General features: G+C 43.0%; 103 protein-coding genes, 4 pseudogenes and 1 riboswitch (1 of these 108 running past the window's edge). Of the genes and pseudogenes, 22 read left to right on the top strand and 85 right to left on the bottom strand.

Going from position 1 to position 115343, the window contains the following annotated elements:
• From AB5618_RS10250 to AB5618_RS10200, 11 genes are all read right to left on the bottom strand, one after another.
• Positions 1-288, bottom strand: the 5' portion of a protein-coding gene (locus AB5618_RS10250; RefSeq protein WP_148462480.1) for an arsenate reductase family protein. It extends 54 nt beyond the left edge of the window; only the first 288 of its 342 coding nucleotides appear in the window; it begins with the start codon at positions 286-288; the stop codon falls past the left edge of the window.
• 142 nt (positions 289-430) lie between these two features.
• Positions 431-1465 (bottom strand): alcohol dehydrogenase, encoded by a 1035-nt coding sequence (locus AB5618_RS10245; RefSeq protein WP_148462481.1) that lies wholly within the window; start codon positions 1463-1465, stop codon positions 431-433.
• Positions 1466-1504: 39 nt separating this feature from the next.
• On the bottom strand, positions 1505-2830 hold the full coding sequence (locus tag AB5618_RS10240) for a Na+/H+ antiporter NhaC family protein (protein WP_173718406.1): 1326 nt from the start codon (positions 2828-2830) through the stop codon (positions 1505-1507).
• Positions 2831-3007: 177 nt separating this feature from the next.
• Positions 3008-3760 (bottom strand): ABC transporter ATP-binding protein, encoded by a 753-nt coding sequence (locus AB5618_RS10235; RefSeq protein WP_173718405.1) that lies wholly within the window; start codon positions 3758-3760, stop codon positions 3008-3010.
• A 114-nt stretch (positions 3761-3874) separates the two neighbouring features.
• Positions 3875-4882: an ABC transporter substrate-binding protein gene (locus AB5618_RS10230; protein WP_173718404.1), complete on the bottom strand. Its 1008-nt coding sequence runs from the start codon at positions 4880-4882 to the stop codon at positions 3875-3877.
• Positions 4875-5657, bottom strand: coding sequence for an ABC transporter permease (locus AB5618_RS10225; RefSeq protein ID WP_118583866.1), 783 nt, complete (start codon positions 5655-5657; stop codon positions 4875-4877). Before AB5618_RS10225 ends, AB5618_RS10230 begins: the two co-directional genes overlap by 8 nt.
• Positions 5626-5922: a thiamine-binding protein gene (locus AB5618_RS10220; protein ID WP_118583864.1), complete on the bottom strand. Its 297-nt coding sequence runs from the start codon at positions 5920-5922 to the stop codon at positions 5626-5628. Before AB5618_RS10220 ends, AB5618_RS10225 begins: the two co-directional genes overlap by 32 nt.
• A 145-nt stretch (positions 5923-6067) precedes the next feature.
• Positions 6068-6174, bottom strand: a riboswitch (TPP riboswitch).
• A gap of 204 nt (positions 6175-6378) precedes the next feature.
• Positions 6379-6885, bottom strand: coding sequence for an NUDIX domain-containing protein (locus AB5618_RS10215; RefSeq protein ID WP_173769749.1), 507 nt, complete (start codon positions 6883-6885; stop codon positions 6379-6381).
• Between the two features lie 92 nt (positions 6886-6977).
• Complete coding sequence (locus tag AB5618_RS10210) at positions 6978-8462, bottom strand: AAA family ATPase (RefSeq protein ID WP_118583860.1); 1485 nt, start codon at positions 8460-8462, stop codon at positions 6978-6980.
• Positions 8463-8913: 451 nt separating this feature from the next.
• A complete protein-coding gene (locus AB5618_RS10205) occupies positions 8914-9585 on the bottom strand; it encodes a YkgJ family cysteine cluster protein (RefSeq protein ID WP_173769748.1) in 672 nt (223 codons plus the stop codon).
• Between the two features lie 215 nt (positions 9586-9800).
• Positions 9801-11999: a DNA topoisomerase III gene (locus AB5618_RS10200; protein WP_173715627.1), complete on the bottom strand. Its 2199-nt coding sequence runs from the start codon at positions 11997-11999 to the stop codon at positions 9801-9803.
• A gap of 305 nt (positions 12000-12304) precedes the next feature.
• On the opposite strand from AB5618_RS10200, the gene AB5618_RS10195 reads away from it, so the two are divergent.
• The 3 genes from AB5618_RS10195 to AB5618_RS10185 all read left to right on the top strand — a co-directional run bounded on the left by AB5618_RS10195 (position 12305) and on the right by AB5618_RS10185 (position 14143).
• Positions 12305-13237, top strand: a complete 933-nt coding sequence (locus tag AB5618_RS10195; protein ID WP_118583854.1) for a diacylglycerol kinase family protein — start codon at positions 12305-12307, stop codon at positions 13235-13237.
• Positions 13238-13306: 69 nt separating this feature from the next.
• Complete coding sequence (locus tag AB5618_RS10190; RefSeq protein ID WP_148462491.1) at positions 13307-13996, top strand: phosphatase PAP2 family protein; 690 nt, start codon at positions 13307-13309, stop codon at positions 13994-13996.
• A 75-nt stretch (positions 13997-14071) separates the two neighbouring features.
• Positions 14072-14143, top strand: coding sequence for a DUF6783 domain-containing protein (locus tag AB5618_RS10185; RefSeq protein WP_368072542.1), 72 nt, complete (start codon positions 14072-14074; stop codon positions 14141-14143).
• A gap of 7 nt (positions 14144-14150) precedes the next feature.
• On the opposite strand, the gene AB5618_RS10180 is transcribed toward AB5618_RS10185, so the two are convergent.
• The 3 genes from AB5618_RS10180 to sfsA form a co-directional block, all read right to left on the bottom strand.
• A complete protein-coding gene (locus AB5618_RS10180) occupies positions 14151-15167 on the bottom strand; it encodes a glycosyltransferase family 2 protein (RefSeq protein ID WP_118583852.1) in 1017 nt (338 codons plus the stop codon).
• A 111-nt stretch (positions 15168-15278) separates the two neighbouring features.
• On the bottom strand, positions 15279-16319 hold the full coding sequence (gene mutY / locus AB5618_RS10175; RefSeq protein WP_173769747.1) for an A/G-specific adenine glycosylase: 1041 nt from the start codon (positions 16317-16319) through the stop codon (positions 15279-15281).
• Entirely contained in the window at positions 16316-17008 is a 693-nt protein-coding gene (gene sfsA, locus AB5618_RS10170; RefSeq protein WP_173715629.1) for a DNA/RNA nuclease SfsA, read from the bottom strand. The genes mutY and sfsA overlap by 4 nt, the downstream gene beginning before the upstream one ends.
• A 309-nt stretch (positions 17009-17317) precedes the next feature.
• Here sfsA and AB5618_RS10165 point away from each other — a divergent pair, with 309 nt between their 5' ends.
• On the top strand, positions 17318-17932 hold the full coding sequence (locus AB5618_RS10165; RefSeq protein ID WP_148462493.1) for an HAD family hydrolase: 615 nt from the start codon (positions 17318-17320) through the stop codon (positions 17930-17932).
• A 210-nt stretch (positions 17933-18142) separates the two neighbouring features.
• Here AB5618_RS10165 and AB5618_RS10160 read toward each other — a convergent pair whose 3' ends face one another.
• The 3 genes from AB5618_RS10160 to AB5618_RS10150 all read right to left on the bottom strand — a co-directional run bounded on the left by AB5618_RS10160 (position 18143) and on the right by AB5618_RS10150 (position 22185).
• A complete protein-coding gene (locus tag AB5618_RS10160) occupies positions 18143-18439 on the bottom strand; it encodes a DUF3784 domain-containing protein (protein WP_226840935.1) in 297 nt (98 codons plus the stop codon).
• Positions 18440-18610: 171 nt separating this feature from the next.
• Positions 18611-20641, bottom strand: a complete 2031-nt coding sequence (locus tag AB5618_RS10155) for a L,D-transpeptidase family protein (protein WP_243252131.1) — start codon at positions 20639-20641, stop codon at positions 18611-18613.
• A 203-nt stretch (positions 20642-20844) separates the two neighbouring features.
• Positions 20845-22185: an MATE family efflux transporter gene (locus AB5618_RS10150; RefSeq protein ID WP_173769746.1), complete on the bottom strand. Its 1341-nt coding sequence runs from the start codon at positions 22183-22185 to the stop codon at positions 20845-20847.
• A 412-nt stretch (positions 22186-22597) separates the two neighbouring features.
• On the opposite strand from AB5618_RS10150, the gene AB5618_RS10145 reads away from it, so the two are divergent.
• Positions 22598-23899 (top strand): homoserine dehydrogenase, encoded by a 1302-nt coding sequence (locus tag AB5618_RS10145; RefSeq protein WP_195391927.1) that lies wholly within the window; start codon positions 22598-22600, stop codon positions 23897-23899.
• A 264-nt stretch (positions 23900-24163) separates the two neighbouring features.
• A complete protein-coding gene (gene gpmI, locus AB5618_RS10140; RefSeq protein ID WP_173769744.1) occupies positions 24164-25705 on the top strand; it encodes a 2,3-bisphosphoglycerate-independent phosphoglycerate mutase in 1542 nt (513 codons plus the stop codon).
• A 236-nt stretch (positions 25706-25941) separates the two neighbouring features.
• Here gpmI and AB5618_RS10135 read toward each other — a convergent pair whose 3' ends face one another.
• Positions 25942-26157: a hypothetical protein gene (locus tag AB5618_RS10135; protein ID WP_118580907.1), complete on the bottom strand. Its 216-nt coding sequence runs from the start codon at positions 26155-26157 to the stop codon at positions 25942-25944.
• A 105-nt stretch (positions 26158-26262) separates the two neighbouring features.
• Between AB5618_RS10135 and AB5618_RS10130 the strand changes: the two genes are divergently transcribed.
• A complete protein-coding gene (locus AB5618_RS10130; RefSeq protein ID WP_118580910.1) occupies positions 26263-26541 on the top strand; it encodes a helix-turn-helix transcriptional regulator in 279 nt (92 codons plus the stop codon).
• A gap of 321 nt (positions 26542-26862) precedes the next feature.
• Here AB5618_RS10130 and AB5618_RS10125 read toward each other — a convergent pair whose 3' ends face one another.
• The 4 genes and pseudogenes from AB5618_RS10125 to AB5618_RS10110 form a co-directional block, all read right to left on the bottom strand.
• Positions 26863-28671 (bottom strand): Na/Pi cotransporter family protein, encoded by a 1809-nt coding sequence (locus AB5618_RS10125; RefSeq protein WP_118580913.1) that lies wholly within the window; start codon positions 28669-28671, stop codon positions 26863-26865.
• A gap of 352 nt (positions 28672-29023) precedes the next feature.
• A complete protein-coding gene (locus AB5618_RS10120) occupies positions 29024-29803 on the bottom strand; it encodes a YibE/F family protein (RefSeq protein WP_148462496.1) in 780 nt (259 codons plus the stop codon).
• Positions 29803-30900, bottom strand: coding sequence for a YibE/F family protein (locus AB5618_RS10115; protein ID WP_148462497.1), 1098 nt, complete (start codon positions 30898-30900; stop codon positions 29803-29805). Before AB5618_RS10115 ends, AB5618_RS10120 begins: the two co-directional genes overlap by 1 nt.
• A gap of 577 nt (positions 30901-31477) precedes the next feature.
• Positions 31478-31681, bottom strand: a pseudogene (locus AB5618_RS10110) (ABC transporter substrate-binding protein); the annotation flags it as partial.
• 227 nt (positions 31682-31908) lie between these two features.
• Between AB5618_RS10110 and AB5618_RS10105 the strand changes: the two are divergent.
• Positions 31909-32343, top strand: coding sequence for a Fur family transcriptional regulator (locus AB5618_RS10105; RefSeq protein WP_118580919.1), 435 nt, complete (start codon positions 31909-31911; stop codon positions 32341-32343).
• Positions 32344-32350: 7 nt separating this feature from the next.
• Here AB5618_RS10105 and AB5618_RS10100 read toward each other — a convergent pair whose 3' ends face one another.
• The 8 genes from AB5618_RS10100 to AB5618_RS10065 all read right to left on the bottom strand — a co-directional run bounded on the left by AB5618_RS10100 (position 32351) and on the right by AB5618_RS10065 (position 40909).
• Positions 32351-32650 carry a hypothetical protein gene (locus tag AB5618_RS10100; protein ID WP_173773250.1) on the bottom strand — a complete coding sequence of 100 codons (300 nt, stop codon included), beginning with the start codon at positions 32648-32650 and terminating at the stop codon, positions 32351-32353.
• Between the two features lie 53 nt (positions 32651-32703).
• Entirely contained in the window at positions 32704-35565 is a 2862-nt protein-coding gene (locus AB5618_RS10095) for a glycoside hydrolase family 3 protein (RefSeq protein WP_148462498.1), read from the bottom strand.
• A gap of 33 nt (positions 35566-35598) precedes the next feature.
• Positions 35599-36249, bottom strand: a complete 651-nt coding sequence (locus AB5618_RS10090; protein ID WP_148462499.1) for a DUF3786 domain-containing protein — start codon at positions 36247-36249, stop codon at positions 35599-35601.
• Between the two features lie 19 nt (positions 36250-36268).
• Positions 36269-37018, bottom strand: coding sequence for a P-loop NTPase (locus tag AB5618_RS10085; protein ID WP_148462500.1), 750 nt, complete (start codon positions 37016-37018; stop codon positions 36269-36271).
• Positions 37019-37085: 67 nt separating this feature from the next.
• On the bottom strand, positions 37086-37280 hold the full coding sequence (locus AB5618_RS10080; RefSeq protein ID WP_118580931.1) for a hypothetical protein: 195 nt from the start codon (positions 37278-37280) through the stop codon (positions 37086-37088).
• A gap of 16 nt (positions 37281-37296) precedes the next feature.
• Positions 37297-39114 (bottom strand): nitric oxide reductase activation protein, encoded by a 1818-nt coding sequence (locus AB5618_RS10075; protein ID WP_148462501.1) that lies wholly within the window; start codon positions 39112-39114, stop codon positions 37297-37299.
• Positions 39115-39120: 6 nt separating this feature from the next.
• Positions 39121-40053 (bottom strand): AAA family ATPase, encoded by a 933-nt coding sequence (locus AB5618_RS10070; protein ID WP_148462502.1) that lies wholly within the window; start codon positions 40051-40053, stop codon positions 39121-39123.
• Between the two features lie 85 nt (positions 40054-40138).
• Positions 40139-40909, bottom strand: a complete 771-nt coding sequence (locus AB5618_RS10065) for an AAA family ATPase (protein WP_118316228.1) — start codon at positions 40907-40909, stop codon at positions 40139-40141.
• A 168-nt stretch (positions 40910-41077) separates the two neighbouring features.
• Here AB5618_RS10065 and AB5618_RS10060 point away from each other — a divergent pair, with 168 nt between their 5' ends.
• Positions 41078-41725, top strand: coding sequence for a TetR/AcrR family transcriptional regulator (locus tag AB5618_RS10060; RefSeq protein WP_015542174.1), 648 nt, complete (start codon positions 41078-41080; stop codon positions 41723-41725).
• Here the strand turns inward: AB5618_RS10060 and AB5618_RS10055 are convergent.
• A complete protein-coding gene (locus AB5618_RS10055; RefSeq protein ID WP_148462503.1) occupies positions 41647-42273 on the bottom strand; it encodes a DUF3786 domain-containing protein in 627 nt (208 codons plus the stop codon). The genes AB5618_RS10060 and AB5618_RS10055 overlap by 79 nt on opposite strands.
• Before the next feature lie 40 nt (positions 42274-42313).
• A complete protein-coding gene (locus tag AB5618_RS10050; RefSeq protein ID WP_015542172.1) occupies positions 42314-42646 on the bottom strand; it encodes a hypothetical protein in 333 nt (110 codons plus the stop codon).
• A 228-nt stretch (positions 42647-42874) separates the two neighbouring features.
• Between AB5618_RS10050 and AB5618_RS10045 the strand changes: the two genes are divergently transcribed.
• Positions 42875-43324, top strand: coding sequence for an Rrf2 family transcriptional regulator (locus AB5618_RS10045; RefSeq protein ID WP_148462504.1), 450 nt, complete (start codon positions 42875-42877; stop codon positions 43322-43324).
• 545 nt (positions 43325-43869) lie between these two features.
• Here the strand turns inward: AB5618_RS10045 and AB5618_RS10040 are convergent.
• The 4 genes from AB5618_RS10040 to gap form a co-directional block, all read right to left on the bottom strand.
• A complete protein-coding gene (locus AB5618_RS10040; RefSeq protein WP_148462505.1) occupies positions 43870-45204 on the bottom strand; it encodes a tyrosine-type recombinase/integrase in 1335 nt (444 codons plus the stop codon).
• 206 nt (positions 45205-45410) lie between these two features.
• Positions 45411-46163, bottom strand: a complete 753-nt coding sequence (tpiA, locus tag AB5618_RS10035) for a triose-phosphate isomerase (protein ID WP_118580952.1) — start codon at positions 46161-46163, stop codon at positions 45411-45413.
• A 188-nt stretch (positions 46164-46351) separates the two neighbouring features.
• The gene (pgk, locus tag AB5618_RS10030) at positions 46352-47545 is read right to left on the bottom strand and encodes a phosphoglycerate kinase (RefSeq protein WP_148462506.1); all 1194 of its coding nucleotides are present in this window, start codon (positions 47543-47545) and stop codon (positions 46352-46354) included.
• A gap of 143 nt (positions 47546-47688) precedes the next feature.
• On the bottom strand, positions 47689-48708 hold the full coding sequence (gap, locus tag AB5618_RS10025; RefSeq protein ID WP_117851616.1) for a type I glyceraldehyde-3-phosphate dehydrogenase: 1020 nt from the start codon (positions 48706-48708) through the stop codon (positions 47689-47691).
• Positions 48709-49077: 369 nt separating this feature from the next.
• Between gap and AB5618_RS10020 the strand changes: the two genes are divergently transcribed.
• The gene (locus AB5618_RS10020) at positions 49078-49911 is read left to right on the top strand and encodes a histidinol-phosphatase HisJ family protein (protein WP_173770288.1); all 834 of its coding nucleotides are present in this window, start codon (positions 49078-49080) and stop codon (positions 49909-49911) included.
• A 178-nt stretch (positions 49912-50089) separates the two neighbouring features.
• Here the strand turns inward: AB5618_RS10020 and AB5618_RS10015 are convergent, their stop codons facing one another.
• From AB5618_RS10015 to nifS, 3 genes are all read right to left on the bottom strand, one after another.
• On the bottom strand, positions 50090-52711 hold the full coding sequence (locus AB5618_RS10015) for a cation-translocating P-type ATPase (RefSeq protein WP_226837143.1): 2622 nt from the start codon (positions 52709-52711) through the stop codon (positions 50090-50092).
• 297 nt (positions 52712-53008) lie between these two features.
• On the bottom strand, positions 53009-53455 hold the full coding sequence (gene nifU / locus AB5618_RS10010; RefSeq protein ID WP_118580961.1) for a Fe-S cluster assembly scaffold protein NifU: 447 nt from the start codon (positions 53453-53455) through the stop codon (positions 53009-53011).
• Between the two features lie 185 nt (positions 53456-53640).
• Entirely contained in the window at positions 53641-54822 is a 1182-nt protein-coding gene (gene nifS / locus AB5618_RS10005; RefSeq protein ID WP_148462508.1) for a cysteine desulfurase NifS, read from the bottom strand.
• 203 nt (positions 54823-55025) lie between these two features.
• On the opposite strand from nifS, the gene AB5618_RS10000 reads away from it, so the two are divergent.
• Both AB5618_RS10000 and AB5618_RS09995 read left to right on the top strand, forming a co-directional pair.
• Entirely contained in the window at positions 55026-56462 is a 1437-nt protein-coding gene (locus AB5618_RS10000; protein WP_226837141.1) for an MATE family efflux transporter, read from the top strand.
• 96 nt (positions 56463-56558) lie between these two features.
• On the top strand, positions 56559-57590 hold the full coding sequence (locus AB5618_RS09995; protein ID WP_118580970.1) for a 3-deoxy-7-phosphoheptulonate synthase: 1032 nt from the start codon (positions 56559-56561) through the stop codon (positions 57588-57590).
• A gap of 396 nt (positions 57591-57986) precedes the next feature.
• Here AB5618_RS09995 and xerD read toward each other — a convergent pair whose 3' ends face one another.
• Both xerD and AB5618_RS09985 read right to left on the bottom strand, forming a co-directional pair.
• Complete coding sequence (xerD, locus tag AB5618_RS09990; protein ID WP_173718393.1) at positions 57987-58868, bottom strand: site-specific tyrosine recombinase XerD; 882 nt, start codon at positions 58866-58868, stop codon at positions 57987-57989.
• A gap of 24 nt (positions 58869-58892) precedes the next feature.
• Positions 58893-59006 (bottom strand): annotated as a pseudogene (locus AB5618_RS09985) (DUF6783 domain-containing protein); the annotation flags it as partial.
• On the opposite strand from AB5618_RS09985, the gene AB5618_RS09980 reads away from it, so the two are divergent.
• The gene (locus AB5618_RS09980) at positions 58965-59123 is read left to right on the top strand and encodes a DUF6783 domain-containing protein (RefSeq protein ID WP_368072541.1); all 159 of its coding nucleotides are present in this window, start codon (positions 58965-58967) and stop codon (positions 59121-59123) included. The pseudogene AB5618_RS09985 and the gene AB5618_RS09980 sit on opposite strands and share 42 nt — an antisense overlap.
• 126 nt (positions 59124-59249) lie before the next feature.
• Here AB5618_RS09980 and AB5618_RS09975 read toward each other — a convergent pair whose 3' ends face one another.
• The 8 genes from AB5618_RS09975 to spo0A all read right to left on the bottom strand — a co-directional run bounded on the left by AB5618_RS09975 (position 59250) and on the right by spo0A (position 67223).
• Positions 59250-59852, bottom strand: coding sequence for a stage II sporulation protein M (locus AB5618_RS09975; protein ID WP_173718392.1), 603 nt, complete (start codon positions 59850-59852; stop codon positions 59250-59252).
• Positions 59853-60067: 215 nt separating this feature from the next.
• Positions 60068-61624 carry a ribonuclease Y gene (gene rny, locus AB5618_RS09970; RefSeq protein ID WP_118580984.1) on the bottom strand — a complete coding sequence of 519 codons (1557 nt, stop codon included), beginning with the start codon at positions 61622-61624 and terminating at the stop codon, positions 60068-60070.
• Positions 61625-61814: 190 nt separating this feature from the next.
• Positions 61815-62303: a regulatory protein RecX gene (locus AB5618_RS09965; protein ID WP_173718391.1), complete on the bottom strand. Its 489-nt coding sequence runs from the start codon at positions 62301-62303 to the stop codon at positions 61815-61817.
• A 3-nt stretch (positions 62304-62306) separates the two neighbouring features.
• The gene (gene recA, locus AB5618_RS09960; protein ID WP_118580990.1) at positions 62307-63383 is read right to left on the bottom strand and encodes a recombinase RecA; all 1077 of its coding nucleotides are present in this window, start codon (positions 63381-63383) and stop codon (positions 62307-62309) included.
• Between the two features lie 655 nt (positions 63384-64038).
• Positions 64039-64287, bottom strand: a complete 249-nt coding sequence (locus tag AB5618_RS09955; RefSeq protein WP_118580993.1) for a spore coat protein — start codon at positions 64285-64287, stop codon at positions 64039-64041.
• A gap of 12 nt (positions 64288-64299) precedes the next feature.
• Complete coding sequence (locus AB5618_RS09950; protein WP_148462515.1) at positions 64300-64485, bottom strand: hypothetical protein; 186 nt, start codon at positions 64483-64485, stop codon at positions 64300-64302.
• Between the two features lie 394 nt (positions 64486-64879).
• Positions 64880-66325 carry a glycogen synthase GlgA gene (gene glgA, locus AB5618_RS09945; protein ID WP_118580996.1) on the bottom strand — a complete coding sequence of 482 codons (1446 nt, stop codon included), beginning with the start codon at positions 66323-66325 and terminating at the stop codon, positions 64880-64882.
• A gap of 91 nt (positions 66326-66416) precedes the next feature.
• Positions 66417-67223, bottom strand: a complete 807-nt coding sequence (spo0A, locus tag AB5618_RS09940; RefSeq protein ID WP_118580999.1) for a sporulation transcription factor Spo0A — start codon at positions 67221-67223, stop codon at positions 66417-66419.
• Positions 67224-67795: 572 nt separating this feature from the next.
• Between spo0A and AB5618_RS09935 the strand changes: the two genes are divergently transcribed.
• Entirely contained in the window at positions 67796-69127 is a 1332-nt protein-coding gene (locus tag AB5618_RS09935; protein WP_227200050.1) for a SpoIVB peptidase S55 domain-containing protein, read from the top strand.
• A gap of 29 nt (positions 69128-69156) precedes the next feature.
• Here AB5618_RS09935 and AB5618_RS09930 read toward each other — a convergent pair.
• Positions 69157-69207 (bottom strand): annotated as a pseudogene (locus AB5618_RS09930) (DUF6783 domain-containing protein); the annotation flags it as partial.
• On the opposite strand from AB5618_RS09930, the pseudogene AB5618_RS09925 reads away from it, so the two are divergent.
• Positions 69184-69366 (top strand): annotated as a pseudogene (locus tag AB5618_RS09925) (DUF6783 domain-containing protein); the annotation flags it as partial. The pseudogenes AB5618_RS09930 and AB5618_RS09925 overlap by 24 nt on opposite strands.
• A 30-nt stretch (positions 69367-69396) precedes the next feature.
• Here the strand turns inward: AB5618_RS09925 and recN are convergent.
• The 25 genes from recN to AB5618_RS09800 form a co-directional block, all read right to left on the bottom strand.
• Complete coding sequence (recN, locus tag AB5618_RS09920) at positions 69397-71073, bottom strand: DNA repair protein RecN (RefSeq protein ID WP_368366719.1); 1677 nt, start codon at positions 71071-71073, stop codon at positions 69397-69399.
• 237 nt (positions 71074-71310) lie between these two features.
• Positions 71311-71766: an arginine repressor gene (argR, locus tag AB5618_RS09915; protein ID WP_118581008.1), complete on the bottom strand. Its 456-nt coding sequence runs from the start codon at positions 71764-71766 to the stop codon at positions 71311-71313.
• Positions 71767-71957: 191 nt separating this feature from the next.
• The gene (locus AB5618_RS09910) at positions 71958-72836 is read right to left on the bottom strand and encodes an NAD(+)/NADH kinase (protein WP_118581099.1); all 879 of its coding nucleotides are present in this window, start codon (positions 72834-72836) and stop codon (positions 71958-71960) included.
• A 55-nt stretch (positions 72837-72891) separates the two neighbouring features.
• Complete coding sequence (locus AB5618_RS09905; protein ID WP_173715644.1) at positions 72892-73716, bottom strand: TlyA family RNA methyltransferase; 825 nt, start codon at positions 73714-73716, stop codon at positions 72892-72894.
• Entirely contained in the window at positions 73713-75596 is a 1884-nt protein-coding gene (gene dxs / locus AB5618_RS09900; RefSeq protein ID WP_173715645.1) for a 1-deoxy-D-xylulose-5-phosphate synthase, read from the bottom strand. Before dxs ends, AB5618_RS09905 begins: the two co-directional genes overlap by 4 nt.
• Positions 75597-75609: 13 nt before the next feature.
• Positions 75610-76506, bottom strand: a complete 897-nt coding sequence (locus tag AB5618_RS09895; protein ID WP_173715691.1) for a polyprenyl synthetase family protein — start codon at positions 76504-76506, stop codon at positions 75610-75612.
• Positions 76490-76714 carry an exodeoxyribonuclease VII small subunit gene (gene xseB, locus AB5618_RS09890; RefSeq protein ID WP_118581019.1) on the bottom strand — a complete coding sequence of 75 codons (225 nt, stop codon included), beginning with the start codon at positions 76712-76714 and terminating at the stop codon, positions 76490-76492. Before xseB ends, AB5618_RS09895 begins: the two co-directional genes overlap by 17 nt.
• An 81-nt stretch (positions 76715-76795) precedes the next feature.
• Positions 76796-78025: an exodeoxyribonuclease VII large subunit gene (xseA, locus tag AB5618_RS09885; protein WP_173715646.1), complete on the bottom strand. Its 1230-nt coding sequence runs from the start codon at positions 78023-78025 to the stop codon at positions 76796-76798.
• The gene (gene nusB, locus AB5618_RS09880; protein WP_118581025.1) at positions 78018-78575 is read right to left on the bottom strand and encodes a transcription antitermination factor NusB; all 558 of its coding nucleotides are present in this window, start codon (positions 78573-78575) and stop codon (positions 78018-78020) included. Before nusB ends, xseA begins: the two co-directional genes overlap by 8 nt.
• A 104-nt stretch (positions 78576-78679) precedes the next feature.
• Entirely contained in the window at positions 78680-79066 is a 387-nt protein-coding gene (locus AB5618_RS09875; RefSeq protein ID WP_118581028.1) for an Asp23/Gls24 family envelope stress response protein, read from the bottom strand.
• A 183-nt stretch (positions 79067-79249) separates the two neighbouring features.
• Complete coding sequence (locus AB5618_RS09870) at positions 79250-80839, bottom strand: peptide chain release factor 3 (RefSeq protein WP_118581031.1); 1590 nt, start codon at positions 80837-80839, stop codon at positions 79250-79252.
• Positions 80840-80975: 136 nt separating this feature from the next.
• On the bottom strand, positions 80976-81671 hold the full coding sequence (locus AB5618_RS09865) for a SpoIIIAH-like family protein (protein ID WP_118581034.1): 696 nt from the start codon (positions 81669-81671) through the stop codon (positions 80976-80978).
• Positions 81672-81682: 11 nt separating this feature from the next.
• Positions 81683-82054, bottom strand: coding sequence for a hypothetical protein (locus AB5618_RS09860; protein WP_226815050.1), 372 nt, complete (start codon positions 82052-82054; stop codon positions 81683-81685).
• Complete coding sequence (locus AB5618_RS09855; protein WP_368366718.1) at positions 82011-82577, bottom strand: stage III sporulation protein AF; 567 nt, start codon at positions 82575-82577, stop codon at positions 82011-82013. The genes AB5618_RS09860 and AB5618_RS09855 overlap by 44 nt, the downstream gene beginning before the upstream one ends.
• Positions 82578-82664: 87 nt before the next feature.
• Complete coding sequence (locus AB5618_RS09850; protein WP_173773258.1) at positions 82665-83933, bottom strand: stage III sporulation protein AE; 1269 nt, start codon at positions 83931-83933, stop codon at positions 82665-82667.
• The gene (locus tag AB5618_RS09845) at positions 83930-84316 is read right to left on the bottom strand and encodes a SpoIIIAC/SpoIIIAD family protein (protein ID WP_118581049.1); all 387 of its coding nucleotides are present in this window, start codon (positions 84314-84316) and stop codon (positions 83930-83932) included. The genes AB5618_RS09850 and AB5618_RS09845 overlap by 4 nt, the downstream gene beginning before the upstream one ends.
• A gap of 44 nt (positions 84317-84360) precedes the next feature.
• Positions 84361-84555, bottom strand: coding sequence for a stage III sporulation protein AC (gene spoIIIAC, locus AB5618_RS09840; protein WP_021924294.1), 195 nt, complete (start codon positions 84553-84555; stop codon positions 84361-84363).
• A gap of 74 nt (positions 84556-84629) precedes the next feature.
• The gene (locus AB5618_RS09835; protein WP_233456011.1) at positions 84630-85145 is read right to left on the bottom strand and encodes a stage III sporulation protein AB; all 516 of its coding nucleotides are present in this window, start codon (positions 85143-85145) and stop codon (positions 84630-84632) included.
• On the bottom strand, positions 85142-86050 hold the full coding sequence (gene spoIIIAA, locus AB5618_RS09830; protein ID WP_330382709.1) for a stage III sporulation protein AA: 909 nt from the start codon (positions 86048-86050) through the stop codon (positions 85142-85144). The genes AB5618_RS09835 and spoIIIAA overlap by 4 nt, the downstream gene beginning before the upstream one ends.
• 117 nt (positions 86051-86167) lie before the next feature.
• Positions 86168-87316, bottom strand: coding sequence for a hypothetical protein (locus AB5618_RS09825; RefSeq protein WP_187565768.1), 1149 nt, complete (start codon positions 87314-87316; stop codon positions 86168-86170).
• Between the two features lie 263 nt (positions 87317-87579).
• Positions 87580-89409 (bottom strand): ATP-dependent helicase, encoded by a 1830-nt coding sequence (locus AB5618_RS09820; protein WP_173773260.1) that lies wholly within the window; start codon positions 89407-89409, stop codon positions 87580-87582.
• A gap of 19 nt (positions 89410-89428) precedes the next feature.
• Positions 89429-90883 (bottom strand): glutamate--tRNA ligase, encoded by a 1455-nt coding sequence (gene gltX, locus AB5618_RS09815; RefSeq protein WP_148462532.1) that lies wholly within the window; start codon positions 90881-90883, stop codon positions 89429-89431.
• A gap of 331 nt (positions 90884-91214) precedes the next feature.
• The gene (gene acpP / locus AB5618_RS09810; RefSeq protein ID WP_021924300.1) at positions 91215-91448 is read right to left on the bottom strand and encodes an acyl carrier protein; all 234 of its coding nucleotides are present in this window, start codon (positions 91446-91448) and stop codon (positions 91215-91217) included.
• Positions 91449-91550: 102 nt separating this feature from the next.
• Positions 91551-92771: an FtsW/RodA/SpoVE family cell cycle protein gene (locus AB5618_RS09805; protein WP_330589330.1), complete on the bottom strand. Its 1221-nt coding sequence runs from the start codon at positions 92769-92771 to the stop codon at positions 91551-91553.
• A gap of 389 nt (positions 92772-93160) precedes the next feature.
• Positions 93161-96742: a hypothetical protein gene (locus tag AB5618_RS09800; protein ID WP_368366717.1), complete on the bottom strand. Its 3582-nt coding sequence runs from the start codon at positions 96740-96742 to the stop codon at positions 93161-93163.
• 348 nt (positions 96743-97090) lie between these two features.
• On the opposite strand from AB5618_RS09800, the gene AB5618_RS09795 reads away from it, so the two are divergent.
• Positions 97091-97711, top strand: coding sequence for a TetR/AcrR family transcriptional regulator (locus AB5618_RS09795; protein WP_368366716.1), 621 nt, complete (start codon positions 97091-97093; stop codon positions 97709-97711).
• 35 nt (positions 97712-97746) lie between these two features.
• A complete protein-coding gene (locus AB5618_RS09790; RefSeq protein ID WP_368366715.1) occupies positions 97747-98520 on the top strand; it encodes a DUF6062 family protein in 774 nt (257 codons plus the stop codon).
• A gap of 100 nt (positions 98521-98620) precedes the next feature.
• On the opposite strand, the gene AB5618_RS09785 is transcribed toward AB5618_RS09790, so the two are convergent.
• Both AB5618_RS09785 and trkA read right to left on the bottom strand, forming a co-directional pair.
• Positions 98621-100060, bottom strand: coding sequence for a TrkH family potassium uptake protein (locus tag AB5618_RS09785; RefSeq protein WP_195379669.1), 1440 nt, complete (start codon positions 100058-100060; stop codon positions 98621-98623).
• 12 nt (positions 100061-100072) lie between these two features.
• Positions 100073-101431, bottom strand: coding sequence for a Trk system potassium transporter TrkA (trkA, locus tag AB5618_RS09780; RefSeq protein WP_195477929.1), 1359 nt, complete (start codon positions 101429-101431; stop codon positions 100073-100075).
• A 603-nt stretch (positions 101432-102034) separates the two neighbouring features.
• Here trkA and AB5618_RS09775 point away from each other — a divergent pair.
• From AB5618_RS09775 to AB5618_RS09760, 4 genes are all read left to right on the top strand, one after another.
• Positions 102035-102688, top strand: coding sequence for a restriction endonuclease (locus AB5618_RS09775; RefSeq protein WP_226815948.1), 654 nt, complete (start codon positions 102035-102037; stop codon positions 102686-102688).
• A gap of 139 nt (positions 102689-102827) precedes the next feature.
• Positions 102828-103241: a spore coat associated protein CotJA gene (locus AB5618_RS09770; protein ID WP_330642335.1), complete on the top strand. Its 414-nt coding sequence runs from the start codon at positions 102828-102830 to the stop codon at positions 103239-103241.
• Positions 103238-103513: a spore coat protein CotJB gene (locus AB5618_RS09765; RefSeq protein WP_118581087.1), complete on the top strand. Its 276-nt coding sequence runs from the start codon at positions 103238-103240 to the stop codon at positions 103511-103513. The genes AB5618_RS09770 and AB5618_RS09765 overlap by 4 nt, the downstream gene beginning before the upstream one ends.
• Before the next feature lie 6 nt (positions 103514-103519).
• Positions 103520-104152 carry a manganese catalase family protein gene (locus tag AB5618_RS09760; RefSeq protein WP_173719384.1) on the top strand — a complete coding sequence of 211 codons (633 nt, stop codon included), beginning with the start codon at positions 103520-103522 and terminating at the stop codon, positions 104150-104152.
• A gap of 222 nt (positions 104153-104374) precedes the next feature.
• Here the strand turns inward: AB5618_RS09760 and AB5618_RS09755 are convergent, their stop codons facing one another.
• The 8 genes from AB5618_RS09755 to fba form a co-directional block, all read right to left on the bottom strand.
• Positions 104375-105277 (bottom strand): radical SAM protein, encoded by a 903-nt coding sequence (locus tag AB5618_RS09755; RefSeq protein WP_187565739.1) that lies wholly within the window; start codon positions 105275-105277, stop codon positions 104375-104377.
• 3 nt (positions 105278-105280) lie between these two features.
• A complete protein-coding gene (locus AB5618_RS09750; RefSeq protein WP_368366714.1) occupies positions 105281-107128 on the bottom strand; it encodes a sugar ABC transporter substrate-binding protein in 1848 nt (615 codons plus the stop codon).
• Complete coding sequence (locus tag AB5618_RS09745; RefSeq protein ID WP_226840940.1) at positions 107112-109013, bottom strand: sensor histidine kinase; 1902 nt, start codon at positions 109011-109013, stop codon at positions 107112-107114. The genes AB5618_RS09750 and AB5618_RS09745 overlap by 17 nt, the downstream gene beginning before the upstream one ends.
• Positions 108904-110448, bottom strand: coding sequence for a response regulator (locus AB5618_RS09740; protein WP_173715654.1), 1545 nt, complete (start codon positions 110446-110448; stop codon positions 108904-108906). The genes AB5618_RS09745 and AB5618_RS09740 overlap by 110 nt, the downstream gene beginning before the upstream one ends.
• 271 nt (positions 110449-110719) lie before the next feature.
• Positions 110720-111556 carry a carbohydrate ABC transporter permease gene (locus AB5618_RS09735; protein WP_148463676.1) on the bottom strand — a complete coding sequence of 279 codons (837 nt, stop codon included), beginning with the start codon at positions 111554-111556 and terminating at the stop codon, positions 110720-110722.
• Positions 111556-112410 (bottom strand): carbohydrate ABC transporter permease, encoded by an 855-nt coding sequence (locus AB5618_RS09730; RefSeq protein ID WP_148463677.1) that lies wholly within the window; start codon positions 112408-112410, stop codon positions 111556-111558. Before AB5618_RS09730 ends, AB5618_RS09735 begins: the two co-directional genes overlap by 1 nt.
• Before the next feature lie 194 nt (positions 112411-112604).
• A complete protein-coding gene (locus AB5618_RS09725) occupies positions 112605-113882 on the bottom strand; it encodes an ABC transporter substrate-binding protein (RefSeq protein ID WP_368366713.1) in 1278 nt (425 codons plus the stop codon).
• Between the two features lie 312 nt (positions 113883-114194).
• Complete coding sequence (gene fba / locus AB5618_RS09720; protein ID WP_148463679.1) at positions 114195-115064, bottom strand: class II fructose-1,6-bisphosphate aldolase; 870 nt, start codon at positions 115062-115064, stop codon at positions 114195-114197.
• Between the last annotated feature and the right edge of the window lie 279 nt (positions 115065-115343).

Here is a 115343-nt window from a genome sequence, read left to right as displayed (position 1 = left end):
ATTTCGAACCACTGGTGTTTTAATCACTTGGGGATTCTCAAGTATCTTTCCAAGTTTGTCTTCATCTGCAATATATTTTATGAGTGCAAGCAAATCCTTGTCTTTTCCTTCCCAGTTGACCATGTTTTCCAAGCCACCATTTGCCTGGGCAACAGAATTGAATTCACCTTTGCTCATTCCCTTGTCCTTCATATCAACAAACTGATACTTAATACCACGTTCTTTGAAAAATCTTTCTGCTTTCTTGGTGTCATTGCACTTCTTCGTTCCAAAAATCTGTATGTTCAAATTCCTTCTCCTCTCTTAAAAATCAAGTGAAGTTTTTTTGATAACTTGATATAAAAAAACTGGAAGCACTTCAGAAATCATAACTTTTATAACTCCATGCATTCCGCTGCTTACATAGCTCTCTGATGCTCCCAGATCTTATTCAGCATTCCACAGCCACTTTGATCACGCCATCTTTCTTATTTTCAAAAAGCTCATACGCTTCCTCAATTCTGCAAAGCGGATAGGTATGAGTGAGCAGAGGCTCCGTATCAAGTCTGCCTTCTGCAATCAGCTTCAGTGTTTCCTCGCAGTGACAGCCATCCACTCCACCGGTTTTAAATGTAAGATTCTTGCCATACATATCCGGAAGAGGCAGTATCTGGGCTTTATCGTAAAGTGCCACCACAGTCACAATTGCATTTGGTCTTGCGCATTCCCATGCCAGACGAAATGTAGCTTCCGCTCCTGCGACCTCAAGAACCACGTCTGCTCCTCCATGCGCACTGTTCAACATGACAAACTCTTTGCAATCTTCCGGTGATACAGTAAGAACCTCCGGATAATGTTCCTTAATAAAGTCAATACGTTTTTCATCTTTTTCGCACATAATGATCCGCTTCGGTTTCTTCAGCATCACACAAAGCAACGTACAGATTCCGGTAGGACCGGCTCCTATGATCAGCACTGTATCCTCCTCTGTAATCTGGGAAATATGTGCCGCCCAATAACCGGTAGCCAGAACATCTCCTACCAGCAAAGCCTGCCTGTCAGTAACCTCATCCGGAATTTTGTTAAGCCCCTGATCTGCAAAAGGTACCCGCACGTACTCTGCCTGGCCTCCATCTATGCGGCAGCCAAGAGCCCAGCCGCCATTTTTATCCGTGCAATTATTAACATAGCCTTTTTTACAGAAAAAGCATTCCCCACAGAAAGTTTCCACGTTTACCGTTACTCTGTCTCCCGGTTTCACATTGGTTACACCACTTCCAGCTTCTTCTACAATTCCTACCATCTCATGACCAACTGTTATCCCCGGAACCGCACGCGGAACACTTCCATGTTTGATATGCAGGTCACTTGAACAGATACTGGCAAGAGTTACCTTTACAATAGCATCCCTATCATCCATAAGCACAGGCTTAGGCTTTTCCATTAATTCAAATTTTCCTTTTGAAACATATGTATATGTCAGCATTTTTATCTCATCACTTTCTGAAAATTTATTTTTAAACATTCACTGTCTGCCATCCGGAACTTTCATGGTAAATATAAAGGCAAGTGAACTAAGCAGCAGCATATAAGGATACAGCAGCATTGGAAGTATATCAAATGCACTGACCACTTCTCCTAAACTGGCTGCAGCAGAAACAGCAACCAGCATTTGCGCTCCGTATGGTAAAATCCCCTGAAAAATACAGGAAAATGTATCCAGGATAGAAGCAGCTTTTCTGGCGCTGATACCGTAATCCTTTGACATTTCCTTTGCAATCGGGTTCGCCATAACGATCGCAACTGTATTATTGGCAGTTGCAATATCCATTAGCCCAACTAACAGTCCCATTCCCAGGAGCCCGCCTTTTTTTCCTTTAAACACTTTCTTTATCCAGTATAATAAAGCGGAAAATCCACCATACTCCTTGATCAGGGCACAGATTGCAGCTACCAGAATCGCAACCATACTGGTTTCAAACATCCCGGCAGCACCGGTTCCCATATTTCCGATCAGGTCTGTGGGTGCTATCATTCCTGTTGCAATCATAATAACTGAGCCACTTAGAATACCTGTAATCAGCACGAAAAATACATTAAATCCGATGATTCCACCTATAAGAACCAGAATATAAGGAATGATCTGTATTAAATCATATTTTTCTTCGATGAATCCACCATTATAATTTTTAACAGACAAAACCAGCAGAATAATAATGCTGGCAATAGCAGCTGGCAGTGCAATAAAGAAATTCTCCTTAAATTTATCTTTCATTTCACAGCCTTGTCCATTACATGCAGCAATGGTTGTGTCTGATATAAATGACAGATTATCTCCAAACATGGCGCCGCTCATGACGGAACCAATACAAACCGGCAGTGCAAATCCGGATACTCTTGCTACTGCAACTCCAATTGGAACGATCAGCGTAATTGTTCCTACAGAGGTACCCATTGCAAGAGAAACAAAACAGCTGACCACAAAAAGCACAACAACTGCAAACTGAGGCGGAACCAGTGACAAAATAAAATATGCAACACTGTTTGCAGATGTTCTTCCGACTATACCTACAAAAATACCTGACAGCATAAAAATTATGATCATTGTAATAATGTTAGGATCACTGATTCCCATCCCCATAACTTCCAGCTTATCATCCAATTTAAGCTCGCGGTTCTGTATACAGGCAACAAGTAATGCAACCAGAAATATAACGACAACGGGAATTTTATAAAATCCCATCTCGATATCCAGACCATACTCAAATAATATGCCAAGCCCCAGATACAAAACAACAAACACTACTATAGGAAGCAGTGCTTTTCCATTTCTTTTTTCATTTTTCCTCATCCTACATTTTTCTCCTTCTTCGTTATAGTACTAATAGTACCATTTTTGTGCCGGCTTCACAATAGCACGTCAACTGGATATTTTACATAAAAAGTCCCGGCAGGCTTCTGCTTCTGAGCGCTCAAACTCAGGTAGTATGAAACCTGCCGGGAAGTTTTATTTTCATCAACCGAAAAACTACAGCTTGCTAATAATCTGTCTCTTATATTCCAAAAATTCTTCTGACAATGCAAAATCCTCTGCCCTTGGTTTTCTCTCCTGGATCACGATCTCATCTTTGATGGTTCCCGGAGTTCCGTTCAGGATGTAAATCCTGTCGGACAAAAGAATGGCCTCGTCAATATCATGGGTGATAAACAAGGTGGACAGATCAATATGCTGCATAACCTCCAGATACCACTTATGCACACTGGCCTTGGTCAGCGTGTCCAAGGCACTGAAAGGCTCATCCAGAAGGGCAACTCCGCTGGAACTTAAATAAGTTCGAAGCAAAGCCGCACGCTGTCGCATACCGCCGGACAGCTGGCTTGGATACTGATACTGGGTGCCTTCCAGACCAAATTCTGCAAAAAGCGGATTGGCCTTTTCCCTGGCTTCTGCTTTCTTCATGCCTTTCAGTACAAGGGGAAGTGCTACATTGTCGATCATTTTCTTGTGGGGAAGGAGAAGATCCTTCTGCAGCATGTAGCTGATGCTTCCAGGAGTGGAAGTCACATCCTGATCTTTCAGATAGACCTTTCCTTCATCAGGCGGGATAATACCGGAAAGAACATTGAACAATGTGGTCTTTCCGGAACCGCTGACTCCCAGAAGGGAAACCAGCTCCCCCTGCTCCAGATGAATGGAAATGTCCTCCAAAACCTTTTTTTCACCGTATGTTTTTGAAATATGTTCTGCTCGTAAAATTACTTTATTTTGTTCTGATGACATATTCGTTCCTTATACACAGCGCTACTTCCATAACCAGTTCCATTTTCCGCAATAATTGGGGTAAATTTGCCTGACAGAATAGCTCTATGCGTTAATTTCTTTCTCTTTCATTCCTTACTGTGGAAGATACTCGTTAGAAAATCCGACTCCAGTAAGATCCTTGTCGCAAAGCTGGTTCTCATACAGCCATTTGTAGAATGCATTCCATCTGTCTGCATCAATTACGCCCCAGCTTTCTGCATCGTCAATGTATTTTGTGGAAAGGAATTCCTGACTCTTCTTTACAAGCTCTTCAGCATCCTTCAGAGAGCCTGTATTATCGCCGTCAATGAGGATCTGTGCTGCCTCATCCGGATTCTCTGCTGCAAACTCATATCCCTTTGCAGTTGCTTCCATAAATGCTTTCGCCTGATCCGGATTCTCAGCAAGATAGTCGTTATTTGCAATGATAACCGGTGTGTAGTAGTCAAATACAGGATTGATATCAGAGAATGCAAAATAGTCGCAGTCTACACCTTCTACGTCAGCATTGATTCCGCCCCAGCCCTGGAATACCCAGATGGCATCCGTCTGATTGGCAGCAAGTGCTGCAGGCTCATCTGTAATATCATTAGGGATCAGGGTAACCTGACTGAAATCTCCGCCGTCGCCGTTTACAACATTTTCCAGCACAGCAAGCTCGATTGGGGAATCCCATGTGGAATAGGTTTTTCCGGTAAGTCCGGCTGGTTTATCAATTCCGTCACCTTTTCGGGAAAGGATTCCGGAGGTGTTGTGCTGAATGATTCCTGCAACTGCTGTGATTCCAAGAGGCTCGTCAAGTGCAAGGGAAGCAGCCATGGTATCCTGGGCCTCGATCGCAAACTGAGCCTGACCTGCTGCGCACATAAGGGCTGCACCATTTTCCGGTGGCTGAACGATTTCCACATCAAGACCAGCTTCTTCGTAGTAGCCTTTTGCCTGTGCTACATAAAGTCCGGTGTGGTTGGTATTCGGTGTCCAGTCCAGGCAGAATGTGATTTTCTCCTGTGCACCATCTTCTGCGTATACACCTGTAGGAACTGCAAGCACCATAGCTGCCGCTGCAACTGGTGCGATTACTTTTTTCAGATTCTTATTCATGATTTTTCTCCTTTTCTACCTGCAGCCATGGCATTGTGATCCGGCTGACAATATTTACTGCCAGAAGAAGTAAAAGGCTGATGATCACAATGAAGATAATGACTGCAAACATTTTATCAAAAGAATATGCTTTTTTTACACGGGTCATATAAACACCAAGTCCGTTAAATCCACCCAGCCACTCAGAAACAACTGCTCCTACAACTGCATAGGAAGCAGATATTTTCAGCCCGGAAAAAAACTGGGGCAAAGCACCTGGAAATTTCACATGGCGGAAAATCTGTGCCCGGCTGGCTCCCATGGCCTTCATCAGACGAATGGCATCCGGATCCACACTTTTATATCCATCCAGCAGTCCGATTGTAATTGGGAAAAAAGTGGTGATCACAACCAGAGTGATCTTAGGTGCCATTCCAAATCCCATCCAAAGCACCAGAATTGGCGCAATGGCAATGGTCGGTATGGTCTGCGTAATGATCATGATCGGATAAAATGCCTGATCCATTACACGGAACCGATCCATCATAGTTGCAAACACAAATGCCAGCGCGATTCCAATGAGAAGTCCGTAAAAGGATTCCAGCAAAGTGAATTTCGCATGGAAAAGTATGGTTGGCAGATCGCCAAACAGGGCTGTCAGCACTGCTACCGGAGATGGAAGCATGTAGGAGGGAACAATTCCCGAAATGCTTACCACTTCCCAGCCAAGCAGAATCACGGCCATGGCTGCAATTGGAGGTATCTTACTGGTGATGTTTGGTAACTTTCTTTTCAATGGTAAGTACATCCCCTTCTGGTTTATATGCAATTTTAACATATACGCTCATAGCCTTGCAGCCTGCGCGCTCAGCTACATGCTGACACTCTTTTACAATATCCATCAGCTGGTCGTAATCACCTTCAATGGTGGTCTCAAATGGTCCTACATAATAGTTCAGACCAGTGGATCTGATGTAGGCGATCACCTCGTCTACAATGCGGATAACTTCCTCTTCATCCTGTACATTTGGCAGTACCTGAATTGCTACACTTGCGTTCATTTTCTTTTCCTCCTATTTTCTGTCCCATAAACAGGACTTTGCGTTAAAAATCGAATAAGAACCATTCTTGAAACTGTGACGGAACTGAACAGGCTCTGTCAGTCAGTATGAAAAAAGAGCACCTGCCATCCAGACAAATGCTCCTAATTACATCGTTAAACACTTCCTACACTGGCATGATCCAACAGGTTAAAAGGGTCTAAGGACTACCTTACTCTCAGCTTCTCAATTGAAACTCCCCTGGTCTTTATTCAGATTTCGTTGCTTATTATAATACACCTTTCTTCAAATTACAAGAAACTATTTTTATCTCAATTATATTTTACATACCCTTAACAGAATTGTACTGCTCGCAGTCTGACCAGCACGCTCTAATTAATATTCCCATTTCATCAGAATTCGTAAAAAAAATCTCCCTGCATATCACAGTTATTTCCTGCAGAATATATAATAAATCTACAGATTCTCAAAGGCAGCCTGAATACTGTCATAGTGCAGGAATTTTCCCTGGGCTGCAAATTCCTTGATCTGATTCAGAGTGGCAAACATGTGGCCGTCTGTCTCTTCTTCCTGAAGGTGTAGATCTTCTTCTTTCACATCCATCACAAAGCGGTAAACATCTACGAAATAGTTGTCTCCCTCCCCTGGATTCTCTCTTTTGTAAGTAAAAAGATAGCCGCCCTGCGCACCGCTTACATCAAGGCCTGTCTCCTCTTTCACTTCGCGGAGTACAGCATCATAAGAAGATTCCCCTGCCTGTGCTGCACCGCCGGAAACTTCCCACCAGCCTGGTGCCCAGGCTTTTGTCATCACACGTTTGGTAATGAGAAACGTACCATCTGGTCTTGCCACTACTCCAAGTACGGTGAGATGGTATTCCCCGTCTTTTAAGCACCAGTCGTTTCGCTTCATGGTGCGGCCTGTAGGTTTCTTGTTAATATCATAGATGTCCCAGAATTCCAATTTTTATCACTCCTGTTATATGTTTCTCTTGTATATTTTTATATTATGATTATTTTGCGAATATTGTTATCGAATATAATAATTCATCTTTTCTATTTCAGAAGTTCCTCCACCATCTCTCTGGTATACTCTACCTTCTCTACATGGTTGACCTCGATCTGATACAGTGCATTTGCCGCAATGTGCTCTGCTGCCTGCTCCAGATCACGAATACCTGAAGTATTGGAATAACGCTGGATGATTGCCTCCAGCGCCCCCTCTGTGATAATGCACTCACTCTCTTCCATATGCATTCTCTTAAGAACTTTCGGAAGAGAGAATCTGGAAAAGATTACTTTCTTCTCCTCAGCTGTATAATCCGGAATATCAATTACTGCGAATCTGGACATCAGCGGTGCACTGATCTGGTCACGGTCATTTGCAGTAGCAATTGGATAAACACCGCCAGTTGGGATCATACACTCCATATAGTTATCTGTAAATCCAAGATTGTCCAGAAGGGTAAGAAGTACGTCTGCCGGATTTCCATTTCCTTTGCCGGAATTTGCCTTATCAAGCTCGTTAATAATAAATACCAGATTAGAGGCACCAGCCATGGAAAATGCCTCCATAATAATTCCGGGCTTTGCATTTGCGTAAATACGGGGGCTTCCGGTAAGCTGCTTAGAGTCGTTAATTGAGCTCATGTCCAGCGTAGTCCACGGAAGTTTCAGGATTCTTGCAACTGCATAGGCTATCTGGGATTTGCCAGTACCGGCAGGTCCGATCAGAAGAAGTCCGTAGGCCGGAAGGGTATGTGTACGGTTGATCTGGATAATCGTCTCGATAATACGTTGTTTCACACGCTCCATTCCATAAAGCTCTTCATCCAGGATTCTCCTTGCCTCAACAGGATCGATTGCTTCAAAATAATTGTTCTTCCACTGGATATTCAACATAATAGAAAGAGCCCTCTGTGCATGATGGCGCTCTTCCTGGGAAACTTCACTGGATCTTGCCACTGCCAGATTTCTTCTGGTCCAGAGTCTGATATTATCCGGCAGTGTTTTGCCTGCGCAGGTCATAAAATCGGTAATACTCTGAATGCTGGTAAGCTTCATCTCATCACCGTTTTCCTCCTGTTCCTCATCCTCTTCTGCCTCAGCAGGTGCATTACTCTCCAGAAGTCTCTCAATCATAAACTGCAGAAAGCCATCCTCTGCAGAAAGCTTTGTGCCGCCGCCAAAAGCAGTTTCGCGAATGCGGTATACCGCATATCCGTCCTCCCTGTTAGTACCAGACAAACGTACATTGATCCTGCTGTCTCCCAGCCATTTCAAAAGACTGGTAAATCTGGAATCAATTTTCACCACATCTGCTGTATGGTTACCGTCTTCTTCCTTAAAATCAAAAGCAGTACGGTTTACCGGATTGGTAAACACACCGCAGGAATGATGTTTCCACTGTCTCTCTTTATTGTCAAGCACCATGATCGGCTGCTCCGGTGAAGGCTTCGTATGGCTGCTGTGAAATGTTGTGTAAGTACACTTTGCCTCCGCTTTACTTGCAGAAGCACCGCTGAAATCAAATACTGGCATAGCTTTTTCCTCTTTCCTGTGTATTTAAAGGGATATATTTCTCTAATTTCTCTTATCTACTATAACAACATTTTTCTCTAATGTCCAGAATGAGTTGGCCTGTTTCATAATGCAGCATTGTCTTGTATTATTGTTCACTTTGTGACCAGTAACTATCTTATTTTTTATATATCTTGGCATTTCTTAGTTTTTTACAAAAAATCTCTTGCCAAAATGGAGAAATTCGTGTATTCTATTATACGGACTACTTTTCAACAATTTGATTTTCACTTAACATTTGATATATATTTCTGATTTTTAGTGCGCAGACACCATAGTCCCTCCCAAAGCTTCTAATGGAATACTGCAATCTAAAAATAAAAGACTCCCGGGCGCTCTAGAGCGTGTCTGAAAAAGCTTTCTGTAAGATTTTTCAAACAGGCTCAAGTGTTCCGGGAGTTTTTCTATTCAATTATGCCAGACTTAACAGCTGCTTTCCTTCTGTCAGTCTTTCTTCAAACTGCTCATAGAAATCTCTGCCCACTTCATATGTTTTCATATAAAAACGATTCACCACATATAAATTCAGATTTTTGATCAGCTGGGCATCTGTGGCATTATAAAGAACCTCCTGCACATCCAGCAAAAAATAATGCCAGTCAGCTACAAACTTTTCATACTGGCGAAGATCCGGAGTGTCGATCCATTTCTTTACCTTGATCTTGCTCCGGCTTGTCTTCTTACATTCATGGATCTGCAGAAAATACTTAAATCCTCCATTTTCATAGAAACGTCCCAATGGGAAAAGTCTGCAGAAACCAGGACGGAAGTCATGGATGCTGCACCGTCCCTGTTCATTCAGGAAAACACAACATTGGTTTTTTCCACTCATGCAAAGATGAGGCAGAATGTTCCCATCCATGGCATCAAACTGGATCAGCCCTGCGCTTACCAGTTCCTGCGGTGTTTTTCCCAGATTCGTACACAGGCGGTACACATCCATGGGATCCAGCACAACTGAATCCCCCATTCCCTCACAGCAGTCATGACATCCTGCACAATCCTGGCAGTCTGCCTTTACCATATCGTTTAATTCATAAAGTCTTCCGTCGGAAATCTCTTCCAAAGATACTTCTCGGCGCATATGCAAATTCCTCTTTCTTTTATTTTTTTGTGGACAAACAAGGTTACGGTTCACTTCGCGATGCACAGAAATCATGCATTCCCATGATTTCCCGCTGAGATTCCCGTTTTTTCTGTAAACGATATTCACAAAAAACGTCTCGCGGAACATTGCCAGTGAACAGTAATATAACATGCTGCCATCAACAGCATCTCCGTATTATCTATCCTCTGTATTTACAGCTTAATTCCAGACAATGCCTGTGCAAAAGCATTATTCACCGGCTCATTTGCCTCCTTCTGCTGCCTGCGCAGATAGTTCTGCACGTCACGCTTGCCTACTCCTGCGCCCTCTTTCTGGCGTCTTGCCTGGAACGCGGAAAGCTTCTCTTTATAACCGCACTGGCAGACAAACGTCTCTTCCTTACCTTTCACATACATTTCCATACGTTTATGGCATTTTGGACAACGGGCATTGGTAGTGCGGGAAATCGTTTCACGGTAGCCGCACTCCCGGTCCTGGCATACCAGCATTTTGCTGTTTTTTCCATTGACAGCCAGAAGTTTTTTGCCGCACTGCGGACATACTTTATTTGTAAGATTGTCGTGGCGGAACGTGCCCTCCCCGGTTTTGATCTCATCTACAATTTCACAGGTATAGTCACGGATTTGGTGAAGAAAATCCCCCTGACGTATCCTGCCTTTTGCAATCTGGGAAAGCTTCATCTCCCAGTCAGCTGTGAGCTCAGGCTTTTTCAGGTCTTCCGGCACCAGCTCCAGAAGCTGTTTTGCCTTTGAGGTAATATGGATCTCATTGCCTTTTTTCTCCATCATAAAGGAATGGAAAAGTTTCTCAATAATGTCTGCTCTTGTGGCAACGGTTCCAAGCCCCCCAGTCTCTCCAAGGGTTTTCACCGCTTCTTTATCTCTTGTCTCCATAAATTTCACCGGATTTTCCATAGCTGCAAGAAGAGTTGCCTCTGTGAATCTTGCTGGCGGTTTTGTTTTTCCTGTATTTAAGGAAGTTTTCAAAATCTTTAGTCTGGTTCCGGTTTTCATCTCCGGAAGACGCTGGTCTTTCAGTTTTTTCTCATCATCCGCCTCATCTTCCAAATCATCATCTGCTCCGCCTTCGTAAACTTCCTTCCAGCCCATGCTCTTTATCACTTTGCCGCTGGCTGCAAAAGTTTCTCCTGCCGCTTTCGCCTCCATGGTCACCTGCTCATACTGGCTTGCAGGATAAAGAACTGCAAGGAAACGACGGACAACCATATCATAAATCTTCCGTTCTTCATTTGTCATGTGGTCCAGCTGAACAAACTGTTCTGTCGGAATGATCGCATGGTGGTCACTGACCCTCTTATCATCCACAAAACTTCCATTCACCTGCACAGGCTTATTCATAAGTGCGCCAGCAAGCTTTCTGTACGGACCGATTCCGCAGGCCTTCAGTCTTTCCTTAATAGTAGGAACAATGTCCTTTCCAATGTATCGGGAATCGGTTCTGGGATATGTGAGTACTTTGTGATTTTCGTAAAGGCGCTGCATAATATTCAGGGTCTCTTTTGCAGAAAAACCATATTTCAGGTTGGCTTCCCTCTGCAAAGTTGTCAGGTCGTACAGGCCCGGGGCCATAGTCTTTTTTGCTTTTTTCTCTACACTGGTTATTTCAAGAGCAGCGTTCTCCAGCCTGCCTTTGATCTGCTCTGCCCTTTCCCTAGAAAAAGTACGGAAGCTCTTTGTTTTCTCATCTCTCCAGGTCCATTTCACATCCTGGGTCTCCAGAGAAATACCATAATATTCTTTTGGCACAAATTTGCGGATTTCTTCTTCGCGCTTTGCGATCATGGCAAGGGTGGGGGTCTGCACCCTGCCACAGGAAAGCTGGGCGTTGTATTTACAGGTGAGAGCTCTGGTACCATTCATTCCCACCAGCCAGTCTGCTTCTGCCCTTGCAACAGCTGCACGGTAAAGATTATCATAGTCATGCCCGTCTTTCAGATTGGCAAAGCCTTCTTTAATTGCTTTATCTGTGACTGAGGAAATCCACAGTCTCTTAATTGGCTTATGGCAGCCTGCTTTTTCCAGAATCCAGCGGGCAACAAGTTCCCCCTCCCGTCCTGCATCTGTGGCTATAATGATTTCTCCAATATCTTTTCGGAAAAGCTGAGTCTTTACTACGGAAAATTGCCTGCCTGTCTGGCGGATGACTACCAGCTTCATCTCCTTGGGGAGCATGGGCAAGGTCGCCATTTCCCATTTTTCATACTTTCTGTCATATTCTTCCGGGTCAGCCAGGGTTACAAGATGTCCAAGTGCCCAGGTTACTACATAGTTTTTGCCTTCGAGAATACCACCATTTTTCTGGTTTGCGCCAAGAACACGGGCAATGTCTCTGGCGACGGACGGTTTTTCCGCAATTACAAGTGATTTCATGTATACACTCCTGATTATTTTCGTATTTGATGATGTCTGCTTAAGCAAACAGTGAAATCCTCTCCATAATTGTTAAGGAATAGTTACATTATAACACACTTCAGAAATTTTTAAGAATATTTTGTTAAAATTAATTTGTAAAACGATCCCACCAATGCTATTATGTAACCATAAAAGACAGAGAATCTACATCGCAAGGCTTCAGGTTCTTTGTCTCAGAGCATGCCCCCAAATACTTTCCCTGATATGTGCTTCACAATTTATGGGAGATTTTGCAAACATGTTCTAAAAACCTAGGAGAAGTTATGTATTATTTTATTGTTAATCCCAATTCCCGCTCTGGCAGGGGACGTTCCATCTGGAATGAAATTCATCAGCAGCTTATGCTTCGGGGAATTGATTTCCAGTACTGCCTTACAAGATATTCCGGACATGCCGCAGAGATTGCTTCTGATGCCTGTGCTCTTGGCACTGAATCTGAGCCTGTATATATCATTGCAGTGGGAGGTGACGGCACCATTCACGAGGTGCTCACCGGCATCACCGATTTTGACCGGGTAGTCTTCGGATACATTCCAACCGGCTCTGGCAATGATTTCTGCAGAAGCATGAGACTCCCTTTTGATCCAATGGAATCACTGGAATATATCCTAAAGGCAGAGCATATCAGCAAAATGGATGTTCCTTACCTGCTCCGCAATAATAAGAAGTCCCGATTCGGTATCAGCACGGGAATCGGATATGACGCCGGCGTATGCCAGGAGGTTCTGGCAACGCCCTTAAAGAAGATATTCAATCGTCTTGGGCTGGGAAAGCTGATTTATCTTTTCATTGCATTGAAGCAGCTGATTTTTATTAATCCAGGAAAAATGACAGTGACCCTAGATGGAGAGAATACTTTTTCCTATGACCACGTATATTTTACAGCGGTTATGAATCAGAAATATGAAGGCGGCGGTTTTAAGTTCTGCCCGGATGCTCAGCCTGACGACCAGCTTCTGGACGTGATCCTTGTGGAAGGTATCCGTAAGATAAAGCTTTTATTTTGCCTGCCTACTGCTTTTTTCGGAAAGCATGTGGGCATCAGGGGAATACATATTCTCACCTGCAGCGATATCCATGTACATAGTGCGTCCGCTCTTCCCATTCATATTGACGGGGAATCTGGCGGAATTCGCGAAGATTTAACAGTTTCCATTGAAAAAAGCTCTTTAAAAATCATTTTACCTGTGGTATAATCTCTCACGATTTGGGGGATCCGGAATTACAAGACCGGTAACCCAGATTGGAAAAGGAGTGAAAAAGACTTGGTACAATTTATAAAAAAATACAGGCATGGTCTGATCATACTTGCGTATGCCATTGTTTATATGCTTTTTTTTGAGTATCTGGAGTGCAGGCCGGTATGGGGATTTCATGTGATCGACACTGTTTTTGATGATTACATACCATTTTGTGAGTATTTTATTGTCCCCTATCTATTATGGTTTCCGTATCAGATTCTCACAGTTTTATACTTTATCTTCAGGAACAAGAATAAAAAAGAATATTATCAGTTGATTTTCAATATGATGATGGGTATGACTGTTTTCCTGATCGTGTCTTATGCATATCCAAATGTACTGCACTTAAGACCATCGGAGTTTCCAAGGGAAAACGTGTTTACAGATATGGTAAGATGGCTGTATCGGACGGATACACCGACCAATGTTCTGCCAAGTATTCATGTATTTAATTCTCTGGCAGTTCATATGTCACTTACCAATTGTGAGGCGCTGAGAGACCACAAAGGGGTAAGGTATGGATCATTGGTTCTTACATTACTTATTATCATGTCTACTATGTTCCTGAAGCAGCATTCCGTAATTGATGTGTGCTGTGGTGCTACGCTGGCGCTGTTTGGATATCTGTTTTTCTATCCGCAGAAGGCAGGAGAAGAAGCAAGTGGCATGGCAGTAGAGAGAATTGGACGGAATAATCGCAGGAAACATTATTAAACAAAACGCGCACTTCCAGAAATGGGAAGGCGCGTTTTTTTTAACAAAAATACGAGCGGCGACAACCGAATATAGATAAAATATGCTGCAAAGTGGGGCGTACAGATTGCAGGAATGATTTTTCAAACAGTCTCCAGAGCGCCCTGATCATTAATCAGTTAAATCCGTAGAACTTCTGGCAAAGCTTGTATGCAGCTACAGACACCTTACGTCCGCCGCGGCCTGGAAGGTTCATGAAGTTACCCATGAGGCTGTGGCGAAGTTTTCCGTAGAGGGCACGGTTCGTGGAGCGGATATATTCCAGAAGCTCCTTCTTCTTGTCGAGAGCTTCCTTTGTGCCGGAGCGGATCAGCATAATGGAGGAAATGGTAGTAATAATATCCAGATAACTGATCATGTAGGCTCTGGTGCGTTTATTCATGCTGCCGCAGCTGGTGTAGGAATTTACCATCAGTTTATTTACGCGGAGCTGCTGGTCAATTCTGCGGATCATAACTGTCTCGTTTACGGACTGGTCATCGCGGCCGATAAAGTAACGGTAGAAATTGGTATCCAGGTAGTACATGTTCTGTACATACGGCAGCGGATCAAAGGCAAAAATATTATCTACGTAGAAGGTATGCTCCGGCAGAGTCAGGTTGCACTCAAGGAGAAGCTGGGTGCGGTAGATCATGGAGTGCATGAGAAGATATTTTCCCTTTGGCATGTGACCTACTTCATTCCAGGTGAAAATCTGGTTCACTGGCAGGCAGTGACGGTACTGCATAACCTTCTTGCGGGTCGCACCCTGTTTCTCGTATACAAAGTTACTGATGAGAAGGTCAACTGTTTTGGAGCCTTTTACCAGCTCTTCCAGAGTTTTCAGGATCTCTTTGTAGGATTCTTCATTTACCCAGTCATCGCTGTCTACAACCTTAAAATAGAGGCCCTGGGCATTGTGGATGCCGGTGTTTACAGCGCCGCCGTGGCCAAGGTTTGGCTGATGGATGGCGCGGACAATGCCTGGATATTTCTCCTGGTATTCATCTGCGATCTCGGCTGTTCTGTCCTTGGATCCATCGTCAATTACAAGGATCTCTACTTCATCTCCGCCTGGTAAAAGGGATTTGATGCAGTTCTCCATATAAGCTTCAGAATTATAACATGGAATTGCTATACTCAGTAATTTCATTTATTTTCCTCCTCATGTAGTGTAACGATTCTGTATTTTAAAATTACGCACCTTGCGATGTATTTTTCTTTTTTTCTTTGAGTTATGTTCTCAAAAACGCCAGCAGAACCGTTACATATATTTTTCATAAGCGCCAAACGCAGAAGGTATGGCGTAGTTTCTCTCTGATTCTTTTTTATCTGCAAAAAGAATTCCCGGGATATGTGTCTGCTCCAGGGAGGACACGCGGATCCGGTACGCTTTCATCCGCCACTCAATGTGGGAAAAAATATGCCTGGCCTCCGGCAGTTCTTCTATATATAAGGGCTCTGCGCCAAGCTCTTTCACGTATTCCAGGGCTTCCTCACGGTTCAGGTATCCTTCTGTATTGGGAAGCTCGTATAATCCGGCAAGGAGGCCTTTCGGCGGCCGCTTGCGGATCGCAGTGCAGCTTCCATCCTGAATAACCAGAACGGTTCGCTCTTCCACCACTCTTGGCTTCTTTGGTGCTTTCACCGGAAACTTTTCCATAGTGCCGTGAAGTCCCGCCTGGCAAAAGCCTCTCACCGGACAAAGGTCGCATTTGGGCTGTCCGTTGGGGACGCACACTACTGCTCCAAGCTCCATCATTGCCTGGTTAAAATCACCTGGACGGTCTTTCGGGATAATTTCTTGCAATGCGCTTTCTGTCTTTTTGCGAAATGCAGGTCTGGTAATGTCTTCCGAATCTTCCGTCATTCTGGTGACTACACGGAAAACATTTCCATCTACGGCTGGCACCGGAATGCCATACGCTATAGAAGCGATAGCTCCTGCAGTGTAACTTCCTATCCCCTTTAACGAGATAAGAAGGGAAAAGTCTTCGGGAAGTCTGCCATTATATTTTTCTACCATTTCCCTGGCTGCCAGCTGCATGTTCCGCACACGGCTATAGTATCCAAGACCTTCCCACAGCTTTAACAGCTTTTCCTCCGGACAGACTGCCAGGGCCGGGATATCCGGCAGTTCCCTGATAAATCTTTCAAAATAGGGCTTTACAGCTTCCACGCGGGTCTGCTGGAGCATGATCTCGGATACCCAGGTGTAATAAGCGTTGTGCTTATCCCTCCAGGGCAAAATCCTTTTGTTCTCATCATACCAGGCAAGAAGAGGCTGTATAAACTCATCTGTCATCTAGTTTCCTCCAAACACACAGGCACTGGATTCTGTATTTCCATCCCGTCCGGCTCTACCAGACAGTCATAGGCCAGAATATGCACCCCTGCCTTTTTCGCTTTCTGTAAGGTTTCCCCAAATTCCCGGTGCGTATCCCAGTTTGGTTCAAATCTTGTAATTCCCTTCATCTGGATCACCAGAAGCAGATAAGCCTCATATCCTTCCCTCATGCAATGGATCAGCTCTTCCAGATGCTTCACGCCCCTCGCAGTAGGAGCATCTGGAAAACGGGCAATATTGTCTGCTTCCAGGGTTACACCCTTGACCTCAATAAAAGCCTTTCTCTTATCTGAACAGGCATACAGATCGAATCTGGAATTTCCATAAGTTTTCTCAGGAGTTACCTGCACTTCCTCCGGAAAAAGATGTCCTGCCTTTACCCATTCCAGGGCGGCTTTATTGGGAATCTGGGAATCCATATTGATCAGGCGTCCGCCTTTATTTACACAGACCAGATCGTATGCTGTTTTCCTTGCCGGATTACTGCTCTTTTCCAGAAAAACCTGAACACCAGGAATCAAAAGCTCCCTGCATCTGCCTGTGTTCTTTACATGAACCGTCTCTGTCTGTCCCGCAATCTCCACATGTGCGATAAATCGGTTCGGACGATCCAGGAAACGGCCTTCTGTAATATTTTCGTATTTCATAGTTCACCTCGTGCTGCTGCCTGACTCCCAAAACGTGTCTGAAAAAGGCTTTCTTCAATGACAGTCTCAAGAAATAATGTAACTATTTCACTGCAATATAAAACTGACCAATAGTTCAAAAGCAACAGTCACCTTTCCTATCATAACATAAAATCGGCAAAAAGCCAGTTAAAATTGAAAAATCCCATATTAGGAGATTGATTTTTTTGATTTTCCTATATAGAATAGAAACCGTCAGATTTCAAAACAGAATGAGAAAAGAAGCAATTTAAGAATTTTAAGCACACCAGAAAGGACTAAAAACCTCAAATGGACAGTATTATTTTTGATATTGACGGAACTATATGGAATTCCACCGACGTTGTAGCTATGGCGTGGAATAAGGCTTTAGAAAAAGAGAATCTTGATGTCCGTGTGACAGCTGATCAGCTGAAAGGGCTGTTTGGCAGACTTCTCCCGGATATTGCGAAGGCAATCCTTCCAGAACAGACTGAAGCGGAGCAGCTTCGGGTCATCGATATCTGCTGCCAGGCTGAGCACGATCTGCTGCGTGCGATGGGGGCACCTGTTTACGACGGACTGGAAGAAACTTTGAAGGAGCTTAACAAACGCTACCCTCTTTTTGTAGTAAGCAACTGCCAGGCTGGATATATTGAGCTTGTTTTTGAGAAAACAGGGCTTGGAAAATACTTCACCGGTCATCTGTGTCCAGGAGACAGCGGGGAAGCCAAGGCAGCTAATATCCGTTCTATTGCTAAGAAATATCAGCTGAAAGCACCTGTTTATGTAGGAGACACCTTCGGGGATTACCAGGCATGTCAGGAGGCAGGGGTACCATTTGTATTTGCTTCCTATGGATTCGGACAGGTAGATACACCGGATTATGTAATTGAGAAGCCGGCGGATTTGTTGAAATTATTCTAATTATTTATACAAATTTTATTAGCATTCCTTACTTTTCAAAAAATAGTGTGCCTGACTCATCACTGAAGTAACGAGAATGTGACACACAGTTATTCAAAAGCAGATTGCGGGAATGATTTTTCAAACAGGCTCCAGTGCAGCTCAATATCCGGATTACAAAAGAAGCACCTGTATATCAATTTCCAGATATACAAGTGCTTCTTTTTCATCTCATTTCTTACATTTCTTGCGAATCACTACCACCATGATAATGAAGATAACAATTACTGCTGCCAGATAAATGATATCGTATACATAGCTCTTGACCACCATATCCAGACCGGTGAGGATTCCGAAAATGAGCAGGGTCACACCGGAAACCAGCTGGACCTTTTTGTCATCGTAAAGCTTCTTACGCTCAGCGGCATTTCCACCTTTCATAAGAACATCTCCATGACCTGTAAGAAGCATAACTCCCATTACAAGAGCTGCTATAGTCAGTATCATATCAAATGAATCCATATTCATATTAACTTATTCTCCACTTCTTTTGTGTTGTTCTGCTATCCGCAGCCTCAAAGACATGCAACTGTCTTTTCATTCAGCAAACACGCTCTAGTACATCGTTTTGTTCGTGCTCAGTGACCGAAAACTTTTTGTTGCTGTTCACAGCAATTTTCCAGTCAGATAAATGATCTTTTAGTAGAAGCACACGATCGGCACATTGGTATCAATAATGCTGTAAAGAGTAGCTGCTGCATCCAGCGGCATATTGATACATCCATGGGATCCGGCGTAGGTATAGCGGTCACCGCCGAAATATGCCTGCCAGGTAGCGTCATGGAAACCAATTCCGCCGTTAAACGGCATCCAGTAGGTAACCTGGGTTTCGTACTCGTAAGTGCCGTCCGGCTTCTTCTCTCCCCGAAGCACATCCGGGCTCTTCTTATAATACAGGGTAAAAATTCCCGGAGGTGTAGCTCTGTCATCATAGCGGATATCTCCGGAAACAATGTCAGAGTCAAAGATGATGCTGCCATTCTGGTAATAGTACATGTGCTGACTGCTCAAATCTACCTCGATATAGGTACTTCCAATATCATTGTATCCGTAAGAATTGGCTCTCATGGAATATACTGGTTCCCGTGTAGTCTGGGTACCCGTACGGATCTCTTCTGTCAGCTGTGCTGCTTCTGCGTCCTGATCGATCTTCCAGCCATATGCAGAGCCATAAACAGAAACAGTACGACCACTGGTCGTATTAAAGGAACGTGTTGTTCCAACTGTATCATGCTCACTTGCCAGCTGTGCCACAAAATCTTTGATATGCTGGGTAAAGGAAGCATCATCCTGCACCAGCTGTCCCTTGTCATCAAACTGCAGCCATTCCTTAAGGGTGCTTCCGTCAAGAGTGACTGTCTGCTCTCCAAATGTATAGGTAATGCTGGCCTTGGTATAATTATTATAAGCATCCCTGGTGGCCTGAAGGGTGGGATCATCGCTGGTCACTGCTGCCACTGCATATACATCCGGCGTATTTCCCAGATCAATGGATGTCTGGCTTCCGGAAATGGCGGTGTCCAGCGCCTTATAGGCTTCCTTCACCTTCAGCTTGCTGCCCTCTGTCTCAGGAACAATGGTAAACTCGCTTCCCTCAAGCGCCACATATGCATTCTCCGGCTCAACCTGATTCTCTGACTGTGCGCACTTCAATTCCTTTACTTCACTCTGAAGCAGACTCTTATCAAAAGTCACATTCTCCTGGGTGGTATAGCTTCTGGTCTCCATGAAACCCTTTACCCATTCATATGGCTTCTGCTGCTTCAAAAGATCCAGAACTTCTCCGTCAGACACATAGCGGTAATTGATCTGGTTTCCGCTGATGGTCTGCGGCTCCTGGTTCCGCGCGGTAACCTCAATGGAATAATCCTCCACATTGCTTGCAATCAGCTGCTCTGTCTCGTAGGCAGTCTTATTGGAACAGTTGATTCCGTTAATATAGGTTCCTTCAAAGAATCTGTCTGCATAATAGTAACTCACTGCTCCATAAGCGCATCCTGCTGTCACCGCAAGAATAGCTGCCACAATCCCCGTAACTTTAAGTCCCTTATGCTTCTTTCTGGGAACAGGGATGATCTTCTCATCCAGTTCCTCATCGGTAATAGGAACATAGGAAATCTTCGTCGGACGGGCAGATCTGGCTGCCGGCTTCGGAGACGGTCTGGCAGATTTCTTAGAAGTCTGCTTCTCAGGCTGGTCAGATGCTACAGCACCGACAGAGTCTTTTCTTCGGTGCTTTCTGCCTTTATTGGAACGGGGCGGAATAATTTCCACCTGAAGCTCTTTTTCAGATGTTTCCGGTTCATCTGCTGATTCATCGTCCTCTGAATCTTCGCTCTCTGAACCTTCTTCCTCTGAATTCTCTTCTTCAGATTCTGTCTCTTCCTCGTCCCAGAAGTCCTCTTCTTCCGAGCTCAGCTCTGCATCATCCTGGTCGTACTCTTCTTCCTCTGGATACTCCTCTTCAGAATCCTGCTCAGCCAGTTCTTCTGCATCGGAATCGTCTTCACCCTCCCAGGAATCAAAATCACTCTCCTGGTCATCCTCATCATAAAAGTCTGCGCCGTGGAATTCCTCATCCGGATCTGCTTCAAGACCTGCCATAGCCGAATCTATTTTATCTTCAAAGTCTCCCGGGCTTCCCTGAGTATGCTTGTTGTCCTTACTCATGTATAAAACTCTCCTCTGATAAAAACACTGTTTGAACAAGGCTTCTCCATCTAATGGCGAAACCTTGCTTCATTATAACATATATTTTCCATTTTGTATCTTAAAATGTATATTTCCTTCAAAAGAATCCCTTTAATAAAACTATCTGATACACTTATTCTATTAAACTTTTCCTTTTGCTTTGTAATCCCTGTTTTTCAATTTTACAGGCACAACTTCTTTTTCATATCCTTCATCACATAGAAGTAAAGTCCAATAAGAAGGACAGTTGCTACAATCCATGCAAAAGGACTTGCCATACATGCCATGGTATAGCTCTTTTTATTGGAAGCAACAATTGCCATGATACCTCTTCCAACCAGCTCTGCAACACCGGAAAGCATAGGCAGAAGTCCGTATCCCATTCCTTGGAATCCATTTCTGTAGGAATTGACTACATACAGGGGAATCATAAACATCCCAACGCATTGCAGATACGTTTCCACCATAGGAATTACCACCTCTGCGTTATCAGAAATGAACAGATAGGCAAAATATTTTCCTACGAAAAAGAGAATAAAACCTACGAGCACCCCATATGTACAGCCGATCACATCTGCAGAACGAAATCCTTTTCGAACACGATCCAGCTTACGTGCTCCGATATTCTGCGCATTGTATGTAGACATGGCAGTTCCAATTGCTACAAAGGCCTGGGTAAAAATACTCTCAATCTTGGAACCGGCTGTAAATGCAGCCACTGCATAGGAGCCCAGGATATTCAGGGAGCTCTGCACCATCATGGTGCCGATCGCTGTGATGGAAAACTGAAGACCCATGGGAATTCCCACGCTGATCTGTTTCCCTGCAATATATTTGTCAAAATGCCAGTCCTCTCTCTTCATCTTAAGCTCCGGCACTGCCTTCCAGATGTAAATCAGGCAAAGCAGCCCGGACACGCCCTGAGAGACGACGGTAGCCCAGGCAGCTCCCGGTGCACCCCAGTGGAAAAAGATAATAAATACAAGATCAAGCACAATGTTAAGCACGGCCGCCAGGATCAGGAAATAAAGCGGCGTCTTACTATTTCCCAGTGCCCTCAGAATACTTGACACCAGATTATAGAGCACCTGGGTAAAAATCCCCGCACAGATGATCATAATGTAGCCGTATGCTCCGTCAAAGATATCCTCTGGCGTATGCATAAACACAAGCAACCTATGCATTCCAAGCATACTTACAGCTGTCATAACAACTGCGATGACCACTGAAAGAATCGCTGCATTTCCAACCGTCTTACGCATCTCATCCATTCTGCCGGCTCCGAACTTCTGAGAAGTAAGAACCGTAAATCCTGTAGTCAGCCCCATCAGAAATCCAATAATAAGGAACGTAATGGTTCCAGTAGCGCCTACCGCTGCCAGCCCCTTGGTTCCAACAAACTTTCCAACAATAACTGCATCTGCCATACTGTACAGCTGTTGAAAAACATTTCCCAGAAATACAGGAATAGTAAAATTCAACAGCATTTTCATGGGCTTTCCCACAGTCATATCTGTCTGCATATTCTGTTTTCCTCCACAAGAAAAAATATCGTTTTAGAAGGATTATAGGCGATATTTTTTCTACTTTCAAGCCCCTATTTTTATTATTTTGCAACTATTCCGCAGGTACTGTTCCGCACGTTTTTTTTGTGAACAAAGTTCACAGAAAGCCCGAAAATTGCAACGCGAAATTATGCAAAGCGTGTTACTGGTCACGGAGAGAACAGTAACACACTGTGAAGGTACTGAACAATTACATTATTTAAGCGCTTGACAAAAACCATTTTCTGCCATACTATAAGAACCACATAATGAAATGTTAACGTGTGAAAGACATCTGTCTTTTTCGTGCTTACGTTTTATCTGCTTCCAGACTATGAAAGGGAACCACGATCAAACGGCAGCATTACTATTTTTAAGAAGGGAGTTCCCCATGGGAGAAAAAGTTATAAACGCAGCCCTGCTTGGGCTTGGAACAGTTGGAACCGGTGTTTACAAGGTTCTGAAGAACCAGGAAGAAGAAATGACAGCCAAGATCGGCTGCAAGGTTAAAATACGCAAAATACTTGTCCGCAACCTGGAAAAGGCAGCTGGCAAGGTAGATGATCCGGCTGTCCTTACCAATAGCTGGGAGAATATTAAAGCAGATCCTTCCATTGACATTATAATCGAACTGATTGGAGGAATCGAACCTGCCAGAACCTATATTCTGGATGCTCTTCACGCAGGCAAGCACGTAGTAACAGCAAACAAAGATCTGATTGCCGTCCACGGAAAAGAACTTATGGACACAGCCAGAGCTTCCCATGTGGATTTTCTCTTTGAAGCAGCTGTAGCAGGCGGAATCCCTATTATCCGTCCTTTGAAGCAGTGCCTGGCAGGCAACCACATGAGCGAGGTCATGGGTATTGTAAACGGTACTACCAACTTCATCCTCACAAAAATGTCCCAGGAGAATATGGAATTTAAAGATGCCCTGGCACTTGCCACAGAGCTTGGCTATGCAGAAGCGGATCCTACTGCAGATATTGACGGACTTGATGCAGGACGCAAGGTGGCTATTCTCGCCAGCGTTGCATTTAATTCCAGAGTGGTATTTGATGATGTTTATATCGAGGGAATCACAAAAATTTCCGCCAAGGACATCCGCTATGCAAAAGAGATGGGCTGTGCCATCAAGCTTCTTGGTGTTGCCCGCAATACTGAGTTCGGTGTAGAAGCTTACGTCTGCCCGATGCTGATTCCAAATGATCATCCTCTTGCAACCGTTAATGATTCCTATAATGCGGTCTTTGTCCATGGAGATGCTGTAGAGGATGCCATGTTCTTCGGACGGGGTGCAGGCGAGCTTCCTACTGCAAGTGCTGTAGTTGGAGATATTTTTGATATTGTGCGCAATATGGAAGCAGGCTGCTGCGGCCGTATCGGATGTACCTGCTATAAACAGCTTCCTGTGAAAAAAATGGAAGATACCTACAACCGTTACTTCCTTCGCCTTCATGTAGAAGACCGCTGCGGTGTACTTGCTGAAATGACAGAGGTTTTCGCCAAATATCACGTAAGCATTGCCCAGATCATCCAGAAGGACAGCCAGAACCAGGACGACCATCTTGCAGAGGTTGTTGTGATCACTTCCAAGGTTCGTGAGGGTGACTTCAAGACAGCGGTACAGGAGCTTTCCAATAAGTCTTCGGTAAAGCGTATTTCAAAGACTATCCGAGTTTATAGGAAGTAATTAGAAAAATCAAAATTATATTGTACATATGTTTATCTTAAGCATACAGTCAAAGGCACGATTCGTTCGTGCCTTTTTTATGTAATAAGCTGTTATATAAAAAGCCTGCCAAGGCAGAATTCTTTCTCATCAGAACTCCCATAGTAAATACTGCTAAAAATAGTTTCCAGAAATAAAAAAAATTGTGATTGAAAAATCCCAGATTTTTGATACTATATATAAGGAACAACAAAAGGGAAATTTTATCATATAAAGGAGCACATTATGAGCAAAAAACCAACGGTTTTAATGATTCTTGACGGATATGGCCTGAATGAAAGACATGACGCAAACGCTGTATACGAAGCGAACACACCTGTCATGGACAAGCTGATGGCTGAATATCCTTTTGTAAAAGGTAATGCAAGCGGACTGGCTGTAGGTCTTCCGGACGGTCAGATGGGTAACTCCGAGGTTGGTCATATGAATATGGGTGCAGGCCGTATCGTATACCAGGAGCTTACCAGAATCACCAAAGAGATTCAGGACGGAGACTTCTTCAAAAATGAAGCACTTCTTGCAGCTATGAAGAATGCCAAAGAAAATGATTCCGCGATCCACTTCATGGGTCTTCTTTCTGATGGTGGTGTTCACAGCCACATTACTCACCTTTTTGGTCTTCTTGAAATGGCTAAGAAAGAGGGACTTAAGAAAGTTTATGTACACTGCTTCCTGGACGGCCGTGACACCCCTCCAGCTTCCGGAAAAGGATATATCCAGCAGCTTCAGGCGAAGATGGATGAGCTTGGCGTAGGTGAGATTGGTGTTGTTTCCGGACGTTATTACGCAATGGACCGTGACAACCGCTGGGATCGTGTTGAGCTTGCTTACAACGCACTTACCAAGGGCGAGGGTGTTAAGGGAACCGACGCAGCTGAGGCTGTACAGGCATCCTATGACGACGGCAAGACAGACGAATTCGTTCTTCCAACAGTCATTGAGAAAGATGGCAAACCAGTTGCCGTTGTTTCTGATAAAGATTCTGTTGTATTTTTCAACTTCCGTCCTGACCGTGCACGTGAGATCACAAGAGCATTCTGCGATGACGAATTTACAGGTTTCGCAAGAGAGAAACGCCTTGACCTCACATATGTATGCTTCACAGATTACGATGACACCATTGGAAATAAGCTGGTTGCATTCCACAAGGTTCAGCTTCACAACACATTCGGCGAGTACCTTGCAGCTCACAACATGACTCAGGCACGTATCGCTGAGACAGAGAAATATGCTCACGTAACCTTCTTCTTCAACGGTGGCGTTGAGGAGCCAAACAAGGGCGAGGACAGAATCCTTGTGAAGTCCCCGAAGGTTCCGACTTACGACCTGCAGCCAGAGATGAGCGCTCCGGAAGTTTGCGAGAAGCTTGTTGCAGCAATCAAATCTGAGAAATATGATGTGATCATCATCAACTTCGCCAACCCGGATATGGTTGGTCATACAGGTGTTGAAGCTGCAGCTATCAAAGCTGTTGAGGCTGTTGATGAGTGCGTAGGAAAGGCTGTAGAGGCTCTGAAGGAGGTTGACGGACAGATGTTCATCTGTGCTGACCACGGTAACGCAGAGCAGCTTGTAGACTATGAGACAGGCGAGCCATATACTGCTCATACCACCAATCCGGTACCGTTCATTCTGGTTAATGCAGACCCGAAATATACTCTTCGTGAGAACGGCTGCCTGGCAGACATCATCCCGACTCTGATCCAGCTTATGGGCATGGAGCAGCCAGCTGAGATGACTGGTAAATCACTTCTGGTGGAGAAATAATCCGCTTATACAGCTCTGTTGCTTTAAAGGGTGCTGGCTTAAATGCCAGCGCCTTTTTATTATGTCCTTTTTTATTATGGCACAAAAAGAACAGCTCTGACAGATTTTCCATCCATCACAACTGTTCTATTATTCCTGATACCTATTGTCGCCAGCTCTTTCTGAATTATTGTTTCCCTTATACAACAACACGATCTAAATCGTACTTCCACTGTTTACTACTTCTTATATAAAAACTACTTCTCACTGAGCTCCTTCAAAAGCTTCTGAAGATGGCGGATATAATGAAACCCTGCACACAGAGTTACCGAAATAATAACAGACAACAGTGCAGCCATGACCACATATACCACAGCGCCAGATTTCGCCCCTGCTACCATACAGTAAAACAGACACGAAGACAATGCAGCTGCAAATACAGTGGAACCTGCTATTTTTAATCCTTTTCGCATATCTTAGTCCTCCCAGATAGGGTGACTATAATCACCCTGTTATGTTTTTCATTTTAAACCCATAATAGAGATATGGCAAGAACAAAATGGACAGGAATTTGAGTGATGATAAAATACGACAGATTCTGGGAGACATTGAAAAAACGCCATATTTCACAGTACTATCTCATTAATGAGTGTGGAATCGAAAAAAGGTTATTGCGCAGACTTCGGGACAATGAAAATGTAGAAATCTTTTCATTAGACCGAATATGCACTGTTCTTAACTGTGATCTGGATGATATAGTAGAATACGTACCCAATAACCCTGATATCATTGAGGATGCGAAAACAGCCCAAAAAGAGGCAGCCGCATCACATCCTGTTCACACTCCATCGAAATAACTGGTGCTTCAGACTCCCACAGTATAAACCATACATAAACTATACGTGTCTCAGCTCTGATAAACACGTTTTTTTGAAAAAGAATAAAAATACTTACATTTTTATTTTTTTGCACGGATGCCTAATTCTTTGTTTCGGCTGAGTGGAGAGAGTTTGGAATTATTTTTAGAGCATTTTGTTCTTTTTTTTATATTGTTTTTTAGTTAATCCAGGGTATTAATTTTTCCATAAAGAACCCTGCTGCATAAAAAACACCGCCAGGTGACTTTCGCATTTTATCTGCGAATTTTCATCTGACGGTGTTTTTATCTTAAAAATTATTTATTCAACCTCTTCCGGCTCCATACTCAGCTTATGCTCCACTTCTGTGCCAATATCATACTTCTGTCTGTATTCCTTAAAATAAGTGTAATATTCCAGACTATCTGTAGGATAAATCCTGGAGTTGTGAATGTGGATATCGGTTGTCTCTTCCCCACTTTTCATAAGTGCTGTCATGGCACTTGCACAGTGGGAAGCAATACGTCCAAAGCTGTTCAGAATATCGCTGAACACAGTTCCCTCTTCCAGTCCGCATTTGCCCTGGCTGAGGCGCTCTGCATGGCGCATCTTCAGTTCATCACAAAGTCTGGTGATTACCACGCCAAGTGGTGCAACACGCTGTGCGGCTTCTCTGTCATCGTTCATAAATGCATTGCAGGTCACATTGATTTCCTCACGGACTGCATCCATGACTACATTCAGCTCATCCCATGCTGTCTGAGAGAAGTTCGTGTGGTTGTCATGCATTTCGTTGGACATATGTGCGATGTAGGAAGCGTGATCGCCAATTCTCTCAAAGTCATTGATTGTGTGCAGATAAAGGGAGGTCTGGCGCGTCTGGGCGGTGTTCATCTCACGTTTGGTGAGCTGGATCAGATACTCTCCAAGACGGCTCTCATATTTGTCGATCAGGTCTTCCTTACGCTGTACCTTATCATATTTATCCTGCTGATAATCATTCAGAAGGTTCATAGCTCTGTTTACATTCTTACGAAGCTTCTTGGCCATACCATTCATAGCACGATGACACTGTCCAATTGCAAGTGCAGGATAATTTAACAGACGCTCTTCCAGAAGATCGAAGTCTGCCTCGTCCTCCAGCTCCTCTGCGCTGTCCTTAACCAGATAGCAAACCAGTTTCTCCAGCTTGGAAATAAACGGGAAAAGCACCACAACGGTAGCCACACGGAAAATGGTGTTCAAAAATGCGATGGATACCGGAGTCATGATCATATCCAAAAATCCAAAATGAATGAACGCATTCAAGGTATAGAATACAATGGACCACAGGATCAGACCGAATAAGTCATTCAGCAAATATACAAGAGCTGTTCTCTTACCGTTCTTATTCGCTCCAACTGCAGAGATCAGTACCGGACATGCAGCACCAACACCGATACCAAGAACAATTGGAAATGCACTTGCAAAGGTGAGGATTCCGGTTACGGAAAGAGCCTGCAGCACACCAACTGTTGCAGATGCACTCTGAAGCACTGCGGTAAATGCAATACCTACCAGAATACCTGCAATTGGGTTGGAAAACATTGTCAGCATATCAATAAATACAGGACTTTCACGAAGAGGAGAAACTGCTCCACTCATCATCTGCATACCATTCATCAGAATAGCAAAGCCCAGCATAATGTTTCCAATATTTCGGTATACAGATCTCTTACAGACCATACGAAGCATGATACCGATTACAGCAACTACTGCTGAAATAGTGGCTGTAGAAAGAATACTTGCAATTCCACCGGAGCCCTGGATATAAGACAGACACAGAATCCATCCTGTAATACTGGTTCCGATATTTGCACCCATGATAATACCAATTGCCTGTTTCAGCTTCATCATACCGGAGTTTACAAAACCGATTACCATAACGGTAGTGGCGGATGATGACTGGATTACACTGGTAACACCTGTTCCAAGTGCTACTCCCTTCAGCGGGGTATTGGTCATTTTGTAAAGGAATGCTTCCAGCTTATTACCAGCAACGGATTTCAGTCCGTCTCCCATCAGCGACATTCCAAAAAGGAAAAATGATACTCCGCACAGCAAAGATAAAACCATTGAAAAAATTGCCATGTTCTAATCCTCTGTTGTCGTTTCCCTCTGCCAATTCTGCAGAGGCGACCTTTCTTTTCAAAGTATTTTCTTTTGTTAACGTGGATTTTTCTCAATTTTTACATATCCTTAATTATTATGCCATAATCATAGGCTGATTACAATATTTGATTAATTTCAAATTGTAATTTTTTGCGGTTCAAAATTTCCATTTTTCTGTATAATCTGACGAAATATATGGTAATTTTTATTTCTATTCAGCTTACTGACGATAAGTAGATACCATTATGCAAGAATCTTACACACAACCGGCATCTCTCTTATCAGTGACATCACTATATATAAAATTCCCATCTTCTGATTACCATGTAATTTAAGCGTTTAATTGCTTTTTATCTGGATTAATATATCTGATCTGCCAGATAATGCATTTAATTGATACTGGAACTGCAACAAGACAGGCAATAGCACCAAATAGCATAATCGCAACATCCTGAAAGAGGAATCTGGAATTGAGAATGATTTCCAGACTATATTTTTGTGTCTGCACATAGGAAAACAATAAAATACTCCCTCCAAGATATGCAAAAAGCAACGTGTTTACTGTTGTGCCTATAATTTCTTTTCCCACCTGATACCCTGTTGAAGTAAGTTCTTTCTCTACCAGACTGTTTTTATGAGTCCAGACTTCATACACAGATGACGTCACAGATAGTGCAGTATCAATGACAGCTCCCAGAGTGCTGAAAACACTTACAAAAACAGCCACATGAAGCATATTAATACTGATATCTGTGTTGTAATAGTACATAAAATCCTCTTCTGAAATCTGAAGTTCATTTAAGCCATAACTTCCTGTTCTCCACGTAATAGCAAAAATCGGAATAAACAGAATCAGCATTACAAACAGTGTAGCCAGAAAGGCAGCTCGCGTTTTGACATTATTTCCATTCTGATAAAACAGAGAATTATAACAGACACCTGCTCCTGCCGCCAGTATCAGAAGCAGTGCGGGAAAACCAGCTAACATCAATATAACCGAAAAAAACAGAATAATAATATTACCTGCCAGTGCCATGATTGAAACAGCTCCACGTTCTCCTCCAATTGTAATCATCAAAAAAAGCAGCACTAATGTAAGAAAAAGAATCATTATTTTCCACTCCTTTTCAGTGATGGTATTTTCATAATAATCGAAGCAATTAAAACAGATACTGGTATTGCCAACACTATTCCAATACTTTCTATCAGAAAGCGACAGATATCATATGGAATGTGATATCTTACAAGCGTTATAAATCTGATCTCATTATTCATTTTAAGAATAAACATTGGAATCATGCCACTTACAAGAACAAATAGCAGTACATTTATCATGGTTCCCATAATATCATATCCGATTTCCCTTCCCGAATGTATCAGCTTTCTTATAGAAACTGATGGATTTTTGCGAACAATTTCACCAGTTGCTGCACTTATAGTGACTGTTACATCCATAATCGCTCCAAGCCCTGTCAGCATAATATCTGTCCAGAATATGTCGGCTGAATTACTCATGCTTCCAAGGTATTCCAGATTAGAATAATCTAAATCTCCATACCTGTGAATAGAAAAATCAAACAGCATCATAATCAGGAAAAGAACACATAAAGTCGAAAGAACAGCAGCCCATGTTTTCCTGTGAATTCCATTCAGACAGATCAATGTAGTCAACGAAAAAAGAAGTGCAATTACATTACATATTCTCAGAATATTCTTTCCATCTCCCAACAGTTGAAATCCGTACGCAAAAATCAATGTATTCAGTATCACTGATACGATCGTATAACCCCCCTGTTTTCTCGTAATATAGATCAGAAGAATAATCAGACCACCCACCAGTACGACCAGATAGATGTCACGTTTTACAGAACGTATAGTTTTTCCAGGTCTGTCTTTTGACCCATTCAGAAGTACCGTATCTCCTTTATGGTATTTCTGCGTCTGAACCTGTGAAGAAGTGTATTCGTTAGAAAGTGTAATTTCTTTACCTTTATATGCACCGTTCAATATCCGGGCTGTAATTTTCTGAGTATAATAGTGTTCTTCTGCACCTCTGGTTCCTTCTCTGCTCATGGTTTCCATTTCTGATACAGAACATATTTTTGCCAGAGGAGTGTGATAGAATCTGGCATTAAAACAGGTAAATATAACACAGATAATATAAATGCCAGCTAAAAGATATTTTTTATGAGATAGACAAAATTTCATTGAATTTATTTTCTCCTTCCAGATTAATATTTCTGCCAATATCGCATTGTACGCTTTTATTCGATGTTGGTCAATGTAAATTGCAGATTATTTGCAAATATTGTTGGCATTTTGATACTGTTCACTGGTAACATTCCGCGAGGTGTTTTTTGTGAACAAAGTTCACAGAAAACCCGAGAGTTGCGGCGCGAAATCATGCAAAGCATGATTTCTGTGCATCGCGAAGCGCGTTACTGTGAACGGAGTGAACAGTAACGGCATTTTTTTCTGTCCCGCGCCAGCATCTATAATACAAATAGTTTGCATTTACACAAAATTATTTTCTATTTCCGGAGTTAATAAATGATAGATAAAAGGCCCCAAAGCTCTGTTTCAAACATTCTGATGGAGCAAAATATATACCTTATAAATAGTTTTCTTGAATCAAGCTATCTCTGTTTAATAAATAGGATAAACATATTCCTCTTCTGACGGCTCTGCGTCTTCTATATCAGTGACAGTAATTTCCATCCCTTTATGTTTGTCATAGTGATATGTACCTGTTACATTTATCCATGCATCCTGCGTCAAATCAGAAGGCAGGTACCATATTGGTAACCTCAATCTTATCCCCTCCAACCTTTGTTGCAAAATCATACATAGGATAAAAGCTTGCCATAACATTTATTTTTTTTCCAGAAGAAGTATCCTCAGTTTCTGCTGCATATGCCAGATTAAAAGAACCAATGCCAAGTGCTATTGTAGCTGCAAGTGCTGTTCTAGTTAATAATTTTTTTCTCATAATAAAATCCTTTCTGCACAAACCTGATGTGCCTGAAAATAAAATTTCAAAAGCATATTATCTCATCCGCTTAAAATAAGCGCAAACCATTTGCGTTTATTAAAATAACGCATAGAATACCGGCCGTCAATAATATTTGCAAATTATTTGCATTTCTGGAGCATAATTGACTTAGGCGAAATAAAAAGATACAATAGAAAAAAGCACATATGAAAGGAATAAAGAAAATGGCTGAGCGAAAACCCTATACTACAAAAACAAGACAGATTATTCTGGAGTATTTGAAGTCCCAGAAGGCTGTCACTGTCAGTGTGGCTGATATTGAAAAATATTTAAAAACTGAAGGAATTAAGGTAAATACAACAACTGTATACCGATATCTTGACAAGCTTTGCGCCGAGCATATTGTAATCAAATATCCGGATCTGAACAGTGATAAAGCTGTGTTTCAGTTTGCAGGAGAAGAAAAAAAATGCACAGAACACCTACATCTGAAATGCATCAGATGTGGCAAGGTTGTGCATCTTGACTGTGACTTTATGGATGAATTTAAAGAGCATTTGTATAAAGATCATGGCTTCCGGCTGCATTGCAGCGGAGATATGCTTCATGGCATCTGTCAGGACTGTGAAAACAAAAAAATTTCTTCTCCACAGAGCTGACTGTCTTTTAGTAAACAACAGTTTCCCCGTCTTCCAGCATATCATAGTTAGAAACACCGTACGCTGTTAATTGGCCACGCATCGTAAAGCGTGTAACTGATGCATGAGCAACATTATCCATATGTGTCAGATAAAGCTTCGCCTCTGGTGCTGTCAGCGAAACATTCCATACATCCTCAGCACCCATAATCAAACGGCCATTTTCCTTTGTTTCAGCAGCACAACACGAGATGGAAAACCTGTCAATTTCTCTGGTCTGCCAGACAGTTTTTCCACTGAGGATCGCTGCCTTTTCTTCTATTGTCATCTTTTCAACCAATTTTTACTGTTTCATAATTGTTTTCCATCCCACTTTCATCCTTATTCAGCATTCTTTCTTTTCTTATATCCTCTAATTACCAGTACTTCCATTCCTGCCATGAAAAGGGCTATTACAGTGTCGATACCAATTCCTGCTTTTTTCCAGTTTTCCATACCTGTTTCTTCGTGTTCTCCATCATAAGCCCAACTGCTTACAACTGTATACATGACATTTTTGCAGGCATTTCTCATCTGAAGTACAGATGTTGGATGCTCTGGATTGGCTACATTGTTCTCTTCTCCATTGAATGTAGACAACATTACATCTACTCCATTCGCCAAAGCTGCATCTGCATTCATAAATCCATGACCATTGTTTCGGAAGAAGTCTGTAAGCGCCATTCCCCTGAATCCCCATTCATCTCTGAGAACTGTATTCATAAGGTTACTGCATTCTCCAGTCCATTTATCTCCAAGGAAACTCCAGGAAACCATAACCGCATTTGCTCCACCTTGTTTTACAGAAATCTCGAATGGTTTCAGATAAATTTCCCGGATTGCCTGCTCATTCGACCAGACACTTACCATTTTGGCATTACCTTCATACATAGCAAAATGTTTAATGTAAGAATAAACTCCGTATTTTCTTGCTCCTTCTACTGCTTTTGCTCCCATATTTCCTGAAAGAATTCCATCTTCTGAGAAATATTCATAGTTTCTTGCACCAAATGCGGTTCTATGAGTATTCATACCTGGTGCATACCAGCCCTCTGCACCCATTTCCTGACTGATCTTGCCCATGCATTCACCCCAGGCCTGTGCAAGTTCCTTATTCCATGTGGATGCAACCACAACTTCAATTGGGAATCCAATAGAACCAACTCCTGTAAAGTTGTTATTAATTGCTGCTGGTCCATCAAAATCAAGTGTAGCCACTTTTCCCACAGAATCCATGGCTGCTGTCTGATAACCAGCCATTGCAATCATATTTGCCATTTCATCAACAGTAAGCTGATCCAGAAGTTTTTCCCAACGAGGATCGTCATAATCAGCATCACGCATATCAGCTAATGTAAGTCCATTATCTGCTCCCGTTGTCGGCATTACATCCTCACCATTGAGATATGTAGTCTTATCAAAATTGCTGTTCAGATGATATTCAGAAACATATGGCTCACCCAGCTCTGCAGATGCCGGTGCTGCTGTAGCCTCTTCATAATTTGCAAAATGATCTGCTCGTGATAAATATGTCACATCGCCTTTTGCATCTTCAAATACATTTGTTGCTGCAGTATCATCTGATGCTCTTTTATTTTCTCCCTTATATACTACATCTTTATCTGCAGTATAAGTTTTCTGATCCAGCACAGTGTGTGAATCACTGTTAATAGAGATTACATAGTCACCTTTTTCAAGAACATACGCTTTTGCATTATTCTCATCATAGGAGGCCATATCTTCTATACTAAATGTAACTGTAACAGTCTGAGATTCTCCCGGCTGAAGCAGATTTGTTTTTTCAAACTCAATTAGATTTGCAGAAGATTTCTCAATTCCTCCATTTGTATATGGCGGTTTATAATACACTTCTACTACATCTTTTCCGGCAACATCTCCGGAGTTGGTTACTTCTACATCTACAGAAATCTGTCCGTCTTTTTCCTCCAGTTCACCCATTTTCTGTTCAAATTCTGTGTAACTCAGACCATATCCAAATGGATACTGTACAGTCTTGTCGTAATCAATCGCACCTTCCTGTGCAGCTGTTTCATAGTACTTGTATCCTACATAAATGCCTTCCACATAATTGGTAAATGCCGGAGCATACACCTGCGCAGTTCCTGCGTTCATTCCTTCAACAGCCATATCTGCCAGATTTGTATACTCTGTTTTTTCTGCATTATTCCACCACGGAGCAGTCGTCATATCATAAATAAATGTATCCGGTGTTTTTCCGGAAGGATTGACTTCACCTGAAAATACTTTACCAAGTGCATTAAATCCCACATTTCCCGTTCCTGGGCACCATACAACAGATTTAATCTGAGGATATTCATCTGCGAAACCAAGTTCAAACTGATTTGCTCCATTATAAATTACAATGACATTATCAAAGTTTGAGCAAACCATATCCACCATATCTCTCTCAGTTTGTGAAAGCTGTAAATAATGCTCTCCCTCAGGAAAATCATCATATTCATCAGAATTATTATCATATGCTGCTTTTCTTACATCCATAGGAATATCATTATGACCTTCACCTGCTTTTCTGGAAAGAACCACAACTGCCACATCAGAATACTCTTTCGCACTTTTAATAAGCTCATCACTGTATGTATCTACAGGTGGCTCCGGTAATGTCCAGCTCTGTTTCTGGATAGACATTTCCGGATCATCTGCACCATAATTGTTATAAAAATCAACCAGTTTCTGGTTAATAGAAAATCCGGCATTTTCAAGTCCCTGATTCAGACTGACAATATCATACAGATCATTAATTCCACCGGAACCAGCTCCTCCGTAAGCCGGATTAATAGATTCCCAGCCAAAAATATTCAGTTTTTTTGTTTCATTTAAAGGAAGCAAGCTTTCATTCTTCAGAAGAACAATTCCGTCTTCCATAATTTCTTCTGCCACTTCCGCAGCTTCTTCATTTGTTTCATCGCTTAAAGTTCCATTTCCCGTTGCAAGTCCAATCAATGTAGCCATTGGTCCAAAACAGATCATATTCACGCAGACAACAACAGCAAGAACCATTGCGATCACAGCTTCTCCTCTTATCAGAAATCTTTTGTCCCTGGACATCCTGCGGCATGCAACCATAATTACGATTCCAATTACAAGTGCAGCAATAATACCGATAATATATGGTTTGCATAATTGTAATACCGCCAAAACATCTTCCATTTCAACACTGATCATTCTCTTTTTCCTCCTTTAACTCCCTCGTCTTTTTCAGGTATCCTTTTCTTCTTGTTTCATATAATCTAATATAACATCTCCAAGATACGCTACATCCTCAGCTGCAAATGCCATTGGAAAATTATCAGAGAAAAGAATTTGTGCAGAAGGTGGAAATTCCTCATCACCTGACCATAAAATAAAACATAATTTTAATTCACGAAAAACTTCAAATTCGTAGGATACATCTCCATACTTTTGGCGTATCCCTGCCAATTTTTCCATTAATCTTTCAAAAACATCTTGTCTATTTCCATATGTTTTCGCGAGCCTCATAATACAACGCCCATAAAACTGCCTATAATAAACCTCTCCCCAAGGAAGATCACGATAGGACAAAAGATCCCCCGCAGCTTTCATATAATCTCCCTCTGAAAAATATCGTAACATCAAGATTTTTGCATGAATATCATTACACAAAATCGCATCTTTATCTGATTTATCTATGCAATGAATTTCGAACTCTGGATAACTGATCGTGTATGTGTTCTGCATAAACTTTATTATAAATGACTTGCTATTATCATCAAATGGTATATCCAGCCGACTTGTAACACCCTCTGGATTTACATTCTGAAACTCCGCAAGGTAGTATTCATATGGTTTCATTTCCAGATTATGTTTTTCATAGTAATCCTGTAACATTCTAAATCTCCTTATTCTGTTAAATAGAAAGTAGGAATTCTGTTAAGTTTTCAATAGCATCTGGTTTTTCTGACAGTTCTTTCCCCATCAGCCCCTCTCCCATAATGCCAGGATCCGCACTAAGAGATACAGCGACTCGATTTGAATTCCATACAGCTTCATACATCATTTCCTGATTCTCTTTTGTTACTTTATTGAGAACGTAATAAAATGGTTTTCGAATACTTTCCGATAATTCCCCGATTTTTTTGGAAAGCTGTAGGGATTCATAGGATGGATCTATGATTATCAATATCAAATCTACACCGTTATCAATTCCACGTCCAAAGTGTTCAATACCAGCCTCCATATCCATTAGCGCAAATTGGTCTTCTGTAAGCCTGAGATTTTGGATAAATTGAGTCATAACAGTTCCCATAGCACAAGAACACCCTTCATTTGCTTGATGAATTTTTCCACTGGTCATCAGTTTTACACCGTCCTTCAGACTATAATAATCTTCCGGTATATCATCTATAGTCCAGGTTTTCTCAAAAAACTGATGAGTAAATTTTGATAACATCATATCATTTAAAACATTTTGCTTACCACCGAAATAGTCTGTAAAATCTCTGGGAAGCTTCATACCTAGCTGTCGGTGTAGACCATAATTAGATTCATCGGAATCAATTACCAAAATTTCTTTTCCTCGTCTGGCTAAAGCCTTAGCCAACAGACTGGTTACTGTACTTTTTCCACATCCACCTTTTCCACAAACTGCTATTTTCATCTCTATATTTACTCCTCTTCTTTTTTCTAAATAATAAGAATTACATATGACCATACTTCAAACTGTCTTACTCCACTTCCTCCAGTTCTGTTCCTTCTGAAAGAATATATCCGCAGTTATCGCATACTCCGTCCTCTGCTAGTATCCCGTCTTTCACAAAGGCTTCAATGCCTCCCTGTTCATGACAGCGTGGACAATCTAATTCCTGTATCTTTTTCTGATTTCTTACATCCTGGCAAGTGGAAAATTCAATTTTACCCATAGTGATTCCTCCATTTTCATTCCATATCAATTTGTCTTCGCAAAAAAGTTCCTACCATACGGGAAAAATTACTGATATTACGAATATAGGCAAAGTCTTTTCCATAAATTCTCTTTTCCACAGAGAGCTCTTCTTCATTCCCTACAAAAATACCAATTACGAAAATTCCCTGATTTCTGGCCCGACGCACCTCATATGCAGTATCTTTCACAGCTCCTTCTCCGTCATAGATCCTGGGCTGGCGGGTTCCTGGTCGTTGTATGCTCATATCACAGGGTTTTCCATCACTTAATACGATTAAAATCTTATTTTTTTCCGGTCGCTCCATGAGAGAGGAAGAGACTGTTTTCAGTGCAAGCCCGTCTCTGTTATTGGCATATGCCCGAAATTGAAAGATTCTTTCATTTGTTTCCCTTGGATCTTCATAATCCCGAAATCTCTGAAGTACTGTATATCCCCAGAAAGCACAGTATCCTGTCACCCGATGAGGAATTCCTGCCTGGCTTAATGCTTCACTGATAATATATCCCTGCGCCGCTACCTGAGCCTGTCTGCCAGCCTGGGAACCACTGGAATCAATCAGGACGTCTATTACAAACTCAGAATCTTCTGATCTCTTTTTTCTATTAAATAACTTGTCATCGTCTGTTCTTCCAATTTTCCATAACCTCTCAGGAACAAGCTGCCCTGCATCAGATCTGCTGACAAAATCATCCTTTCGGATTATAAACGCCCGTTTCAGTGACTCTGCCAACACAGAAATATTTCTTTTGATGATCCAGTGATTATTTCCATAATAGGCTTTATTTTTTTCAAACTGCAGCTGAGAAAAACGGTATTGATTATTTTTTATCACAGGGTTCTGTAAAATTCCATCTGTAAGATACAGGATACAGTTTTTGTGGATTCCTGTACAAAATTTCCGGTTGACTCTGGCCTGCTCCGATTCACTTAGATACGATTTTCCGTAATTCAGTTCCACATATTCCCGTATCCGTCGCACTGCCTGTGGATTTAAATTCTCCGGGCTTTCCGGAACTTCTTCATTTTCCGGAGAGAAATAAAGTCTTTTTTTCTTTTTGTTTTTGATATCCAGACTCATCATCTTTTTTTTGAGATTAGAAAGATATTTTTGAATGATGTCTTCCATCTGTTCATCCGTCATGCATTCCTGCCACGCGTCATTGGCCAATGCCATATCCGGTAAATTAAGAATCTTCTCCAGATTTCCATTCCTTTTTTCAAAAGAAGGATCCAGAACATGATTATAAATCTCATCTATCACGTTTATGACATCTTCCGTATTTTCCGCATTCTTCAGAGATAGAATCTTGTACAATGCAATCTCTGCCTGTGGATCCATTCCCTTATCGTCTGTGTTCTCCAGAACATGCCTTATATACAGAAGCCTGATCCTGTGAATCAGGCCTGTTCCAGCTTTGTCTGATACCTGCTCTTCCTCGGCCTTTTCCAATTCTCTGAACGCCCATTCTCTGATTTCCTTTGTTCCCAAACGTTCTCGAATGGTAAACCGATTCACTGCAGCATCCATGCATAATCCAGCAAGAGGTAAAAGCATATCTTCTCCAGCAGAAAAATGTAATTTTTTCATCAAATACATGCCAAGTTTCTTCTGATCAAAATATCGTGCAAAAGCACCCTGTTTCACTGCCTCATACAGAACCGTTTGTTTTGAATAAACATATTTTTCTGTGTCCGGTTCAAATTCCGTATCATAATCACCACTGACTGTCCAAAAAAGATTTCTGATACGATTGCTGATCTCCAGATGATGTTCTTCCAGTTGTTCCGCCGGCCATCTGACATCCTCCATACAAGTTTACCCCCATATGTCTTTTCCGGTCCAGGAAGATGGGATTCTGGTAGAAACCACATCTTCTACGATCTCTTTTTCAAATACATCAAAACTTTTATTTATGATTCCCATCTGGATTGCATCAATTGGAGAAAGTCCGCTTCTTGTTGCTTTTACAGCAGAAACCAATCCTCTCAGGTCAAGAGATTTTGTTGAGATTTCTCCATGATAAGCTTTGATCTGCAAATCCAGAAACAGTCCTGCAAAAGCTTTCAGTGCACTTTTTTCCCCATCTGGAAAATGTTGCCTTAATATAAAAAGGACACTATCCTCATCCATTTCAGGCATATCGATTACCATAAACCTTGAAACCAGTGCTTCATTTAGTTCTCTGGTACCTGCGTAACCATAATTCATCGTACCGATAAATCGTGTTGCCGGATGAAGTAAAATCCTGTTATATCCTGGAATATCGATTCTGCGCCGATGATCCAATGTGGCATGCAGTACAGAAACGGCATCATTTTTTGCCATATTGATTTCGTCCAGGATTCCAAATCCTCCAAATTCCGCGCATTGGTAGATAGGGCCTTTCCGAAGGCGAACCTCATTATTTATAAAGGTATCCGTTCCAATCAGATCGGCACTGTCTGTATTTACATGAAAAGAAATGTCGTATTCCGGTCTTCCGAATATCCATGCCAGTGTCTCACATAGTACATTTTTTCCTGTAGCTTTCACACCGGAAAGTAACAGGTTATCTCCCTGAAGAAGTGCTGCTATTGACATTTCCAGAATCTTTTTCCCATAAAATAGGATATCCGGTTTTTCTACTCGTTCCTTTACCTGATCCTCTACCTCATAACGCATGTGAAAATCTCTCAGTTCTCCAATCAGTTCCTGCGCTATCTTCTGGTCTTCTAAATATTTTTCTATTTCTGTCCAATGACTTCTCATGAAGATTTTCCTTTCTTTGCAATTGGTTATACCAAATCAAATAATATTTCTGTTTACTCAATCTTCAAACTTTCAATCCTCCAACTCACAATCCTAACTTCTTTACAATTTCTCCCAGTGCACTTCTTACAGGAGAATCTTTCGGAAGCCGTATGATCGGCTTTCCATCACAGTCATACTGATATACCTGGTCATCATGTGGTACAACGCCTAACAGTTCCAGTCCCTGATTTCGGATTTCTTCCAGAGTTCCGGCATCCAGTTTTCCATCTGGAACACGATTCACGATTAGTCCAGTTTTCTGTGGTTTAAAGTTTAACTCCTTCATCAGCTTCGCAATACGTCCGGCTGCCTGAACACCTCTTCTGGAACAATCGCTTACAAGAATGGCAACTTCCATCATTGGCAGGATTCCTCTGCTGATATGTTCCATACCTGCTTCGTTATCAACCACAATATATGGATAATGGCTTTGCAGTTTCTGAACCTGGGTCTGTACAAGACCATTTACAAAGCAATAGCAGCCCTGTCCCTGGGTTCGCCCCATTACCATCAGATCATAATCATCTTCTTCCGCAATCGCATCAGAAAGACGCATTTCCAGATATGCCTGTTTCGTCATACCAGATGGAATCTGATATCGTGGATCTACGCCTGCCCGCTCAATTTCCTCTCTCAGCTCCCCAAGTGTGACCTCCGGCTCAACACCGAGCACTTCGTTCAAATTTGCATTTGCATCTGCATCCACCGCCAGGACCGGACGTTTTCCGCTTTCACATAAATACTGGATCAACAATCCACAAAGAGTTGTTTTTCCTACGCCACCTTTTCCTGATACTGCAATTACATGTCCCATGTTTTTCCTCCTAAAATTCTGAACAATCTGTTGACTTTTTCTTTAAACCTCATTATAGTTGTTACTATATAAATTACAATAATCAGTCTGTGAGATTTGTATGGTTACTCAACACATCAGAAAAATTGTTGAGAAATTATATGATACTAACTAATACAGGAGTATATAATGTCAGAAAAAACGAGAAAACAAGATCGCCGTACCCGCTATACCAGGCAAACCATAAAAGATACGTTCTTAGAATTGTTAAAGCAGAAAAGTTTTACGAAAATTACAGTTACAGAGATCTGCAAAAATGCTGAAATCAACCGTGGCACTTTTTATCTTCATTACTACGATATCCATGATGTATTATCAGATATTTTTAATGATATGACTCAGGATATGTTAACAACGGTAGATCATTTATTCTGTCTAAATCAAAAAAGCTGTTCCTATCCGTTCTGTCAGAAAATACAGATGGAATCACAATACAGGGCACTGTTTCTGGATGATGCAATTGCCCCTATTCTTCTGGAAAAAATAGCAGAAAATACAAAAGAAGGCTATGTGACCTGGCTTATGTCACACAGCCTCCTGACCTTTGAACAGGCAGAATCGGTTTTTTATTTTCAAATGAATGGCTGCCTTTCCATCAACAGACTGATGCTCCGCAATCACTGTAATGACTGGAAACAGATTCAGACAGTAATCGACAAATTTATCAAAGCCGGGCTGGAAAGTTTTCTGATTCATGATCAGAGAGAAGAAAAGGCTTCCGATAATTTTTGCAGCAAAATTTCTCCAACTGTTACCGCATCTTCTACACTTAGATAATGATCGGCATGATCCTGAAGAAATATTTTGCCAGATACAGGAAATTCTTCATCTGCAAACCATATTTTTAAAGTTACCGGATATCTTGGCAGAACTGGAAAAACAGCACACAAATCCGCCTTTGTCTCTGTAAATTCTGCACCCAGGTTTTTACATGCTTTCTGAATTTTCTCAGGATCTTTATCCTGCAAAAGCTTTTCCAGTTTCTGCTCTGCGGTCCGGTCAAACTTGGTTCCTCGAATCAATCCATCTTTCAGGTTACCAAAAGTAATGAGCTTCTGTGAACCTTCTGTTCCATCGGCCATATCCAGATAATGCAGCAATGTCAGATAATGCCATTCGTCCATGTTTGAGTTAATACGAAACTCAGGGAGTTGAATTTCAATCGTTTCATAAAAACTCAGTACTTCAAGCACATTTCGGCTGCTATGAAAAACAGCCCCACTTTTTGCAGCAATCTCCTCTCCAGAACGATTTTGTAACCGTTTTACTGCTGCCAGCAGCATTTCCTGAAATGCACGATTTTCTGTTTGATTTTTGTATTCCATAACTTCCCCTTTGCGAACATTTTATCGCATCATATAATAATCAATGTTTATGCAAGAATTTGGGTGGTTTCATAAATCTGGCTTTGTCCGGATTCTCTTTCATCCATTCCCGGGCAAAATCCATTACCTCAGTCATAGTTTCATAATCTTTTCCACAAAAACAGCAACTTGGGCATGTTGGACATGGCCATCCCTTATTTTTGAATCTGCATGCGTCTAAATGTCGGTATGCTCTTAATAAATTTGCTTCATATTCTTCTTTAGACTGTGAAGCTTCCCTGTTTTCACGATAATAAAGGTGATACATTTTTTTAGTCATATGTTTTTTGATTCTGGTATATAAATTTCCTTTTAATTTGTCCACAATCAGCATATTATACAATCCTCCGTAAGTTTTATTACTATGTTGACTTTTCCTTTAAATTTCATTATAGTTGTAATTATATTATTTACAATCATCAAAATAAAAAATATGTACAATTTCTCAACACATTAAAAAGAGCTGTTGAGAACTTGGGATGTTTTTGACAAACCAGAAATATTTTCGCCTCAAAAACGTGAAACCAAAATCATTATATCATACTACAAGGAGTTTCTTATCATGAAATACTCAACGAAATTAAGCGATACTGTCCATGTAATGGTTCTGATTGCTATCAACCAGGAAAACTCACTCTCCAGTGCCTCAATTGCAGAAAGTATCCATACAAATCCCGGCTTTGTACGCCAGCTCATGTTAAAACTAAAAAAGGCCGAACTTATGACCAGTGTAGCCGGACATGCCCGTCCTTCTCTTTCAAAACCAGCAGACCAGATTACGTTGCTGGATATTTATAAAGCAGTGGAGGGCGAGAAACCGCTACTTCATTTAGATACTCATACCAACCCTGATTGTGGCGTTGGCATTAATATTCAGTTGTCCTTGCAGGGATTCTATAATGAAATTCAAAAAAACACTGAAGAAAAGATGAATACAATTACTTTACAGGATATCATAAATACTTATTATCAGCGAACATCCATGCAAAATGATTTACAAAATATTATATAGCAGGAGAAACGAGAATGGACTTCCAGATATGGATTATCTTCTAAATGATGAAGAATCTGATAACGATTTGGCGAGTAAAATTTTTATATTTTCTAATCCAGGGATTTTCTTGTTATCATGCCCGCCTCCGTGCGGGCATTTTTAAATTCAGCAGCGCACCACAGGCGGTCTTTCCTGTACAGAAAAAAAGAAGCGTTCCTACAGGCGCTTCTTCTTACCATATTAGGACTTCGATCAAAAGTTAGTAGGCCACAAAGTGGGCCATTTTTCAAAAAATTACATGAATTTATATAGAGTTTTATCCAAGTCGGAAATCCGCTAAATGCTCTAGCTATCAGCGTCTAAAGGCATTTAACAACTTATATGGACATTTATGAAATCGGCCTCGTAATAACGATACCTAATTTCATTGCTTCTGCCTATCCTACACCAATTTATGAAAATAAAAAGATCCAGAATTGTGAAATTCCAACCCGACTCACAATCCTGGATTTTTAAATATGTATTGCCTAATTTCCATGTAACTTCCATAAGGCACCTTATCCTCATTCGAATTTTTCTTTTAATTTGAGATACATTTTATACAATTCTTCTTCCTTGCTCTGAACATCGGAATCTTTTTTGTATTCCTCAAGAACGGCCTGGGATGGTGTCATAACACTACTAAGTGCTTCCTCTGTAGCATGTGTGTACACATTCTCTACACTGATTGCCTTATGCCCCATTTTTAATGCAGTATTCACTACATTTGCATTTTTTGCAGTATTCGCCATGGTATCTGCAGTGTGTCTGAGTGAATGAAGACACAGCCCTTTCATCTGACCGCCTTTAGTGAGATGCACATCTCTGTCAATATTAAGCTTGTCACATAATTCCTTAAAGCACACTTCCATAGAAGCATTTGAACGTCTCTTACCATTAGCAAATGTTGGATAGAGCAAGTCATCCGGATTGTCTTTACATTTAAGTCGGGTCTGCTCCATCATATACAATACACATTCCTTGCATAGATCCGACATCATTATGAACCTGGCTTCTCCATTTTTGGGAACTTTTGTGTAATATTCTATCCCTTTTTCCTTATCATTATCCTTAAAACGAACAGATCGTGCCTCTACAATATGAATCTTGTTATTCTCTAGATCCACATTGTCATTTCTCAAAGCGGCAAATTCTCCGATTCTAAGCCCTGTTTCCAATAGAAATAATACAACAACCGGATACTGTCCCATATTATTTTTGTAGGCATAATAAAATTTCTGAATGTCTTCTGGCGTGAATACTTCTTTACGATTTTTGATATCATCTTCTCTTTTCTTGTCGTATTCATCAGAGATTTCCTTTTTTACTCTCACCTGGGCAGCATAATTCTCTTTAAGCAAGCTCCGATCAACCAGCCATTTACAACAGCGTTTACATAGCTGCATCGGCAGAGAGCAGGTTTTCTTACTCTTTAATTCTAATATCGTGTCAAAATACCGTTCAAATTCCACAGCATTCAGCATATGAAGCTGGTACTTGGATATTGGAAAATCAAAGAAATTCCGGTTCATGTTATTAATATATGTATGATAGCCGCTTCCAGTTATATTGGGCTTTACCTCTGTCTCAATATATTCAGACATATATTCGCCAAAGGTCTTGGCTTTATTAATCTTTGTATCTCTGCCTCTCTCAATTTCCTTCTCCCAGGCGACAAGATCCAGCTTTGCTTTTTCACGGGCTGCCTTTTCTGTTTCTCCCACTCGTTTAATTCTTTTGGGTTTCCCGGTCTTTGGATTAATGTATTTGCTTTGTACTACACATTCATATTTTCCGCTTGGCAGTTTTCTTACATTGCCTTCACCATTTTCTTTTCTACCCTCATAGTTCTTCGCCATTTACTTCCTCCCCTGTAGCAATTATCACTTTTTTGAATGACAGTGATTTTTCTTTCCAAAAGTGATACCAAAAGGTGATAGTAGGTAAATTATAAAACGCCCCTACCCACAATTCAATTGGTAATATTTACCAATCAACCTTGTGTTTAGGGGCGTTTAATTACTTCTTGCTTGGACACATTAGCTAAAAAATAGCTATTATTTTATTATTTGTTATAGTTTACGATATCGCCGAACTCTGGTTTCAGAGATGCACCGCCTACAAGACCGCCGTCGATGTCTGCCTGAGCAAATAATTCCGGAGCTGTCTTAGCGTTTACAGATCCGCCGTACTGGATGCGGATTGCTGCTGCAGTGGCCTCATCATAGATCTCAGCGATGCAAGCACGGATTCCTGCGCATACTTCCTGAGCCTGCTCAGTTGTAGCTGTTTTGCCAGTTCCGATAGCCCAGATTGGCTCGTAAGCGATAACGGCTGTTTTAGCCTGATCAGCTGTAACATTCTGGAAACCAACTTTAACCTGCTGACGGATGAAGTCCATAGTTACGCCCTGCTCTCTCTGATCAAGAGTCTCTCCACAGCACATAATTGGAGTGATTCCGTGCTCAAATGCTTTAAGCATTTTTTTGTTTACAGTTTCGCTTGTCTCAGCGAAGTACTCTCTTCTCTCAGAGTGTCCGAGAACTACGTATTTAACACCAGCGTCTGTAAGCATGTTCGGGGAAATCTCGCCTGTGAAAGCACCTTTCTCCTCGAAATACATGTTCTCAGCACCTACCTGGATATTGGAGCCTTTTGCAGCCTCAACTACAGGAAGAATATCGATAGCCGGTACGCAGAATACTACGTCAACGTCATCGTTTGCTACTAATGGTTTTAAAGTTTCTACTAATTTAACTGCCTCACTTGGAGTCATGTTCATTTTCCAGTTTCCGGCAATAATTTTCTTTCTAGACATTTTATATATCTCCTTTTGTGTAATAAGGAAGTCCGATTCACTAAACGGACATGTCGCCGGCAGGCGACATCACCATATATGAAAATCAGCTGGTCTGCGCCGTTGGCTTGCTCTCATTAAGTTCCTTCGAACCAAATTCGCACATAATTCAAGCTGCGCTTACAGCTTGCTTTCATTAAGTGCTCTATTTATTTATCGTTAGCTGCTGCTACACCTGGTAACTCTTTTCCTTCCAGGAATTCAAGAGATGCACCGCCACCTGTGGAGATGTGTGTCATCTTGTCACCATAGCCGAGGATGTTAACAGCTGCTGCGGAATCACCACCACCGATGATAGTGGTAGCATCTGTATCAGCAAGAGCCTTAGCAACAGCCTCCGTACCACGAGCGAAGTTCGGCATTTCGAAGCAGCCCATCGGTCCGTTCCAAACAACTGTCTTGGCATCTTTTACAGCGTCAGCGAAAAGTTTCTCTGTCTCTGGTCCGATGTCCATTCCTTCCCAGCCATCCGGAATCTCGCCACGTTTTACAACCTGGATGTTGCAGTCGTTGGAGAAGTCATCTCCGATTCTGTTATCTACAGGAAGAAGAAGCTTAACGCCTTTATCTTCTGCTTTCTTCATCATGTCTAATGCATACTGAAGATAATCATCCTCGCAAAGGGATTTTCCGATATGTCCGCCCATAGCCTTGGAGAATGTGTAGGACATTCCACCACCGATGATCAGAGTATCTACCTTGTCAAGAAGGTTGTTGATAACAGAAATCTTGCTGGAAACCTTAGCGCCGCCAAGGATAGCTACGAATGGTCTGTCAGGATTGTTTACAGCGTTTCCGAGGAAATCGATTTCTTTCTGCATCAGATATCCAACAACAGCTGTATCTACATATTTGGTAACACCAACATTAGAGCAGTGTGCTCTATGAGCGGTACCAAATGCATCGTTTACAAATACATCGCAAAGAGAAGCAAGTTCCTTGCTGAATTCATCACCGTTCTTAGTCTCTTCTGCACGATAACGAGTGTTCTCAAGAAGAATGATCTCGCCGTCTTTCATGTCAGCTACTGCTGCTTTTACAGTGTCATCTACAACAACCGGGCTTGGAACGAATTTCACTTCCTGTCCGAGAAGTTCTGTGAGACGTTTTGCAACAGGTGCAAGAGAAAGCTCCGGTTTCGGCTCTCCTTTCGGTTTTCCAAGGTGAGAGCAAAGGATAATCTTTCCACCATCTGCAACAAGCTTCTTGATTGTAGGAAGAGCTGCTACCAGACGGTTCTCATCTGTAATCTTACCGTCCTGCAGAGGTACATTGAAGTCACATCTTACGAGGACTCTTTTGCCTTTTACGTTGATGTCATCAACAGATTTCTTATTCAGCATCTTGTTATGCCTCCTTATAAAATTTAACTTTTTATACAGACAAAAGGGTCCGGTCCTATTCAGACCGGACCCTTCTCTGAGTCTTATTCATATGCTGTCAAGCCGTGGCTTGTCAGCATTCGAAAACCCTACTCTGCTTCTGATTAAGCGTTAAGCAGTTTGCCAAAGTGTTTGATTGTACGAACCATCTGGCTTGTGTAGGAGTTCTCATTATCATACCAGGAAACAACCTGAACCTCTGTTGTGCCATTCTCAAGTGGAAGAACCATTGTCTGAGTAGCATCGAACAGAGAACCAAATCTCATACCAACGATATCGCTGGAAACGATCTCATCTTCGTTGTATCCGAAGGACTCGTTAGAAGCTGCTTTCATAGCTGCGTTGATCTGCTCTTTAGTTACATTTCCTTCAACAACTGCTGTAAGGATTGTAGTAGAACCTGTTGGGGTTGGAACACGCTGTGCGGAACCGATCAGTTTGCCGTTCAGTTCTGGGATAACAAGACCGATTGCTTTAGCAGCACCTGTGCTGTTCGGAACGATGTTAACTGCAGCTGCACGGGATCTTCTCAGATCGCCTTTTCTCTGCGGTCCGTCAAGTGTCATCTGATCGCCTGTGTAAGCGTGGATTGTGCACATGATACCGGATTTGATTGCAGCAAGATCATTAAGTGCTTTAGCCATTGGAGCTAAGCAGTTTGTTGTACAGGAAGCTGCGGAAATGATGTGATCCTCTTTTGTAAGAGTCTCATGGTTTACATTGTAAACGATTGTCTTAAGGTCGTTTCCAGCCGGAGCGGAAATGATAACGTGTTTAGCACCTGCATCGATATGAGCCTGAGCTTTGTCTTTGGATGTATAGAATCCAGTACACTCAAGAACTACGTCTACACCGATCTCTCCCCATGGAAGCTCAGCAGCGTTAGCTTTTGCATAAATTTTGATTTCTTTTCCGTCAACTGTGATGGAATCCTCTCCAGCTACTACTGTATCTGCAAGAGCATATCTTCCCTGAGTTGAGTCATATTTTAATAAGTGAGCGAGCATTTTAGGAGATGTTAAGTCGTTGATAGCAACGATTTCAAATCCTTCTGCACCGAACATCTGACGGAATGCAAGACGACCAATACGTCCAAAACCATTAATTGCAACTTTTACTGCCATGATAAATTCCTCCTATGAATTAAATGGTAAAAATTATGTGAGTGCTTCAATCTTTGTGAAAGAAACATCAACCTATAGCGTATTGTACCTAATTCCGAACAAAAATTCAAGCCTATTTTCAAAAAAATAACAAGCAAATTGCCACAAATATCCTCTGATATGATATACTGCTCTCAAATGAGACAATTAAGTCCCTTTTATGACACAGTGGCAGCATTTATGCACATTTTTTCCTTTCTTTTTCGTGTAGGAAGAATTTTTTTCACATGTTCCTTCGCTGTACACTTATCCATAAAATATATCTTTATATTTACAGAAAATATATTTTTAAAATACTTTGCTTGGTTTATAATTCATAAGGAGGTTATTATGAAAATACTTTCCAACTCTCCCGGAGTTTTGTGGGACTGCCACATGCATTCTGAATTTTCCGCAGATTCCGGCACTCCCACTGAGGATATGATCCGCCAGGCCATTGCACTGGGGTTTAAGGGAATCTGCTTTACAGAGCATCTGGATCCAGACTATCCACCAACTCCGGATGACCTGGAATTTGCCCTGGATATTCCCGCCTATTACACCAAACTCAACGAACTGAAAGAGACCTACAAGAATCAGATTCACATCCATTTCGGTATTGAGATCGGTTTGCAGCTTCATCTTAAACAATATTTTCACAATCTTTTAAAAGAATATCCTTTCGATTTCGTGATTGGTTCTTCTCACGTAGTCCACGGTGCCGACCCCTACTACCCGGAATTTTTCCAGGGCAGGAACGAGGAACAGGCCTACCTTGAATATTTCGAATCCATTCTGGAGAATCTGGATGCATTTCATGAAATGGACACTTATGGACATCTGGATTATATTGTCCGCTACGGTCCAAACAAGAACCAGTTTTATTCTTATAAAAAATATCGGAACATTCTGGATGCGATTCTGAAAAAACTGGCAGACACAAATGTAGGACTGGAGGTCAACACCGGCGGTTATCACTACAGGCTTGGAGAGCCAAACCCATGTACGGATATCATCCGACGTTATAAAGAACTAGGGGGTGAAATCATCACCATTGGTGCTGACGCGCATACACCGGATAAAATCGGCTATGCCTTTGACAAAGCATCAAAGGTACTGAAAGAATGCGGATTTGAATATTATACAGTATTTGAAAACCGGAAACCAACCTTTGTAAAGCTATAAGGAAACCCTATTTTGCCATGCACTGCAGAAGCGATCAGCTTCTCACATCAGCCCGGCTTTTAGAACGTGTTAAAAAAATGCCTCATCGCCAGAATAAGCGATGAAGCATTTTTTGCGTTTCTTTTCAAATTCAGCTTGAGGTATTATTTTTGATTGCCACTCAAGACCAGGTCAGTCATTATTTCTGCACTTTCTCCAAAAACAGAGAAATAATTCCTTTCTTTTCCTTCTCATGTGCCTTGTTATACAAAGATCTGCACCATTCTGTGATAACTTCGATTACGACCGGAGAGAAGGTCATCAGGATAAATACCAGGATGATCATTCCGAACTCCAGTGAGCCAAGTGCAAGCAGGTTCTGCACACATACGGCTGCAAAGAAGAAAATAAACTGCATACCGTAAATAATGATTTTCCTGTACCTGCTAAGCGGCGCGTATACCGTCTTCAAAGCTGCCATGTAATTCCATCCTGTTACCAGGAAACAGGCTGTACTCAGCATTACATTGCTATGGTAAACGTTCTGGCAGACCAGCATAATGGTAAATACACATCCCGTGATGGTGACTGCTGCTGGGAATGCATTCATAAATACATAACGCAGAAAACCACTCTCAATCTTGTTGAAGTTGTTTTCCTGGGCGAGCAGGAAGGTTGGGATACCCACTGCACAGGCACTGATCAGGGACATCTGAATTGGCTCAAACGGATAGCTATCGCCCCAGAAAATAGTAATCAGACACAGCAGCGCAGAGAAAATAGTTTTGATCAGGAACATGGAAGCTGCGGTGCGGATGTTGTTCACCACACGGCGTCCCTGGTTCACAATCTCCGGCATAGCAGCGAAATTAGAATCCATAAGGACTACATTTGCAATGTTCTTGGCAGCGTCACTTCCCTCTGCCATAACTACGCTGCAGTCTGCCTCTTTCAGTGCCAGAACATCGTTCACACCGTCACCGGTCATGGCAACTGTATGCTTCTGTTTCTGAAGGGCAAGCACCATCTCTTTCTTCTGCTGCGGGGTTACACGGCCGAATACGGAACACTCTGCAACGGCACGCTCCATATCCTCCGGTGTAGTGATAGTGGTGGCATCAATATATTTATCTGCATTCTCCAGGCCTGCTTTTTTTGCAATGGCAGAAACAGTCACAGGATCATCACCGGAGATCACTTTCAGATCTACGCCCTGGTCTTTGAAAAATGCCAAGGTTTCAGGGGCATTATCCCTGATAATGTCAGTGAGCATAAATAACGCAACCGGCTTTAACCCTTCCGGAAGCTCATTCTCCCGATTCAGGTTTGGGCTATGCGCCAACACCAGAACACGTAAGCCTTCTTTTCCATAAGCAGCACACTGCTTGATCAAGTCTTCATTTCCATCCGGAAAAAGGAACTGAGCAGCACCCATCAGATAAGTTCCTTCTGTTTTAAAGGCTACACCGCTGTATTTGCGGTCTGAGGAAAACGGAATGCAATGATCTACCGGCATGTCCGTTCTTCTGGAGAAGCGTTTGTGGAGTGCATCTGCGGTGGCATTCTTATCCTTTAAAACGGACATCATGTTTGCCATGACACGCTCGATCTCGCCCATGGTCAGTTCTGGCTGGGCGCCGCTGATGGCCAAATCAGTATTGACATTGCCCTGTGAATCTTGTGCTGACAGCTGTTCAGTAGTTCCCATAACAGCTCCTATCTGCAATTGTGCCGCAACCACGGATACTTCAGACTGCGCCTCTGCAGCTGCCATTTCTGGAACTTTCTGAGCTTGATTCGCTGTTCCATTTATTGTACTTTCGCTTATATTCTCATTTTCTGCTTCCGGAGTCCTGATCTCCATACCCTCCACATAGGGCTGTACCTGCTCCACACACATGGTACCGGCTGTGATGGTTCCGGTTTTATCCAGACAGAGGGTATCCACTCTCGCCAGAGTCTCAATACAATACAATTCCTGCACCAAAGTATTCTTACGGGTCAGCGTCAGCGCACCAAGAGTCAGCGCCACACTGGTAAGGAGCACCAGTCCCTCAGGGATCATTCCAAGGACAGCAGCCACCATATTCACTACTGCATCCCGGATTCCGTTTCCCGCAATGTAATATTGCTTATAAAACAACAGCATTCCCATAGGAACTATGATCACACTTATAGTCTTCAGAATCGCATTCAGGGAATTACGAAGTTCTGAGTTATGACGTTTAAATTCCTTAGCCTCGCTGGTAATCTGAGATGCGTAATTATCCTTGCCAACGTGGATAACCTGACAGCAGGCCTCTCCGGATGTGACAAAGCTTCCTGAAAAAAGCTCGTCTCCTTCATTTTTCTGAAGGTTATCCGATTCACCGGTCAGTAGGGATTCATTGACCTCAATACTGCCCTCAAGCACCTTGGCATCTGCAGGCACCTGATCTCCTGTTTTCAGAAAAAGGATATCGTCCAGAACCAGCTTCTCCGTGGAGATAGACCATTTTTTGCCTTCACGCAAGACCACTGCCTTGCTCTCCGTAAGGATAGCCAGCTTATCCAGCGTCTTTTTCGCACGCACTTCCTGGATGATTCCGATCACCGTATTGATCACAATAATCCCCATGAACATGGAGTTCTTATAGGAGCCAACCAGCAATACCATAATCATCAGAGCCAGGTTCAGAAAGTTGAAAAATGTAAGCACATTCTCCCTTATGATCTGCTTATAGCTTCTTGTGTTAGGGTTCTCATTGGCATTGATTTTCCCCTCTTCAATTCTTTGTTGTACCTGTTCGTTTGTCAGTCCTGTCATCGTTACTTCCTTCATTCTTATGTTTTCTTTAAGGATGTTTCGTTTTTACTCTTTTTCTTTCCTGGAGCATGTTAAAAAAATCAGATTACTGCTCACAGAAGTATACTTCGCGTAACTTTATTATAAGCAGCAACAAATTCAGGGCAGATGATAACATCCGCCCTGATGAATTCTCTTTACGGTCTGCCTCATCTTTACCACCTATTTATCTGTAACGAAATAAATCTGCTTAAGGATTCGGTTTCCTGTAAAAAATATTATTCTTTTGTATCGATGACGACACCTCATAATTACTGCAGTTCGCAGTAACTATTAATACTCTTCTTCCTCTGCCTCTTCACCCTCATGGATGTCAGACTTCGGTTTCTTCAGACCTTCGATCTCAATGTGATGCTTCTGTGCGTAATCCCACAGTGCAGCATGTACAGCCTCCTCTGCAAGAAGAGAACAGTGTACTTTCACTGGCGGAAGTCCATCAAGAGCCTCCATAACAGCCTTGTTGGTAAGCTTCATAGCTTCCTCGATGGTCTTACCTTTTACCATCTCAGTAGCCATACTGCTGGTTGCAACTGCAGCACCGCAGCCAAAGGTTTTGAATTTGCAGTCTCTGATAATATGTGTCTCATCATCGATATCCAGGAAAATTCTCATAATATCGCCGCATTTGGCATTTCCTACTGTACCGACACCGCTTGCATTCTCTATTTCTCCAACATTACGTGGATGCTGGAAATGATCCATTACTTTCTCACTATACATCTTTTTTTCCTCCTGGCAAGTGTTTTAATCAAATTTTTTATTTTTTTAACTATTCAGCAGGCACTATTCCGCGAGGTGTTTTTTGTGAACGTAGTTCACAGAAAGCCCGAGAATGTCGGCGCGAAATCATGCAAAGCATGATTTCTGTGCATCGCGAAGCGTGTAACTGTGAAGGTACTGAACAGTTACTGTTTTTTTATAAAATCTTCATATAATGGAGACATTGATCTCAGGTAAGCTACGATTTCTTTCAGCTTATCTACTACAAAATCAGCATCTTCCATGGTAGTCTCCTCGCTTAAGGTCATACGCAGGGAACCATGTGCAATCTCATGCGGGAGTCCGATTGCCAGAAGTACATGGGACGGATCCAGAGAGCCTGATGTACAGGCGGAACCGCTGGATGCACAGATGCCATAATTGTCAAGCATGAGCAGCATGGACTCTCCTTCGATGAACTGGAAGCTTACATTTACGTTATTTGGAAGACGTTTGGTACGGTCACCATTTAATTTCACATACGGAATCTCTTTCAGGATTCTTTCAATGAAATGATCTCTTACCTGAATCTCTTTGTCTGTACGTTCTTTCATAGTGCGGACTGCACGATCTGCAGCAACACCGTAACCTACGATTCCAGGAACATTCTCTGTACCTGCGCGGCGCTTTCTCTCCTGCGCTCCACCGTGTACAAAGGAACGGATCTTAACACCCTTACGGATGTAAAGGAAGCCGATTCCCTTCGGTCCATTCAGCTTGTGTCCACTGGAGCTGAGCATATCGATTCCTAATTCATCTACATTGATCGGCACCTGTCCAAAAGCCTGTACTGCATCTGTGTGGAAAAGGATGCCGTGCTCTTTGGCAATTGCACCGATCTCTTTGATTGGCTGAATAGATCCAATCTCGTTGTTTGCAAACATAACGGAGATTAGGATGGTCTCTGGTGTGATTGCTTTCTCAAGCTCGTCAAGCTTCACAATACCATTCTCATCTACATCAAGATATGTGATCTTCGCTCCGCGCTCTTTCTCAAGATATTCGCAGGTGTGAAGGATTGCATGATGCTCGATCTTGGTTGTGATGATGTGGTTTCCTTTGGATTTATATGCTTCAAAGGTGGCTTTCAGTGCCCAGTTATCAGACTCTGAACCGCCAGCTGTGAAATAGATTTCTTCTTTCTTGGCACCAAGTGCATCTGCGATCTGGCCTCTTGCCTTGCTGACGCCTTCTTTGCTCTTGGATGCGAAGTCGTAAATGCTGGATGGATTTCCATACATTTCGGTAAAATAAGGAAGCATTGCTTCTACTACTTCCGGAGCGGTCTTGGTAGTAGCCGCATTATCCAGATATATCATTTTTCCCATTTTTCTTCCTCCTGGTTTATTGGTATCAATTCGATATGAAAGACTCCCGGGAAAGGGTTATTTCATCTATCTCCTTAGGTACTTTTCTATTTCCTAGTATTTCTCTTGGATTTCTATCCCACTTTACCAGATAATAGCAGTTCTGTCAAGGCACATTTACAGCATAAACTAACTAAAAGGATGAAGAGGATAGGCGGATTCTTATGTCTGACAAACTTTTTATCAAAGGAACCCTGATTCTTACTCTTACCGGCCTTGTCAGCCGCCTGATGGGTTTCTTCTATAGAATATTCTTATCTCATACTATTGGTGCACAGGGAGTGGGAATTTACCAGCTTACGCTTCCGGTTCACGCAATCGTACTGGCAGCCTGCTGTATGGGCATTCAGGCTGCTATTTCCAGGCTGTGTGCCTCTTTCACTGCCCTTGGAAAAGAAAAAGAGTCCAGAGATGCGCTGCTTCTTGGAACATTTCTTTCGATGGCACTTTGCGGACTTTTATCTTTTCTGGTCTATTGGAATGCAGATTTTGTGGCTTCTGCTTTGTTAAAAGAGCCGCGTACTACGGTTCTGCTTCGTATTCTTGCCTTTAGTTTTCCTTTTGCAGCCTTGCATTCATGCGTAAACAGCTTTTATTATGCCAGAAAAACGACTGGAATTCCAGCTTTTATCCTGCTTCTTGAGCAGACTTCCCGGATTGGCAGCACTTACGTGATCTACCTGATTCTGATTTCCCAGAAAAAAGAGATTACCCCTGTAATAGCGGCCGGAGGTGCACTTTTCAGTGAGCTTACAGCCACTGCAGCATGTATGTTGGCGCTTGGGCTGGATTTTTCCAGGGAAAATTACAAACCAGCCGCCAGACTGCTTCGACGTATTTTACGAGTATTTTCTCGTATAAACAAAGGCACTCACAGAAATTCACCTTCTGCTGTAAAATATATTTCACATATACAACCAGCTTCTGCCAAAAACAATACTGCCACTTCCATAAATGCTCTTATAAAAGAGATCGCCCAGATTGCAGTTCCCCATTCTGTCAACCGGCTGCTGCTTACCTTACTCTCTGGCATCGAAATGGTTCTTATTCCCCAAAGACTGCTTCTGGCTGGAATAAATCGGACTGATTCCCTGTCTGTGTACGGAATTTTTACCGGAATGGCGCTGCCGCTGATTCTTTTCCCGGCAACACTGACAAATTCTGCCTCTGTTATGCTGATGCCTTCTGTGGCTAGTTTACAGGCCCTCGGTCATGAAAAAAAAATCCGTCATGTGATCCGCCGCACCTGTGAAAACTGCTTTTTCTTCGGAGCCTTCTGTACATTCTTTTTCTTTATTTTCGGAAAATCACTGGGAAATTTTCTTTTTCACAGTGAAACTGCGGGGATTTACATAAGGACGTTAGCTTTTATCTGCCCTTTTCTTTATACAAATACTGCACTGGAAAGTATTCTGAACGGCCTCGGGCGCCCGGATACCTGCCTTTTTCACAATATTGCAGGAGTGTGTATCCGAATTGGATTTGTTTTCTTTTCCATTCCTGTGCTTGGAATCCGTGGATATTTTTACGGAATGCTCCTTTCCCAACTAATTCTTACCTTGCTTCATTTCATTTATCTAAACAGACTGGAGCGTGTTTGAAAAATCATTCCTGCAATTTGCCTATCGACATTTTTTCCATCATAGTCTATAATATTGAATCGAAAACAAATTTTGCCGATAAAAGGAGAAAATACCATGGGATTTGAATTCATCAAAAAGCTTCCAACCCCCGACGAGATCCGCAACCAATATCCCATTGATGCAAAGATCAAGGCACTGAAAGAGAAACGTGATCAGGAAATCCGTGACGTATTCACCGGAAAATCCGATAAATTTCTTGCAATCATTGGTCCCTGTTCTGCAGATAATGAAGATGCTGTATGCGACTATCTGCTGAGACTTCGCAAAGTTCAGGACAAGATCGCGGATAAAGTTTTAATCATTCCTCGTGTTTATACAAATAAACCCCGTACTACCGGAGAGGGTTATAAAGGAATGGTACACCAGCCAGATCCGGAGAAAAAACCTAATATGCTTGCCGGTCTTGTTGCCATCCGTAAAATGCACATCCGCGCTATTGAGGAGAGCGGATTTACCTGTGCGGACGAGATGCTTTACCCAGAGAACTGGCGTTACCTTTCCGATCTTCTTTCCTATGTTGCTGTAGGAGCACGTTCTGTTGAGGATCAGCAGCACCGTCTCACTGTCAGCGGTATGGATGTTCCGGCGGGAATGAAGAATCCTACAAGTGGTGACTTCAGTGTTATGCTGAACTCTGTTGTTGCAGCTCAGGGAAGCCATACATTTATCTACAGGGGATGGGAAGTTGAAACTACTGGAAATGAGTTGACACATACCATTCTTCGTGGTGCTGTAAACAAACACGGAGAAGCTATTCCCAACTACCATTACGAAGATCTTCGTCTTCTTTTCGAGAAATATTCCGCTAAGAACCTGAAGAACATGGCTACCATCGTGGATACCAACCATTCCAACTCCAACAAGCAGTACGAGCAGCAGATCCGTATTGCCAAAGAAGTTCTTCACAGCCGTCAGGTTGATTCTGATGTTCGTGGACTGGTAAAGGGTCTTATGATCGAGAGCTACATTGAGCCAGGCAATCAGAAAATCGGACCAAATCATGTATATGGTAAATCCATTACAGATGCTTGTCTTGGATGGGAAGAATCTGAGAAGCTGCTTTATACAATCGCTGAGATGTGCTAGCACCTGTTTGAAAAATCATTTCCGCAATCTGCACGCCCCACTTTGCGGTATATTTTCAGAAATAATATTTATTTATCTCCTGTATTCTGATTTCGGAATGCGGGAGATTTTTTTAGGCACACTCTAATATCTTCCGATAGCATTTTCGGTCAGACAATTTTATAATACAAGAAAGAATCTTACTTTGCAAAATTTCCTATTGCATAAAAAAGAATCCTGCTTGCAGGATTCTCCGCCTGCGGCGGGTCGCCTCGAGCGACAACTACCTTTCCGCCACAGTGCGATCCTGCCCGGTAGGGCTTTTTATGTAATAGGAAATTCCAACGGAATTTCCTATTACATAAAAAACTGCCCACAGGTCTCACCCATGGACAGTTATCATCTTATCCGCTCTTCTCAATGTCTTGGATGTGCTTTCATATACACATCTCGCATCCGATTAATATTCATGCTTAAATATACCTGAGTCGTAGAAATATCGGAATGTCCCAGCATTTCCTGGACGCTTCGGATGTCTGCTCCATTCTGCAGCATATGTACTGCAAAAGAATGTCTCAATGTATGTGGCGTAATATCTCTGTGAATTCCAGCCTCCTGGGCATAGCCTTTCAGCATTTTCCAGAATCCCTGACGGCTCATGGCCTTACCGGAGCAATTTGTGAACAGCGCATGCTCTGAATCATCTTTCACAAATACCTTACGTCCCTCTTCAAGATAAAGATTCAACGCTTCCTTGCTTACATTTCCAATCGGAATGATACGCTCTTTATTCTCCTGGCAAACCACATAGCCAAGCTGAAGGTTTACATCTGTGGTCTCCAGATGGATCAGTTCGCTGACACGCATACCAGTAGCATATAAAAGCTCTAACATAGCCTTATCCCGAATTCCCTTAGGCGTAGTCAGATCTGGCTGCTTCAAAAGATCGTCAACTTCCTGAATACTGAGAATCTCCGGAAGCTTCTTCTCTACCTTTGGAGATTTCAGATTATCTGTGGGGTTCTCTTCCATCTTCCTAAGTGCAAACATGTGTTGAAAAAAAGCACGCATGGAAGCAACACTTCTTGAAATAGTGGATGACGCGAAGTTCTCTTTCTCCATATAATCCATGTATCCCATAAGATCAAATTCACGGACATCTTCCGCTTTCATAATCCCCTTCATTTCCAGGTATGCAGCCATCTTGTTCAGATCCCGCTGATAGGAAACCTCTGTATTCTGGGATGTTTTTTTCGTATTATGTAAGTATTCAATAAACTCGCGTATTTCCTGTTCCATATTGTTTACTTCCTGTCTCTTTTGTTATAAATTCATTTCATATAGTCCACGATCATACTGCTTTAGACCATGTTTGAAAAAGATTCTGGAGCGTGTTTGAAAAAGGCTTTCTGTAAGATGTGCGTCACAATTTGTGGGAGATTTCGCCCGGAATTCCTATTGTCCATTGCATTTGCTCTTTCACGCTTTATTGCAGGAACGGGCTACCTCCCCACAATAACTGATCTTAAAATGTATTTGTATTATACTTTGTAATTGACATAAAATCAAACCTTTTTTTCGGCCAAAAATCGTATAAAAACAAGCTTTTTTTGCCCATTTTACAAAATAACGTCGCTTTTATGGTAACCAATACTATATCTTGTATTTTTCATATTATTCTCATTCAAAAAATTTCGAAAAATCCAGAATTTTGTTTAAAATCCATGGATTTACACGCCATTCCAAAAGAATTCCCACACCGTATAAAGCTGTATATAAGAGCACTTTCAGGAGATAAGCGCTTACTTTCTGTGGAAAAATTCCATGATTGCGCCAGATTCCCATAGATTCCCTGTAGACCATCTGATACACCGAATCCCATAATGGCAGATAGATTAGATAATGCGGAAAAAGAAGTGCTACGGCAACTGCGCCTCCGGTAAGTCCGAACTGCAGAATAGACATGGAAAATACGATTCCCAGTCCAATCCCGGTAAAAAACATCGCCATAATTGCCATAGGGACTCCAAATACAGTAAAACCACAGATTAGAGAAAGGAAAAAAATCCCACCGCGCATCCAGAGAATCTGCAAAAGATAATCGATTCCTCCTGCTTCTGTTTTCCCATAGGTTTCCAAAAGGTACACTGCGGAAAATGCCTGCTGCTTCCAGGAAAAACGGTATATAAAGTTCGGGATCAGCATTCCTGCAAGAAATCCTGCAAGCAGCAAAGTCAGTCCTGGAAAAAAACTTTTCTTTTTGATACTGAGTAAATTTTCCATATATTCACCCTGTACCATTGTACGCAAGCGATGATTTGATTATGAATTACATAAAAAAATTCTTTTTGATTTTCCATGAATCAGCCCATGCAAGCATAGCTCGTTCATGGCTGCCGTCCGGGACTTTCATAATAAAAACCGCCTCCGCATCCTTCATATAGTATGAAAAATGCGGAAGCGGTTTCTTAATATTTCTTAATGTAAATTAACTCCGATTATTTGGCATAATCAACAGCTCTGCTCTCGCGGATCACATTGACTTTGATCTGACCCGGATACTCAAGCTCAGCCTCAATCTGCTTCGCTATGTCTCTTGCGAGAAGTACCATCTCAGAATCATTCACATGCTCAGGAACTACCATAACACGGATTTCTCTACCAGCCTGGATTGCAAAGGATTTCTCAACCCCCTTGAACTGATTGGTAATATCCTCAAGCTGCTTCAGTCTGTTGGTATAAGTCTCCAGTGTCTCTCTTCTGGCACCTGGACGCGCCGCGGAAATCGCATCTGCTGCCTGCACGATACAGGCAATAAGGCTCTCTGGCTCCACATCACCGTGGTGTGCTGCTACCGCATTGATCACAATAGGTGATTCCTTATATTTCTTACAAAGGTTTACACCAATCTCAATATGGGATCCCTCAACTTCATGGTCAATAGATTTACCGATATCATGAAGCAGACCGGCACGTTTCGCCATGCGCACGTCTACACCAATTTCACCGGCAAGCAGACCGGAAAGCTGTGCTACTTCAATAGAATGCTTCAGCGCATTCTGTCCATAACTTGAACGGAATTTCATACGTCCAAGAAGTTTCAGAAGCTCTGGATGAATACCATGAACTCCAACATCCATAGCTGCATTCTCGCCATCCTCGCGGATCTGAGTTTCAACTTCTTTCTGTGCCTTCTCAACCATTTCCTCGATTCTGGCCGGATGGATACGTCCATCTACGATCAGTTTCTCAAGTGCTACTCTTGCCACTTCACGTCTGATAGGATCAAATGATGAGAGAACTACTGCCTCAGGAGTATCATCAATGATAAGGTCTACACCTGTCAGGGTCTCCATAGTACGGATATTACGTCCCTCACGTCCGATAATACGTCCCTTCATCTCATCGCTTGGAAGCTGCACTACGGAAATAGTAGTCTCGGCAACATGGTCTACCGCACATTTCTGAATGGCATTTACCACATATTCCTTGGCTTTCTTTCCTGCCTCTTCCTTCGCCTGGCTCTCAAGTTCCTTGTAAAGTCTGGCAACATCAACTTTAACATCGTCTTCCACAGATCTGAGCAATTCTTCTTTTGCCTGTTCGGAGGTCAGACCGGAAACACGTTCCAGTTCCTGTACTCCTTTCAGCTCGAGTTCATCTACTCTCTTTTCTTTCTTCTGCAATTCAGCAAATCTCGCTGTGCACTCTGCCTCGCGCTTCTCAACTGCTTCAGCTTTCTTATCAACGGTTTCTTCCTTCGATAAGACACGCTTCTCATATTTCTGCAGTTCGTTTCTACGTTCCTTGGTTTCCTTCTCCAGTTCGTTCTTTGTACGGAGAGATTCTTCCTTTACTTCCAATAAAGTTTCACGTTTCTTTGTTTCGGCCGCTTTTAAGGCTTCATCAATGATGCCTCTGGCCTTTTCTTCAGCTGACCCAATCGTTTCTGCGTCTTTCTTAACTTTGTTATCCACAGAAACTTTACTAGTAATAGGAACTGCAATCAGTAGAGTGGCTACTACAGCGACAACTGCAACAATAATTGTTGTCACAGGAGCACCTCCTCAATATTTAGTTTTCATTGTGCAATCACAACAATACAAGTTTATCTTTTTTTTAGAATTATGTCAAGTTTTTCTACACAAAAACAAAATTTAAATTTCCAAAGAAACGTCTAGCGTTACTGTTCACTCCGCGACCAGTAACACGCTTCGCGATGCACAGAAAGAATCCAGCAATTTATCAATAGCTTCTCTCACAGGTAATATTCATGTCTTCCAGCACGTGGGAAATATCTCCATAGGAAAAACCTCTTCGAAGGAGAAATCCCTGGAGGCGGCGCATCCCCTTCTCGTCCAGGGCAGTACCAGGCTGACACTTTTTCTCTACTGTAGTTCGGAGAATGGCCAGTTCATCTGGCTCTTCAATCTCTGCAGCCTCTTCCCAGGCTGCAAGGGCAGTCTCGCGGTCAATTCCTTTCCCTGAAAGCCCCTGGAGAATCTTCTGACGGCTCTTGGTTCCCATGCGGAAGGAAATATAATTCATGGCATAGCGGTAATCGTTCAGATACCCATAGGAACGCACATAGTTCATGGCATCCTCTGTGGCTTCTGCTGAAAAGCCTGCCTGACGCAGCCGGTCAGACAGGCCTTTCTCTGTACGGTCCATATGCTCCAGAAGAAGCATTGCCTTTCTTCTGGCATTCTTTTGCTCTTCAGGTGTAACCGCCATATTTTATTCCTCTTCTGCTGCCGGAGCGTCAGATTCTGGTGTAGTTTCTTCTTGCTTCACATCCTGCTGCTCTTCTTCCTCACCTGGAAGAAGGTGATAATGGATACGAACCTTGCGTTCAATCTCATCGCAGATGTCCGGATGCTCTTTCAGGAACAGCTTGGCATTCTCACGTCCCTGGCCGATCTTATTTCCTTCGTATGCATACCATGCACCGCTCTTATTCACAATGGAATTCTCAGCAGCAAGATCAAGGATATCCCCTTCCTTGGAGATGCCGGTACCAAACATAATATCAAACTCAGCCTGCTTAAATGGCGGAGCAACCTTATTCTTAACAACCTTGATCCTGGTGTGGTTTCCAACCATCTCGCCGCCCTGTTTCAATGTCTCTACACGGCGTACATCAAGACGTATGGATGAATAGAACTTAAGGGCACGTCCACCAGTAGTTGTCTCCGGGTTACCAAACATAACACCAACCTTCTCACGGAGCTGGTTGATAAAGATCACAACGCAGTTAGACTTACTGATAATAGCGGTCAGCTTACGAAGTGCCTGTGACATCAGACGTGCCTGCAAACCTACATGACTGTCTCCCATGTCACCATCAATCTCTGCCTTGGGAACCAGAGCTGCAACGGAATCCACGATGATAATGTCAACTGCACCGGAACGAACCATGGTCTCTGTAATCTCCAGAGCCTGCTCACCATTATCCGGCTGGGAAATGTAAAGATTATCAATATCTACGCCGATGTTCTTCGCATATACAGGGTCAAGAGCATGCTCGGCATCGATAAAACCGGCAATTCCGCCTCTTTTCTGAACCTCGGCTACCATATGTAATGCAACAGTGGTCTTACCACTGGACTCTGGTCCGTAGATTTCTATAATACGTCCCTTCGGCACACCGCCTACCCCAAGTGCAATGTCAAGGCTCAGGGAACCGGTAGGAACAGTCTCCACCTGCATATTGGCACTGGACTCACCCAGTTTCATTACAGAGCCCTTGCCATATTGCTTCTCAATATGTCCAAGAGCCGCTTCCAGCGCTTTCTTCTTCTCTTCATTTATCATTATTCCGATCTCCTATTCTTAATAATCAGACAAGTCCGTAGTAATTTCTGTAATCATTAACCGGACTGTATAACCTGTTACCATTCACAAAAGGCACCTGGCAGAACCTTATCCGTGAACAGCAGCCAGGATCTGTTACTGTTCACTCCGTTCACAGTAACGCGCTTCGCGATGCACAGAAATCATGCAAAGCATGATTTCGCGCCGCAATTCTCGGGTTTTCTGTGAACTTTGTTCACAAAAACACCTCGCGGAACATTACCAGTGAACAGCAGCCAGGATCTTCTTGCTTGCGCAAATACGAACCTATGTTCGTTTCTCTGTAGTACATACTATCTTAAATCAGTTCACTTGTCAAGCCCCTACTCGCCATATAAAAATTTTATTTTTCATGTTAAGCCAAACGAACTGTAAAGTTATTTTCACCGGTGGAATCATCCCGGAATACGGGTGTGAAATTCTTGTATACCCGGAGACAGACAAAACTCCGGTAAATTTTGAAATGAATCGTATACGACTTTTATATTGTCGTTTTCCTGTCAGTAATTCTACTATATAGCAAAACATCCGGAATTACAAGAATTATTTCCTGCAACCCGGATGTTATTTACTATCTCATTACTGTTCACTCCGTGACCAGTAACACTAGCCCCTCTTATCCCTGGCTAAGCACGCTTCTGACATGATCCACTTCTTCCCTTGTTGCCTGAGCTGCCGGCACATAATAGCCTCTTGCACGGGCAATCTGGTAAATCTCCTCCTGGGACATCTCGCACTGATTTCTCATCTGTTTTAAGGTTTGTTTCAGCTGAGGATTCTCTGTCTGAGGGATCATCTCCCCATAACGGGTCAGTTCACCGTTAATTCCGGCAAGGGTATCTGCTACCATCACTTTTTCATTCATCTGCGGCACCTCCTACTGTAAATACTGCATAAGCTGATTTTTGCAGTCCACTGCCGACTGGGCAGACTTCTGGAAAAACTGTTTTACCTGGGCATCTGTAGCCTTACTTGCATACTCCTCCATTTTACAATGGGTGGTGTCAAATCCGCCAATCAGGTGACGTAAATTCTGTAGATCCAGTTCTGAAATTTGGTTCATATAACCTGCCTCCTGTTAAAATATGTTACTGTTCACTCCGTTCACAGCAACGCGCTTCGCGATGCACAGAAATCATGCATTTGCATGATTTCGCGCCGCACTTCTCGGGTTTTCTGTGAACTACGTTCACAAAAAACACCTCGCGGAATGTTACCAGTGAACAGTAACTAAAATATTTCTGTAGCGAAAACCAACAGTATGGAACCTTTGTTTTCGACAGCCTTCAAATGTCCATATATACAAAATACAGGAGAAAATTAATCTCTCCTGTATCCTGAGGCGGACACTTTACAGAAAGTAGTATGTCCGAATTTCATCTTATTATGTACCGTATATATTATGTACCATATATATCTATATCCGTACTTTAAATGGCATATTTCTTACAGAATCATTATTCCCCGATCAGCCAGTTGTACATCTCTTCATACTGACGTGCGGAATTACTCCATGAGAAATCCTTTGCCATAGCCCGGTCTACCATCTTATTCCATTCGCGCTTCTTGTCATAGTAAATGTGCTCTGCATAGCGGATCGTGGAAAGCATCTCATGTGCATTGTAATTGCTGAATGAAAATCCGGTTCCGGTTCCTTCGAATTCATTGTAAGGCTCTACCGTATCCTTCAGACCACCTGTCTCTCTGACGATTGGAAGAGTACCATAACGAAGGCTCATCAGCTGGCTCAGACCGCATGGCTCAAACAATGACGGCATCAGAAATGCATCAGAAGCTGCATAGATTCTGTGAGACATGCTCTCATCGTAATAAATCTGTGCAGAAACCTTGCCATGATATTTCCAGTCAAAGTGACGGAACATATTCTCATAGCGCTCATCTCCTGTGCCAAGAGCTACAATCTGTACACTATCCTGACAAAGCTCGTCCATGATATAAGCGATCAGGTCAAATCCCTTCTGATCTGTCAGACGGGAAACAATACCAATCATCATAGCCTTCGGATCCTGCTCAAGTCCTAAATCTTTCTGTAGCTGGATCTTATTCTTAACCTTCTCCTTACGGAAGGTGGTAGCATTATAACGAGCTGACAGATTAATATCTGTCTCCGGATTAAAATCATTATAATCAATACCATTTACAATACCACGCAGACTGTTGGAGCGTGCACGGAGCAGTCCGTCCAGACCTTCGCCATAGAACGGTGTCTTGATCTCATCTGCATATGTATTACTTACTGTAGTAACAGCATCTGCAAATACAATACCACCCTTCAGGAAGTTGCCATCCTTGTATGCTTCCAGCTTATCCGGTGTAAAATAGTAATCGGAAAGTCCTGTAAGCTCCTTGATCGTCTTTACATCATATACACCCTGGAATTTCAGGTTATGTATGGTCATGATGGTCTTAATTCCCCAGAAAAACTGATTCTGCTGGAAGCTGTCGTGCAGATAAACCGGAACAAGACCTGTCTGCCAGTCATGGCAGTGAATAATGTCCGGGCGGAAATCGATTACCGGAAGTACGGAAAGCACTGCCTTGGAGAAGAATGCAAATTTCTCCAGATCCCACGGAGCACTGTCATATGGCTTCGGTCCACTGAAATAATACTCATTATCTATAAAGTAGAACTTAATGCCATCATACTCCATCTGAAGAATACCTACATAACAGTTCTTGTATCCAAGATCCATGTAGAAGTGTGTGACATATTCCATTTTATCTTTCCATTCCTGCTTCATGCAGGCATATTTCGGTAAGATCACGCGAATATCAAAATAACGTTTATCAAAGCATTTCGGCAGTGAGCCGGCTACATCAGCCAATCCTCCGGTCTTAATAAAAGGCACTGCCTCTGATGTTGCAAAAAGAATTCTTTTCATTCAAAAAACCCTCCTTAGTAATAGCAAATAGCGTTACTGCCACTTAATGCCAGTAACCTGCTTCTGTCTTTTATTATACCCCAAATTCGGCTCATTGGAAAGAACGATTTTTATATTCCAGTCTGATTTTGTCAGCAATCAGTGCAATAAACTCGGAATTGGTAGGTTTTCCTTTCCCATTGCTCACTGTATAGCCAAACAGCTGGTCAATGGTATCCATTTTTCCACGGCTCCATGCAACTTCAATGGCATGTCGGATAGCCCGCTCCACGCGGCTTGGCGTTGTCTGATGGCGTTTGGCTATGGTTGGGTATAAAATTTTTGTAATAGAATTCAGCATTTCCATGTCATTTACGGATAAAATAATAGCATCCCGCAGATACTGATAACCTTTAATATGTGCAGGTACTCCGATTTCATGTATGATATCTGTCACATCCGTTTCCAGATTTCCTGAATTGTAAGTATTTTCCTCTTCCTTTTGTCTTGGACGGTTCATTTCCCTGACGCGTCTCTCTCCCGCCCGGCGGATGTGTTTGATTCGGTTCAGCAGCATTTTGTTGTCAAAAGGCTTCAGCATAAAATAATCTGCTCCAAGATCAAAAGCGTCCTCTGTGATCCGCTCCTGTCCCACTGCCGAAACCACAATAAATGACGGCACTTTTTTCAAATTTTCATCGTGACTGAAGCGCTCCATCACTGAAAGTCCGTCTACTTTTGGCATGATAATATCCAGTACAACCACGTCAGGCTGTTTTTCCTTTATGATGTTACAGATTTCTTCTCCATTATGTGCTTTTCCAACCAGTTTCAGTTCTTCGTCCTGATCAATGATCTTACTCAGTACCTCCACCATTTTCTCATTATCGTCCGCAATTGCCACATTCAATTTTTCCATGAGGCCATTCTCCTTCTACTATTTTGAAAATTCTCCGGCAATCCACAGCCGGAAAGTTGCTATATTTCTGATATCAGGAAGCAAACGCGTTTTTCTTCCCAATATCTTCCTATCACCTGTACAAAACAGCAGGGCCCTGTTTGCTCTTGCACATTTTTCAGAAAAATTTTCCTTTGCTGTAACAACGTCTATTATAGTGGAACTGCCATGGGGAAATCAAGCCGAAACTGCCGTTTTTACTGCATTTTCGTTCGATTAGTTTCGAGCTTTTTTGCGTCTTTTAACGACAATAATTTCATTTTTTCTGAGGGGATTTTTATATTAAGACAGCGTTTTACACCGCCTCTCAATTTAACACAGTTTATTTTTTTCGCGTTTTATGATTGAAAGATATGGAACAGGTTCATAAAAATACAAGAGTGAAATCATGATTTTTCTCCATACTAGTACAGTGAAAATTAAGTTTCTGCTATATTGACACAGTATATGAAAAATCAGACAAGTCACTATAGCGGTTACTTAATATTTGCTGTACCAGCACAGTGAAAAACAAAAGAAAAGGATGTGAAAACATGTACCAGAAACGAAAATACAAACATTTTATCCTGCTCTGTCTTGTCCTTGACCTTCTGACAATGGTATTTCTGGGATATCGTTATCTGGACCGGAAAATTCCGGATGAAATACACATTGACAAAAATTCAGGACTTGACCTTTCCCAGATTTCCAATCTTCCTTTTGTATCTTTCGGAGATACAATCACTACTTCCGGGGAAGGCAGCTACCAACTGCCTTGCAGACTTTTTGGAAAAATAGCTTTCAAGAATATTAAAGTGAAACCAACAGAGGCAGACACCATTCTGGTCAGTGGCAGCACAGTGGGGATTTACATGGAAACAGACGGAGTTCTTGTGATCGACACCGGAGAAATCCTTTCTAAAAATGGGCAGATGCAGGATCCGGCAAAAAATATTTTAAAGCCTGGCGATTATATTGTTGCACTAAATGAGCAGAAAATATCCTGCAAGCAGGATTTAATTAACGATCTGGAAACTATTGATGGAAAGCCTGTTACGGTAAGCGTGCGAAGAAATAACAGTACCATTCCGGTCTCTCTCTCCCCGGCACAGGATGCTTCCGGAAAGTACAAGCTTGGAATCTGGGTCCGGGATGACACCCAGGGAATCGGAACCCTTACCTATGTAACAAAAGACGGAAATTTCGGTGCTCTTGGCCATGGAATCAGCGATATCGACACAGGAAATCTTTTGTCAATAAAGGGAGGAAATCTTTACTGTGCCCAGATTCTCGGAGTGCAAAAAGGGGAAAAAGGAAGTCCCGGAGAACTTTCCGGGCTGATCCGTTACAGAAATGACAATGTGATCGGACAGATTCGTGTAAATAGTTCAAATGGAATTTACGGCAGTTTCACCAACAGTTCTGGCAATAATATTACAGAGCTCCAGGCCGCAGCTTCTGCTTCAGATGATACGGTCAATGCTTCTGAAAGCTTTAACCAGTCCAAAACTTCTTTCTGGGATTTTGCAGACAGTTTTTCCGGAAATGATTCTCTGCCAATTTCCCTCCGCCAGATGAAAATCGGCTACAAACAGGAAGTACAGACCGGTCCGGCTTCCATTCTGTGTGATGTAGGTAATGGAGTAAAAGAATACGATGCAGAAATCACCAGAATCGACATGAACCACGAGGACACTAACAAAAGTTTCATCATCCATATCACCGATCAGCGGCTTCTTAACACCACCGGCGGCATTGTCCAGGGCATGTCAGGCAGTCCCATCCTGCAAAATGGAAAAGTAATCGGTGCGGTAACCCACGTTTTTGTCCAGGATGCGGCAAGTGGGTATGGAATTTTTATTGAAAACATGCTGGAGCGTGTCTGAAAAAGGCTTTCTGCAAGATGTGCGTCACAATTTGTGGGAGATTTTGCCCGGATGAGGGCGCCGTAGCGGACTACGGCAACTGAATTCGGGCAAAATATACCGCAAAGTGGGGCGTGCAGATTGCGGGAATGATTTTTCAGACTCGCTCCGGAGCCTGCCTGAAAAAGCTTCTGATATATTCAGAAATCCCCTGTCAGACAGGAGCCTGTCTCACAGAGGATTTCAACTTACATGTTTGAAAACTCATTTTCTCAATCTACAAAAAGGAATTATGCCTTGCACTCCCTGGCCAGTTTTTTCATCTCCCTTGCATTTTCCAGCACAGCGCCAGTGATCTGGGCACCCCCAAGAAGACGGGCCAGTTCGCGGATGGAGGCTTCTTCATCAAGAGGATGGATCTGAGTGGTGGTCTTGGTGCCTTCAACCTGCTTCTCAATCTCAAAATGGGAATCTGCCATGGCTGCGATCTGTGGAAGATGGGTAATGCAGAGCACCTGATGATGATGCCCGATCACTGCCATTTTCTCAGAAACCTTCTGGGCAGTGCGTCCACTGATTCCCGTATCTATTTCATCGAAAATCAGTGTTTCGATCTGGTCGCGGTCTGCCAGGATTGCCTTCAGGGCAAGCATGATTCTGGAAAGCTCACCGCCGGATACGATTTTACCAAGGGGCTTCAGACTTTCTCCCGGATTTGTGGAAATTTCATACTGGATTTCATCATAACCATTTTCTGTAAAACTGCTTCTTCTGGAAAACGTGATGGCAAACTGTACATCCAGGAAATTTAAGTCTTTTAGTCCCTGAATTACCTTTTCCTCCAGCTGATGGCTGTATTCTTTACGAACCTCCGAAAGACGGCTGCAGGCTGCTTCCAGCTTTTTCTCTGCCTTTTTCAGTTCTTCCCTGGCAGCCTCGAAAATTTCTTCATATTTCTGGAGTTTATTCAGCTTCTCCTGCTGTTTTTTCTGGTATTCCTGAATTTCTTCGATACGCTGACCGTATTTGGCTTTCAGACCATTGAGCAGATCCAGGCGGCGCTCTGTCTCATAAAATACGGACTCATCAAAAGTCATGTCATCCATATAGGAGGACAGCTCCCTGTTAAAATCATTGAGAAGTCCGTCCACTTCGCTTAAGGTCTGGGAAAGGGATTCCAGCTGTTCATCGTACTCTGTCACTCTGGAAAGTTCCCGAAGAGCCTCTCCCACTGCTTCCCCGGCTCCCTGTCCGTCATATCCAGTAAGGGCATGGGCACTTTGCAGGGAATCGATAATTCTGCGTCCATTGGAGAGCTTTCGATACTGCTTTTCCAATTCTTCGTCTTCTCCTGGAACCAGAGATGCTTTCTCAATCTCATTGATCTCAAATTCCAGAAAAGCCATTTCCCGATTCTTCTGCTCTTCATCCATATCCAGAGATTTCAGTTCTGCCTGACATTTCTTATATTCCTGATAGGCAGCTTTCACCTTCTCTTTTTCCGGAAAGATTTTCTCACGGCCGTAAGCATCCAGGATTTCCAGCTGTTTCTCCTCATAGAGAAGGGACTGGTGCTCATGCTGCCCGTGAATGTCAAGAAGACAGGCTGCAGCGGCCTTCATCTGGCTGACAGTGCTTGTCTCCCCATTTATCTTATTAATGCTCCTGCCGTCCATGATTTTTCTTGACATGAGGATCTGTCCGTCCTCCGGATAAATATCAAGTGCAGCAAGTGCCTCTTTTGCTTTCGTATTTTCAACCTGGAATAAAAGCTCTACCAGTGCATAGGGCGCATTTTCCCTGATCATGCTTCTGGACGTCTTTCCTCCCAGGATCAGCTGCATGGAACCGAGAAGAATGGACTTACCGGCACCTGTCTCACCGGTGAGGATATTCAGCCCGGGTCCGAATTCCACTTCTATTTCATCTATGAGTGCAAGGTTTTTTACGTGTAAATGTACTAACAAGGTTGACCTCCTTACGTTACTATATCCCCAATGGACAGTAACTCCTTACTTTTTTCTCATACTCTTATAAACAGGCCTAATTGCCCATATGTAATGTCAGGCAGCGATATGCTTCAAAGCAACACATGCCTTCAGATAGCAACAATCGAGCAGGAAATCCCTGCCCGATCCACTTTATGTTCTCAGTCAGCTCTGAACCCTGATTGAAAATTCCGGTCATGCAAACTGTTTTCATTTTTATCTTCTGTTCAAAATACTGCCCAGCTTCTCCATGACGCCCTCCGCCAGCTCAGAGCTCTTGCAGGCACACATAATCGTGTCATCTCCTGCAATACAGCCCAGGATTTCCGGCCATTTCAAGGCATCCAGGGCGGTGGCAACTCCCATTGCCATTCCGGTAACTGTTTTGATCACTACCAGATTCTGTCCAACCTCAATGGACACAACCGCATCATTTAACACTCTTGTATACTGGTCCCCAAGCCCTGGCTGTGTATCCTGCAGGATGGCATAGCGGGATTTCCCGTCTTTTCCTGCAACCTTGGTCATTTTCAGTGCACGGATATCTCGTGAAACCGTAGCCTGTGTCACCTTAAAACCGGCTTCATTCAATCTGGCTGCAAGCTCTTCCTGTGTATCTATGTCATATTCTTTTATCAGTTCGATAATTTTCTCATGTCTTGCTAATTTCACTTCTTAACCTCCCCTGCAAAGATTTTCTGCCCTGAAGTCTGTTAAAAAAGGCTGTCACTTACAATACCCCTTTTTCAAACAAGCTCTGAATGAACCTTTGCAACGCATTCTGAAAATGATATTATCAATAAAATTCCCATACCATGATCAATACTTATAATAATATTTGTATTCTGATACATTAATAAAAATCAGCTATCCCTCATTTTTTGTCTCAACACTTCAACAAAACTAAGATGATTCAGCTTCAAAATCCTGGTTTTCACCTCTGCCTTTCGGATCACAATCTTATCTCCTGTGATCATTGGAATTTCAGAATCCCCATCAAAAGAAGCCAGTCCTTTTTCACAATCCTGGTGACGTCCCTCTCCCATTTCCACCGTGATCACATCCTCCGCTGGGAAAACAATGCTTCGGCTGTTCAGAGTGTGTGGCGCGATCGGTGTCATAATCGTCATCTCTCCACTTGGTGAAACAATAGGACCGCCAACAGAAAGGCTGTATCCTGTCGAACCTGTAGGTGTGGAAATAATAATTCCATCAGCGTTATAAGAGTTCAGATATTCGTCATTGACAAAATTTTTAAATCTTACAACACGAAGGGGACCTTCCCTTGCAATTACAATGTCATTTAAGGCAATATCCTTGCCGATGACCTTGTCTCCCCGGTAAACAGTCCCGGAGAGCATCATTCTCTCTTCCACCTCGTAGACATCCTCCGTAAGCTTGTCAAGAGCCTGGTATACAGACTGCCTGTCCACCTCAGCCAGAAAGCCCAGATTTCCAAGATTGACTCCCAGAAGGGGAATCTGACTGCGCTTCTTATCGTGAGCCGCCTGAATGTCTCTGGCAGCCTGAAGAAGGGTTCCATCACCGCCAAGTACGATAATGCACTGTGTTTCTTCCGGAATCTTTCTTGGATCCGTATAGTGGAACGGACCTGCAGTCTGTCTTCCTGCAAGCTGAACTTCACAGTGTCCGCCTCTTTTTCCAAGATAATCCACTACCCGGTCTGTAAATTCCAGATTTTTATCTTTTTCATTGTTGGTTATAATATAAAACTTATTCATACCAAAGTCCTGTATCTGTTTACTGCCCCTGTAAGCAACAGCATTCAACTGCATACTATTTTTCTGCCGGTTTATCCAATGCTCCGTGTGCCTGTGCAACCACATCCTCCACTTTCACAGTAAGACTGTCCGGAACCTCCGTTCCCTCCAGTCTTTTCTTCAGATGCAGAAGATATTCAATATTTCCCTCTGGTCCTTTGATAGGAGAAAAAGAAAGATGGCATGGCTCGAGGGAAATACTCATGGCGAAATCCCTCACCTTCTCTATCACTTCCTCGTGTACAGCAGGATCACGGACAACCCCTTTCTTTCCCACCTTTTCCCTGCCAGCCTCAAACTGGGGTTTTATCAGGCAGACGATTTCGCCATCCTCTGTAAGAAGATTTCGCACAGGTCCCAGTACCTTGGTCAGGGAAATAAAGGAAACATCAATAGAGGAAAATGCAGGTTTCTCCTGGATATCCTCCGGTACCACATAGCGAATGTTGGTTTTCTCCATACACACAACTCTTGGGTCGTTGCGAAGCTTCCAGTCCAGCTGGCCATATCCCACATCAATAGAATATACCTTCACACCGCCATTCTGAAGCATACAGTCTGTAAAACCGCCTGTAGAGGCGCCTACATCCATGCACACCTTCCCCTCAAGACTTACATCAAATTCATTCATTGCTTTTTCAAGCTTCAGGCCGCCGCGGCTTACATATGGAAGGGTGTTTCCTCTGACTTCCACTTTCACCGTTTCAGTAAACATGGAGCCTGCTTTATCTTCCTTCTGACCATCTACATAAACCTGTCCGGCCATGATATATGCTTTTGCTTTTTCTCTGGAAGGTGCAAGAGCGCGCTCCACCAGCATCATATCCAATCGTTTCTTCATTCTCTTATTCCTTCTGAATAGTTACCTGAAATTTTCTTTATCTTCTCTGCAATGGCATTGGCGCTAAGCCCCAGCTGTACCCTAAGACTGTCCACACCTCCATGAGGCACAAAACGATCCGGAATAGCCACTGGCAGCACCTGGATACCAGGATGATGTTCTTCCATATAACCGCATACCTGCTGTCCAAAGCCACCATTTTGCACATTTTCTTCTACTGTTACCACCAGGCTGTGATTCCGCGCCAGCTGATCCAGCAAAGCTGTATCTAATGGCTTTACAAATCTGACATTTACAAAGGTAGAATCAATTCCTTCCTTCTGTAATTCACTGCAGACCTCTGCACAGATCTCCACCATGCTTCCAAGTGCCAGAACTGCTACCTTACAACCGCTGTGAAGGACTTCACTTTTCCCCATCTCCACAGCTGTCTGATATTCCTGCAGCCCCTGATATGCATTACCTCTTGGGTAACGGATTGCTACCGGGCCATCCGCTTTCACAGCAAAGCGAAGCATTTCCTTTAACTCCCAGTCATTCTTCGGTGCCATCACTGTCATTCCAGGCATCATGCTGAGATAGGAAATGTCAAAATTGCCCTGATGTGTCTCACCATCTGCTCCAACAAGACCTGCCCTGTCCACTGCAAAGATCACATGAAGCTTCTGCATGCACACATCGTGAAGCATCTGATCCACAGCTCTTTGCAAAAAGGAGGAATAAATGGCAACCACCGGGACTACTCCGCCAAGTGCCAGTCCGGCTGCAAAGGAAACTGCATGCTCTTCTGCAATTCCCACATCAAAGAACCGGTCTGGAAATCTCTGGGAAAACTTTTTCAGCCCGGTACCATCAGGCATGGCAGCTGTAATGGCAACCAGCTTCTCTTCTTCTGCTGCCACCTGGCACAAAGCATCTGCAAACACATCTGTATAACCCGGACAGACCTTCTTCTGGGTTGGCTTTCCAGTCTTGATGTCAAACGGTCCGATTCCATGAAACATATCCGGATTCTGTCTTGCAGGTTCATAGCCACGTCCCTTTTCTGTAAGAACATGAACCACAACCGGTCCCTTCACACGCTTTGCCTCATTAAAAAGACGCATCATCTGGCGCATATTATGCCCGTCCACCGGTCCAAGATAGGTCAGGCCCATATTTTCAAAGAGCATTCCCGGAATAAAAAGCTGCTTAATGCTGCTTTTCGTCCTTCTCACAGCATCCACCATAGCGGTTCCCACACGGGGAATCTTTTTTACCGCCTTATTCAAGCTCATTTTCATTCCGGTGTATGCTTCTGCAGTACGGATCGCACTGAGATAATTTGACATTCCTCCTACATTTGGAGAGATTGACATATTATTGTCATTTAAAACAATTATAAAATTGGTATCCAATTCGGCTGCATTATTCAGCGCCTCATAAGCCATACCGCCTGTAAGCGCACCATCGCCGATCACAGAAACCACATGATAATTCTCTCCAAGAAGATCCCTTGCATGCACATAACCAAGGCCTGCAGAAATAGAATCTGAGCTATGTCCCGCGTCAAAAGAGTCGCAATTGCTCTCCCCTCTTTTTGGAAAACCACTCAGTCCGCCTTCCTTGCGCAGGGTCTCAAATTCACCTTTTCGTCCGGTGAGGATCTTATGAGTGTATGCCTGATGGCCTACATCCCAAATCAGCTTGTCATCTGGAAAATCCAGTACATTATGCAGTGCCAGTGTAAGTTCTACCACTCCAAGATTGGATGCCAGATGTCCTCCTGTCCTGCTGACGGATTCAATCAAAAAGCTTCGTATTTCTTCTGCCAGCTGCGGAAATTCAGCCAGAGGAATTTTGTGAATATCGTTGGGCTTTTTTATTTTATCCAGAATCATTTGTATCCTTCTTTCACTTCCTGCGTCCCACCAGCTCGTTCACCAGAGTAAACAGGAATTCATTTTTCTTATTCAGTCCTTCAAACAAAGTAACTGCCTCATCTGACAGCTTCTTCACCTGCTGTGATGCTTTCTCAATTCCCATAAGTGTCACATAAGTAGTCTTATGGTTCTTCTCATCACTGTGAATTGGCTTACCCAGCTCTTCCTCGGTGCTGGTCACATCCAGGATATCATCCTGGATTTGGAACGCAAGGCCGATATTTTTTGCTGCTTTTTCTACTATAGCAGTCTCTTCTTCCGTGGCACCTCCAAGAATTGCGCCTGTCATCACAGAGGCTTCAATAAGTGCAGAAGTCTTATTCTCATAAATATAATCAATCATCTCACGGCTCATAGGCTTGCCGTCATTTTCCACATCCACACTCTGTCCGCCAAGCATTCCGTAAAGTCCGGTCTTATGGGACATTACCTTCAGTGCCTGAATCACATGTGCCTGACAATCTGGTGTATCTGCCGTGTCAAAAGCTGTAAGCATCACTTCATAAGCATAATTGAGAAGTGCCACACCGCTAAGAACCCCCATAGCTTCCCCATAAACTTTATGAGTAGTAAGACGTCCTCTCCGGTAATCGTCATTATCAAGAGCCGGAAGATCATCATGGACCAGTGAATGGGTATGAATCATCTCCATTGCTGCCATAAAAGGATATGCCAGCTTCTCTTCTCCTCCAAACAGCCTTAAGGTTTCCAGGATCAGCATAGGGCGAAGGCGCTTTCCTCCTGCCAGAATACTGTAATTCATTGCCTGTGCCATAGTCTTCGCAAAACCTTCCTCTGCAGGAAGATAAGACTGGATCACTTTATTAATTTCTTCTGTTCTTTTTTTTAATTCATCTTGAAAATTCACCAAGGCTACCATCCTCATTCATCTGCAGCATTTTTTTCTCAACAGTATCAAGCTTATCATTACAATATTTCAGAAGCTCCATTCCCTGTTTATAAAGGCGAAATGAATCTTCCAGGGAGGTCTCACGGTCTTCCAGTCTTCCCGCCAGAACATCCAGCTCTGAAAAAGCCTCCTCCAGAGTTTTCTCTTCTTTTTTCTCATCAGCCATCCTTCCGCACCTCCGTCTTTATTGCTGCACACATTGTGCACAGAAGTCTTTTACTAGCTATGCACGATCTGCATGCTGACTTTATTTTTCACTGTCTGTATCTGCTCCGTAACTGCTGGCTTTTGTATTCTGTACAGACGCCTCTATTGTACCATCTGTAACATAAATCAGCAGACCATCCCCTTGTTTTACCTGTGAAACGCTTGTCAATGTCTTTCCTTCCTTATCAGAAACGTAGGAGTAACCCTGATTCAGCTTCCGAAGAGGAGAAAGACCGTGAAACCTTTCCAGATAGAGGGACAGTCTGTGTCTTTTATCTTTTATCTTTTGTTCCATGGCAGACTGGATTCGTTCCTGCACATCTGCCGCATACTGCTGACGGTCACGCAGACGGCTCTCTGGATTCAGATACTGAAGACGTGTTCCATATCTTTCCAGTTTTGCCCTGTTTACGTCAATTTTATTCCACACTGCCCGTTCCAGCCGTTCTTGATACCCTTGCATGGAATTTAAAAGAGTCCGGCAGTCAAAATAGGCGAGTTCTGCCGCTGCTGAAGGTGTAGGGGCACGAAGATCCGCCACAAAATCCGCGATGGTAAAGTCAGTCTCATGTCCCACTGCAGAAATTACAGGTGTATGGCACTCAAAAATCGCCCTTGCCACCTCTTCTTCGTTAAAAGCCCATAGTTCCTCGATAGAACCACCGCCCCGGCCTACAATGATCACATCCACGCTTGCCTCGTCCAGCATGCGGATACCACGTACAATACTGGCCGCTGCTCCCTCTCCCTGCACAAGTGCCGGGTAAAGAATACTCTGGATAAAAGGATTTCTTCGGGTGGAAACGTTGATAATATCCCGAATCGCAGCACCTGTAGGAGATGTGACAATCCCCACTCTGTGGGCAAATTCCGGTATGGGCTGCTTGTACTCCTGTGCAAACATTCCCATATCCTCCAGCTCCTGCTTCAACGCCAGGTATCTTTCATAAAGCGCACCAGCTCCCTCTAAAGTAATCTCCTTCGCATAGAACTGATATGCGCCATCTCTTTCATAAACATCTACTCTGCCCCCGGCTATCACCTTGTCTCCGTCTTTCATGCGGAAAGCAAGACCTCTTCTGGAACCTGCGAACATAACGCATTTCAGTGTGCCGCCTTCGTCCTTCAAGGTAAAATAGATGTGTCCTGTGGAGTGGTATTTACAGTTGGATACCTCTCCCTTTACATAAATATTCTGTAAAAAATAGTCCTGGGTAAACATGTTCTTCACATAGCGGTTTACCTGACCAACAGAATAGACATTATTCATTTTTATTTTCCGGTGCCCTAGAGCTTACATTGCGGTTAACAACTACCACCTTTTTGGAAGGATCCTTTACCTTGAAACCGGATTTCGGTCTTGCAGAGGTCTGTTCTTCTTTCTTAGAAGATGCCTTTCTTGCAGCAACCTTCTTATCCGGGTTGGCAATCTTTCCAAGGATTCCGTTTACGAATGCACCGGACTCTTCAGAACCGAAGCATTTCGCCAGTTCTACAGCCTCATTGATGGCAACTCCTACCGGCACTTCCTCTTTCTCATATTCAAGCTCATACACAGCCAGACGAAGAACTGTCAGATCAACACGGTTCATACGGCTTGTCTTCCATCCCATACTGATGCTGTTCAGCTTCTCATCAAGCTCATCTGTGTGGTTCATAATGTTCATATATTTGCGGCTGATATAGTCCCGGTCGCTCTCTTCCAGATTCTCAATATCAGCTAAATATAAAGCCAGCTGCTCTTCCATTTCTTTCTGTGTATTAAACTCGCTGATAAAAAGCAGCTTAAAAATATGTTCTCTCTGTTCCCTTCTTCTCATGTTTCCTCCTACTATCTGTAACTCCCGAAAATCCCTGCAAAGAAATGCCAGCTCACGCAGACATTCATAGAAAAAAAAGGAAAGGTTTACTTTCCTTTTTTCGTTTACTTGCTTTTTTCATTCTCCATATCTACGCTTGCAATATGAATATTGACATCTGCAACCTCAAGTCCTGTCATGTTCTCAATGGCTGCTTTTACTTTCTCCTGAACCTTCTTGCTGGTCTCAAGGATATTCATGCCATATTCAATATTCAGGGTAAGGTCAACGCTTACCACACTGTCAACAATTTCAACCTTAACTCCCTTGGAGAGATTCTTCATTCCAAGCTTGCTTACCAGCTCATTGGTAATATTACCTGCCATGGAGGCGACTCCGTCTACTTCTGTAGCGGCAAGTCCGGCGATAATAGTAACGACCTCATCTGCGATCTGAACCTCACCGATTCCCTCAATATCCTGTATTTTATATGTTGTTCTCTTCTCTGCCATGCTTACAAACCTCCTAGGTTTAATCTGCCGGCTGCCGGAAAATTCGCATCTTTCCCCGAGGCCAGCGTCAAATCTGCCTTACGGCGTATTTACACGAAACGGACTATCCCACGCATCTGCGCAGTTCTATTTCTATCCGAGACTTTCTTTAATTATAGCAAAATGCGTCAAAAATGAAAAGAGTTATTTACTGAATTCTGTTAATATTAAATCCGGATTTCTGTCTTCTGTCATGCCCACACTCCATGCATTGATAAACAGAAGCAACGGATTGCCTTTCAGATCTGTAACCTTCTTCATGTCAGAAGTTCCGACGATCTTGTCCACCTGAATCTCATCCTTGTTCGCAATCCATCTGATGTGCTCATATGGCAGATTTTCCAGACGAATTTCCACATTATACTCGTTCTCCAGACGATATTTCAAAACATCAAACTGGAGCACACCAACAACGCCCACAATGATCTCTTCCATATTTCCGTAAAGCTCCTGGAAAATCTGGATGGCACCTTCCTGTGCGATCTGGTTAATTCCCTTTACAAACTGCTTTCTCTTCATGGTATCCAGAAGTCTTACCCTTGCAAAGTGCTCCGGTGCAAATGTAGGAATGCCCTCAAATGCAAATTTTTTTCCAGGCGTACAGATCGTATCTCCAATAGAGAAAATACCGGGATCAAATACACCGATAATATCTCCTGCATAAGCCTCCTCAACTACATGGCGTGACTCAGCCATCATCTGCTGGGGCTGAAGAAGTCTCATCTTCTTATCCCCCTGTACATGATAAACCTCCTGGGAGGCATCGAATTTGCCGGAGCAGATACGCATAAATGCAATTCTGTCACGGTGAGCCTTATTCATATTTGCCTGAATCTTAAATACAAAAGCAGAAAAATCATCGCTCATAGGATCAACAAGACCTGAGTCTGCCATTCTTGGAAGAGGTGACGTAGTCATCTTCAGGAAATGCTCCAGGAAAGTCTCAACACCAAAATTGGTAAGAGCGGATCCAAAGAACACAGGAGTCAGTTCTCCCTTACTTACCATCTCCTGATCGAACTCGGCACTTGCGCCATCCAGAAGCTCGATTTCCTCCAGAAGCTGTTCTTTCTGCTCCGGATCCATAACCTCAAGTGCATGAGGAGAATCCAGATCGATTTCCTCAATAGTTCCCTCCTTGGTACCTTTCTGGGTATCTGTGAAAGTAAGGATCTTATTCGTGTTGCGGTCGTAAACACCGCGGAATTTCTTACCGGAACCGATTGGCCAGTTAATAGGACAGGTTGCGATTCCAAGCTCTTTTTCGATCTCGTCAAGAAGATCAAAGGTATCGTTGGCATCACGGTCCATTTTATTGATAAAAGTAAAAATAGGAATGTGTCTCATAACGCAGACCTTGAACAGCTTTCTGGTCTGTGCCTCAACACCCTTGGACCCGTCAATTACCATAACTGCAGAATCTGCAGCCATCAGGGTACGATAAGTATCCTCTGAGAAATCCTGATGTCCAGGAGTATCCAGAATGTTGATGCAGTAACCGTCATAATGAAACTGCAATACGGAAGAAGTAACGGAAATACCTCTCTCCTTCTCAATTTCCATCCAATCCGATACTGCATGGCGGGCCGTTGCCTTTCCTTTAACACTACCGGCCAGATTAATGGCTCCGCCATACAGCAGGAATTTCTCAGTCAGAGTAGTCTTACCTGCATCCGGGTGGGAAATGATGGCAAAGGTTCTTCTTTTTTCTATTTCTTTCGTATACTTCGACACGTTTAGCCTCCTATTTGAATTCTCTATTTCAGACACGCTCTAGAGCGTGTATTCTTACATTTTTGCAGCATTCCTATTCTAGTATAAGGACTGCTGCACTGTCAAGGGGGTATATCATGGATTTACTGTAGTATTATCACGGATTTACTGTAGTATCATCATCAATATCCACGGAAGTCTCCAGTGATTCATCTTTATTTACCAGTTCTTCCTCGCTTTCATTTAACGGCGTGATCACAATATTTTCCGGCGCAATTCCCGTTTTTCTTTTCACAATGTCTTCAATCTGAGCCCGTTTTGCATCTGTCAGATCTGCTTCCGGAACCACCACATCTGCCGTTTCTCCGGTAAGGTTTACGATCACATTTTCGAAGCCTTTGGCTTCCAGAAGAAGTTCTGCTGCCGACTCTTTTTCCGTCAGATCCGCCATGGAAACCATTGTGCTCACAGCCTCCTGCTTCTGGTCATCTCCCAGATCCTGGTTGTTAATAATAGCCTGCAGGTCTGCTTTATTCTGGGAACGGATCTGTTCTCTGGAAAGTTTGGCCTGGGCCGCAAAATCAGAAGCCGCAGTAAGTACAGCTTCCCCCGGCGTGCTGGTGGTCTGATCCTGCACATCCGTAAGGCTGCTATCCGCCCCGTTCTCATCCAGAAGGGCTGTTTCATCGGTCAGATCATAGTCTACATCCTCCAGAATACTGCTGCTGTCCGCGCTTGCCTCCTTATTTTTCAGGCCAAGATCTACATCTGCAAAATTCAGGTATCCTGCAACTGCGATCAGAACCGCCAGTGAAGTAATGATTACCTGGTTCTTTTTCAGAATCTTTTTCACTTTACCTCTCCTCATTTCATTTTCATTACTTTAATTTTATGGGCATCCAGCTGAAATAATGCCATAACTCCTTCTACAATATTCCTGGAAACCACAGAATTATCTGCTCCTTCCGCCGCGATCAGCACTCCGGTCACCGCCTGATTTCCGGAATCGTAGAAACTGCTGCTGTCTTTTTCTTCCCCCGTCATAAGGAGCACCCGCACTTTTCCCACTCCTTCTGTCTGGGATAAAAGATCTTCCAGTTTTTTCTCCAGAACTGTCCGTTCTGCATCTGTATTTTTCTCAGAAGAAGCTGAAAAAAAGGAACTGCTTTTTACTTCCGGGGAGCTATCCTTTTTATCGGATACCGGAAGTGCAATTACCGTAAGCAGAAGTCCCAAAAGGAGAAGAATCACCCATTGTCTGCTTCCCATTTTCCCAAGCAAGGACTTCACAGTTTTCTTCCCTGATTCCCCAGTTTGCTGCAAGTTCATCTTTTATCCCCCTCTCAAGCTCTCCATCTGGCACCTCCTTCGTCCACAGGCAGACTTTTAACAGCTCCCCTTCTATATGTACTTTGCATGCCGTCACTTCTATGCCTTTCTTTTTCAAAGATTCCGGAATATTTTTCTCAAGCTGCTCCTTCACACCTTTTTCCAGAAGGCTTTTCTGAAGATTTTCCAGATCAAGAGTGAGCCGCTTTTTTTCTTCCTGCTGGTAAAGGCTGGAAAAGCTTTCCGGCAGTGTCTTAGCTTTTTCCAGAATGGAAAGCATGGGAGTGATCAGCATAACCATCAGCAAAAGTCCCATAAAAAAACGCACATAACGCTGATATTTCCCGGTAGGCACCAGATGGATGAGCATAGTCAACAGAATATAAAATATGGCAAGGCATTTGATCCAGCTGTAGATGGCTTCTTTCATAATATATCACTTCCCGCATCCCATTTTGGTCCCATATCTCAGTCATATGCTCAGGTTATTATGGTTCATTTCCGCTTACTGTTACTTTTATCCGCCTACAGACGCCATGAGAACTATAAAGGTAAGCACACACAGAATTTCCGCAGTCAGCATGATCCGCAGAAGCAGGGCACAGCCTTCTCCCATTGTGCCAAGGCAGCCTACGATTCGTTTGTCTGATACAGGCTGTGCCACTGCACCAAGGAAGCGAAAGCTAAGAGATAGGAGACCATAATGAATCACAGGTCCGGCTCCTGCAAGAAGCAGAACCACCACCGCCATTGCTCCAAGACAGTTTTTCACAAGCAGTGCCCCTGCCAGAATCAATTCTGTTACCGCATTTACGGCATTTCCCACAGCCGGAATCGCTCCGGCAGTTCTGCCCAGGGCAGTTCGTTTGATGGCATCCATGGCAGGCGCAACCAGTCCTCGTACCGCCTGAAGCCCAAGGACAGCCCCAAGCATGGTTTTCAGGCTCCAGTTGATCATAGTTTCCAGAAGTTCTGCCATCTTGCTTAACATATCCTCTTTGGAAAGATGGTTCACCATACAAAGAAGAACATACAGATTAGCCCCTGGCAGAATCAAAGTGAGAAGAAGCCATTCCACCAGCCACACCAGAAGAAGAACCCCCTGATAAAATACAGAAGCCGTGACAGCTCCTGATGCTGCTGAAACTGCCACGAAATAAGCAGGTGCCAGGCCTTTCATAAACTGAGTCATCCATTCCAGCTGTTTTCCAAGAGAAACTCCAAGCTGCTGATAGCTGTTCATCAGAATGGTAAATAATAAAAGATATACCATGTAAAAACTTACCTCTCCAATCTGGCTGTTTTCAAATACCTCTGCAAAATTTGAAAAAACAGCAGCTGCCAGCACCAGGAGAAGAATGCGAAAAAAATTAGCCCGTTCTTTTTCCAGCCGTTCAAAAAAGAGGCTGCGCAGAAATTGCTGCACCGCCTCTTTTGAAAATACTGTTTCGCCGTTTATCATGTTTTTTAATGCTGTTCCTATGGAGAAGCTGTCCTCTCCCAGCATTTCATCCATTAAAGTTTGTACCTGTTCGAAAGACATGTCAGAAACCAGCTGCTCCGTAATGCCCTCAGAATCAGCGGAAGCTGCACGATAGCCAATACCTGCTGTTACCGTTTTCTCCGTTGTCTCTTCCTCTGTTTCGACTGCTGTTTCACCTGTAAAACTCTCTGCTTCCATGTTCTCTGCGTTTACATTTATTTTTCTGGTTCCCATCAGAATCCATACTGCAAACAACAATGCAGCAATTACCTGCCATTTTTGTTTTTTTCTCCAGCCCCTCATACCATGAACTCCTGAATCGTCTTCAGAAGTGCCATAAGCACCGGCATGCTCAGAACCATCACCGACAATTTACAGAACAGCTCAATCTGCGCCGCTGTTGTGCTGTAGCCTGCATCTTTACAGATTCCGGAGGCAAACTGACCGATGTAGGTAATTCCGATCATTTTTACCAGTGTGGAAATATATTCCGTGTCCACTGGAAGTGTCTCCTGGATTTTCCCCAGAGATTCAAACAGGTAATAAATTTTCCCCACAGCAAGTCCCATGATCACAAGACCAATTCCAACTGTAATAAAACAGGCGTATTCCGGTTTGGTTCCTTTCATAAGAAATCCAAGAATAACACCGCATACGCCTAGTAACGAAATCTTTATAATGTCCATTTTCCACCTCCTGAACACAGGTGACAGGATATTGGTGAATCAGATCACAATTCAAATAATTTTTTTATGCTGTCAAACAACTCATAAATATATGGTACAATCCAGAAGAGTACCACAAGGAGACCTGCCAGGCTGACTAAAAAAGCCTGTTCCTCTCTGCCGCTGTGTTTCAGAACCTGAGAAAGCACGGAGACCAGAATCCCCACAGCAGCTATTTTAAAAATAATACTGACTTCCAAGGGGGCCTCCTTTCTTACCGTTATCTGCCTTACATAACCGTTTTCCAGGCAATTTTTCCAGATATTATATGAAATTACCACAACAAGACTGCCAGCAGAATTCCGCCCAGAATTCCCATGCTCTGATATGTTTTCTGCTGCTTTGGCATAGCACTTTTCAGAGTCTTTATCCTATAGCCTAGCTCCTCCTCCAGAAGTGTCAGCTGTGCCACCTGCATTTCCCTGTCCAGATATCCCAGTTTTTCACCCAGAGAAAGAAAGCTTTCCCGCTCTTCCTCTGAAAGTTTGTAAAGGGGAAGCAGTCTTGCCGCGCATTCCCTGAAAATCTCATCAAAGGTAATTCCAGGCCGCTGCTGAAGCCATCCTGCAGTTTCTTTGAGAAAAAGCCTGTACTCTCCTGGCATTTTTGCTGCAGCATCAAGAAAGGCATCTTCCAACGTCGCCCCTGTGCAGCGGATTTCCCCTTTCAGTAACAGAAGAAGCTGAGCCAGTTTTTCCAGAATTTTCAGTCTGGCTGTCAATTCCATGCTTTTACACAACCCAAGACCTGTTCCGGAAAAAAGGATCAGAATGATTCCTGCTGTTTTCAACAAGGCCTCCCGTTTCTGTCATAAATTCCAAGTATGGTTCCCGCATGTTCTCCCTTGTCCAGGAAAATATACCGTTCAAACACTCTTCTTCTCACCAGCCTTTCAAAATAAGGCTGATGGATCACGTCCTCAATGGAATTTCCATGAGCGGTGGCGATTACTTTACATCCACTGTGAATCACAGATTCCACAGCTTTAAAGTCTTCTTTCCGTCCCAGTTCATCTACGGCCACAACTGCCGGAGACATAGAACGGATCAGCATTTCCATCCCTTCTGCCTTTGGACAGCCGTCCAGCACATCCGTACGCATGCCAAGGTCATTCTGTGGAACTCCCTGATAAGAACCGGCAAGCTCACTTCTCTCATCTACAACGCCAACCGTTACCCCCGGCATTTTTTTCTTTTCCTCACCGTTGCTCAGCTGACGGATAATATCCCGGAGCAGGGTTGTTTTCCCACCTCTTGGCGGAGAAACGATCAAAGTATGAGCTACCCAGTCTTTTTTGCGGATATAGGGCATCACCTGGTCTGCGCATCCTACCACTTCGTGAGCCAGACGTACATTGATACAGGAAATATATTTCATTCCCTGGATCTCATTGCCGTCAAGAATCACCTTTCCGGTAACACCTACCCGATGACCTCCCTGAACAGTAAGAAACCCCTGGCGCATTTCATCTTCATAGGAATAAAGGGAATAACCACTTATATATTCCATGGTTTCCTTCAGATCTTCCCTTGTCACCACGTATTTGCCATCATGGTCGGTAAGGAAACCCTCACCTCCGTCATAGGTGTAGAACAGCGGTCGTCCTACTCTTAACCGTATCTCATATATTTTGTCATAATCAAGGTTTGCATTCATCAACAGTCTGCGGATATTGCCCGCAAACAGGTTCTGAATCTGCTCTGCTTCTATGTTGTATCACCTCTCAATTTTAATATATGTGGACAATCCCGGATTCATTCTTAAATAAATCCACCAGATTTACAGGCTCTAGAGCGTGTTTGAAAAATCCTTCTAATACTGGCTCACATTACTCTGTATGCTCTGCTGGTATTCTTCCATTCTGGGAAGGCTCAGTTTTAAAACCCTGTCCACAATATTCACAGACGCTGAACTATATGCATAGGCAGCGGATTCAAACAGCACGTACAAGTCATCCCCATCCACAAAAATCTGTTCGATCCGTTCCGGAAACCGATAGCTGACAGCAGAATTTTCATCTACATAAAGCCTTTTATCGGATTTCTCATAAAATACCACTCTGGAAGGCAGAATTCCAAAGGAATGAGACAAAAGAAGCTTGTCGTTATAAAAAGCCATTCCCTGTGCCTGTTCGGAAATGGTGGAATAATCAAGGGGAACTGCCATCCCAAAGTTCATTCCCAGACCTTCATCCATAGTATTTATCAGGTTTCCCTGATCATCTACTGCATATCTTGCAATTGCACTGTCTGTATATTTTGTAAAGCAGCCAACGTACAGACACCCATCATAAAAGGTCATAAAGGAATCACGGACGATTCCGTAAAGGCTGGCTATCTGGTTGGTCGCGATAGGATGCCTACCCGCATCATAGTCATAATTTTCAATGGATTCCATGGTAAGACTCACTGCCTGGGCAAGTTCCTGCGTATTTGAAGAATACCATAGAATCTGATGTTCACTGTCATACGCCAGACCGCCAACATGTGGCTGTCCGGGCAAAATAATTTCTTTTATAAAACGGTGCGATTCTTTGTTGATCATATAGATCACAGAATTATGCTTTTTCGCATGACAATAGGCACTTACAAAAACATAATCCTCTGTTACTGCCAAACCCTGCGGTGTCATAGTGGTACACATGGCCGGCATATCACCTTCACTGGTAAGAAGGGTTTGTGTTGCTTTCAGACCGGGAATAATATAGGTTCCATATTCCCGCTCTTTTTTCCTGTCTTCAAAGGCAAATGCCATCAGCTCTTCTTTCTGGGAAAGCATCTGGATCTGTCCACGAAGCGTATAGTAAGCCGCTTCCTGATTGGTGGTTTTCCTCTTGGTGGGCGGCTCATTTCTGCCTCTGTATATAAAGGCATATGCCAGATAAGATCCCACAATGACCAGAACCATGATCAGGATCCTGAGCCAGAAAATGCGGTTTCTCCATTTCATCTTTTTCTTCATTTATCTGCACTGCTTCCGCAATAGTACTCTTTTGGTAACTGTTCCGTACCTTCACAATTACATGCTTTACAATTGCATGCTTCGCGATACACAAAAAATCATGCTTTCCATGATTTCACGCCGCAATTCCCGGGCTTTCTGTGAACTGTGTTCACAAAAACAACCTCGCGGAATACTGTCTCCTGAATAGTTACCTCTTTTTTTGTTATAATTTCACAACAGACATCATTATACTTTATCAGGTTTACGTTTACAAGAGGAAATTAGAACAGCCCGGTTTCTTCCAGAAACCGTGAAGGGTCACGCTCTTTATCGTACTGACGGCGCACATAACAGAGCATAAGTTCTTTCTTCGCCCGGGTCATGCCTACATAAAAAAGCCGGCGTTCTTCTTCCAAGGACTCTGCCAGAACAGCTTTTTTATAGGGAATGCTCCCTTCGTTTACATTCATAATATAAACTTTATCGTATTCCAGCCCTTTTACCGCATGAAGGGTGGAAATTACAATCCCTTCCCTTTTCGTCTCCTGTTTTTTCGCCTGTTCGGCCAGTTTCTTTGTGTAATCCTCTATGTAGTTTTCCCACTCTTCCAGGGTTTTCATGCCTTTGGCACTTTCCTGTATGCGGTCAAGGACCTCAAGGAGCTCCTCTGGACGAATTTTACGATACTGGGCATATTCAATCAGATACTGCTCGTAGCCCATTCCTTTTCGGATAAAATTCACTGCAGCATAGGGTGCTAAAGTGGAAAGAATACGAAGATGTGTTTCCAGTGTGGTAATCCTGTCGCACATCCAGTCTTTATCTTTATAGAAATCTCTCAGTGCAGAAAATGAGATTGTGGTCTGAGTCAGGGCATCCCTTGCTATATACCGGTTGGGGCGGTTCATGATTTCCAGGAAAAGCTTTCGCGTCCTGTCTCCTGCTGCCATTTTCAGATATGCCATCAGGTTTCTGCTGATCCAATGCCGGAACAGATTGGGCAGCTGTTCTTTCATGGTAAAAGGAATCTGGTACTCCATCAGCGCTCCAACAAGCCCCTCTGCCTCCTGATTGGTGCGAAAAAGCACTGCAGTATCCTCCAGATTCTCTCCTGCCTCCAGCCGCTTCTTCAAAAAGGCGGCAATCTTCACATACTCTTCTCTTGGATTGTCAAATTCCATCACTTTCACAGGTTTTCCATGCTCATTTGGCGTAGACAGCCTCTTCTTAAAGCGGATCTGATTGCAGCCCACCACATTCATGGCTGCCTGAAGTACATTTTTCGTACAACGATAATTAATGTCCAAAAGAACCGTTTCTGCCTTAGGATAATCTTTGGTAAAGTTCAGCATGATCTCTGGCTTGGCGCCACGAAAATGATAGATAGACTGATCATCGTCTCCCACTATGAACAGGTTATCCCTGGGCTTTGCCAGCATCCTAACAATATCATACTGGAGATGGTTGATATCCTGAAATTCATCTACCATAATGTATTGGAATTTGTTTTGCCATGCCGCCAGAATATCTTTTCTCTTGACAAAAAGTTCATAGCAGCAAAGAAGCATGTCATCGAAATCCAGTTTTCTTCTCTGGCGCAAAGCCTTCTGATACCCATTATAAATCTGGCGGAATACCTCATCCGGGCAGCAGGAAGAATAATAGTGATCCAGGGAAATCCTCCCCCCTTTTACCACGCTGATTTCCTTTGCCACATCCTCCTGGAAATCTCCCTCCTGAGCCAGTTCCTGACCAAATTCCAGAGTCATTTCTTTTAAAATGGCATATTTTTCTTCTTCTGACAAAATATTGCCGGCACCAAGTCCATAAGCCTGCTTCAGGATTCCGTAAAAAACACCGTGAAAGGTTCCGAAGGTAACAGCCGTGGAGGTCTGTCCGGTAAACTTCAGAAAACGCTCTCTCATCTCTTTTGCTGCAGCCCGGGAAAAGGTTACAACAAGAACAGAGGACGCCGGTATTTCCCCCTCACCAGTCATATATGCAGTTCTTTCAACGATCACTGAAGTTTTCCCCGAACCGGGGCCTGCCAGAACCATCATAGGTCCTGACAGGTGGGCGATTGCCCTTAATTGAGATGGATTTTTCTTCATAATTGAGACAGATTCTTCATTACAGATTCTCAAGCTTCTCGATTGCAGCTTTCACACGGCGGATTGTCTCATCCTTGCCAATGATCTCCATGATCTCGGTAGCGCCTGCCGGTGTCATCTGCTTGCCTGAAACAGCTGTACGAAGAGGCCACATTACATAGCCGTTCTTGTAACCTTTCTCCTTGACAAATTCACTTAAGGAAGCGAACAGCGGATCATTGGTGTAATCCTCCTGAGCCTCCAGAAACGGAAGAACTTCCTTCAGAACTGTAAGAGAAGTCTCTTCGTTTGTTTTCATTTTCTTATGGCAGTACATAGATGCATCATACTCCGGAACTTCCTGGAAGAAATCGATCAATGCCGGAATGTCAGGGAAAGTTTCGATTCTGGTCTGAACCATTCCTGCAATTTTCTTAAAGTTAAAGTCTCCCTTCAGAACTTCCTTCATGTATGGAAGTGCTCTCTCATAAAATACTTCCGGATCCATTTTCTTAATATACTCGCCATTCATCCAGCGAAGCTTGTTGATATCAAATACAGCCGGAGATTTATTAATGTGATGATAATCAAATTTTTCAACCAGTTCCCTGAGGCTGAAGATCTCGTTATTATCTGCCGGACTCCATCCCAGAAGTGCAACATAATTTACAATTGCCTCGGAAACAAATCCCTGATCCAGAAGGTCCTCATAGGAGGAATGTCCGGAACGTTTGGACAATTTGGCGTGAGTTTCATCCGTGATCAGTGGACAATGTACATAAACCGGAATATCCCATCCAAATGCCTCATAGATACGGTTGTATTTAGGGGAAGAGGAAAGATATTCATTGCCTCGTACCACATGTGTGATTCCCATAAGATGATCGTCTACAACGTTAGCAAAATTATAAGTCGGATATCCGTCAGATTTGATCAGGATCAAATCCTCAAGTTCCTCATTGTTTACTGTAATATCTCCGTAAATTACATCATGGAAAGTGGTAGTTCCCTCTGTAGGCATGTTAAAACGGATTACATGTGGCTCTCCGGCATCCAGACGGCGCTGAACTTCTTCCTTGGAAAGCTTCAGACAGCGTTTGTCATAAATGGAAATCTCCTTGCCTGCTACCACACGCTTCATGCTCTCTAATTCTTCCTTCTGGCAGAAGCAGTAGTATGCATCGCCCTGGTCTACAAGCTGTTTGGCATATTTCATGTAAATCCCCTGTGCCTGGCGCTCGCTCTGTACATATGGGCCATATCCACCGTCCTTATCCGGACCTTCGTCATGAATAAGACCAGTCTTCTCCATAGTACGATAAATAATATCTACAGCGCCCTCTACATAGCGCTCCTGGTCTGTATCCTCAATACGGAGAATAAAATCTCCGCCTTCATGCTTTGTAATAAGATATGCGTATAACGCAGTACGTAAATTTCCAACATGCATTCTGCCTGTAGGGCTTGGTGCAAATCTGGTTCTGATCTTAGTCATGTCTTCTCTATTCTCCCTGTTTATTCTTTCTTATCTTCTGCTGCCATTCCGTGATGGCAACTGCCTTTTCACATTATATACCTAATCCATTCAAAATGTCTATAGAAAAAATCCCCCTGAAGCCCAGCCTCAGGGAGATCGTTACGTTCACTCCGTTCACCGTAACGCGCTTCGCGATGCACAGAAAGACGAACCTTCTTGTGACAAGCACAAGAAGTAGCGTTTGCTGCGCAAACTTAATTCTCGGGTTTTCTGTGAACTTTGTTCACAGAAACACCTCGCGGAATGTTACCAGTGAACAGTAGCGGGAGATCATCATCTGCGAAAAAAATTAAGCATCGATTCCTTTATCTCTCAGATAGTCGATTACATCACCAACTGTGTTCAGCTCTGTAAGCTCTTCTGCCGGAATCTCGATGTTGTACTCATCTTCCAGAGCCATAACAAGCTCGAAGAGGTCAAGGGAATCTGCTCCCAGGTCATCCTTGAAAGAAGTATCTGCTGTAATTGTCTCTGCGTCGCAGTTAAGCTGCTCTGCGATCATTTCACTCATCTTTTCTAACATTGCTCATTCTCCTTTAATAAATATCTCGAAAACCGGCTTCCATCAGCCGTATGTCATACACTGCGGAAAGTATATAATCTGCTGGCTCATTTGTCAAGAGAATTATAGGATAAATTCCGGCTCCTGGAATTTAATCTGTCTGGCCACACTTAAGGCCAGTCCCATCTCTGCCATCAAGAACAAAATGGAGGTACCTCCATAGCTGATAAATGGCAATGTGACACCTGTGTTTGGCATGATGTTCAGCACTACAGCCACGTTCATAATAACCTGCAAAGCGATATGTACAAAAACACCGCTCACAAGCAGGGAGCCAAACATATCCGGTGCATTCTGTGCAATAAAAAATAATCTGTACAGCAGATAACCAAACAACGCCAAAACCATGATCGCGCCAAAAATCCCAAGTTCTTCACAAATAATAGAAAATATCATGTCATTCTGTGCCTCAGGCACACTTCCAAGCTTCTGGATACTGTTTCCAAGACCTCTGCCAAAGAAACCTCCTGAACCAATTGCATACAAAGCCTGCAGGGTCTGATAGCCATCTCCGCTTGCATAATCCTCCGGATGAAGCCATACCTGAATACGACGTAAACGGAAGTTAGAGCTCTGATCCATATGAGAAAGACTGTATACCAGGATTGCCACCAGAATAACTGCAACAACTGCAAGAATAACAAATGGTTTTGTTTTTGGATGTGCAATAAACACCAGACCTACGGTAATCCCAAAAATAATCATAGCAGTACTCAGGTTATCCGTAAACACATATGCAAACAGGGCCTGAATGCCGCCCATTCCCAGAAGTACCATAGTAGCTTTCAAGGTTTCCACTCTCTTTCCCATTTTGACGATCAGATAGGACAATGTGATGATCACTGCAATCTTTGCAATCTCTGCCGGCTGAAACTGTACCCCAAGCTTCAGCCATCTTCTCGCTCCATGAGAGGTGACTCCCAGGGGAGTCTTTACCAGCACCATGAGAAAAGCGGCTGCTACATAGATCACAAACGGAAATTTCGCCAGAATATGATAATCAAAATAGGACACTATAATTGCCAGCACAAGACAGCCAATACTGTACATTGCCTGCTTCTTGAAGTAGAACATGTCGTCGCCTTCATTAATCTGCGCCATATAAGAGCTTGTACTGTAAAGCATGATCAGGCCAAAGCACATGATCAATATGATTACTGCGACCAGATTAAAATCATAGTAATCTGATTTCGCTTTTTTCATTTTGATCTTGGTCTTATAGCCAGGACCTGCCTTTTTCTTTCCTGACCGGATACTTGCTTTTTTCTTTTTCGCAATATCCACTTTATCACCTTTTTCTGTTCATTTTTATATAAACTCTTTTATTTCCTTAATTGTTTTTCATTATAGCAGACTCTTTTTGCAGGTGCAACCCAAAGGTGCTGTTACTCTGTGACCGGTAACGGCTGCAGTTACTGTTCACTGGTAACATTCCGCGAGGTGTTTTTTGTGAACAAAGTTCACAGAAAACCCGAGAATTAAGTTTGCGCAGCAAACGCTACTTCTTGTGCTTGTCACAAGAAGGTTCGTCTTTCTGTGCATCGCGAAGCGCGTTACTGGTCACTGAGCGAACAGTAACCGGCTGCAGAATTTATCCCGTAATAGAAAAGAGCAGGATACTCTCCTGCCCTTCTCTTGTTCCTTATAGAAATTTATATCTGACCTGCTTAAGATCAGTCTTCGCTGCCATCATCAAAGCCTTCTGTCTCAATAATGAACTTCACGTTGCCGCTCATGGAATCATCTTTTCCTGTGAAAGATGTATAAGCTGCATCATCAGACTGGAGTGCTTCCAGACGATCCAGAACACTCTGGAAATCCTCTTCCATAGTATCTTTCAGTTTCTTGATACCATCATCATAGAACTCTTTCTCACCGTCTTTCAGATCTTTTGCTCCGTCCTTCAGAGTCTTAGCTCCGTCTTTCAGATCTTTTGCCCCATCCTTCAGGTCTTTTGCTCCATCATCCAGGGTCTTAGCTCCATCTTTCAGACTGCTTGTTCCGTCTTTCAGAGTCTTAGCTCCGTCATTCAAATCCTTAGCTCCATCTTTCAAAGTCTTGGTTCCGTCTTTCAGATCTTTTGTTCCGCTTACTAAAGAAGATGTACCACTCTTCAATTCACGAGTTCCATTATTAACACTGTTTGCACCGCTTCTTAACTGGGAAGCTCCGCTTCTCAGATCTGCAGCACCGTTCTTTAACTGTGCAATACCGGATTTTACCTGTCCACTGGCTGCTACTAATGTACCTGCTCCGCTTACAAGGCTCTTGGTTCCTGCTGTCAGCTGGGATGCTCCACTGTTCAGGGTATCACTGCTTGCTGTCAGCTGAGATGCTCCGCTTCTCAGTGCCACACTATTTGCGGCAATCTGACCAACACCAGTTACCAGCTTGCCGGTTGCTTTGCTGATTGAACTGATACCTGCATCAAGGCTCTCCTTTGCACTCTTTAATGTACTTGCGCCATTGAGAAGTGCTGTTGCGTTGGCATTATCCTTGCCCTGAAGGGTATTGATTCCATCTGTAATAGTCTTCTCACTATTAAGGAGCTGATCTGCTCCGCTTGTAAGTGTCTCAGCAGCCTTGGTATCCTGTAACTGTTTATAACCAGCCTGAAGCTTCTCATTTCCTTCAGAAATCTGTTTTGCACCTTCTGCTAACTGATTCACAGAATCTGTCATGGAAGAAAGATCTCCAAGTCCTGCAACCAGACTGCTTACTGCTGTCAGACTCTCTCTTACCTGTGTTCCGGCTGCTTTCAGATTTGATGCTCCTGTAGATAACTGACCTTCACCTGTTTCCTTCAGCTGTGCCATTCCACTGTTCAGGGAATCAGCACCTGTGCTCAGCTGTGCGGCTCCTGCATTTGCGGTCTGGGCTCCTGATTCAACAGAAGCTGCACCTGCAATCAGTTTATCTGCTTCACCAGCTAAAGTTGAAGAGCTCGCTGATGCTGCTTCTGAAATACTGCCAGCTGCACCTTCCAGGGTGGACGCAATCGCATTTAAGGATTCCTGAACACTGCTTCCGTTTGTCTCAGCCTGGACAGCTACCTGTGACTGAGCCTGAATGTTACCCAGCTCACCCTGAGCTGCAGAAGCATTTCCAAGACCTGCATTTAACTGCTCGATTGCAGAATTAATAGCTGCTGCAGTTCCTTCGTCAAGTCCCTCTGTTCCAAGTGCTCCCTGCAAAGTTGCGATTGCACTGCTCATAGAGCTCTGGGTTGCACTGATTGCACCAGCGGCAGCATCTGTAGATACCCCTGCGGACTGTGCAGTAACCGTAGTCTCAATCTGGGCAGCTGCCTCACGGATGCTTGCTGCGGAATCATTCATTGTCTTAGAGGCACTATCGCCGATCTGACTGATTGAATAGCTTGTTCCTTCTTTTAATTTTCCAATTCCGTCTTTTACCTGAGTTGCACCGGAAACAAGAGCAGCTGTACCGTCAGCCAGGCTCTTTGCCCCCTCTGCAACACTTGCTGCTCCAGAAGCAGCCTCACCTACTTTTCCAACGTATTCTGTTACACCATCAGCCAGGGAATCAGCTCCATCTGCATACTGATTCAGGCTCTTCACCATTGTTTCCGGCTTTGCAGCTGCTACATTCTTGGCAATTTCTGTAAGTTTTGCGGAAGCAGCGCTGATTCCTTCTGAAGCCTGCTGGATTCCAGGTGCCAGCTGTCCTACCCCTTCAACCAGTGCAGATGTTCCACTTACATAGTCCTTAGTTCCCTGCGCCAGGGCACTTGCACCGCTTACATAAGTGCTTACTCCGTTAGTCAGCTGAGTTGCACCATTTACATAAGCGGTTACACCGTCTGCCAGCTGATTTCCACCAGCCACATATTTGTTCACACCATCTGTCAGGGATTTCATTCCTTTATTGTACTCTGCCATGTTGCTGTTTACAGTATCAACACCTTCTGTGTAGCTGTTCACACCAGAAGCCAGTGAATCTACCCCTGCAGTATACTGGGAAATACCGCTCTGCAATGTTTTTGCACCGCTGTTTAACTGGGAAGCACCAGTCTTGGCACTTGCCACACCAGCATCAAATTCATTGTAACTGGAAGCCAGTGTATTGGCTCCGCCATAAAGAGTTCTGGTTCCATCGTACAGAGTCTTTGTTCCGCTATATAAAGAAGTTGTTCCGGAATAAAGCTGGCTGGCTCCAGTATTAAGAGTCTTAGCTCCGTCATAAAGCTGGCTGGCTCCATCATCCAGGTCTTTACTTCCATCATAAAGCTGGCTGGTTCCGTCTTTCAGAGTCTTAGCGCCGTCATCCAGGTCTTTGGCTCCATCATAAAGCTGGCTGGTTCCGTCTTTCAGATCTTCGGTTCCATCATAGAGATCTTTCGTTCCATCATAAAGCTCCTTAGTACCATCAAAAAGATCCTTGGATCCATCTACCAGCTTCACAGCTGCGTCATCCAGCTCATCCAGGGAATCCTGAAGCTCATCCAGATCATCGGAATCTTCAAGATTCAGGCTGCTGAGCAGATCTGTAACTGCCATGGTGAAAGTATTTCCCATAGTACAGTCTGTAACATCAGCTTCCATGGTAAAGCCTTCCGGAATATCAATCTTATCGGAAAGGTCATCGCTTAAATCCAGGCTATTCTTTAAACCTGGAACTGCAACTCCTACAACCATTTCCTTGTCGCCATCGGAAATCACCTTTCCATTATCAATGGTAACATTGGAAAAATTATCGGAAGAAAGGATCATTCCGGTTACCATAACAAACGGAGAATAAACTTCTACGTCTTTTTTATCAACTTTTACTGTTTTTTTGGATTTGTTTGTATATGAAACTTCCATACGAAGATGTCCACTCTTGCCTGCAAGTTCCTCTGGAGTAATTTCCTGGTCATCCAGATAATATTTGATCTTCATATCTACCGGAAGTTCCTTGTTGGAAGTTCCCTGATAGTAAATATCACTGCTGTCTGTATTCCATGTAACCTTGTCACCATCCTGGGTAAAGGTTTCATCACCTTTTACATTCTTGATTCCTTCCAGGTCAGATACATCGGATACATCTCCCTCTGCTGATCCGGAATTCTTCAGCCAGTCAGATACGGTGATGTCTTTTACTTCGCCTTCTGCAGTGGCGTTTACATATACGGTTTCTTCCTTGGATACTCCATTGTCTGCTTCCTGGGCTGCAGCAATTACCGGTGTAGTTCCAAGGACGGCAGCCATTCCGGCAGCCATTGTAACATTCAGAATCTTTTTATTTCGGTTCATGTTAGCCAACTCCTTAATTCTTAGTTAAATATCTGACGTCTGCAAACTCCTCCCGCTGTCCTGCAGCGTATCTGTTTTCCCGACATCAGTTAGTCATCTCTTAGCCTATGAAAGTTATACAACAAAACTGACCAGTAGTCAATATCTGCTTTTTACCCAAATCTTTTCCTGTTTTGATATTGACTTTTGGTCATTTTTGTTTAAAATAGAAATAAACCACCATAATTATCAAGAAAAGTTCAGATAGTGAAGCTGTAATTGTAACAACCGGCTTTTATTGCTGCTGGGAGAGACAGTAAACTTTTATTTATAGAATGTCTGACGGACATAAGCTTAGGAGGAACTGGCATGGGAAAACTGGAGTTAAATAAAAAAAGAAAGAAAAGTGCTCTGTACAACACTGCCTTTGAACTCTTTACCACTAAGGGGCTTGCCAAGACAACCATTTCCGATATTGTGGAAAATGCAGGAGTTGCCAAAGGAACTTTTTACCTCTATTTTAAAGATAAATATGATATTCGAAATAAGTTGATCTCTCACAAAGCCGGCGAACTTTTTTCCGAGGCGCATGTCGCTCTGGAAGCCTCCCACATTACCGGTTTCACTGCGCAGCTTCATTTTATTGTAGATAATATTCTGGACAGGCTGGAAACTGAGAGTAGTCTGCTTGGCTTTATTTCCAAGAATCTGTCCTGGGGAGTTTTTAAGGATGCGTTTCAGGAACAGGCAGATGACGATGATTTTCCATTTTTTCAGGAATATCTCAATCTTCTGGATCAATCTGATGTACAGTATGATTCCCCGGAGCTGCTTCTTTTTACCATTATTGAACTGGTAAGTTCCACAAGTTACAGCTGTATTCTTCACTCCCAGCCAGTCTGTCTTGCTGAATACCGTCCTTATCTTCATCGGACGATAGACTGTATTTTGCAGGCATTTATCCATGGAGCAGATGTTGAAAAATTATAGACTTATACATTAAAATCCTGAAGGAGACCTTACAGATGAAAGAAAAATTATATACCATTCCCCTGATGGATGCTTTTAAAGCAGAGGACGAATGCCCTTTCTGTTTTGTGGAGCGCCAGCTGGAACAGCATGCCATGGATTTCGTTTTAGGTGCCGGCGCATCTTATATGGAAGACGATGTACGGGCAGAAACTGATAAAATGGGCTTTTGCCGTACCCACTATAAGAAAATGTATGACTACGGAAACCGTCTGGGTGCAGGGCTGATCCTGAAAACCCATTTTCAGTACAAAACAAAAGAGCTTCATGAACAAATCAGGATTTTCGCCCCTTCCAGGGCTTCCGTTTTTTCCCGATTTAAGAAGGAAAACACAGATACAGATGCACCGAAGACTTCTCTTGGCGTATGGGTAAAAGAACAGGAAGATACCTGCTATATCTGCAATTTTTATAAAGATACCTATGCAAGATATCTGGATACTTTTTTCGAACTGTTTAAAAAAAATCAGGAATTTCTCCCGCTTTTTGAAACCTGTAAGGGATTTTGCATTCCCCATTTCGGAGATCTGGTTGAAACAGCTGAAAGTGCTTTATCTGATAAAGAGAAAAAAGCCTTTTACGCTATCCTTTTCCCAATGATGGAGCAGAATATGCAAAGGCTTTCTGATGATCTGGACTGGTTCTGCGATAAGTTTGATTACCGCAATAAAGATGCGGACTGGCGTACTTCCAAGGATGCACTGCCGCGTGGAATGCAGAAAGCGGCAGGAGGATATCCGGCAGATGAGCCTTATACTATGGACAAGTAAAACCAAACAAGCTCCTGTTCGTTGCTTACGCAAATAAAGACTCCTCAAATTAACATTCTTTAGAGCGTGTTAATTTGAGGAGTTTTTTATTTGTCAGTTTTCAGAACTTTCTCCAGGTATCTCTCTTAAACAAAAGTAACAGCGGGAATACTTCAAGCCTTCCTGCCAGCATATCAAAGATCATAACACCCTTAGAAATATAAGAATACGTATTAAAGTTCCCGGTAGGTCCCACAGCTCCAAGCCCAGGTCCTATATTATTCAAAGTGGCTGCGATCGCGGTGAAATTGGAAACCATATCCAGATTGTCCAGACTTATAATCAACAGTGAAGTAACAAAAATCATAATGTACACAAACAGGAACATGTTTGTAGCTCGCACCACCTCATGGGGAATCGCCTTATCATCCATCTTGATCTTCTTCACTGCATTTGGGTGCAGATACAGCTGCAGTTCCTTGCGTGCAGATTTACACAGGATCAGAAGACGGGATACCTTGATACCGCCGCCTGTACTTCCTGCACAGGCTCCCACAAACATAAGGATAACCAGAATAGTCTTAGAAAATACCGGCCACACATTGAAATCTGTGGTAGCATATCCAGTAGTCGTAATGATGGATCCCACCTGGAAAGCAGCCTGCTGGAAAGCTCTTCCAAAGCTTGTGAACATTTCTCTTGTATTAATAGCGATAGCTACAATGGCCAAGCCAATAATCCCCAGATAGTAACGTACCTCTTCATTCTTGGCTGCCTGCATTACTTTCTTCGTCAGAAGCAGATAATAGGCATTAAAGTTGATTCCAAAAAGAATCATAAAGACCGTAATCACCACCTGATTATACGTGCTGTAGCTTGCAATACTGTCATTTTTGATACCAAAACCACCGGTACCTGCGGTACCAAAACTAAGGCACAATGTATCAAACAGAGGCATTTTTCCAATGAGAAGGAAAATGATCTCCACAATAGTCAGAATAATGTATATGGTATACAAAATCTTGGCTGTGGACTGTACCTTCGGCACCAATTTGCTGACAGACGGTCCCGGGCTCTCTGCTTTCATCAGATTCATGTGGTATCCACCGGTAAGAGGCAGCAGGCAGAGAATAAATACCAGTACTCCCATTCCGCCAATCCAGTGGGTAAAGCTTCTCCAGATCAGCATACAGTGAGACAGAGCCTCCACATCACTCAAAATACTGGCTCCAGTCGTGGTAAAACCGGAAACAGTCTCAAATATTGCATCTATAGGATGGGGAATACTTCCTGAAATAATAAAAGGAAGGGCTCCTGCAATACTGAGTACCAGCCAGCTGAGAGCAACTGTAACAGCACCCTCTTTGGCATGGAATACTTTGCTTTTTCTTTTTCTCCTGGTAAGCGGAATTCCGATTGTCAGGCAGATCAGCATCGTGATCAGAAATGCCAGACCATTTTTTTCCCGGTAAATGATTGCTGTTATTCCTGGCAAAATCATAAATGCCGCTTCAAAATTGAAGATCCAGCCAAGAATATAAGATATCATGGAATAATTCATGTCCGGACTCCTTTACTTTGCAAGTATATCGTTGATATCACGAAGACCTCTGTTAGTGGTAACAATTACAACTCTGTCTCCAATTTCCAGGGCATCATGTCCACGGGGAATGCGCACACTGCCATCCCGGTAAAGACATCCAACCAGAAGATTCTTCTTCAGATTCAGTTCGGACAATGTCCTTCCTACAATAGGTGAATTATCACAGATCTTAAATTCCAGGGCTTCTGCCTTTCCATCCAGAATGTGATACAAGGTCTCCACATTACTTCCAATGGAATTCTGAGTTGCTCTTACATACTGCAAAATATAATCTGCAGTAATGTATTTCGGGTAAATAACACTTCCGATGTCCAGACTGTCAATAATATCGTCATAGGCAAGTCTGTTTACCTTGGCAACCAGCTTGGCATTCGAAATAGTCTTTGCGAAAAGGGAAAGGAAAATATTCTCCTCATCCATATTAGTCAAAGTTACAAAGGACTCAGCACTTTCCAGCCCCTCTTCCAGAAGAAGGGAACGGTCTGTGCCGTCACCGTTAATAATCGTAGCATCTGTAAGTTCTTCGCTTAGGAACTCACAGCGGTTCTTATCTTTCTCAATTACCTTGACTTTGATCTTCATGGCAAGCAGGGCCTTGGCAAGATAATAAGAAATAGTTCCGCCTCCTACGATCACGGTGTTCTTTACCTGATGGGTCTTCAAGCCAATCTTTTTAAAGAAAGCTGCTGCATTTTGCGGGGTAGCAAGAATAGAAATCACATCTCCATTCCGGATCACATTGGTACCGCCTGGAATGGTAGTATAATCTTTTCCCTCAATAGCGCAGAAAAGAATATCGCAGCGAAAGTGCTCAGTAATCTGCTGAATGCTCTTTCCATCCAGTTCAAATTCAGGCATTACTTTAAATTTCAGAAGTTCTACCTTGCCTCTGGCAAAAGTATCGATCTTTATGGCGGATGGAAAACGCAGAAGTTTTGAAATCTCCTGTGCCGCTGCCAGTTCCGGGTTGATGATCATGGTTACGCCCAGACGCTCCTTGATAAAACCGATCTCCTTACTGTAAATCGGATTACGCACACGGGCAATTGTGTGGCAGTGACCAGTCTTCTGGGCGATCAGACAGCACAGAAGGTTCATCTCATCTGATACAGTAACTGCGATAAGAATGTCTGCTGTCTCAATTCCCGCTTCCATAAGAGTATTGATACTTGCTCCATTTCCAACAACGCCCATAGCATCTACTTCATCTGTAATCGCATTAATCCTGTCCGGATTGATATCGATCAAAGTTATATCAGTATCCTCTTCCTGAAGCTGTTCTGCAAGTGTACGTCCAACTTTTCCACACCCGACAATTATAATTTGCATAAATCCTCCAAATATATAAATAATAGGAAAATGTCAGGTCACAGACAAAAAGTGAGTCTGCTCCTAACATTCTAAACACTGCTATTATAGCACTACTGTATGTTTTTGGAAATAGTCATTTTCTTACAGTAAATCTTAGAGTGTGTTTGAAGTTAACTGTGGACTTTGTTCACAAAAAGCCCGGGAAGTGCGGCGCGAAATCATGCGAATGCGTGATTTCTGTGCATCGCGAAGCGCGTTACTGTGAACGTAGTGAACAGCAACGTGTTGTTCGAACAGGTGTTTACTTTTTATTTCATATGTAGTACAATGACTTTATCTCTATAAATATACTTTTATTTCATTTTCCCGAATTTGGCTTTCGCCATTAACTTTATAAACAGGATATTTTCCCCAGAAATGGAAGGAGGCCGGTGCTTTCGCACCGGCGCGTATGAAAAAGAAAAATATTAAATTAAGAAAGACTTGGTGCTTTCTACAGTTAATAATATACGAAACAAATGTGATAAAAGTGTGAAAGACTTTTGAAAAAATCATGAAACGATTTCTGCTGTTTTTGTATAAAAAAACGAAACAATAACTCAAAATAAGGGATTTTACCAGATGAACGGACACAAATTTGAATATAAATGCGCCCGAATGCTGCGTCGAAAGGGATTTCACCATGTAGAAGTTACAAAAAAAAGTGGTGACCAGGGTGTCGACATCATTGCCTACAAACATTTTTCCAAATATGCAGTTCAATGCAAATATTATTCTTATCCAGTTGGGAATAAAGCCGTGCAGGAGGTCTATGCCGGGGGCAAATACTATGACTGCGACCGCTGCATCGTTATGACAAATGGCACTTTCACCAAAGCAGCTATCAGCGCAGCCAATAAATTAGATGTAAAGCTATGGGACAACTGCTCTATGTTAAAGAGTACAAGTCTGATTTTTGAAATAATGAGAGCGATGAATATTCTTGGAATCCTATTTGGATGTTATCTTCTAAGAAATGTTTTTCCATTTTCTGCGGATACTTATATGCAGTATTATCGGGAATTTTCCCTGATTCTTGCTGGGCTTCTTGGCTGGTTTGGCTGGGAGAACTGGATATTAAGTACTTTAGCTGGAGCACTATACCTTTTCCTTGGATTTACATTTCAAGGAGCAGGCAACGTTCCTGAATTTCTGGCTGGCGGTGTAAATCTTGTCTTTCTGATTCCCTCACTGATTTATTTTGTGCATGTGTATCTTTTAAAACCAAAGCCATAATAAAAAATACCTTCAGTTCTTTTCACTGCACCACCAGCAACAGTATACGTAACTATTACATTCTCTTATATAAACACATTTATATATTTTTACATAGAATAAAGGGAAAGACCTTACGGAATAAGGAAAGGATCTGTTTATGGAAAATTATCAGATGAACCGTTCGGGCTGCCGCCCTTATAATAGAACCTGCGGGATGATGAATTTCTCTCCCGCTCCACTGTCGCAAATGCGGCGAGAGACTTCTTGCAGCGAAATGAATTGTGAGTCCTCAGACTGTACCAGACCATATAAAAATTCCGGTGATTTCATACCTGTGAAGTCTTCATACAATCCGTCAATTTCCCAAACACCAAACTGCCCCTGCACTAAACCAGTTTCATCAAAAACAGATAATATGTATGAGCACCTGAAACACCTGACACCAGCAATGGCCTATGTACCATATCAGAATTTCACTTCAGCCTATGATCTTGACTATGCCTTGTCTGTGGGCACTATTTTCCCACAGCTTTGTAAACCATTCTGTGGAAAGAGAGGTATTCGAAGATGATGAGAAAGCAGCCTTCCCCAAGATGCTCTTTTTTACAGCAGATCAATGAGGTTAGTTTCGCTGTCAATGACATGCTCCTTTATCTGGATACTCACCCTGAGGATCAAAAAGCATTGCGCTATTTTTCCGATATTTCTGACCGTCGCAACCAGCTGATGGCCGAATATGCTGAGAAATACGGTCCTCTGACCATCGACAGTGCAGCTGTAAGCAGTGAAAATGCATGGAAATGGTCTCAGCAGCCATTTCCATGGGAAAAGGAAGGAGCGTGACAGTTTATGTGGAATTATGAAAAAAGATTACAGTATCCAATCAATATCAAAACGCCAAATGCGAAGCTGGCTCAGTTCATTATGAGCCAGTATGGTGGCCCGGATGGAGAAATCGGTGCTTCTATGCGCTATCTCTCCCAGCGCTTTACCATGCCGAACCGAACCTCTGCAGCTGTGCTTAATGATATCGGTACTGAAGAACTGGCACATCTGGAGATGGTTTCCACCATGGTTCACCAGCTTACCCGTGACCTCACTATGGAAGAAATTGAGAATTCCGGGCTGGGACCATATTATATTGACCACACAGTTGGCGTGTGGCCACAGGCAGCAGGGGGTGTTCCATTTAATGCCTGCGAATTCCAGAGTAAAGGTGATCCAATCACGGATCTATTTGAAGACCTTGCAGCAGAACAGAAAGCACGCTCCACTTATGACAATATTCTCCGTGTAGTACGAAATATCCCGGAAGTTGCTGATCCTATCCGTTTCCTGCGTGCAAGGGAAGTGGTACATTTCCAGCGATTTGGTGAAGCACTTCGCTCCATCCAGGAACAATTGGATGCTAAAAACTTCTACGCTTTCAATCCAGGCTTTGACAATCCCTGCTCTGCAAGCTGTGCACCTGAAGCAAAATAGCATATGCTGCTGGTCATAAAGATAACCGTAACAGCAATACACATCTCACAGAAAACCTTTTTTAAACACGCTCTAATACTGCCCGGCAATTGCTGGGCAGCTTTAAAACAGTAGTCAGCAGGCTTTTTCTCCCCATGCCAATTGTTCGTTTACTCAACTTCAAAGTCACCACAAATATCCTCTGGAACTATATCATCGGATTCGTGCATAATACTTTTTCTTTCATACCCCTTCATAATCAAACGCCGGTATAAAACTTTCCTCCGCGGTCTCCCCTTCCTGAAAATAGCCATTTTCAATTCCAAGCTCAATGGCAGCGTCCAGCACCTTTTCATACTCTCGTCTGGTCACTTTCCGATTCAGTTCCGGAAATTTCTCATTCTTCCAGACAGGCGTATATTGGTTCATTACGCTGATAAAAATATCCTCCCCATAAGTCCGGTACAGATATTTCAATACTGCAATAGAATTTTTGGTATGCCCTGGCAAAATCAGATGACGAACAATTGTCCCGCGTTTTATATATCCATCCTCCGCAAACTGACAGGAACCGGTCTGACGCATCATTTCGGCAATTGCACTCTGCGCCGCCTGCGGATAATCCCTTGCGTTGGAAAAAGCAGCAGCCAATTCAGGCTCCATATATTTCATATCTGGCAGATATACATCCACATAACCATCCAGTCTCCGGATAGTTTCCACGCTCTCATACCCACTGGAATTGTACACGACTGGAAGATTCATTCCCTTTCCTCTGGCCAGCTCCAACGCCGAAATAATATGCGGCACATAATGAGCCCCAGTGACCAGATTCAGATTTGCCGCCCCTTTTTCCTGCAATTCCAGAAAAATTTCAGCAAGCCGCTCCACTGAAATTTCTTTTCCGGAATCCCCAATGGCAATATCCCGGTTCTGGCAGAAACAGCACCGCAAGCCGCAGCCAGAGAAAAAAACAGCCCCTGATCCTTTTTTTCCTGAAATACAAGGTTCCTCCCACATATGAAGAGCGGCACGGGCAGCCCTTATAGTACTGTCCATGCCACAATATCCTCTTTTGCCCTCCAGACGATTCACATTACACTTCCGGGGACATAAGGTACAATTCTTAAATAATTCTTCTCGCATAAATTACGAATTCTCCTCTCTGATCTTCTCGGTCAGTTCCCTTCCCCCCTGGTCATACCACTCTTCCACAAAGGTATCAAAGTAATCCATGGGCTGCTCTCCCATGATCATCTGAATAAAAGCATTTTTCTCCAGGGAAGCAAGCATGTTGGGAATCTCTCCATCCGAATCAACCAGATATGGTCTGCGCACCGAACTATAATGGCCGTCAACCAGCACGCCCACTGCTGAAATTCTGGACTTGTACGCAGCCCAGTCCTCTACAGTTACATTTTTCCCGCTCAAATACTTCATACAGGCATCATAGTAAGACTTCTCCAGTGCGCTTAAATTACTTGCCTTCTGCTTGCCGGACATTACTCTCCGGATATCCTTCGTAACATTATAAATCGCCTCATTATAATCCACATTAATAACCAGCGGTCTGGCTGTAATGTCCACATTCAAAGCAAAATAGCTATTGATCTCATCCGCATTTTCCTCATCTTCGAACCTGCTGTAATCAAACAGAACACTGATAATTTTCATTACAATTTCCGGATGTTCGTAACCCTTTCTCACAACCACATATTTGTTGTCCCGAAAAGAAGCATAAACGTTATCTTTTTCCTGGTATTCAGCAGTAAGGTAATAAGGCTCCCAGTCTGCTTCCGGATCATTCTCAGCCACATCCATAAGCGGGTTATTCGGCGCCCACCAAAGTCCAAAAAACGCACCGCATTTACCTTCCACTACCAGATCACGGAGATTATTCTGAGCACGCAGGGCAAAGTTCTGATCCAGTATTCCTCTTTCATATAGCTCCCGCAAATAAGCAACGGCAGATCTGGTCTCCTCTGTCAAAGAGCCATAGATAATTTCCCCGTCTTTGTCCTTGATCCATCTTCTTGGATAAGAATAAAATTTTTCAAAAACAGGTTCCACCGAATAATTCTGACTGGTAGTAGACACAAAATTGGTATCACACACAAGTCCCACAGGATCTTCCCCTTCCTCTGCTCCCATCCTGTTTTCCTGAAAAACCTGGATAATATCCATAGCCTCTTCCAGAGTCTCTGGCTCTGCAAGACCCAGCTGATCCATCCAGTCCTTTCTCATCCACAAAAGACAGGGACCGTGGTCGATTACTGCTTCCGGAAGCGCCATCAGCTTACCATCAAAGGTTCCTGCACCGAGAAGCTGTGGACCATAGCTGTTATACATGGCCTTGATTCTCGGGGAGGTACAGTTTGCATAAACCTCAGTCAGATCCTCCACCATGTCATTTTCCACAAGAACATTTAAAGTCTCCCTGTCTGAAACCACCAGTACATCCGGCAAAGTGTGATCATTTACCAGCACATTCACATACTCGTCGTAGCGATCCTCCCGCTCCATATAGGCATTTTCATTCTGCACGTTCAGAATCTCTTTCAGATATCTGGTATAAGCGCTGTCTTCGTAGGTATTTCCTGCTGGAAGATTGGAATTATTGGCACCGCTCATCTGTCCTAAAGTATAAGTCACAAGCTCCGGGTACTTTCCATACGGAGTTGTGGAAGCTTTTTTCCACAATCCGCTATCTGTAGAATTATCTGTCTGGGATTCTTCTGTTTCTGTACTTTTCTCTGCATCCGTTCTGTTTTCTGCTGTCTTTTCCGTCTCGTTGTCTACAGTGCCTGGGTCAGCTGCATCAATTCCGGAATCACTGCATGATTCCTCAGAAAGCTCATAATCTGCTTCTTCGTATTCCACACCCGTTGTCTCTTTTCCCATATTTCCAGCTGCGCTGTCACAGCCAGTCAATAAACCGGACGAAATCACCATGGAAAAAGTCAGTCCCACTACCAGAATTCTATTTTTTTTCTTCACTTTTTCCACCTTTCTTTCCTGTTGTGTCCTCTGTGTCTTCTTCCGGCTCCTGCAAAAACTTTTTCGCAGAAAACTCTCCGGCTGCCACAGCCTCCTCATCCGCTTTTTCTCTTGGAATTCTCATTTCCACCCTGGTGCCTTGATTGATCTGGCTAAACACCTTGATTCCATACTCCATCCCATAAAGAAGCTGCATTCTGTCATTGACATTTTTAAGGCCATATCCGGAAGCCTTGTAAGTCACCAGCTTATCTGCCTCTTCCTGTTCCATTCCTGGTCCGTTATCCTCCACAGCAAGAAGCACATCCTCACCGTCCTTTACAAAAAACAGTTTCAGAATCTTCTCTCCTTCTTCTTTCATGTCCAGCCCATGCTCCAATGCATTCTCCACAACAGGCTGCAGCAGCAATTTGGGCACAATATCTCCTTTCACCTCCGGGTCAATGTCCCAGATCACCTGAAAATCATTGTCATGCATCACCAGCTGAATGTCCAGATACGCCTTAATATTCTGAATACAGTTATCCACAGTTACCATATCCTGCCCCTTACTTAAAGCAGTCCGGTAAAACATAGATAAGGACAAAGTAACCCTACTGATTTCCCTCTGATTGCTTCGAATAGCCATCCAGTTGATAACAGACAGGGAGTTATACAAAAAATGAGGGTTGATCTGGGCAGTCAGTGCCTTCAGTTCAAACTCTTTCAACGCGATCTTATTCTCATAAACCTCATGGATCAGACGGTTGATCTCGTCCATCATGCTTCGGAAGCTGCGCACCAGAAGACCAATTTCATCTCCGGCATTGCTGTCCACCGTAACCTCACGGCTGCCCTGGTTTACCCGGTTCATGTTAGCGGTAAGCTCCTCGATCTTTCTGGTAAAAAGTCTGGAAAAAGAAAGTCCCAACACCAGAATTATGGCTACACAGGCTGCAATCAAGGGAATCTCGCTGACCAGGATTCCTGCCACAGAGCTGTCCACTGCTGATTGCAGCTTATACAGATAAAAAATCCATCCGCAAGCCGCGTTCTTCCGTTTTACAAAAGCATAATCTCCCTGCCCGGACTCCAGAAACTCCCTGGAGACAGCCTCTCCCGAATCCTTTTCTTCCTTTTCACCCAGCATTTCCTTCTGAAACAGAACATTTCCCTCTTTATCCAGGATCATGCCCCCGGATTCTGCAGAAATAATCTTTTCAAAGGGCTGAAAAATCTTATTATAATCCAGTGTAACGCAAAGAACTGCTGTCTGCTCTCTGCCAGTATAAATCCGCCTTACAGCTGCAATCTCCGGTATCTGGCTGTCCACCACCCACTGCACAGACACATCCTCTGCCAGTTTGTCATACCACCACTCCTTATCCACCTCTGACAAAGGCACAAGTGTATACTCATGGCGCACTTTAATGCTTTCTGCAAACAACTGGATCTGTATAATGGCATCATGATAAGACTTTGGTACAGACAAAAGAGGATCTGCTACTTCTGTATATTTTCTATACGCTTGATAATTATCCATATTTTTCTCCGTGATCAGATCCTCAATATCCGGGGAATAAGTGAGATAATTCAGAAGACTGGAAAAAACTTCTATCTGGCTGTCGATTCCCTCTCCGGTCTGCTCCAGAATGGAAGACATATCCTCCATTTCTTTTTCCCGGAGCAGACTGCTCATGCGGTCATGACTATACAATACAAGCAGGATCATAGGAACCAGGCTGGCTGTCACAAGAAGAATAGTCAGCTTATGACGATATTTCATATTTTCAAATTTATTCTTTATGACTGCCGGTATTTTCATCCTCTTCACCGGTTCCTTTCCGATAGGACTCCGGGCTGCTTCCATAATATTCCCTGAAACTTCTGCAGAAATAAGAAACATTGGGGATTCCTACCTGTTCGCTGACCTGTGCCACCTTCATATTGGAATTACACAAAAGCTCCTTCGCCTTTTCCATCCGAACCACACGTATAAAGCGGTTCAGGTTCATACCAGTCTCTTTTTTAAAAATAAAGCTGAGATAACCAGAGGACAAATACACCTTCTCTGCCAATGTCTCAAGACTTAAATCTTCCGCATAGTGCTGGTAAATATAATTCTTCACAGAAGCAACTTCATCTCTGGAATCACTCATGGAACGCTCCAGAAACTCCTCATACTCCTTAATATTCTCCTGGGTGATTGCAAGGATCTGTTTCAGATTGGTACAACTGTACAGCCGCTCAACCTCATGATCCAGCTTCCGCTCCTCAGAAAACTGATTTTCCTGGAAAAGCTCCTGGATCACATTGGAAAAAACAAATTTCACATACATGGCAGAGAAACGGGTATCATTCTCATATTTCTTCACCAGACATTCAAAATGCGTCTTCAGCTGCTCCACATCTTTGCGGGAAATGTCTTCGGAAATCTTCTCCATCAGACGGGAATCCTGTGTCTCCGCATTCACCGGCTGGCTGTCTGCGGTCTCATTATTAAACACATGCACATCCGGATGATAAAATTTCTCCTCCATGGTCTGCTCCAGCTGGGACATGATTTCAGGCAGCGCCTCATGCCCTTCAAACCGGCTACTCACTGCAAGGTGAAAACTTGCAGAGTAATTCTGCTTCAAAAGGTCATATAAATGCTTGGCAACCAGCTGATAATCGCAGTACACATCTGAAAAAAACAGCACAGACTGTCTGGTATTCAGATTCAGGTAAAAGAAATTCCGGTGCAATCCCTGCATCAGTTCCTCATCAATGTTATCTGGAACATTGTCAAAAAATGCCTTATCTGATTCGATGAGAATCGCACAGTGCCACTGCTCCCAGTTAGATTCATCTAAAATTTCCCCAGCCTTTTTCAACACTTCTTCATTTCCGGAATACAGGTAAGTCTGAAGAAAATACTGAAGAAGAAAATTCTTCCCTTTCTCTTCCTTCTGCTTCTTGGACCGGATACTTTGAAGCTCTGCTTTTACTTTCCCGATAGTTGTATGAAATGTATCCGGATCAACCGGCTTCAGCACGTAATCCTTCACTCCGTAACGCATAGCTTCCTGGGCAAAAGCGAAATCACTGTATCCACTAAAAATTACAATTGGAAGATTGGGATACTCTTCTCTGACCTTGCTAGCCAGCTCCAGACCGTCCATATGAGGCATTTTTATGTCTGTTAAAAGAAAATCAATCTCTTCACTTCGCAATACATTCAGTGCCTGCCTGCCATTGGCAGCCTCATGGATCTCGTATTCTCCCTCTTCCTGTGCCAGAAGGAATTTAATTCCCTCCCGCTCAATTTTCTCATCGTCTGTTATCAAAACTCTGTACATATTGGTACTCCGATCTTTTATTATATTTAACACCGGGACAACTCTTCCAACTGTCATTTATGTCCGTCTGTCAGAAAAGCCAGAAATTTCATATCGCCTGTTGCTTCGCCCCATTTTTTCTGTCTGGCGCACATGAAATCTTATATAAAGATAAAGATAGCCCCTCGCATCTCTGCAAAGAACTATCTTTATTTTAACATTCTGGTATCATATTGAAAAGGGAATAATCTCCAAATTTCTCAGGTAAAAACCGTTCTTTTACCCAAAGAAATCAACCCTTAACTGCACCTGCAACAACTCCCTCGATAATATATTTCTGGCAAACCAGATATACAACAATAATCGGGATAATGTCGATCATAATACTTGCCATCATCGGTCCCATCTGTACATGACCATAGCTTCCACGGAAATACTGGATTGCCATTGGGATTGTTTTATATTTCTTAATATCCAGAACCAGTGTTGGAAGAAGATAATCGTTCCATACCCACATCAGCTCCAGAATTGCAGTAGAGATAATGGTTGGTTTCAAAATCGGAATCAAGATCTTAAAGAAAACCTGCAGAGGACTGCATCCATCAATCATGGCAGCTTCCTCAATTTCCAGCGGGCTTCCTTTTACAAAACCGGTAAACATAAATACTGCAAGTCCGGCACCAAATCCAAGGTAAACAATGCAAATGGTGTATGGATTATTCAGTTTCAAAGTATCTGCTGTTTTTGCCAGGGTAAACATAACCATCTGGAAAGGAACAACCATACTGAATACGCAAAGGTAATACAGAACCTTGGAAAGCAAGCCGTTTACACGTACAATGTACCATGCGCACATAGAGCAACAAAGCAGAATCAAAACAACAGACATAACTGAGATCACAAGGCTGTACCAGAAGGATTTCAGGAAATCCATCTGTGTGACGCTGGCTATAAAGTTCTGGATTCCGTTCCAGGTCTCAGATGTAGGAAACTGGAAAACACCAGATGTAGTAATTGCGGACTCCACTTTTAAGGAGTTAAACAGGATCATAACAATCGGGTAGATCCAGATAATTGAAATTACGGAAAGAATTATAGTTGGGATAATACTTTTTTTCTTATCTGCCATTATGCCTGCACCTCCTTAGATGATGTTGCACGAAGCTGGATCAACGCGATCACAACAACCAGTACAAAGAATACAACTGCTTTTGCCTGGCCGATCCCCTTCCATGCAGGGCCGCTTCGTCCGTAGAATGTATCGTAAATGTTCAGTGCCAGTAACTGTGACTGTTTTCCAGGATCTCCGCCTGTAAGGGAAAGGTTCTGGTCGAACATCTTGAATCCGTTTGTAAGAGTAAGGAATGTACAAATTGTAACAGATGGCATGATCATCGGAATCTTGATTTTAAACAGGATCTGTGATGCGGTTGCGCCATCAATCTGTGCGGCCTCAATCAGATCCGGAGATACGTTATTAAGACCAGCCACATAAATGATCATCATATATCCAATCTGCTGCCATAACAACAGGATGATCATTCCAATAAAACCATTTGTTGCAGACAACTTCAGAAGAGGCTGTCCCCACATGGAAAGCAGACCGTTTAACAGTGTCTGCCAGATATAACCAAGTACAATACCACCGATCAGGTTCGGCATGAAGAATACAGTACGGAACACGTTTGTTCCTTTGAAGCCTTTTGTCAAAGCCAATGCAATGGAAAATGCCAACACATTAATCAGAATACTGGAAACAAATGCGAATACAACGGTCAGCCAGAATGCATGACTGAAGTCACCGCCGATAAAAATTTTCTGATAGTTGGAAAGTCCAACCCAGACTACATCTTTTACAGTTGAAAATTTACAAAATGAAAGATAAATACCCCAGATAAACGGCCATAAGAAACCTATAATAAATGCAGCCAATGTTGGCAGAACAAATACCGGCCACCATTTTTTCAGAGATTTTCCTACCATTTTTCACTCCTCCTTTTCCTGTTATGACACCTTTGTGGAAGATTATCCACCACCCCAAAACATTACATCATTTTCCCATTAAAATGGGGAGGCTGTATTTCGCCTCCCCACCCTGTTCACCATTCTATATTATGTCCTGAATTTCTTCTGGACATATTATATGCTGTTGGAAAGAAATTTATTACCTGTTACGATTATTCGGAAAGAGCTTTCTCAGTTGCCCAATTGTCAACGAATGCGGAAACTACATCATCCCAGGAACCGCTTCCTGCTGCATATAATGTAAGCGCTGTACCAAGACCGTTCTTCCACTCTTCAGATGGCATTGTTGTGAAGTTCCATGATACAGGTGTAAGGCCAGCTGCTGTATACTCTGCATCCTGTTTTACAAATACGTTTGTGGGCTCCTGTGCTGTTTTGAAAGGAATTGTAAAGCCCAGGTCTTCTGACATAGCCTTTGTTCCATCCTCAGAAGTTACGCACCAGTTCATGAAATCAAGTGTTGCCTGAATATCTTCTTCAGAAGCTTCTTTGTTTACACACCAGAAGTTCTCTGTACCAGTTGCAAGACCTTCGTTCTCATCATCAACACCGAAGTAAATCGGGATCATAGCCAGCTCATCATCGCTGTATGTCTTGGACAGTTCGCCATATTCCCAGGAACCATTCTGATAGAATACTGCATCACCGTTGATGAACTCGTTACGGGAGTCATCTGCTGTCTTAGCAGAAAGCTCTGCTCCATCGCAGGTAGAATCTGTAATGTAAAGATCAAATACGTTCTTATAGTTATCAAGGTATGTTCCCTTGATTGCATCTGTATCATCGATACCATCTGCCTGATACTCATAGTAGATTGGGAGGTTTGCAAGGTGTGTTTTGAATCTCCAGTCAGAGGATCCGTCCATACCAGTACTTGTGAAAGCACCCTTTACTCCAAGCTCATCTTTTCTTGCCTGGATGTCATCAGCAACCTTTTTCAGATCATCAAAACTCTTAATATCGTCTACTGTGTAACCAGCTTTTTCCAGTAAGGTTTTGTTTACGATCAGTCCATAGGACTCGATTACGTATGCGATACCATCAACTGCATCACCATCTTTTACAGTGTAAGCATCAGATGTAAGCTGTGAGTAGATATCAGATCCGGACAGATCATAGCAGTAATCTTTCCAGTTCTTAAGTCCTACTGGTCCGTTTACCTGGAAAAGTGTAGGAGCATCGCTCTTAGCCATCTCAGACTGAAGTGTGGTCTCATACTGTCCGGAAGCTGCTGTAACAACTGTTACCGGAACGCCTGTTTCTTCTGTATATTTTGCTGCCAGGTTCTGCCATGCTTCATCCTGCTCTGGTTTGAAGTTTAAGTAGTAAACCTTTCCAGCTGCATCATCAGCCATAACCGGTAATGCCGGTACCATAGAAGCTGCCATAACTGCGCTAAGTCCCATTGCTGCGATTTTTCTCATCTTCATAATTTTACTCTCCTTTTCTTTGAGAACCGTTTCTTAAGATGTTTATATAATACTGATTTTTCTGTTAAAAAACCATGATAAAAAATCAAGAAACATGTTCATTTTTTTAGAGAGTGATATTTGAATATGGATATTTTATCGCAACTTGTACAAAACATTACAATTTTTATCAGGTCCGGACTTTGAATAATAATTCGGGTCACAAGCCAGAACCTGTTGGAAAAAGCAGTCTGTGAAACATCTCATATATGCAAAAGAGGACTGCTTGCGCAGTCCCCTTTCTCGTTCCGCATGTGCGGAGAAAAATCATATTCAGGCTTTTCCAACGGATCCGAAGATTTCCATTTTCTCTTTAACAGTAGCCTTGATTGCATCGAAGCCAGGTGCAAGAAGCTTACGTGGGTCATATCCTTTACCCTGCTGATCTTTGCCTTCCTCGATGTATTTACGTGTAGCATCTGCGAAAGAAAGCTGGCACTCTGTGTTAACATTGATCTTGGAAACTCCAAGGTCGATAGCTTTCTTGATCATGTCTGTAGGAATACCTGTACCACCGTGAAGTACTAACGGCATATCACCTGTAAGCTGCTGGATTGCATCCAGAGTCTCAAAGCTTAAGCCCTTCCAGTTAGCCGGATATTTACCATGAATGTTACCGATACCTGCTGCCAGGAAATCGATACCAAGATCAGCGATCATCTTGCATTCCTTAGGATCTGCGCACTCGCCCATACCGATAACGCCATCTTCCTCACCACCGATGGAGCCAACCTCTGCCTCTAAGGACATTCCATGCTCTCTTGTGATCTTAACCAGTTCTTTAGTCTTAGCAACGTTCTCTTCGATCGGGTAATGAGAACCGTCGAACATGATGGATGAGAATCCAGCCTCAACACATTTCAGGCATCCTTCATATGAACCGTGATCCAGGTGAAGTGCAACCGGAACAGTGATCTTCTGCTCTTCCATCATACCTTTAACCATTCCAACAACGGTCTTATAACCAGCCATGTACTTACCAGCGCCTTCGGAAACGCCCAGAATAACCGGGGAGTTCAGTTCCTGTGCTGTAAGCAGGATAGCCTTTGTCCACTCAAGGTTGTTGATATTGAACTGACCTACTGCATAATGTCCAGCTTTTGCTTTTTTCAGCATTTCTGTTGCATTAACTAACTCATACATGATAAAATTCCTCCTATCTTTGGAAACACCTTAACTATTTCCATTGTCTGTAGTTTAGCAGATTTTTCCCCATTCGTCTACCTCTTTGCAAAAAAAATGAGTTATTGATTCTTTTTTCATTCCCCTCGCGTGTACAATATCAAAAAAACTGAAAAAATATCTTGCAAAAACTTTCTTCTTTGTATATAATAAATTCATTCACGGATGGATTCCCGAGTGGCCAAAGGGGACAGACTGTAAATCTGCTGGCGATGCCTTCGAAGGTTCGAATCCTTCTCC

Source organism: Ruminococcus sp. J1101004sp1_RTP21198st1_B9_RTP21198_201120, from assembly GCF_040924245.1.
Classification (GTDB): Bacteria; Bacillota; Clostridia; order Lachnospirales; family Lachnospiraceae; genus Blautia_A; species Blautia_A faecis.
Note: the sequence above shows the minus strand (reverse complement) of the source record. Positions and strands in the feature narration are given on the sequence as shown.

Coding starts and splice junctions, on each gene's coding strand:
- AB5618_RS10245 (WP_148462481.1), bottom strand. CDS start 1,465: ATGCTGACATATACATATGTTTCAAAAGGAAAATTTGAATTAATGGAA.
- AB5618_RS10240 (WP_173718406.1), bottom strand. CDS start 2,830: ATGAGGAAAAATGAAAAAAGAAATGGAAAAGCACTGCTTCCTATAGTA.
- AB5618_RS10235 (WP_173718405.1), bottom strand. CDS start 3,760: ATGTCATCAGAACAAAATAAAGTAATTTTACGAGCAGAACATATTTCA.
- AB5618_RS10230 (WP_173718404.1), bottom strand. CDS start 4,882: ATGAATAAGAATCTGAAAAAAGTAATCGCACCAGTTGCAGCGGCAGCT.
- AB5618_RS10220 (WP_118583864.1), bottom strand. CDS start 5,922: ATGAACGCAAGTGTAGCAATTCAGGTACTGCCAAATGTACAGGATGAA.
- AB5618_RS10210 (WP_118583860.1), bottom strand. CDS start 8,462: ATGCCAGTATTTGATTTCAGCGGTGCTTCTGCAAGTAAAGCGGAGGCA.
- AB5618_RS10205 (WP_173769748.1), bottom strand. CDS start 9,585: ATGCGCCGAGAAGTATCTTTGGAAGAGATTTCCGACGGAAGACTTTAT.
- AB5618_RS10200 (WP_173715627.1), bottom strand. CDS start 11,999: ATGAAATCACTTGTAATTGCGGAAAAACCGTCCGTCGCCAGAGACATT.
- AB5618_RS10195 (WP_118583854.1), top strand. CDS start 12,305: ATGTATTATTTTATTGTTAATCCCAATTCCCGCTCTGGCAGGGGACGT.
- AB5618_RS10180 (WP_118583852.1), bottom strand. CDS start 15,167: ATGAAATTACTGAGTATAGCAATTCCATGTTATAATTCTGAAGCTTAT.
- mutY (WP_173769747.1), bottom strand. CDS start 16,319: ATGACAGATGAGTTTATACAGCCTCTTCTTGCCTGGTATGATGAGAAC.
- sfsA (WP_173715629.1), bottom strand. CDS start 17,008: ATGAAATACGAAAATATTACAGAAGGCCGTTTCCTGGATCGTCCGAAC.
- AB5618_RS10165 (WP_148462493.1), top strand. CDS start 17,318: ATGGACAGTATTATTTTTGATATTGACGGAACTATATGGAATTCCACC.
- AB5618_RS10160 (WP_226840935.1), bottom strand. CDS start 18,439: ATGAATATGGATTCATTTGATATGATACTGACTATAGCAGCTCTTGTA.
- AB5618_RS10155 (WP_243252131.1), bottom strand. CDS start 20,641: ATGAGTAAGGACAACAAGCATACTCAGGGAAGCCCGGGAGACTTTGAA.
- AB5618_RS10150 (WP_173769746.1), bottom strand. CDS start 22,185: ATGCAGACAGATATGACTGTGGGAAAGCCCATGAAAATGCTGTTGAAT.
- AB5618_RS10145 (WP_195391927.1), top strand. CDS start 22,598: ATGGGAGAAAAAGTTATAAACGCAGCCCTGCTTGGGCTTGGAACAGTT.
- gpmI (WP_173769744.1), top strand. CDS start 24,164: ATGAGCAAAAAACCAACGGTTTTAATGATTCTTGACGGATATGGCCTG.
- AB5618_RS10135 (WP_118580907.1), bottom strand. CDS start 26,157: ATGCGAAAAGGATTAAAAATAGCAGGTTCCACTGTATTTGCAGCTGCA.
- AB5618_RS10130 (WP_118580910.1), top strand. CDS start 26,263: ATGATAAAATACGACAGATTCTGGGAGACATTGAAAAAACGCCATATT.
- AB5618_RS10125 (WP_118580913.1), bottom strand. CDS start 28,671: ATGGCAATTTTTTCAATGGTTTTATCTTTGCTGTGCGGAGTATCATTT.
- AB5618_RS10120 (WP_148462496.1), bottom strand. CDS start 29,803: ATGATTCTTTTTCTTACATTAGTGCTGCTTTTTTTGATGATTACAATT.
- AB5618_RS10115 (WP_148462497.1), bottom strand. CDS start 30,900: ATGAAATTTTGTCTATCTCATAAAAAATATCTTTTAGCTGGCATTTAT.
- AB5618_RS10105 (WP_118580919.1), top strand. CDS start 31,909: ATGGCTGAGCGAAAACCCTATACTACAAAAACAAGACAGATTATTCTG.
- AB5618_RS10100 (WP_173773250.1), bottom strand. CDS start 32,650: ATGACAATAGAAGAAAAGGCAGCGATCCTCAGTGGAAAAACTGTCTGG.
- AB5618_RS10095 (WP_148462498.1), bottom strand. CDS start 35,565: ATGATCAGTGTTGAAATGGAAGATGTTTTGGCGGTATTACAATTATGC.
- AB5618_RS10090 (WP_148462499.1), bottom strand. CDS start 36,249: ATGTTACAGGATTACTATGAAAAACATAATCTGGAAATGAAACCATAT.
- AB5618_RS10085 (WP_148462500.1), bottom strand. CDS start 37,018: ATGAAAATAGCAGTTTGTGGAAAAGGTGGATGTGGAAAAAGTACAGTA.
- AB5618_RS10080 (WP_118580931.1), bottom strand. CDS start 37,280: ATGGGTAAAATTGAATTTTCCACTTGCCAGGATGTAAGAAATCAGAAA.
- AB5618_RS10075 (WP_148462501.1), bottom strand. CDS start 39,114: ATGGAGGATGTCAGATGGCCGGCGGAACAACTGGAAGAACATCATCTG.
- AB5618_RS10070 (WP_148462502.1), bottom strand. CDS start 40,053: ATGAGAAGTCATTGGACAGAAATAGAAAAATATTTAGAAGACCAGAAG.
- AB5618_RS10065 (WP_118316228.1), bottom strand. CDS start 40,909: ATGGGACATGTAATTGCAGTATCAGGAAAAGGTGGCGTAGGAAAAACA.
- AB5618_RS10060 (WP_015542174.1), top strand. CDS start 41,078: ATGTCAGAAAAAACGAGAAAACAAGATCGCCGTACCCGCTATACCAGG.
- AB5618_RS10055 (WP_148462503.1), bottom strand. CDS start 42,273: ATGGAATACAAAAATCAAACAGAAAATCGTGCATTTCAGGAAATGCTG.
- AB5618_RS10050 (WP_015542172.1), bottom strand. CDS start 42,646: ATGCTGATTGTGGACAAATTAAAAGGAAATTTATATACCAGAATCAAA.
- AB5618_RS10045 (WP_148462504.1), top strand. CDS start 42,875: ATGAAATACTCAACGAAATTAAGCGATACTGTCCATGTAATGGTTCTG.
- AB5618_RS10040 (WP_148462505.1), bottom strand. CDS start 45,204: ATGGCGAAGAACTATGAGGGTAGAAAAGAAAATGGTGAAGGCAATGTA.
- tpiA (WP_118580952.1), bottom strand. CDS start 46,163: ATGTCTAGAAAGAAAATTATTGCCGGAAACTGGAAAATGAACATGACT.
- pgk (WP_148462506.1), bottom strand. CDS start 47,545: ATGCTGAATAAGAAATCTGTTGATGACATCAACGTAAAAGGCAAAAGA.
- gap (WP_117851616.1), bottom strand. CDS start 48,708: ATGGCAGTAAAAGTTGCAATTAATGGTTTTGGACGTATTGGTCGTCTT.
- AB5618_RS10020 (WP_173770288.1), top strand. CDS start 49,078: ATGAAAATACTTTCCAACTCTCCCGGAGTTTTGTGGGACTGCCACATG.
- AB5618_RS10015 (WP_226837143.1), bottom strand. CDS start 52,711: ATGAAGGAAGTAACGATGACAGGACTGACAAACGAACAGGTACAACAA.
- nifU (WP_118580961.1), bottom strand. CDS start 53,455: ATGTATAGTGAGAAAGTAATGGATCATTTCCAGCATCCACGTAATGTT.
- nifS (WP_148462508.1), bottom strand. CDS start 54,822: ATGGGAAAAATGATATATCTGGATAATGCGGCTACTACCAAGACCGCT.
- AB5618_RS10000 (WP_226837141.1), top strand. CDS start 55,026: ATGTCTGACAAACTTTTTATCAAAGGAACCCTGATTCTTACTCTTACC.
- AB5618_RS09995 (WP_118580970.1), top strand. CDS start 56,559: ATGGGATTTGAATTCATCAAAAAGCTTCCAACCCCCGACGAGATCCGC.
- xerD (WP_173718393.1), bottom strand. CDS start 58,868: ATGGAACAGGAAATACGCGAGTTTATTGAATACTTACATAATACGAAA.
- AB5618_RS09975 (WP_173718392.1), bottom strand. CDS start 59,852: ATGGAAAATTTACTCAGTATCAAAAAGAAAAGTTTTTTTCCAGGACTG.
- AB5618_RS09965 (WP_173718391.1), bottom strand. CDS start 62,303: ATGGCGGTTACACCTGAAGAGCAAAAGAATGCCAGAAGAAAGGCAATG.
- recA (WP_118580990.1), bottom strand. CDS start 63,383: ATGATAAATGAAGAGAAGAAGAAAGCGCTGGAAGCGGCTCTTGGACAT.
- AB5618_RS09955 (WP_118580993.1), bottom strand. CDS start 64,287: ATGAATGAAAAAGTGATGGTAGCAGATACCCTTGCCGGAATTAACGGT.
- AB5618_RS09950 (WP_148462515.1), bottom strand. CDS start 64,485: ATGAACCAAATTTCAGAACTGGATCTACAGAATTTACGTCACCTGATT.
- glgA (WP_118580996.1), bottom strand. CDS start 66,325: ATGAAAAGAATTCTTTTTGCAACATCAGAGGCAGTGCCTTTTATTAAG.
- spo0A (WP_118580999.1), bottom strand. CDS start 67,223: ATGGAAAAATTGAATGTGGCAATTGCGGACGATAATGAGAAAATGGTG.
- AB5618_RS09935 (WP_227200050.1), top strand. CDS start 67,796: ATGTACCAGAAACGAAAATACAAACATTTTATCCTGCTCTGTCTTGTC.
- AB5618_RS09910 (WP_118581099.1), bottom strand. CDS start 72,836: ATGAATAAGTTTTATATTATAACCAACAATGAAAAAGATAAAAATCTG.
- AB5618_RS09905 (WP_173715644.1), bottom strand. CDS start 73,716: ATGAAGAAACGATTGGATATGATGCTGGTGGAGCGCGCTCTTGCACCT.
- dxs (WP_173715645.1), bottom strand. CDS start 75,596: ATGATTCTGGATAAAATAAAAAAGCCCAACGATATTCACAAAATTCCT.
- xseB (WP_118581019.1), bottom strand. CDS start 76,714: ATGGCTGATGAGAAAAAAGAAGAGAAAACTCTGGAGGAGGCTTTTTCA.
- xseA (WP_173715646.1), bottom strand. CDS start 78,025: ATGAATAATGTCTATTCTGTTGGTCAGGTAAACCGCTATGTGAAGAAC.
- nusB (WP_118581025.1), bottom strand. CDS start 78,575: ATGAGAAGAAGGGAACAGAGAGAACATATTTTTAAGCTGCTTTTTATC.
- AB5618_RS09875 (WP_118581028.1), bottom strand. CDS start 79,066: ATGGCAGAGAAGAGAACAACATATAAAATACAGGATATTGAGGGAATC.
- AB5618_RS09855 (WP_368366718.1), bottom strand. CDS start 82,577: ATGAAAGAAGCCATCTACAGCTGGATCAAATGCCTTGCCATATTTTAT.
- AB5618_RS09850 (WP_173773258.1), bottom strand. CDS start 83,933: ATGAGGGGCTGGAGAAAAAAACAAAAATGGCAGGTAATTGCTGCATTG.
- AB5618_RS09845 (WP_118581049.1), bottom strand. CDS start 84,316: ATGGACATTATAAAGATTTCGTTACTAGGCGTATGCGGTGTTATTCTT.
- AB5618_RS09825 (WP_187565768.1), bottom strand. CDS start 87,316: ATGAAGAAAAAGATGAAATGGAGAAACCGCATTTTCTGGCTCAGGATC.
- AB5618_RS09820 (WP_173773260.1), bottom strand. CDS start 89,409: ATGAAGAAAAATCCATCTCAATTAAGGGCAATCGCCCACCTGTCAGGA.
- gltX (WP_148462532.1), bottom strand. CDS start 90,883: ATGACTAAGATCAGAACCAGATTTGCACCAAGCCCTACAGGCAGAATG.
- acpP (WP_021924300.1), bottom strand. CDS start 91,448: ATGTTAGAAAAGATGAGTGAAATGATCGCAGAGCAGCTTAACTGCGAC.
- AB5618_RS09800 (WP_368366717.1), bottom strand. CDS start 96,742: ATGAACCGAAATAAAAAGATTCTGAATGTTACAATGGCTGCCGGAATG.
- AB5618_RS09795 (WP_368366716.1), top strand. CDS start 97,091: ATGGGAAAACTGGAGTTAAATAAAAAAAGAAAGAAAAGTGCTCTGTAC.
- AB5618_RS09790 (WP_368366715.1), top strand. CDS start 97,747: ATGAAAGAAAAATTATATACCATTCCCCTGATGGATGCTTTTAAAGCA.
- AB5618_RS09785 (WP_195379669.1), bottom strand. CDS start 100,060: ATGAATTATTCCATGATATCTTATATTCTTGGCTGGATCTTCAATTTT.
- trkA (WP_195477929.1), bottom strand. CDS start 101,431: ATGCAAATTATAATTGTCGGGTGTGGAAAAGTTGGACGTACACTTGCA.
- AB5618_RS09775 (WP_226815948.1), top strand. CDS start 102,035: ATGAACGGACACAAATTTGAATATAAATGCGCCCGAATGCTGCGTCGA.
- AB5618_RS09770 (WP_330642335.1), top strand. CDS start 102,828: ATGGAAAATTATCAGATGAACCGTTCGGGCTGCCGCCCTTATAATAGA.
- AB5618_RS09765 (WP_118581087.1), top strand. CDS start 103,238: ATGATGAGAAAGCAGCCTTCCCCAAGATGCTCTTTTTTACAGCAGATC.
- AB5618_RS09760 (WP_173719384.1), top strand. CDS start 103,520: ATGTGGAATTATGAAAAAAGATTACAGTATCCAATCAATATCAAAACG.
- AB5618_RS09755 (WP_187565739.1), bottom strand. CDS start 105,277: ATGCGAGAAGAATTATTTAAGAATTGTACCTTATGTCCCCGGAAGTGT.
- AB5618_RS09745 (WP_226840940.1), bottom strand. CDS start 109,013: ATGTTTCTTATTTCTGCAGAAGTTTCAGGGAATATTATGGAAGCAGCC.
- AB5618_RS09740 (WP_173715654.1), bottom strand. CDS start 110,448: ATGTACAGAGTTTTGATAACAGACGATGAGAAAATTGAGCGGGAGGGA.
- AB5618_RS09735 (WP_148463676.1), bottom strand. CDS start 111,556: ATGGCAGATAAGAAAAAAAGTATTATCCCAACTATAATTCTTTCCGTA.
- AB5618_RS09730 (WP_148463677.1), bottom strand. CDS start 112,410: ATGGTAGGAAAATCTCTGAAAAAATGGTGGCCGGTATTTGTTCTGCCA.
- AB5618_RS09725 (WP_368366713.1), bottom strand. CDS start 113,882: ATGAAGATGAGAAAAATCGCAGCAATGGGACTTAGCGCAGTTATGGCA.
- fba (WP_148463679.1), bottom strand. CDS start 115,064: ATGTATGAGTTAGTTAATGCAACAGAAATGCTGAAAAAAGCAAAAGCT.